Raw genomic sequence first — 83,247 nt, 5'->3', positions numbered from 1 at the left:
CCCCCCCCCCCCCCCCCCCCCGGCAACGGGCGGCAGAAGGGAGGGACCCGTGGACCCGGACTCAGAACGTGCAACCACGTCGCCGGCTGGCGATGGCATCGAGCTGCGCGAAGCGATGACCGGCCGAGCGAGCCCGGCGAAGGCCGCGGTCGGCGACAAACCGGTCTTCGCGTACATCGCGAGCCTGCCGCAGCCGCAGCGCGGCATCGCCGAGGCGGTCGATGCCCTGGCGGCGCGGACGCTGCCTGGTCTTCAGCGCTCGGTGAAGTGGGGAATGGCGTACTACGGCGTGGGCGACGGATGGTGCTTCAGCTGCGGCGGCTTCGCCGGGCACGTCAAGCTCATGTTCATCAACGGCGTGACGCTCGATCCGGTCCCCCCTGTCACACCCACCGGGATGGGAAAGGCGACGCGCGGTGTCGAGATCGAATCCCTGGACGCTCTCGACGAACGGCAGGTCGCGGAGTGGATGACACAGATCGCGTCCAGGCCCGGTGTCGGAGGGAAGAAGCGCTCTTAGCGTCGACGTGCGAACCGGAGGAACACGGCGAACCGTGCCGTGGTCCGTCGCCGCGCCACCAGCGACTGCGCGTTGGTCAGCGTTCCGAGCATTCTGATCTCCGTTCACACGGCCGTGTATCCGCCGTCGATGACGATCTGCTGGCCGGTCAGATAGCTCGAGGTGTCGGACGCGAGGAAGACGACCAGCCCGGTGAGGTCTTCCGGGGTTGCCATGCGCCCCTGCGGGATGCGGGAGACCCAGTCGGCTTCGAGCTCGGGTTCGCGCTCGATGATCGCGCGAGTCAGGTCGGTGAGGACGTACCCGGGTGCGATCGAGTTGACGCGGATGTCGGAGGACGCCCATTCCACCGCGAGCGACTTGCCGAGGTGTGCGACCGCCGCCTTGGACGAGTTGTAGGAGGCGGCCCACTGCGGCACGTTGACGATGAGCCCGGACATCGAGGCGATGAGCACCGCGCTACCGGGCAGGCCCGCGTCGAGCAGCCCGCGCCCGAACGCCTGCGCGGAGAAGAAAGTGCCGGTGAGGTTCACGTCGATGACCTTGCGCCAGTCCCGCGCGGTGACGTCGATGGAGTCACCGTTGATCTCGATGCCCGCCGCGGTCAGCAGCACCTGGGGCGTTCCGATCCGCTCGGCCACGGTCTCGAATGCAGCCGCGGTGGCGTCCTGGTCTGTCACGTCGAGATGCTGGCCGACGGCTTGCACGCCATATTCGTCGGCGATGCGCAGCGCGACTTCGGCGACGTTGTCGAGCAGATCGAGGAGGGCGACGTTCATGCCCTCCGCGGCGAGAGAACGGGCGACGGCGAGCCCGATGCCGCGCGCCCCGCCGGTGACGACTGCGGTCTTTCCGCTGAGGTTGGTGTTCATTTCTGCTTCTCCCTGATGGTGTTTTTGGTATCGGACGGTGGGGTGGCGTGTGCGAGGTTCCATCCCTCGCGGGCCGCTTCGATGAAGTGGTGGGTGGCCTCGAGGGGATCGTTCGCTGTGAGGATTCCGCTCGTGGAGCCGGTCCCGTCGGCGCCGGCGGCCATGATCGCGCGGGCGATCTCGGGGGTCGAGACGCCACCGGCGTGCATGGCGCGGACCGCGGGATTCACTTCGCGCACGGATGCGGTGACGCGGCCGATCCATTCCCGTGGCCCGCTGCCGGTCGTGCCGATGAGTTCCGGCGGTTCGTAGAGCACGATGCTGGGGTGGTCCGCCGTGACCAGCAGCGCCTCTGCTTCACTGCCCGCGCAGGCGATCGTGTGCAGGCCGGCATCCCGAGCCCGGTGGATGGATGCCCTCAGCTGGACGGGCGTCAGCGGGTTGGCGTCGTGATTGAGCATGACACCGACCGCGCCGGCATCCACGAGTGACTCGGCCGTCACGCGTCCGAAGGAATCGCCGAGCGGGTCGAGGGCCATGTCCTGGGCGAAGACGTGCACGCCCGTGCCGAGGTCCGCGATGGGCGCGATCATGGCCGTCGGCACGGTCAGGATCACTGTGATGTCATGGTCCCGCGCAGCGTCGCCGGCTGCTCGTGCCAGTCGCTCGAGTGCTGGGCGCCGCAGATGGTTCTTCGGACCAATTTCGAAGAACGGACGCTCGAAGGCCATGCTTCACGCACCGATCAGGTCGGTGAGGAACGCGGCGTTGGCCGGCAGCGTCTCGGTGGGATCCCCCGCGGTGGAGCACTCGAGGTTGACGTACCCCGTGTAGCCGATTTCGCGGAGCGCGCCGAAGATGCCGGGCCAGTCGAGGTGTCCCATCCCCGGCAGCAGCCGGTTGCTGTCGCCGAGGTGGACGTGCACGATCCGGTCGCCGGCGTCGCAGATCGCCTGCACGGGGTCGCTCTCCTCGATCGACATGTGGAAGAGGTCAGGCAGCAGGCCGGCGTTCGGGTGGGCGACCTCGTCGATGAGACGCACGTTGTCGCTCACACGGTTCAGGTAGCGGCTCTCGTACCGGTTGATGGGTTCCAGCAGGATGCGCGCGTCGCTGCCGGCGACGACGTCGAGCATCTCCCGGTAGAACGCGAGGAATGCTTTGTGCTGGTCTGAGTCGAGTTGCTGGAACGGGTCGAACAGCGGGAGGGGATCCTGCACGCCGTACTGGTACTCGATCTCGGTGACCGCACCGATCTCGGCGCAGACGGATGCCGCCTGCCGGTACATCGCCCGGCATGCCTCACGCTCCGCGAGGTCCTCGGACATCGCCTTGCCGTAGATGTCGTCGGCGAGCACGAACTCGACGGGTTTCACACCGGTGCGCGCCTCGAGCGACGCGAGCTCGCGACGGACCTCGTCGTTCCACGATTCGAGCGGCTGGAACACCGCGATTCCGTCGTAGCCCCAGGTCTTGAGGCGCTCGGCCTTCTCGGTGAGGGTGTCTCCGGGCACCATCGGGGATGAGCAGCACAGTTTCATCAGGTCCTCCATGTCAGCGCGCTCCGTAGAGGCGGTCGAGATACTGTTCGAACAGTCGGTAGCGGTCTTCGCGAGCGGGGTCTCCGGACGGCTGGAAGAGTTTCGTCCGCGGCGGATGCAGGTGGCGGGCGTCCGCGATCCGGCCCAGTTCGCCGGCGGCGACGAGCGCCAGGATGGCTGCCCCTCGGCAGGTCGCCTCCTGCTCGTCGGGGACGAGCAGGTCGAGTCCGCAGACGTCGGCCTTGAGCTGGCTCCAGTAGGTGGATGCCGCGCCCCCGCCGGTCGAGACGATGCCGTTCGCCCGATCCGTCGTCAGGTAGTCGATGTTGCGTCGGAGGAGGTGCGCGATTCCCTCCTCCACGGCGAATGCCATGTCGATCCGGTCATGGCCGAGGTCGAGTTCGACGAAGGCGCCCTTCGCGTTCGGGAAGAAGTCGGGCGGGTTCACGCCGGTGAGGTAGGGCATGAACATCGGCGCGGCGGAGACCTTCCGGGCACGGAGCTGCCGTTCGAGTTCGCCGTACCGCATGCCCGCGAGGGACTGCAGGCGGAACCACTCGAGAGCTGCTCCGCCACCGTCGACGCCGTTGAAGAGCACAGTGTCGCCGTCGGTGAGCCCGGAGTGGAACGAGACCTGGCGATCGGGTTCGAAGGTCCATCCGCGGACCAGCTGAGACACCGACAGCACCGTTCCGGCGGACTCGCTGACGACGTTCGGCGCGTAGGAGCCGGTCCCCGCCATGGCGCAGAAGTGGTCGAGTGCGCCGACGTTCACGCGATACCCGCGCGACGGCGGCAGCGCCTCGCCCACCTCCGGGAGGACGGCACCGAGGTCGCTTCCGGCGGGCAGGACCTCGGGGAGCGCCTCGGGTGCGATCCCGCAGAAGTCCCCCATCTCGTGCCAGTACTCGGCCTTCCGGATGTTCCAGAAGTAGGTGAAACCCCGAGTCGTGATCTCGCCGACGGCGTGCCCGGTGAGGCGGCGGAGCAGGTCGTCCTTGATCATCAGGACCGAGTGCGTGCGATCCAGTGTCTCGGGCTCGTGGTGGCGCAGCCAGCGCAGCTTGGCGGCCGGCCAGGTCGCCGACGGGTGGGGCTGGCCGGTCACCGCGAACGCCTCGCCGTCGCCGAAGACCGCGCCGATCTCATCCGCCTCTGCCGTCGCGCGATCGTCCAGCCACGACATCCCGGGCCGGACCGGCTCCCCGGCTCGGTCGAGGAGGACCAGAGATTCGGCTTGCCCGGTCACCGAGATGATCGCGTGATGGGCCGCTGTGTTCGCGTAGGCCGACCCGCACTGATTGATGAGGTCGAGCACGGTCCGGAACAGCAGCGCCGGGTCGAACTCGACTCGCTCGCCGTCGCGTGAATAGCGCGCGGGTGCCGACGCGATCGCGAGACGTTCCAGCGTCTCGCTGTACAGCACCACTTTGAGGTTGGTGGTGCCCACGTCGACGGCGTAGACGAGCACGCTCAGGCTCCGAGGATGTGGAAGGAGACGGTCCGCGTGCGGGGGCGCACCGAGTCCAGGTCGCCGAAGTAGACGCGTCCGAACTCGCCGAGGACGAGTTCCCCGCCGACGAGCGGAATCGTCTCCGAGCGCCCCAGAATCGACGACAGGATGTGACCGTCCGTGTTGAGGCCCCACTCGGGCAGTTCATCGCGCAGCTTCGCTGCATTCCGGATGTGGATCGGTCCCGGGTGGAGATACTGCCCCTCGTGTCGGGTGGGCGGAGCGATCTTCGCCAGCACGTTCAGGGTGTCCTGCAGAAGCAGCTGCGTGCCGTAATAGGTCGTGTCCTCGGACTCCTCCTGCAGCAGCACACAGCAGCTCGTGTGCGGCGAGTACGCGACGACGAGGCCATCGGTGATGCCGCTGTCGCGCACGAATTGCTGCAGATCCGCAGTGACGTCGAAGAACTCCTGACGGGCGGGGGTCTCGAGCGTGATCGATCGGCTGTGACTGACCATGGGGCATCCTTCTTTCGGTATCGCGACGTGCTCGTCGAGTCTGCAAGCGCCTCGAAACGAGCGGAAGCTCGAAGTGGCGATGACCAAATAGGGTGGCCTTATCAGTGGGAGGAGGACAGATATGCCGTCGATCCCCGACGTGAGTCTGCGATCGATGCGGTACTTCGAGGCACTCGCGACCGAGCTCAACTACCGGCGTGCAGCGGAGGTGCTCTTCATCACGCAGCCCGCCCTGTCCGGGGCCATCCAGAGCCTGGAACGCACTCTCGGCACGCGCCTCTTCGACCGCGACACGAAGTCGGTCGCTCTGACGGATTCCGGGCGGGAGTGGCTCCCGCACGTGCGGCGCGCCCTGCACGAGGTGGATGCCGCGCTGGAGGCGGCCGCGATGCTCGTCGACCACGGAACGGTCCGGCTCGGGTACCTCATCGGCACCGGCGCCGATGTCATGTTCGAGTTGCTCGATGGCGCCGACCGGGTGTTCCCCGACATCCGCATCGAGACCGTCGAATACGACTTCTCGGACCCCACCGCGGGTCTCGCTTCGGGCGCATCCGACATCGCGCTGCTCCGGCCGCCGGTCGATGTTCCCGACGCCAAGATGGCGATCGTCGCCGAAGAATCGTGGGTCGCGTGCCTGCCGAAATCCCACCCGCTCGCGACGCGGTCAGAACTGCGGATCGAGGAACTGCTCGACGAGCCGATCATCGTCGCGCCGAAGTCGGCCGGGGGCTGGCGGGAGTACTGGTACGCCGCAGACGTCCGGGGCGGAAAGCCGCCGATGATCGCTGCGGAGGCGGCGACCTACGAGGCCGAGGTGACGCTCGTGTCCCGCGGAGTCGGGTTGAGCTTCACCACCTCATCGCTCGCGCGACTCTACGACCGCCCCGGCATCCAGTTCGTGCCGATCACCGACCGACCGATCAGCTACACCGCGGTCGCCTGGCGGCCCTCGCGACTCACCATGTCCGCGTCGCGCCTGGTCGAGCACATGCTGAGTCGTCTCCCGTCCGCCAAGAAGTCCTGACCGATCAGCTCCGCTTATCGCTAGATCACACGTTCGACATTCCGCACACCACCCCGTCCTCTGTTCACTGTTCTCAGCGACCAGCACCCACTGGTTCCGCAAGCAATGAAGCGAGGAGAAGCATCATGGTCGATTCAGCCCTCCCCGAGGAGGCATCCCTCACCCCGCCGCCACGTGTCGTCGGGGAGGACGAGGACGCCCGCCTCGCTGAGTTCGGCTACAAGCAGAAGCTCGATCGGTCCGTCGGGAAGATCGCGTCGTTCGCGATCGGATTCTCGACGATCAGCGCGACCACGGCCGTGTTCACCGGGTTCTCCGCCGGCTACCTCAACGCCGGCGCCCCGTTCATCTGGACACTGTTCCTGGCGATCCCCGTGTTCCTGCTCTGGACGCTGATCGCCGCCGACGTCGCCGCGAAGATCCCGCTCGCCGGGTACGCCTATCAGTGGACGAGCCGTCTCAACGGGCCGACCTTCGGCTGGTTCACCGGGTTCTGCGCCCTGATCGGCTGGATCAGCGGCATGACCAGCCTCGGCTACATCTTCGCCGGTTACCTCGGCAGCGTCATGGGATGGACCATCACCCAGCAGCAGCAGATTCTCATCGCGGTCGGCGTGGTGATCGTCTGCGTCGCGATCAACGCCTATCGGGTGCGGCTGGCGACATTCATCAACAACATCGGCGTCGGGCTCGAGATCGTCGTCACCGTCGGCGTCACGCTGGCCATCGCGGTCGTCATGTTCGCCGTTCCCGGCAATGTGCAGCCGTTCTCGTCCCTCTTCGTCGGCAAGAGCCCGGATCAGACGACGCCGTACATCCTCGCGTGGCTGGCGGCATCCCTGGGGCCCTTCTTCGGTCTCGTCGGCGTGGAAGCCGTCGCGGACGTCGCCGAAGAGACCAAGAACGCCCGCAAGGTCATCCCGCGCACGATGTTCTACGCCTTCGCGGTCTCGTGCATCATCGAGTTCCTGATGTACCTCGTGTACACGCTCGCGATCAAGGATCCGTCGGTGCTCGCGAACTCGTCCGCGCCGATCGAGGCGATCATCACACAGCAGCTCGGGCCGATCATCGCACGAGTCGTGGTGGCGATCGCGCTCACCAACATCCTGGTCTGCCTGCTGTCCAACGTGCTCGTCGGCACCCGCCTGCTGTACTCGCTCTCGCGCGACAACATGATGCCGTTCTCGCGCGCTCTCCGCCACGTGGCCCCGAAGCGGAAGACGCCGTCGACGGCGGTCATCACCCTGGGCGTCGTCTCGGTCCTCCTGCTGATGTCGGCCCTCATCAGCCAGCAGGCGTTCAACTACTTCCTCGGAATCGCGACCCTCGCCTTCTTCACCACCTACGTGCTGCAGACCATCGGTCTGCTTATCGCCGCAGCCCACGGAAGGATCCCGGAAGCCGAGCCTGGAACGTTCGATCTCGGTCGCGGACGGGTGCCGATCCTGATCATCAGCCTGGTGGTGTTCCTCGCCGTGGAAGCGGCTCTGATCTTCCTTCCCGCGTTCGCCGGAAATGCCTACGTCTTCGGTGGCATCGTGTCGATCGCCCTGGTCTGGTGGCTCGTCTCGCTGCGGAAGCGCCTGAAGGACGGCCAGGCCGGCTCCCGATACGCCTTCGAGCACCCCGACGAGGAGACCGTGTCCATTACGGAACTCCGCTGACGTGAAGTCCCGGCGTGGGTCGGTGGGTTCGATTCCCGCCGGCCCATGCCGCCCGCGGGGCTCCGGAAAGACCTCCGCAATCTTGAAGCGTTTGTTCACCGATGCGGCGCATACTCCGTGGTGTGAGGACGATGGGGGTCGAGGAGGAACTCCTCCTGATCGACGATGGCACCGGCATCCCTGTCCCGGTGGCCCCGCGGCTGCTCGCCTCCGCGCCGGATCACGACCTCGGGAGCCGGGTCGCCGCCGAGTTCCAGCAGGAGATGGTGGAGGTCCAAACGCTGCCGAGGCACTCGGCGCACGAGCTGTTGCGAGACGTGATCGAGGGTCGGGCCGCGGTGGATGCCCTGGCCTCACGATTCAAAGCCCGCGCCGTGGCGCTGGCGATCTCGCCTCTTCCGATCACCCCGCATCCGACCAGGAATCCTCGCTACGACGAGATGATCGAGCGCTACGGCCAGGTGGGTCGCACCACCCTCGTGTGCGGCCTCCACGTCCACGTGAGCATCGAGTCTCGCGAGGAGGGAGTCGCGGTGCTGGACCGCATCCGCACCTGGCTGCCGACGCTGCTGGCGCTGAGCGCCAACTCCCCGTTCGCGAACGGCTTCGACACGGGTTTCGCCAGCTACCGCTTCAACGCCTGGCATCAGTGGCAGAGTGCCGGCCCTTCCGAGGTGTTCGGGTCGGCCGATGCGTACGACGCGTTCGAGCGGGAGCTCCTCGCGACGGACGTCATCATGGACGCCGGGATGCTGTACCTGGATGCGCGTCTCTCGCACCGGAATCCGACCGTCGAAGTGCGCGTCGCGGATGTCTGCCTCGATGCCCGGGACACGGTGCTGATCGCAGCGCTGGTGCGCGCCCTGGCGGACACGGCGAGCGCCGAGTGGCGTGCCGGCATCCCGCCCGCGGCGTTCTCCGCGGCCGCCATCCGGCTCGCCGAGTGGCAGGCGGCGCTCACGGGCGTCGGCGGTCGCCTGCCGAAGCCGGACGGCTCCGGCTCCGCCGCGGCGTACGTCGTCGTGGAGACGCTGCTGCGGCACGTCGAGGCCGCGCTGGCGGCCAACGGCGACCTGGCGTCGGTCGAGGCGGGACTGCGCCGCGTGCTGGTCGACGGCGGAGGGGCTCGGCAGCAACGCAGTGCGTACGCCCGGAGGGCCAGCCTCACCGACGTGATGTTCCGCTCGGTGGATGTCACGCATCGCAGGACGGACCTGAGCCCGACCCTGCTCCCCCTCGGCTAGGCACGACGAGTTCGGCAGCGCGCCGGTGGCGGTTCAGTCATCGTCGAAGTCGACATTCTCGCCGCGGAGAGCGGCGATCGCCTTCACGACCAGCTGTACGGCGGCGACCGCGATGACGGCCGCCACGACCAGTGCCAGCACGGGGTCGAGCCAGAAGAGGCCCCCGGTGATGAGGATGACGAGCCCCGCGACCGCGACGGCGCCGGCCGTGGCGGCATCCGCGAGCGAGTCCAGCAGGACGGAGCGCATGTGCAGGTCTTCGTCGGCCGCCGAGCGGCCCAGCACGAAGGCGCCCGCGAGCATCACCAGCATCGTGATCACGCTGACGATGACCATCGGCAGACCCTCGACCGGAGGCGGGCCCGCGACGAGGCGGGTCACCGCCTCGACCACGACGATGATCGTCATGATCAGCAGCAGGGCCGCGTTCACGAGGGCCGCGATCGCGATCGGCCGCTGGGCGTGGGGATGGTCCGGATCCCGGTCGCGCAGGGCGATCGCGATAAGCCCGAGGACGAGGGCGAGACAGTCCGCCACGGTGTCCCCCGCGGCCGCGAGCACGCTGATCGAATCGGCGAGGATGCCGGCGACGACGAGCCCGACGATGAGGGCGGCGTTCAGGCCCAGGGCGATCAAGATCCGGCGACGCTGGCTCCGGCGAGGCGCGCGGGATGCCGGCGAGCGCGACTCGTCCGTGATGCCGTCATCCACCACACCACTGTAGGCGGACGGCTCGAGGTGTTCGGCGCCGCCGACAGTCCGCGGCCCCCTAGCGAACCCGGATCTGAAGCACCAGGCCGATCGTCGCCGACACGGCGATCACGGCCGCGTAGACGATCGAGATCGTCGTCAGTCCGAGAGCGGAGATGAACAGCCCCGCCACGATGACGGGGAGGCCGAAGGCGAGATATGCGACGAGGTAGATCGCCGCGAACAGCCCGCCGCGCTCGTGGTTCGGAACATGCTCGGCGAGCAGCCGGATGTTTCCCGTGAAGGTCGAGCCGAGCCCCATGCCGCTGATGACGCCTCCCGTCCACAGGTGGGGAACGTGATCAATGCATCTCACTCCGCGCGATTGGGACCAGACTCGCCACGAGTCGCATCGATGACCGGCTTGATATCCAATGCGACACGTCTCGGCTGGAGGACGTGAAATCCCCAGACCCTCCCGATGTCCGTATCGCCAAGCTCCACGGGGTGGCTCGGGGCGTCTGCAAAGAAGAGTCGCATCGGGCCCTCCGCGAGGGTGAAGCCGGCCAGCCGCAGGAATTCGCCCACGTCGGTGCGGCTCCTGCTGAACCTCACCGACAGGAGCGAAGCGTTACAGGCACGGCCCCCATCCGCGATTTCACGAATGAGGCTGCTCCCGATCCCGCATCTCTGGACCGGAGGGGCGACTGCGATCGCCCTGATGTGCAGCACCTCCCGGGCCATCACCGTCGCCAGTGCGCGTTCGTGCGGATGCCCCAGGCCCATCGCGTCACCAGGTGCAGTCCTCGATGCGACAGCCGCGGCGAGGATTCTCCCCGAACGGGACTCAGCCACGCGAGTGATGGACGCCGAGTCGGCCCCTCCCCCCAACGACGTCTCGAGCGACGCACTGGTCGAATCGATCGGGAGGTGCTCGGAAAGGAACCTCAGCGTCCGGCTTCGGTCCCTCTCACCACGGACGCGACGCGACGCGACGGCCGCGCCGACGTGGGCATTCGGGCGTCGTGGCACCCGTGGTCGGTTTCGAACGACCGGCTCGTGCTGTTCGCGATCGGTGTCTTTCTGGGCGTCAATAGGACGATTGTCTTTTGCACCTGTTTCGATGAGATTTCACCGTTGACGGATCGGTGTTAAATGATGCGCGCGAACACACTCTCCGTCGCGAGCGCCTAAAGAGCATCCTTCGATGCAGACGTGCCGGCGTGAGCGACCGCCCAGTCGAGGGCGTACTCGGCCACCTCCTGCCAGCCGTCCTGGCTCACGATGCGGTGGGTGCGGCCCGGGAACTCCCTGTACTCGACGATCGCGGGGCTGCCCGTCGAGCGGTACTTCTTGACGATGGCCCGGCCGATCGCGGGCGGCACCACATGATCTCTCTCGCCGGTGATGATCAGCAGCGGCGCCCGGTCGGCCCGCGCATAGTCCACGTGGCTCGCGCCCCCTCGCTCGTTGAACGCTGCCGCGACGCCCTCGAAGAAGACCCGGTTGTAGGAGTTCACGGCGTACTCGGCCCAGATGCGGTCGGATGCGTCCCGGCTGAGGTCGTTGCCGAAGGTGAAGTGGAAGTGCGACTTCGAGATCGGCTTCGCGCCGTTGCGCCCGAAGGGGTTGCTGAGGATGGGAGCGCCGGTCCACAGCGTCGACAGCGGCAGCGTGGTGACGCCCGCGGGCTGGCCGGGCGTCACTCCCACGTACGCCACGCCGAGGTCGCGGTCTGCGAGCATCTGGGTGAAGAGGCCGCCGAAGGAGTGCCCCATGATGATCGGCTTGTGCGGCAGTGCGCGGATGATCCGCTCGTAGTGGTCGACGATCTGGGCGATGCCGATGCCCTTCAGCGCCTCGGGATTCCTGCGGATGTCGTCGACCTCGCGATCGTCGATGCCCGGCCAGCCGGGAACGATGACCTCGTGCCCTCGGGATCGGAAGTACTCGGCCCAGGTGTGCCAGCTCTTCGGAGTCATCCATAGTCCATGCACGAGGACGATGGGGACCTTGCCAGTGGGTGCGTTGTCGGGGTTCATGCGTGCTGCTCCTTGTCGATGGCCGTGGGCCTCGGGGGAAGTAGAACGATCGTTCTACATCGTGTGCTTCGAAATGTAGCCCGTGGAAACGCCCGATGTCAAGCAAAAAGAGAAAGATCGTTCTATCCTTCTTGTCATGGCTACTCGCACCACTCCCGCCGGGACGTCCGCCGCACGGGAACGCCTCCTCCGCGCGGCGACCGAACTCTTCTACCGCGAGGGCATCCACTCCGTCGGCGTCGACCGCGTGATCGACCAGGCGGGCATCACGCGCGCCACCTTCTACCGGCACTTCCCGAGCAAGGAGGACCTCGTGGTCGCCTACCTCGGGGTCGAGGACGCGACCATCCGCGAGGCGTTCGAGCGCGCCGGCGCGGTCACCGACGAGCCCGAGAAGCTGCTCGGACTCGTCATCCAAGGACTCGCCGAAGACGTGGCACGCCTGCACACGCGCGGCTGCCCCTTCATCAACGCCGCCGCCGAATACCCGGACCCGTCCAGCCCGGTGCGGGCGGCCGTCGGCGCGCATCGCGCCTGGTTCCGCTCGCAACTCGAGGGGCTCGCCGAGGCGGCGGGATCGGACGATCCCGCCGCCGTCGCAGCACAGCTCGTGCTGCTGCGAGACGCCGCGATGGTCGGCGGCTACCTCGACGGCTGGGACCGGGTGCGCGCCGCGTTCCTGTCGGCCGCGACGCGCGCGGCGGGCCTGGAGGCCTGAGTCCCGCACTGGACCCGATCGCCCCCGCGAGACACACCGCGACCGGAGGTGAGTCCGGCCGCGGTGTGTTCGGTTCACTCCCGGCGTTTGCGGAAGATGGCCGGCGGGTTCTCGGTGGCGGGGCGTTCGGCGACGACGGGGAACTTTCCGGTGTGTCCTTCGCGGGCGGCGGCGGCTTGCTGGATGCGTCCGCGGAACGTGTACCAGCCGATGATCAGCAGCGGGATGATGACGATCAGGGATGCCAGCACCCACCGCCCGGTGGGGGTGAACGCCATGGTGACGAGCACGAACGCGAGGAACGCGAGGGTCAGCCACGCGGTGAACGGGGCACCGAACAGGCGGAACGCGGGGCGTTGGATGCGGCCCTGGTTCGCCCACCGGTGCAGTTGCATCTGACACAGGATGATGGTCGCCCAGCCGCCGATGATGCCCAGCGCGGACACGTTCAACACGATCTCGAACGCCTGCTGCGGCACGACCGCGTTCAACCCCACCCCGAGCAGGGTGATGCAGGAGGTGAGCAGGATGCCACCGTACGGCACCCCGTTGCGACTCATCCGCATCGTGAACACCGGCGCCGACCCGTTCACCGCCATCGACCGCAGGATACGACCCGTGGAATACAGGCCCGCGTTCAGGCTCGACATCGCCGCGGTCAGCACCACGAAGTTCATGATCGACGCCGACACCTCCCCCGCCTGCGGGGAACCGATGTGGGAGAAGAACGTGACGAACGGGGACTCGTCCGCGGAATACGTGTTGTACGGCAGCAGCAGCGACAGCAGCAGCACCGAGCCGACGTAGAAGATCGCGATCCGGATCACGACCGTGTTCACCGCGCGCGGCATGATCTTCTTCGGCTCCGCGGTCTCCCCCGCCGCGGTGCCGACCAGTTCGATCGCCGCGTACGCGAACACCACCCCGCTGATCGCCAGCAGCGGCGCGAACGCGCCCATCGGGAACCAGCCCCCGTTGTCGGAGATCACCGTCAGCCCGGTCGGACCGACGTCGGTGTGCCCGACGAACAGCAGGAAGATGATCCCGATGATCAGGAACACCACCAGGGCGGCGACCTTGATCAGCGCGAACCAGAACTCCATCTCCCCGAACACCCGCACCGACACCAGGTTCAGCGACAGCACCACGATCAGCGCGACCAACGCGATCGCCCACTGCGGCACCGCCTGCAGGAACGGCACGTACGGCGCCCAGAACTTCACATACAACGCCACCGCGGTGACATCCACGATCGACGTGAACGCCCAGTTCAGGAAGTACAACCACCCGGCGGTGTACGCCATCTTCTCGCCGTAGAACTCCCGCGCATACGACACGAACGACCCCGACGACGGACGATGCAGCACCAGCTCGCCCAGCGCCCGAAGAATCAAGAACGCGAAGAACCCGCACACCGCATACACCAGCACCAGCGACGGACCCGAGGATGCCAGGCGCCCGCCGGCCCCGAGGAACAGACCCGTGCCGATCGCACCCCCGATCGCGATCATCTGAATCTGACGCGGCCGCAGAGTCTTGTGGTACCCCTCCTCCTCATTCGAGAAGTCCTGCGCCGCTGCGGCGCGGTCGCCGGTGAGTTCGCGATCGTTCTCGAGCGCGTCTTCTGGATCCAGCCGTGGGCTGCTGTGGGAATCCGACATGTTGTTTGCCTTTCGTTGGAGTGGAGCACGAGGGACCACCCGGCTGAGCGCGACTCCGTCAGCGCTGCTCATCGAGTGCGGTGATGGTGAGCAGGACCTCCTTCACCTGATCGAGATGGAAGTGCATGCCGTCCTCGGCCTCGGCGACCGATCCGCGGGCGATGGCCGCGACGATGGCACGGTGTTCGCTGTCGGACTGCTCACGGCGGCCCGGCGCAAGGTTGATGACGCTCGACTGACTGACCAGAGCGTGGCTGATCTGGGCGAGCACATCCGCGAAGACCGGATTCCCCGACGCCGCGGCGATCGTCGAGTGCAGGGACGAGTCGAGCTCGACCCACTTCTTCGGATCCTGTTCGTTGTCCATCTGCTCGAGGAGATCCTGCAGGGCCGTCACCTGGTCCTCGCTGCGACGGACCGCGGCCAGACCGGCGGCCGCCACCTCGATGTGCGGGCGCGCCTCGATGAGATCCGACGCCGAATAGCCGCCGAAGCGGAGTCCGCGGGTGGCTTCCAGCGCGGCGACGAACGTCCCGCGGCCTGTTCGCGTGACCGTGAGGCCGCGGGTTTCCAGGATGCGGAGGACTTCGCGGATGACGGTACGGGAGACTCCGTACCGGGCCGCGAGCGCGTGCTCCGCGGGCAGCCGGTCCCCCACGCGGGCGACTCCGGCGGTGATGGCGTCATTCAGATCGCGGAGCACGTACTCGACGGCGCCGATGCGACCGCCGGTCGGCTGACCGGTCCAGCTGTCTGACAGGTTGTCCACGCGTCCGATCCTGCTGGCACTCTGTTTCCCCGGGATTTCAGTCCGGAGGATTTTGGATGACGCCCGCCGGGGGGGGGTGCGTGTCCGCGCGCGATCGAGGGTTCGCCTGGCGTTCGCCGTCGTGACCGCACCCGTTCACAGGTGTGGGAAAGCATCGGGGAGCCCGAAGGAGTCCCATGATCGCCCGCCCTGCCGCGCCCCGCCCCCGCGTCCCGTTCGCCCGCAGCATCCTCGCACTCCTCGTCGTCGTCGGGAGCCTCGCGGTCTCGGTGCTGGCCGCGGCCCCGAGTGACGCGCACGGGTTCTCGAGCGTCGTCTACGTGGATGCCGCGAAATCCGCCGGCGACACGGTCCGCACGACGCTCGAGCTCGAGTACGACCTGCTCGTCGTCTCGGTCGCCGAGAACGAGAAGGCCCCGAAGTTCTACAAGGACGGCATGGCGGTCTTCCAGACCGGCCACGAGCCGTCGGCGCTCAATGCCCATGCGGACGAGGTGGTCTCGTATGCGACGAAGCGCTTCGCGGTCAGCGCAGGCGGCAAGCCGTGCGTGCCCGAGCGGTCGCGTGCCATCGGCGTGACCTACCGCGAGCAGTTGCCGTATGCCGCCCTGACGCTCGACTGGCACTGCCCGCCGGCGAGCGCGCACGAGTTCCGCTCGCAGCTGTTCCCGGATGGCGAGGGCTACGTGCAGGGCACCGTCACGATCCTCAAATATGCGCTGGACGGGCAGTCCGGCAGCGCGAGCCTCACGGCGGATGCCACGACGTTCAGCACGGAGCAGCCCGCGTTCGTCCGGTTCGGGCAGTTCTTCCTGCTCGGCGCCGAGCACCTGCTCTTCGGCATCGACCACATCCTGTTCCTGCTCGCGCTCATCGTCGGCTCGCGCAGGCTGCGGGACATCGTGCTCGCCGCGACATCCTTCACGGTCGCGCACTCGGTGACCTTCATCCTCGCGGCGCTCGGCCTCGTGACGGTGCCCGCGGCGATCGTCGAACCGGCCATCGCGATGTCGATCGCCGTGGTCGCGATCTGGTACCTGTGGCGGGTGTGGCGGGAGCGCAACGATCCACTCGCCCGGATCGCGCGTCAGACGAAGACGGGGCTCGACACGGCCGACTGGGCGCGCCTGGCCGTCGTGTTCCTCTTCGGGCTCCTGCACGGGCTCGGCTTCGCGAGCGCGCTCGGCATCGACGAGCCGCTGTCGTGGTCGCTGCTCGGCTCGCTGCTCGTCTTCAACGTCGGCATCGAGGCGGTGCAGCTGAGCATCATCCTGCTGGTCTTCCCCCTCCTCCTGCTCCTGCGCCGCCAGGTGCCGAAGGCGGGGATGCTCGCCGGGGTGGTCGTCGCGGCCGGCGTCTCCGTCATGGGACTGATCTGGTTCGTGCAGCGCGTCTCCGGCACGGCGTGACGGCCGCTGCGAGCGGTCGAGGTCAGTAGCGGTCGACGGGGATGCGCACGATGACGCCGGTGTACCCGCTGAGCACCGCGGCGGCGCCGGCCCGCAGCGCGGCGTAGGCACGCGGCGCCGTGACGGATGCCGGATCGTAGTAGTCCGCCTCCGGGACGCCCTCGCCCAGGTAGGCGGATCCCACCCAGTCCGTGGCGGTGATGTTGGTCGTCGGCTCGGCCACCTCGGCCCCCAGCACGAGGAACTGCTGGGGGTTCTCGCCGGCGTAGTTCGCGGAGACGACCGCGACCGGGTCGACCAGCCCGTTGCCGGCGACCACGATGAGATCGGCGGTCTTGGACCGCGCCGCGTGATCGATGGCGTCGATGGAGGTGTGCGGATCGCCGAGGTACCGGACCGTCAGTGAGACCCGGTCCTCGTCGCGGGCCCAGCGCTTGACAGCGTCGACGAGGGTCGCCACCTGTGGGTCGTGGGCGGTGTGCGCGTCGCGGCCCTGGGCGAGGAGCATCACCCGGTACTCCCCGGACGGGCGGACATCGGTCCAGGTCTCGGGGTCCGGCTCCACCACCTGGCTGCTGTAGTACGTCGCGCGGTCCGGGGCGTGGAAGCCGGATGCCAGGCTCCCCTCCGCCGCGGACGCGGGGTGTCCGGGCGTCGCCGATGCCAGGGACTTTCCGGCGATCCACACTCCCGCGATCGCCACGACGACGACTGCGAGGACGAGGACCGACACGACGGTGCGACGGCGGACGCGACCGGGGGACTGGACCGGCACGGAGCGACTCCATTCAGGATGCGGATCATCGGCGATGGCAGCGGGATGCCCCGAAGGGCGCCGCCAGGAGTCACCGTACGGGGCGCGGCATCCGCACGACGAACCAGGCGCGGGACAGCACGAGATGGTCATCGGCCGACCGTGTCCAGTTCACCCGGGCATCCACTGCAGTTCGCTGCACCGTTGCCGAAGGTGGGAAACATCTATGCCGGACCCGAGAATGCTCTGCATTTTCGCTCCACCATCCCGATTGAAACCTTGTGAAGGATCCGAAGAGATGAAGAAGAAACAGTCCCGCGGACGTCTGGCCGCGAGCGTCGGGGTCATCGCCCTCGGCGCGGGCGTCGCGACCGGCGGCGTCTTCGCCGCCCAGGCCGCGGTCGCCGCTGATGCGCCGGTCGACATCAAGACCATCGTGCTCGGCGTCGGCGCCGACGAGCGCTCGCACTACGTCACCTGGTACGCCGACAAGGACACGGCATCCGTCGTGCAGCTCGAGAAGACCGCCCAGCTGGACCACGGCGCGTTCGACAAGCACGCCGTCAGCTTCCCCGCCGAGATCATCGCCACGACCGGCACCTCGGGCGGCGACGTCGCCCGGTCGCCGTACCGGGGCAGCGCCCTGCTCAGCGGCTTCTCCGCGAACACGAGCTACTCCTACCGGGTGCTCGCGAAGGACGGCTCGGCCTCGCCGACCTACACGTTCAAGACAAGCTCGTTCGGCGTCGGCAAGGGCTTCACCTTCGGCGCGTTCGGCGACCCTCAGATCGGCGCGGACTCGAACAGCAACTCGCTGTCGACCTCGTCCGACCTGCAGGAGGACGCGGCCGGCTGGACGGCCACCCTGAACGCCCTCCAGGCGGATGCCGCGAACGACGGCCTGCCCCTCGAGCTGCTCACCTCGACGGGCGACCAGATCGAGACCGCCAACGTCGAGTCGCAGTGGGATGCCTGGTTCCAGCCGGACCAGCTGCGCACCATCCCCTACGCCGCCGCGATCGGCAACCACGACTCCTCCGACCTCGGCTACAAGTACCACTTCGCGCTGCCGAACAGCGACGTCACCACCTCCGACCTGCAGACCGCGGCGGGCGGCGACTACTGGTACACCTACAAGGGCGTGCTGTTCGTGGTGATCAACTCCAACGCCCAGTCGAGCGTCAAGAACCCGGCCCACATGGACTTCGTCCGCAAGGCCGTCGAGGCGAACCCGTCCGCGCAGTGGAAGGTCGTCTCGTACCACCACGCGATCTACTCGCCGGCCTCGCACGCCAACGACAGCGACAACGTGGCTCGTCGCCCCGACTTCACCAAGGCGTTCTCCGACCTCGGGATCAACCTGGTGCTGCAGGGCCACGACCACTCGTATTCGCGCTCGTACGTGCTGCGCAACTCCGGCGACGGGGCGGCGCGTCAGGATGCCGCTGAGCAGCAGGCCCAGGACTCGGTGTTCGAGGGTCCGGGAGGCGTCGTCTACGTGACGACGAACTCCGCCTCGGGCTCGAAGTACTACTCGCTCACCGAGCCGATCGCGGGAACGAGCGACGCCACGCACAACGGCCTGTACGACCTGCAGTTCATGCCGTGGGGTCCCGCGAAGGCCAACGCGACCAACGGCACGCCGGCGGGCACGCACGCCCTGCACTGGGCCAACTCGGTCGAGAACCAGGACAACGTCCGCACCTATCTCAAGGTCGAGGTCACCTCGCAGTCGCTGAAGGTGTCGAACGTGGTCGCCGGTGTCTGCGACTACCCGAACAAGTACACGACCCAGGGGTACGGCACCTGGTGCGGCGCGGCGCAGGCAGGCGGCAAGCTCGTCGACACCAACGGCGACGGCGTGTTCACCCGCAACCAGCCGTCGCGTGGCGCGGCCGGCACCCCCAGCAACGCCGACGCCGACAGGTTCGTCACCACGCAGGGCGTCGCCCCCGTGGGCAGCATCCAGGACTCGGTGACGATCACCCGCGACAACAGCACGAAGTGATGACCTCGCGATCCTGATGAGCGGAAGGGCGCCCCCAGCCGGGGGCGCCCTTTCGCGGCCTCACACCTTCACGCGGCGTAGCTCGCGGCGAGGCGGCGGAGGCCCTCGTCGATCGACACCTGCGGCGACCAATCGAGGTCGCGGCGGGTCTCGCGCTGGTCGAACCAGTGCGCAGTCGACAGCTGCTCTGCGAGGAAGCGCGTCATCGGCGGTTCGTCGTCGCCGGGCAGGAACGCCCACACCCGCTCGATACCCGAGCCCGCCGCGCGACCGAGCCAGGCCGGGACGCTCCACGCGGGCGGGCGCACTCCGGCCGCGAGACAGATGCTCGCGAGCAGGTCGCCCACCGGGCGCGGCTCGCCGTTCGTGATGACGTAGGCCCGGCCGTGTGCCTCGGGCGCGCGCTCGAAAGCCGCGGCGATCCCGCCGGCGGCGTTGTCGATGTAGGTGGTGTCGATGAGCGCGGTTCCGTTGTTCAGCAGCGGCAAGCGTCCTCGTCGCGCCCGGTCCACGACACGGGCGATCAGCTGTGTGTCGCCCGGCCCCCAGACGATGTGCGGCCGCGCGGCGACGACATGCATCCGCGACGAGTCCCTCGCCAACGCCATCAGCTCCGCTTCGGCTTTGGTCCGCGCATACTCGCCGCGCGCATGCTGCGGGTCTGCGGGCTCCGCACCGACGCCCGCCAGAGCAGACCCGGCGTGGGCGACCGAGGGCGAAGAGACCTGCACGAACCGGGACGCTCCCCCGCGCTCGGCCGCGTCGAGGAGCATCCGGGTGCCCTCGACATTGACCGCGTGGAACCGTTCGGCGGGGCCGGCGAGCGACACGTTCGCCGCCAGGTGCACGACACCGTCGACGCCCTCGACGGCGCGCTGAACAACCCGCGGGTCCGTGATCGATCCGAGGACATCCGTGACCCCGGCCACTCGAGACGGCCGCCGCTGCAGGGTGCTCACCCCGAAGCCCCTCGCGACGAGCTCGGCGGCGACCGCGCGACCCAGGTATCCGGATGCCCCGGTGACGAGCACCTTCACGGCGCCGTCGGCTTCGCGCCGGAGAGGATGCCCTCAGCCCATCCGGACAGCCGCGACCGATCGATCTTCGAGTTGTGGCGGATGTCAGTGGGCAGCTGCGGCACAGCGAGAACAGCGACGAGGGGGATGCCGACGCTCTCGCGCACCGTCCGGGTGAGGGCCGGATCGGCGAGCCCCGCCCGCCTCACGCGAGGGGTGGTCTCGACGACCGCGACCGCCTGCCGCAGCCCGTGCGGCCCGATCCCGACGACGGCCGCACGACGGACAGCATCGACGCGCTCGACCCGCTGCTCCGCTCCGACAGGCGCGATGAGCCTGTCCGCCGCGGCGATCACATGCGGCATCCGGCCTTCGATCCACACGCGTCCGCGCTCGTCGAGGTGCCCGACATCGCCCGTGCGATGCCAGCGGAGCTCCTCGCCGTCCCCGGTCTCGCGGACGGACTCCCGGTCGGTGAGCCAGAGCCGGTCGTAGTGGTCCCTCAGATGCGGCGCCGACACGACGATCTCACCGAGCACTCCCGGCTCCGCGCTCGGGGTGCCGGTCGCGCGCCCGTCGGCGTCGAGCGCGCTCACCAGCACGCGATTCGAGCCGATCGGCACTCCGACGCAGACGCCGGCATCCGGAGAGTCCGCCGCATCCCGCACGCCTTCGAGCGTCACATCGGTGACCAGCAGGCACTCGGTCATGCCGTACGGGGTGTGCGCCGTCGCATTCGGCATGATCTGCGCCGCGGCCTCCAGCAGGCCCGCACCGATCGGCGCTCCCGTCGAGAGGAACACGCTCACCCGGGCGAGCGCCTCGCGGTCGGCCTCGGTCAGATCGCCGGCGGTGTCCACCACGTTCAGGATCGCGGCCGGGGACAGGAAGACGATCCGGCCATCCGACGCGCGGACGGCCGCGGCCACCGCGGCTGCGGTGAGGGTGCGCGGTGCGGAGACGTCCATGTCCGGTGTCGCCGACCGTGTCCCCAGCGCCGGACCGAGCAGCGCGAACGGGGCGAATCCGGTGACCAGACCGGTCTCGCTCGTCACGTCGAAATGCTCGGCGAGAACGTCGCGAAGCGCGGAAAGCTGGGCGTGCGTGTAGACGACGCCCTTGGCGGGTCCGGTCGATCCCGAGGTGAAGAGGATCGCCGCGTCGTCACCGGCATCGGGCGGAGCCGGAAGGGACTCGTCGCGTCCCGCCTCCACGATGTCGCTGAGGCTGTACGAGACGCCGAGTGCCGCAGCCGACACCCGCGGCAGCCGAGGCGCCGAGATGCGCATGCCGGGCCAGCCCAGGGCACGCGCCGCGGCGAGACCGGGAGTCTCGCCGATGATGACGTCCGGCCACGCACCGCGCACAGCGCGGGTGAGGCCGCGGATGCCGAGCCCCGCGTCTGCGACGACGACCACCGCGCCGATCCGGAGGCAGGCATACACGACGGCCGAGAGCGTGGGTCCGGGTGGGATGAGCAGCGACACCCGGTCGCCCTTGCGCACGCCCACCCGGTGCAGCCCCGCGGCCAGTCGCCGCACCCGATCGTCGAGCTGCCGCCAGCTCACCCGGCGGACCGGCTGCGAGCGCCCCGTCGCCATGTCGATGATCGCGACGTCTCCATCTGCGGCACGATCGGTGAGCTTCTGCCAGATCGGCACGAACCCGGGCTCAGCGGTGGCTGTCACATCGGCTGTCTGCTCGTCGTCGGACTCCGCCGAGACGACACCCGGCGCTTGGAGCGTTTCCGCCCGGTCGCTCAGCCACGCGAGCACCGCGTCGGCGTACGGACGATCCTCGGCGACCAGGTGACCGGCTCCCTCGAACCGGTGCACATCGGCGTGCGGCAGACGATCCACGAGATCGTCGAGATATCGGTCGGTGAAGATCGGGTCGCGCGGCCCCCACAGGAGCAATGCCGGCACGGTGAGCCCGGCGACACCCGAGGCGATCCGGTCGAGCTCGGGATGACTCTCGTGCCGCTCATCGACGGGGATGTCGTCGACGAATCCGCCGATCCCACGACGCCGGGCGGCGGACCGGTACGGTGCCCGGTAGGCGGCCTTCGTCGCGGCATCCAACGCGGGCGAGGCGAGCGCGAGGGTCGTGTCGAGAAATGCGGACGTGGTCACGGTCGAGGTCGCGAGCACACCGCGCACGCGCGCGAGGCGCAGCGGCGCGGGGATCGGGACGCCGGACGGATGATGCACGGCGGTGTTCAGCAGCATCACCCCGGCGAGCGCGGCCGGATGATCGATCGCCCAGCCGAGCGACACCACGCCGCCCCAGTCGTGGCCGAGGGTGACGACCGGCCCGGTGAGGGCAAGCGCCTCCGTGAAGGCCGCAAGATCGGCGACCCGCTGCGCGAGCGGGCGGTGCACGCCGGTGCGCTCGGAATAGCCCATGTCGAGCTGGTCGACGGCGACGAGGCGCCACACGGGCCCGCCGGCCTCGGCCTGGCGCACGGTCTCGGCGACGAGGGCTCGCCACAGGTACGACCAGGTCGGATTGCCGTGGACGGCGAGGATGGTTCCGACCGCGGGATGCCGAAGTCGGTCGAGCTCTGCGCCGTTGTCGAGGCAGTGCCATTCCCGCACCGACCCGGCGTCGATTCCTCGACCGGGCACGGCGACGATGCGGGAGAACCGGGGATCGAGACCGGGCAGGTCGTGTGGGGGCAGGCTCGCACCTGCGCTCACCAGGCGAGCTCCATCATCGCCGTGTTGAGCCCCGAGCCGACGCCCATCAGCAGCACGCGGTCTCCCGGGCGGAGCGTCGCCTGCTCTTCGACGAGGGTGATCGGGATGGAGGCGGGCCCGACGTTGCCGTATTTGCTGAAGGTCACCGGCACACGCGAACGGTCGAGCTTCGCCGCCTTCACGATCGCGTTGGTGTGCACCGAGGAGACCTGGTGCGTGACGTAGCGGTCCATGGACGACCACCGCCACTCCGCGGCCGCGCCCTTCCACGCGGACTGGACGAGCTCGAGGCCGCCCTTGAGCAATGCCTTCGCGTCCGTGAACATGCCGTCGACGCTGCCGACGCACAGGTCGTGGAACTGCGTGGCGGCGCGCGACACCCCGCCCAGGATGCGATGGCCGGCGGGATGCTCGTCGGCCCGGCCGAGCACCGCCACGGCGGCTCCCGAACCGAGCGTGAGAGAGGCGAACTCGCTCATGAAGTCGTCACGACCCACCTCCGGGCGAAGCAGTCGACGGATCGTGTTGTCCTGGATGTCGTCGGCATCCTCACCGTTGACGATCATCGCGTAGCGGATCTGACCAGACTCGATCATGGTGGCGGCGAGGTTCATGCCGCTGACGAACCCGAGGCAGGCGTTGGCGATGTCGAAATTGATCGCGGAGCTGGGCAGGTTCAGGCCGTGGTGCAGACGAACCGCGACCGATGGTTCGAGGTGCTTGCGGGTCACGGACGTGTTGATGAGCAGTCCGACCTCGGAGGGATCGACCCCCGCCTCGGCCAGCGCACGTCGTCCTGCCGCGATCGTCGCGTCGTCCGAAGACTCGCCCGGCGCCCAGTTGCGTCGCTCGATCACCCCGGCGACACGCTGCAGCAGCCCCCCGGGCAGTTTCAGTCGTCGCAACGCGACCGACAGACGATCCTCGATCTCGGCGGATGTCGTCACGCGGCTCGGCAGGGTGCTCGCCACGGACAACAGGGCCACGTTGCTCAGCCGCGAAGTCGCATTTCCGTCCACCGGACCCCCCATCGAATATGGCCCAGCAGGCACTGACCCCAGGAAATGGACTATACGCCGTACGGGTGTGGGCCGGATTCAGGATGCCGAATACGGGACGTCGTCGAGTGCGGCCACCAGGCGGGAAGCAGCGCGAGGTAGATGCGCAGGAAGTCCTCGACCCGGGGTTCAGGCCGGCCGAGCCATCCGCGGATGAGCCCCACCGTTCCGTCCGCGAGGAAGCGTGACGCAGCGTCGGAGACCTCGGGCGCCGATGAGCCTTCGACCGTGATCGGGATGTCGATCCGCCCATCGCGCAGCAGCGCTTCTGTCGTCCCCCGGAAGTGCCTGCTGAGCATCCCGTGCAGCGCTCCGCCGTCGTCTCCGAGCTCACGACGGTAGATCTCACGGTGGCGCAGGATGTGCTCGAGGACCCCGGCGGTGACGGTGGTGAGGGCGGTCGCCGGGTCCCCGTGATCACGCATGAGCTCGTCGCGCAGTCGGTCGAGCTCTGTCGTGAGCGCGGCTTCGACCAGTGCCTGCGGGGAGTCGGCGTGTTCGTAGAAGGTCGACCGGTGCACGCCTGCGGCGTTCGCGACCTGCGTCACGGTGAGCGCCGAGATCGGGTGCTCGGCGGCGACCTCGAGTGCCGCGGCGAAGAGTCGGTCGCGGCTTCGGCGCTTGCGCGGATCCATGTCCACCCTCCGGGGAATATCTACGACAGGTGTTGGTTATCTTAGATGTCCGACAGCTGTCGGACAAGGAACGGCGCCACACATGACGCCACCAACGGAGGTAAATCATGGCTACGTATGATGTCGCGGATCGCTCTGCCGTCGTCACCGGCGCTGGATCCGGCATCGGCCGGGCGATCGCCCTCACTCTCGCCGCGAACGGCGCGGCGGTCGTCGTGGGCGACGTGCGACAGGAAGCCGCCGACGCGGTCGTCGCGGAGATCACGGAGGCGGGCGGCACCGCCGTCGCGTTCGTCGGCGACGTGTCGGATCCGGCGGTCGCCGTCGCCGCGGTCCAGGCGGCACAGGCACTCGCCCCGCTTCGGATCGCCGTCAACAACGCGGGCATCGGCGGCGCCGCGGCGCCGGTCGGCGAGTACCCGATCGACTCGTGGCAGAAGGTCATCGACATCAACCTGAACGCGGTGTTCTACGGCACGCGCGCGCAGGCGCCGGCCATCGCGGAGAACGGCGGCGGCGCGATCGTGAACATCTCGTCCGTCCTCGGCTCGGTCGGCATCCCGATGTCCTCCGCCTATGTCACCGCGAAGCACGGTGTCGTGGGCCTCACGAAGAACGCGGCCCTCGAGTACGGGGCACAGGGCGTGCGCGTGAACGCCGTCGGCCCGGGCTTCATCCACACGCCGCTCGTCGACGCCAACCTCGACACGGACGCACAGGCGGCCCTCGCCGCACAGCACGCCCTCGGCCGTCTCGGGGACGCGCAGGAGGTCGCGAACCTCGTCGCCTTCCTCGCGTCGGATGCCGCGACCTTCGTCAGCGGCAGCTACCACCTGGTCGACGGCGGGTACGCGGCACACTGAGGCGCGCCCAGACGATCAGGATCGGCCCGCGAGACTAACCCTCGCGGGCCGATCCGTCAAGGGTCCGTGATTCCCATCGTCGTCGGGTTCGATGGTCGAGCACGGAGGGAATCACCATGACCAATTCACATCTGGACCGGCACGTCGGGTGGCTGGAGAGCACACGCCGACTCATCTTCGGACCTCGTCGCCGCCGTCGGCGGTCGACCTGGTACTCCTACTGAGCAGGCGCGACGTCGGGCTCGGGAACGATGAACAGGCCGCCGGGCGAGTTTGCCGACTTCGTGAGGGCATCGATCCAGGCCGGGTTGATGCGCGGCGTGCGCCCGCCGAAGTACTGGAACGAAAGCGTCGCGTTCGGAGTGAGCCAGACGGAGGTTCGACCGAGGCCGGTGCGCATCGGATCCGACCACGTGAACGGGAAGGCCTCGCCTCGACGCAGCTTCGCCCAGATGACCTGCTGGAGGTGGGCCAGCACGCGGTCGTCGAACGAGACCGTGATTTTGGCATCATAGGTAAGGGTTCCCATTGCCCACAGCCTATCCCGCGACGCGACGAGAACGAACGGATCCCACGGAAGGAATGATGATGTCCCTGTCATCAGCACTGCATCCGGACGATCTTCGGCGCTCGCTTCGCACGGGAGGACTGGACATCGCCTACCAGGGCCAGTGGGATCTCGCCTCGACCGGAGACGATGACCCGCGAAACGCACGGCCCGTCGCCGTCGAGGCGCTCGCGCGGTGGTCGCATCCCGAGTTCGGCGAGGTGCCACCCGACGTCTTCATCCCCCTCGCGGAGGAGGGGGGCTTCCTCGAGACGCTGGACACGGATGTGCTCCAGCGGGCCGTCCGCCAGGTCGCGACGTGGCGCGCCGCAGGGCACGACCTCGCGCTGTCGGTGAACGCCGCCCCGACGCATATGTCCGTGGCCTACGCCGACGCGGTCATCCGGTGCGCCGAGGGAGCCGGACTGGAGCCGCCCGCGCTGACGATCGAGATCGTCGAGACGCCGTCGCCGCAGTTCAGTTCGGCGATGGGCGAGGCGCTCAGCCGTCTCGACCGCGCCGGCATCACCGTGTCGGTCGACGACTTCGGCGTGGGCGGGACGGCGCTGCACACGCTCGAAGGCCTCCCGATTCGCGAGGTCAAGCTCGACCGGTCACTCGTGCAGCGCGTCGACGTGCAGGCGGACCGCATCATCGGGCAGGTGATCGATGCTGCGGATCGGCACGGATGGCGCGTGGTCGCCGAGGGCATCGAAACGGTTGACGACCTGAACCGCTCGACGCGGCGCCGCTGTCACCGCGGCCAGGGATTCCTCTGGGGACGCGCGATCCCCGCCGCCGACTTCGAACAGCTCCTCGCCCGATCCGGCGCCTGATCGCCCTCCGGGTCAGAGGTCGTAGTCGTCCCCGCCCGCCAGCGTGTCTTCGGCGGAGGCCGCCTCGCCGACGTCGATCTGGGTCCAGGTGACGGGCATGCCCGGCGAGAAGAGGATGTCGATGCCCGGACCCCCGCGCAGCGGGGGGATGTTCACGTAACCGCCGCCATCGCGCACGGCGACGAGAATCTTCTGCTTCAGGTCGGTCACAGGGTCGGGAAGGAAGTAGTCACGTCCGTCCACGGTCAGCCGGTTCACGATCGCCATTCCCCCAGGCTATCCTGCCCCACCGTAGAATCGTCCCGTGGGCACCCTTCACTACGGATCGACTCCGGCATCCTTTCCGCTCGACGACAGGGATCTCGCTCACATCGAGCTCGTCATCCTCGCGAAGCTGCGCCGCCGGGAGAGTCTCTCCCTGGCGCTGATCGACGAGAAGACCTCGCTGCGTCAGTCGATGTGGATCTCGCCGGATGTCACCCTCCGGTTCGAGTACAGCGGACCGATGCCCGAGATCAACCGCCTCTGGCTTCAGGAGCTCATCGACACGGCGAACTCGCCCGGAGGGCTGCGGCTGGTCCCCGAGCCGGTTCCGTCATAGCGAGATCCGGCCGCCGCCGGCCTTCTTCGCGCGGTACATCGCCGCGTCGGCCGACGTCACGATGTCCGTCCCGCCGGTGACGAGGCCGCCCGAGACCCGCACCGACAGGGTCTCCCCCTCCGCGCGGATCGGACGCGCCACCGTCGCCAGCGCGCGTTCCGCGATCCCCCTCGCCTCCGCCACGTCCGTCTCCGCACAGACGATCAGGAACTCGTCGCCGCCCAGGCGGATGACGCGGTCTTCGTCGCGTACGCTTCCGCGCAGGCGCTGGGCGAGGACCCGGAGCACCGTGTCTCCGGTCGCGTGGCCGTGGGTGTCGTTGATCCCCTTGAAGTCGTCGACGTCGAGGAAGATGACGCTCGTGGTGTCGTAGTCCTCGGCGGACATCGTCGAGAGCAGCTGCTCGAGGAAGCGACGGTTGTACAGACCGGTCAGCGGATCACGCAGCGCGAGTTCGGCCTGCTCCCGCGAGGCGAGGGCGCTCCGCAGGCGGTCGCCGAACTCGAAGGCGTCCTGGGCGTGGGTGCCCCACGGCAGGCTGTGACCGGCCACGCTCTCGCTCCAGGCCGAGAAGGACCGCCGCGGCGAGAGGGCGTGCTCCCGATTCTCCGGACGCTGATCGCCCAGCCACTCGACCGTCTGCACGACCTCGTTGCGCACGAAGACGATCACGTCGTCGCGGTCCAGCGGCACCACGAGCAGCCCGGCGATCCCCGGGATCGCAGCCGCAGCCTCGGGATGCTGCAGGGGAAGCGCCTCCACCGCGTGCCGGCCGTCTCCCAGCAGACCGACCGCGCGGAAGAGCGACGCCGGAGGAGGAACGAGCCCGACCGTGTGGACCTCGCCGCTCAGGCGGACGACCACGCCGTCCGCGGGAACGATGTCGAGCAGGGTGTGCTCGCCGGTCGTCAGCGCCTCGCCGGCATCCGCACGCTCGAAAAGCGCCGCGAGGACCCCCGACAGGCGCTCCTGTGTGTCGATCCGGCGCTGCAGGGTCCGGACGCGCTGGAGGAGGGTCCGCTGCGCGGTGACCTGGGCCGCCAGCACCTCGAGCGCGCGACGCAGCAGAACCGGAAGCCTCCGGGGAGTGCGATGCGCGCACGTGATGAGCCCGACGAGCTTTCCGTCTTCGACGAGTGACAGCGAGAGGGTCGCGGCCTGCCCCATGTTGCGCATGAACACCAGATGGTGGGGGGAGGACGCCCGCAGCTCGGTCGGTCCGAGGTCGACGGGGCGCTCCTCGGGCAGCAGAGTGAGCACATCCACGCCGGGATCGTCCGTGTCGGCGATCACCCGGGACCGCTTCTCGACATAGAGCGCACGCGCCTGGGAGGGAATGTCGGATGCCGGGAAGTGCAGGCCGAAGTACGGGACCATGTCCGGCTCGCGCTCGTCGGCGACGATCTGGCCGTGTCCGTCCGCGTGGAAGTCGTAGAACATCACCCGGTCGAAGCCCGTGATCGCCTTGATCTCGCGGGCGGCGACCAGGGGAAGCTCATCGATGTCGTCGACCGCGGCGACGCGCTCGATCGCGCCCACCGCGGCGGTGCGCGCGTATTCGAGGTCGTCGACGACGAATTCGCACTCGACCAGCAACGGCGAGGTGCCGCGGTGCACGATGACCTCGACGGTCTTCCCGTCGACCTCCGCGCGGACGGGATCCACCGCCGACGCATGATCGAGGATCCAGCCCAAGCGGTCGCTCTCGTCGCGGAGCGTGCGCCCGAGATAGTGCTCGGCGTTGGCACTCGCCACCGTGACCGTGCCGGTCTCCTCATCGACACCCAGCAGAAATCCGTACGACTGCAGTCGACCGATCGCCCGGATGTCCTCCGTCGCGCACTCGACGAGCCGGGCGGCCTCATCCTCGACCCTCTGGGCCGATTCGTCCGGAGACAAGGCGAAGATGTCCGTCATGAGTGAGTCCTCTCGCGCAGGCGCCGCGAGTCGACCACCACTCCCACCGTAAGCCACCGGCCCTGAAAGGGGGGCCCGCTCGACTGGACGACCGGATGCTCCGGATCACTTCAGGCGAGGAGATCGACCCTTCGACCGCGTCCGGATCTGGCGAACGACGGCAGCTGTTCCTGCCCCGATCCACAGAAGTGCGGCCAGCATCACGAAGACGGGGAGTGCGAGAAGAATCAGCCCGGCGGTCACGTCGAGGGACGCATGGGGTCCGGCGGTGATGACCGTCACGAGGATGTAGCTGAGAATCTGCGCGAGGGCGCCGACCAACGCCGCGAACCAGATCATCACGCTGCGTCGTCCCTGACCGAGGAGCGCCCCGTATCCGATCGTCGCAGCGACCACCAACCCGGGGATGGCCCACGTCGTCCAGGCCGCAGCGGCCGGTGAGCCGGGGATGGACATCACGATGGCTCCGTCTGCGATGAGCCACCCGGCGACGACGACGAGCCATCCGATTCCGGCCCAGACCACCCACCGGATCGGGAGGCGCGCGTCAGTGACCGCGGGCACACCGCCGGATTGATTCGAGCCCCCGGCGAAGGCTGACGCGTCACCCTGCATGATCGAACAGCACCTTCCCCCTCTCCGAGCGTAACGCCGGGCGGAGGCGCCGGCGCTCAGCGCCGGGCGCGTGCAGCCGTCACGGCGTGAGGGCGGGTACCCGCGCCGGGGGCCGCACGCCGAGGAGGTCGCGCAGGGTGGCACCCTCGGGGTATTCGGTGCGGAACACCCCGCGCTCCTGCAGTTCGGGGATCACCCGGTCGGTGAACTCGTCGAGCCCGCCCGGCGTGAGGTGCCCGACGACGACGAAGCCGTCGGCGGCATCCCCCTGGACGTACCGGTCGATCTCGGCCGCAACGTGCTGCGGCGTGCCCACGAACGAGTGCCGGGACGAGACCCGGATCGCGAGATCGCGGATGCTGAGCCCGTCGCGCGCCGCGAGCTCCCGCCAGCGCCGCGCGGTCTCGAGCGGGTCGGCGCCGTGACGCACCCGCCCGCGTGTGACCGAGATGCCGCTCGTGTCCGGGTCGATCTCGGGCAGCGGGCCGTCGGGGTCGTACGCCGACAGGTCGCGGCCCCAGACCTGTTCGAGGAACGCGATCGCGGTCTGCGGGCTCACCTGCTGCAGCGCGATCTCGCGACTGCGTTCCGCGGCATCCTCGGCGGTGTCGCCGAGCACGAACGTGACGGCGGGGAGGATCTTGAGGTCGTCGCGTTCGCGCCCGTAGGATGCCAGCCGCGACTTCACGTCCGCGTAGAACGCCCGGCCGTCGTCGAACTCGGAGTGCAGGGAGAAGACGATCTCGGCCTTCGCCGCGGCCAGCTCGCGACCCTCGGCGGAGTCGCCCGCCTGCACGATGACGGGATGCCCCTGCGGGCTGCGCGGCAGGGTGCCGTAGCCGGTGACGTCGAACTGCGGACCGTGGTGGTCGATGCGGATGAGGGCATCGTCGGCGAGGAAACGCCCGGACCGCCGGTCGGCGACCAGGGCGGCGGGCGCCCACGAGTCCCAGACCTCGCGCGCCACGTCGATGAACTCCCCCGCCCGCGTGTACCGGTCGGCGTGGTCGAGGAATCCGCCGCGCCGGAAGTTCGCTCCGGTGAAGGCGTCCGAGCTGGTGACGACGTTCCACCCGGCGCGCCCGCCGGAGAGCAGGTCGAGGGTCTGCAGCTGCCGGGCCAGCTCGTACGGCTCGTTGAACGTGCTGCTGAGGGTGCCGACGAGCCCGATGCGTTCGGTGACCGCGGCGATCGCGGCGAGGACGGCGAGCGTGTTCGGCCGCCCGACGACGTCGAGATCGTGGATGCGGCCGCGGTGCTCGCGCAGGCGCAGACCTTCGGCGAGGAACAGGTAGTCGAACCTGCCGCGCTCGGCGGTGCGGGCGAAGTGCTCGAAGCTCGCGAAGTCGATCTGGCTGCCGGATGCCGGGTCGCTCCAGACGGTGGTGCTGTTCACCCCCGGGAAGTGCGCGGCCAGGTGGACCTCCTTCACCGGCTTTCCGGTGTCGGGGTGGATGCGGGGGCTCATGCGACGGCGCTCCTTGCGGTGGTGTGGCTGTGGGTGTCGACGGGGAGTCCGAGGCGGGAGCGGAGAGTGCCCGCGGGCCGTGCGTCGGCGGCATCCCGCAGGCCGGTCTCCTGCAGGGCCGGCACGAGGTCGCGCGCGATCCGATCCAGGTCTTCCGGGAGGCGCGCGGGGCGCAGGCGGGCACCCTCGATGCCGAGCCGCCGCCAGGCCTCGAGTCGCTGCACCACGGTCTCGGCCGTGCAGGCGATGACCACCGCGTCGCTCGTGATCGGGGTTCCGGCGAGCGCGTCGAGCCGGGCGAGCTCGCGACGGGCCTGTTCCTCGGTGTCTTCGAGCACGACGATCACGTCGGCCCAGATGCGAAGCGGGGTGCGGAGCCGATCCACGTCGCGTTCCTGTGCGCGCACCTCGTCGACGATCCGGGCAGCGCCGGCGTCGTCATGCGGGGTGACGAAGACCACATCGGCCTGCCGTGCCGCCAGGCGATACGGCAGTGCGGCGTGCGCGAGAACCGCCACGATCGGCTGCCCCTGGGGCGGCCGAGGCGTGATCGAGGGACCCTTGACGCTGAAGTAATCGCCCTCGAAGTCGATGTGGTTCAGCCGGTCGCGGTCGATGTAGCGGCCGGTCGCGACATCCCGGATCACGGCGTCGTCCGCCCACGAGTCCCACAGGCGCCGCACCACCTCGATCGCGTCGTCCGCCTCGGCGAAGCGGTCCACCACCGCCTGCGGGAACTCGCCGTCGACGATGTCCTCCTGCCGAAGGGCCGGGAACGTGCGGCGCCCGACCAGTGCCGCCTCGCTCGGTTTCGCCGACGCGACCGGACGCCACCCCGCACGCCCCTGACTCGCATAGTCGAGGGTCGCGATGGCCGTGGACACGTGGAACGGCTCCGTGTGGGTGGTGGCGACCGTGGGGATGAGGCCGATGCGGCTGGTGAGCGGGGCCAGCCAGTTGGCGAGCAGGACCGCATCGAGCCGCCCCCGGACCTCGCCCGTGATCGACGGGTCGACGTCGTCGAAGAGACGCGACTGCAGGCCGAACTGATCCTCGATGGTGAGGAGGTCGACACCGGCATCCTCTGCGGTGCGCGCAAGGGTCGCCCAGTACGCTCCGTCGAACAGCTCCGACGGACGAGCGGTCTCCACGCGCCACGCCCCGGGATGCCACCCGGCGCCGTCCAGCGCGACGCCCAGTCCGAAGCCGGCGCTCACGACGTCGCTCCGGCGCCCGCTGACGACAGGGTCGGGTTCGTCTCGGACGGGGGTGGGGATACGGCGACGGTCGTGCTCATGAGTGACGACACTAGGAGGGCCGCGCGCCCCTCGGCGGTGGTGTTGCGCGAAGGGGCGGCACGTGACGAATCGTGACGCGCGGTGCCCGTGCGACGACGCGCGAGCAGGTGTCGTCCTGTGACGACCCCGTGACGCCGCGTGACGGTCGGCGCCGAGGCCGGCTCCGCTCCCGGCCTATCGTTTCGGCCAGCAGACATCGAGAGTCGAGGGAAGAGCGAGATGACCACGATCACCGTGCTGGTCGGAAACCCGCAGCGTGCCTCACGCACTCGACAGGTCGCCGAGGAGGTCGCGGCCGCTCTCGCGCGCCGCAGCGGTTCCGCGGTCGACCCGACGATCGAACTCGCAGACGTCGCGCCGTCGTTGTTCACGTTTCCCGCCCCGGAGATCGACTCCCTGCTGGAGCGCGTTGCGAACTCGACGGTGCTGGTCGTGGCGAGCCCCACGTACAAGGCGACGTACACCGGATTGCTCAAAGCGTTCCTCGACCGCTACGGGTCCGATGCGCTCGGTGCGGTGACCGCCGTTCCGGTCCTCACCATCGGGAGCCCTGCCCACGCCCTCGCCGTGGAAGTTGCGCTCCGCCCGTTGCTCGTCGAACTCGGCGCCAGCGTTCCCACGCGCGGGCTGGCATTCCCGGCATCCTCCATCGACGATCGCGAGCAGCTCATCGACGCCTGGGCGGACGACGAGTGGCCCCGCATCGCCCACGCCCTGCCCCACGCCGTCTAGTGCGATCCAGTCCGGCACGCAAGCCCGTGTGACGCCGTGGGCGGGTCATGGTTAGGTGACTCCATGACAGCACGCATCGTGGCCATCGGCACGGCGGTGCCGCCGACGCGCGTCAGGCAGGATCGCGTGCGGGACTTCTTCGCTGCGCAGCCCGGCCTGGACCGTCTTGCGCAGCGTCGCATCCGCGCGTCCTTCGACGCGGCCGCCATCGACACCCGACACACCGTGCTGACACAGTTCGCGCATCTCGCGACCCCCTCCTCCGTCTCCGACGACGGGCACGCGGGGGTGGAGTTCCTGGGCCGCGACGACGTGCTGGCGCGGCCCACCACGGGCGAGCGCAACGACGCCTACACCCGCCTGGCGCCCGCACTGTATGCCGAGGCGGCGCGGTCGGCGCTGACGGATGCCCGGCTCGTGCCCGCCGACGTCACCCACGTCGTGACGGTCTCGTGCACCGGATTCTTCGCGCCCGGTCCGGACTACCGGCTGGTGCGCGACCTCGGCCTGCCCGACACCGTCGAGCGCTATCACCTCGGCTTCATCGGCTGCGCCGCGGCGCTGCCCGCGCTGCGGCTCGCGGCACGAATCACGGCGGCGCAGCCGGGGGCGGTCGTCCTCGTCGTCTGCGCCGAACTGTGCACGCTGCACATCCAGTCGTCGGCGGATCCGCAGCAGATCGTCGCCTCCTCCGTGTTCGCCGATGGGGCCGCGGCCGCCGTCGTGACCACCGCGCCACCGAGAGGCGTCGCGTCGCTCGAGCTCGGGCGCTTCGCCACGGCGCTCACCGGGGAGGGCGAGAGCGACATGGTGTGGACGATCGGCGACAGCGGGTTCACGATGACCCTGACCGCAGAGGTCCCCCGCATCATCGGCCGCGAGATCCGGGCGGCCGTGGACGGATTCCTCGGAGCGGATGCCGCACCCGACGTCTGGGCGGTGCATCCGGGCGGGCGCAGCGTGCTGGATCGCGTCGAAGCCGGACTCGAGCTCGCCCCGGGCGCGGTGGACGCGTCGCGTCGCGTCCTGCGCGACTACGGCAACATGTCGAGCCCGACGGTGCTGTTCATCCTGCGCTCGCTCATGGGCGATCCGGTGATCGGCGACGGTGCGCGGGTCGCGGCACTCGCCTTCGGCCCGGGCCTGACCGTGGAGTCGGCGCTGCTCACCCTGAGGCGCGCGGCATGAACCTCGCCGTTCGCGACGACGATCTTTCCGAATTGATGGACGATCCCGCCTGCGACGAGGAGCGACTTTCGGCGACTCTGCGCCGGTTCGCCGTCGTGAACCGGTTCGTGTCGGCGTGGAGCGGCACGTACCGGTCGACCGTGCGCCCGTGGCTGGCGGGGCTCGGGCGCCCGGCACGGGTGCTCGATCTCGGATGCGGCGGCGGCGACGTCGTCTCGCAGCTCGCCACGGCTTCGGAACGAGACGGCTTCGAGGTGAGCTGGGTCGGCGCCGACCCCGACCCGCGGGCCATCGCCGTCGCGCGCGAGCGGTCGTCGCGGTCCGTGGAATTCCGGTGCGTCGATGCCGCCCAGCTCGCCGCCGCGGGAGAGGCCTTCGACATCGTCCTGTCGAATCATGTGCTCCACCACCTCGGCGGTCGGCTCGAGGAGTTCGTCGACCTGTCGCTCCGGCTCTCGCAGGGTCTCGTGCTGCACGGCGACATCGCTCGCGGCCGACTCCCCTACGCGCTGTACGCCATCGGCATCACGCCCCTCGCGCCGGGGACGTTCCTGCGCACCGACGGGCTGAGATCGATCAGGCGCAGCTTCACCGCGGCGGAGCTGCGCGACGAACTCGGGCGCACGCATCCGGGCCGGTGGACCGTGAAGACGCCCGCACCCTTCCGCCTTCTCGCCATCGCGGACGCGCGTGCCTGACGTCGTCGTCGTCGGTGCGGGTGCCGTCGGGATGCTGCTCGCGGAGGAGCTCACCCGTCGCGGCGTGGACGTCGGGCTGTACGAGCAGCGTCCCCGATCCGCTCCCGGCAGTCGTGCGATCGGCATCCATGCGACGACGCTCGCCGCCCTCGAGCAGTCGGGCGTGACCGAGCGGCTCCTCGACAAGGCTCTTCGCGTGCGGCGGGGGGAGGCCCGCGCGGACGGCCGCGTACTCGGGGTCGTTCGCTTCGACCGTCTTTCGACGCGGTTCCCCTTCGTCGCCACGCTCCCGCAGTCGGAGACCGAGGCCGTGCTGGCATCCGCCGCGCCCACGCCGATTCGTGGCGCCCGGGTGACGGGTCTGCGCGAGTGCGACCGAACGGTGCGGGTCGAGATCGTGACCGAGGCGGGACCACTCGAGGTGGATGCGAAGATCCTCGTCGTCGCCACAGGTGCAGGGGGTCGCGGCCTCGTCTATCGCCGAGCCGGCCTGCACCGCACCGACTACCGCGACCGCTACCTCATGACCGACCTCGACGCGCCGCCGCGCCCCGATGCCGACGTCGCGGTCGTGAACCTCGCGCGCGAGGGCGTGCTCGAGTCGTTTCCGCTCCCCGGCGGACGCCGCCGGTTCGTCGCATGGGATCCGACCGACGCCGACCCCGACCCACGAGCCCGCGTCTCGCGGCTGCGGGAGGCGCTCGCCATGCGAGGCGAGGCGGGCGCCGCGGACGCCGTCGAGGATGCCACGGCCTTCGGCGTGCGAGCGATCGTCGCGCCCCGACTGCGGCGGCGACGCGTCGTGGTGATCGGCGATGCGGCACACGAGGTGAGCCCGATCGGCGGCCAGGGCATGAACCTCGGCTTCCTCGACGCTGTCGGTCTCGCACCCCTTCTGGCCGAGTGGGTGCGCACGGGGAACGCCCCCGATGCCGAGCTTGACGCGTGGGAACGCCGGCGGGTCGCATCCGCCCGCACCGCGGCACGGCTCGCTGCCGTCAACACGCGACTCGGGCAGGCGCTGCCGCTCCCCGCTCATCGCCTGCGCAGCGTCGCCGTGCGAGGGATGCTCACTCCCCCGCTGGGCAGCGTCTTCGCCAAGGCGTATGCGATGGGGTTCGACGCCGACGCGTAACGATCGGCTTCTGCGCGGCCGCCCGGCGCGATCGGCTCAGCCGACGAGCGCACCGCCCGACACGACGAGCTGCGCGGCCAGCAGCAGTGCGGCGACCATGACCAGGCGGAAGAGCATCCGGGTCGGCGGTCGCAGCAGAGCGAGCGCGACCACGATCACCGCCAGGGCGACCGCTCCCCCGAACAGGACCCAGGACAGCGGCGGGACCGCCGACAGGTCCCGACCGGAGGCGCCGAGGAGGACCGCCGTCGCGCCGACCAGCATCGCCGCGGCGGCGACCACGGCCGAGACGCGGGCGCCCCATCGATGCGGGAGGCCGCGCACCCCGGTGCGCGCGTCGTCGTCGAGGTCGGGCAGCACGTTCGTCAGGTGGACGGCGGCGCCCAGCATCGCGCCCGCCAGCCATGCCCAGGCCGCCGCGAACGCCGGGTCAGGCGCCGAGAGCGTCGCGAGGCTCGGGAACACGCCGAAGCTCACGATGAACGGCACGATCGACCACACCGTCGACTTCAGGCCGGCGTTGTAGGCCCACGCCGATCCCAGGGCCAGTGCGTGAGCGGCCAGCATCCGCCATCCGAGCAGTGCCGACAGCGCCAGCGCAACGGCGAGCGCGCCGTACGCAGTCACCCAAGCGGTGCGGAGCCCGACGTCGCCCCGCGCGAGCGGCTTGTCGGGTCGCGCGACCGCGCGGTCGCGCGCGGCATCCAGGGCGTCGTTCGACAGACCCACCGAGATCTGTCCCAGCAGCACTGCGGCCACGAGGATCACGAGGCGCCACGGGGCGAGTCCGATCGCGACGCCGAGAGCGGCGGCGAGGGCGGTCACCACCAGGGTCGGACCGGGATGCGACGACGCCCAGAGCGCCCGGACGGCGGCAGTCGACCTCATGTCGCCACAGAATACAGTCACAACGCCGGAGTCGACCTCGCCCCACGACGGGCACGACCGCGCGCCCGGGAGCGCCGTGGAGATCGTGCCGGCGTCGGGCAACGTCGTCACGGGTGAGGGCGCGGACGAATCCAGCATCCGCCGTCAGTGAGACTCTCCATCGTTCGGGTTTCAACGATGTTGTCAACGCCGTTGACGTCCGGCTATCCTGCTGAGGACGATGCAGAGAGGCAGGCGCCATGTCCCGATACGAGCCGCGGTTGGATCTCGACGCACTCCACGCGATCGACATGCACGTGCACATCGAGCAGGACGGTCATCTGCACACCGCACTGCCCGCCGACCTCGCCGCCGCGGCCGCTCGGTACTTCCGCACGGACGGGGCCGTCCCCGACATCGACGGCGTGGCTGCGTTCTACCGGCAGCGCCGCATGGCCGCCGTCGTCTTCACGGTGGATGCCGGCACGAACCTGGGGCATCCCGCGCTCTCGAGCGCCGCGATCGCGGAGGGGGCCGCCCGGAACGCCGACGTACTCATCCCGTTCGGGTCGGTCGATCCGCTGCGCGGCGCCGCAGCCGTCGACCAGGCGCGGCGGCTCGTGGCGGAGCACGGCGTGCGCGGGTTCAAGTTCCACCCCACCCTGCAGGGATTCGACCCCAGCGACGATCGGCATTACCCGCTGTACGAGGCGATCCGCGACGCCGGTGCGGTCGCTCTCTTCCACACCGGGCAGACGGGGATCGGCGCGGGAACGCCGGGCGGCCACGGCCTGCGCCTCGGTCTCTCGAATCCGATCCTCCTCGACGCGGTCGCGGCCGACTTCCCCGATCTGCAGATCGTGATGGCCCACCCGTCGGTGCCGTGGCAGGACGAAGCGCTCTCCGTCGCCACCCACAAGAGCAACGTCTGGATCGACCTGTCCGGATGGAGCCCCAAGTACTTCCCGGCCGAACTCGTGCGGTATGCGGGCAGCATCCTGAAAGACCGCGTGCTGTTCGGCACCGACTTCCCCCTCCTCACGCCGGACCGGTGGCTGGCGGACATCGCCGAGATGCCGCTCAAGGCCGAGGTGATGCCCGGCATCCTGAAGCACAACGCCGTGCGGCTGCTCGGGCTGGAGGCCGCACGATGACCGACGTCACGTGGCGCCCCGATCCGGCGCGCGCGACCCGCATGGGTGCGTTCATCGATGCGGCCGCGGACCGCGGGGCCCCCTTCGGTCGGGGGATGCGGGACTACCGGACCCTGTGGGAGTGGTCGGTCTCCGACGTCTCCGGGTTCTGGGACGCGGTGCGCGTTCATTTCGACGTGCTCGGCGACGGGTTCTCCGGCCCCGCGCTGGCCGTCGAGCGGATGCCCGGCGCCGTCTGGTACCCGGACGCCCGCGTCAACTTCGCGGAGAACGTGCTCCGTCCGGCGCGCGACCCGCAGCGGCGCGACGAGCCCGCGATCATCGACATCGCCGAGGACGACGCGAGCACATCCCTCAGCTGGCGCGAGCTGGAGTCGTGGGTCGCCGTCGTCGCCGCGCGCCTGGCGGATGCCGGCATCCGACCCGGAGACCGCGTCGCAGCCGTCCTCCCCAACGTCCCTGAAGCGATCGTCGGCCTGCTCGCGGCCGCCGCCGTCGGAGCGGTCTGGTCGATCTGCTCGCCCGATCTCGCCCCCGACGCCGTCGTCGCCCGGCTCGCACAGCTCGAGCCCCGCGTCCTGATCGCATTCGCCGGGTACACCTTCAACGGCAAGTGGTTCGACCGTCACGACCAGTTGCGCACGATCGTCGAGGGGATGCCGAGTGTCGAGCAGCTCATCGTCCTCGAGTCAGGGACGGATGCCCCGGTCCCGACGCGTGCCCACGAGACCGCCTCCTTCCCGGAGCGGCCCCGCGACCACGTCGGTGCGGTTCCCGAGTACCGCCGGATACCGTTCGACCACCCCCTCTGGGTGCTCTTCTCGTCGGGCACCACGGGCATCCCGAAGGGGATCGTGCACGGGCACGGCGGCATCCTGCTCGAAGCGCTCAAGGGCACCGGACTCTGTCAGGACATGGGGCCCGGTGACACGTACTACGTCGCCGCCAACACGTCGTGGATGGTGTGGAACACGCTCGTCACCAATCTCGCCTCGGGCGCCACCGTCGTCACCTACGCCGGCTCCCCGACCTTCGGCCATCCCGCCCGTCAGTTCGAGATCATCGAACGCGCCGGGGTGACGATGTTCGGAGTCGGCGCCGCGTACCTCGCCCTGGTCGAGAAGTCCGGCGCGGTGCCCCGGGAGCAGTGGGACCTCTGCCGCCTGCGGTCGATCCTGTCCACCGGCTCGCCGCTGCCGCCGTCCACCTGGCGCTGGGTGCACGACGCCGTGAAGTCCGACGTGCACCTCGGATCCGACTCGGGCGGCACGGACATCTGCAGCGGCTTCGTCGGGTCGAACCCGCTCTCCCCCGTCCACCTCGGCGAATCCCAGGGCCCCCTGCTGGGCGTCGCCGTCGAGGCTTGGAGCCCGGACGGAACCCGGGTCCGCGGCGAGGTCGGCGAGATGGTGATCAGGCGGCCGATGCCGTCGATGCCCCTGTTCCTCTGGAACGACGAGTCGGGCACGCGCTACCGGGACAGCTACTTCGCGACGTTCCCCGGCGTCTGGGCGCAGGGCGACTGGATCACCGAGACCGCCCGGGGCGGCTTCGTGGTGCACGGCCGCTCCGACGCGACTCTCAACCGGCACGGCGTGCGCCTCGGCACCGCCGACATCTACGCCGCCCTCCAGGACATGCCCGAAGTCGCGGACTCCCTCGTGCTCGGCATCGAAGGACCGGACGGCGCGTACTGGATGCCGCTGTTCGTCGCACTCGCCGGCGACACGGCTCTGGATGCCGATCTGCGCGACCGCATCGCGTCGACGATCCGTGCTCGCACCTCCGCCCGCCACGTCCCCGACGAGATCATCGCCTGCCCGGCGATTCCGCTTACCCATGCCGGCAAGCGCATCGAGGTGCCGCTGAAGAAGCTCTTCACCGGACGTGCACTCGACCTCCGCGCGGTTCGCGGCACTCTGGCCAACGCCGAAGCTCTCGACTGGTTCTGCGACTTCGCGAGCCGCGATCGCCCGCGGGAGCAGGCGTGAGGAAGGGGGGACGAAGGACGAGAACCTTCTTCCGGATGCGGGAGGAACTCGTGTCGATCGGCGACGCTCAGTGAGCCGGGACTGCCCAGCGGTCGTTGAGCCGCCCGAGCTCGGTGGCGGTCGGGTAGGAGCCGATTGTGCCGTGCCCCTCTGCGGCGTACGCGCCGACGAGGTTTGCGGTCGCGGTGGCATCCGCGAGTGAGTCCCCGGCGTCGAGCCGCCACAGAAGGGCGCCGAAGAAGGCATCGCCGCAGCCCGTGGTGTCGACGGCATTCACCGGGATCGCAGCGACGACCGTGAGCAGACCGTTCTCGACGACCAGCGCTCCGACGCTTCCGCGCGTGATGACCACCCGGCCGGCTCCTGCGGCTCGCAGGGCGGGAGGCACCTTCCCGTCCGGAAGCGCGCTGATGTCGGTACCGATCAGCTGGCTCGCTTCGCGTTCGTTCACGACCAGCACCGTCTGGTCGCCGAGGAGGTCCTCAGGTGGCGTGGCGAACGGGGACAGGTTCACCACGACCGTCGCCCCCGATTCCGCAGCAGCTCGTGCGGTCGCAGCGGCGACCTCGACGTCGACCTCCAGCGAGATCCCGACGACAGCCGGTGCCGTTCGGGTCAGGACGCCCACGACGTCGTCCGACGCCAGGGCGGCGTTCGCGCCCGGGTGGACGACGATCTGATTCTCACCGTTCGCATCGACGGCGATCAGCGCGACGCCGCTCGGGTGGTCGTGGCGCACGATGATGTGGCCCGTCCTGACGCCCACCAGTTGCAGAACCTCGGTGAGCATCTCGCCGTGGGCGTCGGATCCGATCGCGCCGATCAGGTCGACGTTCGCGCCGAGCAGTGCCGCGGCCGCGGCCTGGTTCGCACCCTTTCCCCCTGCGCTCACCGTGAATCGGTCGCCGCGAACGGTCTCGCCCGGTGTCGGGAGCCGTCGCGCCCGGATGGTCAGGTCGGCGTTCAGAGAGCCGACGACGACGATGCTCACGCGGCGCACTCCATCCGCGTGCGGAGGATGCGCTGCTTGATCAGCGCGGCCGCCTCGGGCGCAGCGCCGAGGATGACGCGGGTGGTCGCGACTGATTCATCCTCCGCGATGATCGTCCTTCCTCGCTCGGGGCCGGTGACGAGAACGTCGATCGAGGAATCCTCGACGACTGTCGGCGCGACCTCCGCGGAGGCGATCGCCGCGGCGAGCGGGTCGTGCAGGGGCGATCGTCGGCGCCCGAGGACGGACTCGTAGTAGTCGATGTAGCAGCACAGCATCGCCCCGAGCGCGCGAGCGAGGGGAGTGCCGTCGGCCGTGAGATCCGCCGCGTCCTCGTCGTCGAAGTAGTGGTGGTGCGTCACGTCGAGCGGGACGAGCGTCGTGCGGAATCCGGCGCGGAGGACGAGCCGCGCGGATTCCGGGTCGTTGAAGATGTTGGCTTCGGCTGCCGGCGTGATGTTGCCGCTGACGTGCACTGCTCCTCCCATGACGGTGAGACGGCCGACCAGCTGAGGCAGCTCGGGGGCGAGTTCGACGGCACGGGCGATGTTGGTGAGTGGCCCGATGGCCAGCACGTCGAGCTGCTCCCCGCGGCGGTCCGCTTCGCGAGCGAGGCGGATCAGAAGCTCCGGTGCAGGCTCGGCCGACGGCTGACGTCCGCGCGGGAGCGTGACATCCCCGATGCCGTTCACGCCATGCACTTCCGGCGCGCCACCCGCGTACGAACCGCGGCGGGGGTCGTGCTCTCCGATCGCCACCGGGATGTCGTCCCGGTCGAGGATGCGAAGGAGGCTCGCTGTGTTGAGCGCCGCCTCTGCAGCGGAGATATTGCCGGATACTGTGCCGATGCCGCGCAGGTCGATGTTCGGAGTGCGCAGAAGGTAGCCGAGGGCGAGGGCGTCGTCGATCCCCGTGTCGCAGTCGAGGAAGAGGGGTGTGTTGACGGGCATGGTGGCTTTCTGTGGATGTCGGCGGCTGCTGTGCGATCGGGCGCGTCAGGCGATCCGGGTTGCGAGTTCGTGGCTGAAGCAGTCCTGGAGGAAGGCGATGCTCGGCGCGATATACCGCTCCGGGTCGTCGCCGGCGAAGGCGTGACCTGCCCCGGTGACGATGCGGACGTCGGCGAGGGCCCCTGCCCGCTGGTACTCGGCTGCGAGGCGCTCGCTGAGGACGGACGGGATGATGCTGTCGTCCGACCCGTGGATGAGGAGCATCGGCGCAGACGCCTCGTCGACGTGGCTTCGGGGGCTGGCCTCGTCGGCCAGTGACGCGTCCAGGCCGAGCAGGAGCATCGCAGGTTCGGCCGCAGGTCCGGTCAGCAGCGGGCCGAGTTCGCCGGGGCCGTACCAGTTGACGCAGGCGATCACCTCGCTCGGCTGATCCGTCGCACCGTGGTCCCCTTCGAACGCCGCCACACCCGCGGTCGTCGCGACCAGCGCGGCGAGGTGGCCACCCGCGGATTCGCCCCACACGGCGACGCGGTCCGGGTCGATGTTCAACTGTGCGGCGTACTGGCGCAGCCAGCGGATTCCGGCCTTCACGTCCTGCAGCGGCACCGGCCAGCCCGCCTCGCCGGAGAGCCGGTAGTCGATGGCCGCGAAAGCGATCCCGGCCTCGACCAGCTGCTCACGGATCTGGGGGCTCGGGACGGGGCCGTCGTGGAGCTTGTTCGATCCCCACTGCCATGCGCCCCCGTGAATCCAGGCCACGACGGGCACGGCCTCCGCGGACAGCGGGATGTCGACATCGATGTGCAGCGGCCGGCAACCGTCCAGTCGAGCGACGAGCGAGTCGCGCACCCTCCGCCTGTCGGTGAGCTCTTCGATGCCGGTCAGCTCGAAATCGGGGAACGGGAACAGCTCCGTGTCGTGCCACGTCACCGCGCGCTCACCGCCCCTGCGGTGAGGGCGCGCGTCGCGTGCGCCGTGATCCAGTCCAGCGTGGTGTCGATCACGATCTGCGACACGTCCGACCCGTCGTCTGTCAGCACGTTGAAGAGGTGATCGCCGCCGGGAATCTGAACGAGCGTGCGATCCGCGCCGGGCGCCTGGGTGACGAGCGCGATCGAGGAGCTGGGCGACACGACATCGTCCGCGGATCCGGAGATCGCCAGAACGGGGCCGTCGAACTGCCGGATGGCGGTCTCGAGATCCACGGTGCGGAACTCGTCCCACCATTCGCGGGAGAACGTGAACACCATGAACCCGAGGTCGGCCGCGACGGCGTCATCCTCGTTCTCGAACAGGTGGGCGAAGCTGCGGTTCCTGTCGTCCGTCGGGATGAGGCCGGACGACCAGGTCACCAGGCCTGCCACGCGCGGGTCGCGGGCTGCGAGCAGGGTGGCGATCATCCCGCCCTGTGAGAAGCCGACAACGCTCACGCGGCCGGCATCGATGCCCTCATGGGCGCACAGCCAGTCAAACGCCGTCTGGGCGTCGGCGAGTTCGTTCGTCACGGTGAATGCGGTCTGGGGGCGGTCGCTGTCCCCGCATCCGGGGAAGTCGATCCGGAGGGATGCCACACCGGCGGCCGCCAGCGCGTCCGCCGCGCGTCGGAACATGTCCCCGACCTCGTCCCGGCTGCTCGCGGTGCCGTGCAGCAGGAGCACGGCCGGCACGGTCAGGGCGGGTTCGTCGGGGATGGTGAACGTCGCCGGAACGTGAGAGGCGCCCTGCTCGAGGATGACGTCGGTGCTGCGGATGGTCATGCGATCTGTCCTTCGGTCTGGTCGGCAGCGGGGGCGGTGGCGGCGGTCTTGCGTCGATCGCGGGGCACCAGGAGGGTGAACGCGAAGCCCACGAGCATCAGGCCCGCGGCGGTCGCGAAGGCGATCGTGAACGCCCCAGGCGTCGGAACCGCGATGAGCGAGCCGACGACGGCGGTGCCGAGCGACGCGCCGATCGAGAACATCACGGACACGATGCCGGGGAGGAACGCAGGGCTCTCCGCGGGAGACAGCATGACGCCGAGACCGTTCGCCGCGGTCATGGTGGCGCCCGCGAAGACGGCCGACAGCAGCCCGAGGAAGATCAGCGTCATGACCGGCGACTTCAGCGAGAGCGTCATGCCGACCAGCGCGAGCAGGGACACAAGGGTGCCGCCGACGATCACGGGCCGCCAGCCGGTCTTCCGGGCCACCGCGCCGAGCACGGGCGCCAGCACGAACGAGAGCAGCGTGCCCGGCACGGTGGCCAGCGCGTAGGTCGTCGCGGTCAGCCCGCCGCCCCCTGCCTTCGCAGGCAGCTGCAGCCAGAAGGGTGCGAGCAGGGAGTACACGGCGAGGAAGCCGGCCATGCCGAAGAGGATCGCAAGCGGCACGCTGAGGGTCTTGCGGCTGGCCAGGTGGCGCACCTCGACGAGCGGCGCCGACGAGGCGCGTTCGATGAGGACGAACACGGCGATGAGCACGACACCACCGAGGAGCAGGCCGATCGTCGTGGGCGACGTCCAGCCGAGGTTCCCGGCGCCGCCGAGGCCGACCGAGAGCAGAACGACGCCGGCGCCCATGGTGACGAGTCCGAACCAGTCGATGCGCCCGCGCCGCACGGCGTCCCCCTGCGGGATGACGAGGGCCACACCGATCAGCGCGAGCACGCCGACCGCGGCGCCGAGCCAGAAGATCCCCTGGTAGCCGACGGTGTCGGTCATCCACCCGCCGACCGCGCCGTCGATGCCGGTCGCGCCCAGGTTGAGCGCGCTCATCCAGCCGAGGTAGATCGGGTAGCGGTCGGCAGGCGTGTGGTCACGCAGGATCAGGAACGACAGCGGGAGTGCGATGACGCCGGGGGCCTGCATCCAGCGGCCGATGTTGAACAGGACCAGGGTGCCCGAGTTGGCCACCAGGAGGCTGCCGAGGATCCCGAGCGTGATCACGACGAGGAGGACGTTCTTGCGTCCGAACCTTTCGCTGAGGGGAAGCGCGGCAGCAGCCAGACCGGCGATCGCGAACGCCACGCTCTGCGACAGTGACAGCGCGCTCGGAGCGGCGTGGAGCCGCATCCCGATCGCCGGAAGCGCGGGGAAGATCATCGTCGCGGCGATCTGGTTGACCGCGACCGCAAGGAACAGAACCACGATCAGCAGCGCGACGGGGCGCTCTCGGGTTGGGGTGAGTGACGTCATCGGAACTCCTGGTCAGTTTCGCGCTGCTCGGGTGTCAGCGCCGAGAGTATGCTCCAGACCTGACCGTCTCGGCGGCAAGAATTGCACGATTCCTCTTCTGAAGGAGCCCTGGATGCCAGATTCCACACTCGATGAAGTGGACCGCGCGGTCGTCCACGCCATCGAACGGAGCCCTCGCGCCAGTTGGAAATCGCTGGGCGACGTCATCGATGTCGACCCGGCCACCGTCGCGCGCCGATGGGCTCGCCTCGAGCGCGAGGGACTGGCGTGGGTGACCTGCTATCCGCTGCTGACCCAGGACCCGGCCTCCGCGTTCGTCGAGATCTCCTGCCGAGCGGGCACCACGGAAGACGTCGCGGCGGCCATCGCGCGACATCCCGAAGCGCTGTTCGTCGACATCGTCACCGGGGGGACCGACATCCTGATCACCGCGGTCTCCGCCGACCAGGCCGGGCTGAGCGACTACGTGCTGAGGCGGCTTCCCCTGGTCTCCGGGGTCGAGGACGTGCAGACGCAACCGGTCGTGACGGTCCACTTCGAAGGCGGCTACGCCGCCGCCGGCTCGCTGGAGCGTCGGGCGGCGGTCAAGCTCCCCACCCCGGAGCACGGCGTCCTCATCCGCACGAACATCGAGGTCGACGACCTCGACTGGGAGCTCTGCATCGCGCTCAGCCGGGACGGGCGCCAGCCGGTGGCAGACCTCGCCCGGGCCGTGGGGCTCTCCGAAACGGCAGTGGGGCGCCGCCTTCGTCGCCTCAGCTCGCAAGGAGCCCTGCGAATGATCGTCGAACTCACGCCGGATGCTGCCGGCAGGTCGGCGATCGTCTGGGTCTATGCGCGGGTCCCGGCCGGTGCTCGGTCGCTCGCCGTCCGCAGAATCGCCGAGATGCCCGGGGTCCGGACGATCTCGTCGATCGCGGGCCCCGAGAACCTCGCTTTCAAGGTCGCACTGCCGCACCTGTCGGCACTGGATGACTTCGAGACCCGCGTGAGCGAGATCGAGCCAGACCTCGTCATCGCGGATCGGAAGATCGTGCTGCGGCAGGTGCGACTGATGTCGCGACTGATCGACCCGCTCGGACGCGCGATCGGCGTGCTGCCCATCGATCTGCGAGCGCGCGGTCGCTGAGCCGAGCGGGCGCGATGCTCAGTTCGTGGCGGGCAGAACGACCCGTGATCCCTCACGCAGTTCAAGCGTCACCGACGCTGTCCGACCATCCGTGCGGACGGCGGACAGGCCCAGCCGGAGCATGTCACCCTGCTCGATGACGAACCTCGTCGGGAGGAACTCGAGGATGACGCTGGTCGTTTCGCTCTGCCGCAGGGGGCGGGGTGCCCGGTGCGAGAGGACCAGTTCGACGGGGGTTCCGTCGTCATCGAATCGACTTGCCGCTTCGTCCAGGTCGCGGTGAGAGAGTCGCTGCCGTGCTTCGGTCAGCTGCACCACGGCGCCGTCTGCGCCGACGAGTGACAGCCTCGCCAGGAGGTCGAGGTCTGCCGCATCCTCGGCGGTGACCTCCAAGACGAGGTGGATGACGCCGGACACCACGGACCCCTCGTCCAGGGCGAGCGCATGCCTCGTGGACTCCCCCCACAGGTGCAGTCCCGAGTCAGTGCTCGTGTCCATCGCGAACGGAACGGGCAGGGGCAGATCCTGCAGGGGCAGCCGCATCGGCCCGCCCACGACGGGCACTGTCAGCCCCGTCAGGTCCACACTGATGCGCCGTTCGACGGAGGGAAGCCCCGCGTGGGTGGACCAGGCGTCGGCGCCATGGGCCCAGAGTGTCACGTTGTCGCCGGTCGTCGGGTCATCACCCTCGCCCTTGAGCCAGTACGCCATCCACGCGGACAGCTCGTCGGTGTCATCCGGGTTCTGATGTCCCCATGGGCCGATCAGGAGTCGCTTCGGCGACCGAACGCGCTCGAAGCCGCGCATCGTCCCGCGCGCAAAGAAGTCGAACAGCCCGCCCAGGAAGAAGACGGGAACCTCGATGTCCTCGAGGGCATAGACGGGCGAACGCTCGTGGAATCGCTCATCGTCCACGGGCGTGCTTGCGAAGTCTCCGTAGTAGAACTGCAGGGCGTGCGGGACCGATCGCGTGGGCTGCCGGGCCGCCAGGAACGTCAGCGCAGCCCAGTTGACGTGAGAGGGGATGCCGCCGCGATGCGTCCAGTCCCGGAACACGTCGATGGGCGCCACCCCCGGTGCGATCGCGACGAGGCCGCGCGGACGACGAGCCGCGAGCAGCAGTTGATTCGCGCCGTAGTAAGACACTCCGGTGGTCGCCACGGCGCCCGAGCAGAAGTCCTGATCGGCCGTCCACTCGACGAGCTCGGCGTAGTCCGTGATCTCCCGCGGGCTGAGCGGCCCCAGGAACACACCCCCGGATTCCCCGGTTCCGCGCACGTCGGCGATCAGGCAGACGTAGCCTTCGCGTGTGAACCGTTCGATCGGCATCTCGCCCGGGAAGGTCGATTCCTTCAGATAGGGCAGCATCGTGAGAACGCACGGAGCGGGTCCGTCCTCGCCGGCGGAGCGGTGACGATCGACGGAGATCTCCACCCCGTCGCTCGTCGTGAAGCGGAAGTTGTCCCTGATGACGGTGATGTCGTTCATGTGAGTCCTCATCGTGCGCGGGCGCGCGACAGCGCCAGGAACATGCTTCACAGAAGACACGCTGAGCGGCGGTGAATGCATGATTCCCGTCGCACGTCACCGTTTCCTGCGGGAATCCTCCGCGTGCAGGGATGGCGCACTTGTCCCGACCGTTCGCCTGCGGCATCGCCGATGTCGCCACACGAGCGGCGACATCGGCGATGCGTGGCCGGCCGCGGTCAGGCGGATGCCTGCTGCGGCATCCGGTACGCGATGTGCACCCGCGTGATGTCCCCGTCGAAGGCGAACGGCATCCGGTCGACGTAGGCGCGGGAGACCGCGCCACCGTACGCCCGCCCGATGTCGAGGCAGTCGTTCGCCGAGAACAGCAACGGCGCACTGACCGGCACCACGCCGGAACCCACCTCGTCGCCGTTCACGCGCAGGGTGACCTGCAGCGGACCGCCGGGGCGGGGCTCGACGTACTGCGTCTCGATCTCGATCACCGCGTCACCGGCCGGAACGGCTGCCGAGGACGCGATCTTCGTGCGGTTGACGAGGAACAGGTTGTACTCGTAGCGCAGGATGCCGTCCTCGAAGAACGCGGTCAGCCCGCCGCCGGCGCCGCCGAGCTTGTACAGCACGCCGTTCGCCTTCTCCGGCAGGGTCGCCTCGATGCGCACGACGTTCGGCTTGTTGCCCAGTGCGGGTGCGCAGAACTCCGGCACCCGAACGGTGTCGCCGGTCATCTCCCACTGCGTGTACGGCACGGCGATGCGGTCCTCCGGGTGGTACACCGGCACCCACAGCCCCGCGCCGATCGGCAGCACCTCGTTCTTGGCCGCCTCGATCGCGAAGAGCTCCTTCAGCTCAGCGAGCTTCTCGGGGTGCTCGGCAGCGAGGTCGCGCGCCTGGCTCCAGTCCTCGTCGAGGTTGTACAGCTCCCACTTGTCGGCATCCGGCGTCCACGTCGCGATCCCGGGGGGCGCCCCGGGAACCCACGGCAGCCGCGGTCCCGGAGTCGACGCGATCCAGCCGTCCGAGTAGATCGAGCGGCTCGCCATCACCTCGAAGTACTGAGTGCGGTGCCGGCCCTCGGCATCCGGATCCTCGACGGCGTACGCGAAGCTGGTGCCGTCGATCGGGTCCTGGTGGATGCCGTTGACCTCCTCCGGGTGCGAGATGCCGAGGATCTCGTAGATCGTCGGCGCGAGGTCGATGACGTGGTGGAACTGCGTGCGCGGCTCCGGGTCGTGGGCGACGCGTCCGGGCCAGCGCAGGAACATCGGGTTGCGGGTTCCGCCCAGGTGGGATGCCATGAGCTTCATGCCCTGATACGGCGACGATCCCGCCCACGCCCACGCGGCGTGGTACTGGTTGTCGGTCGCGGGAGTCCCGAGCGCGTCCAGTCCGCCGAGCTCCTCGAGCGCGGCGATGTGCTGGTCGATCGTCGTGGGGATCAGGTTCTGCGCCGGCAGCTCGCTGATCGTGCCGTTCTGGCCCTCACCCGAGGAGCCGTTGTCGCCCCAGATGTAGACGACGATCGTGTTGTCGCCGTAGCCCAGCTCCTCGAGCACGTCGACGACCCGGCCCGCCTGCACGTCGGCGTGTTCGCCGAACCCGGCGCACACCTCCATGAGGCGCGCCTGGAAGGGCTTCTGATGGTCGGGGATGTCGTCCCAGCCCTGCAGGCTCTCGGGCCGCGGCGTGAGCTCGGCATCCTGCGGAACCCATCCCGCCGCCTTGGCGCCCTCGAGCGCCCGCTCCCGGTAGGCATCCCACCCGTCGTCGAACTTGCCCTTGTACTTGTCCGACCACTCCTTCATGATGTGGTGCGGCCCGTGGATGGCGCCGGTCGCCCAGTACATGAAGAACGGCTTGTCCGGCGTCAGCGCCTTGTGGTTGCGCAGCCACCCGATCGCGTCGTCGGCGATGTCCTCGCTGAGGTGGTAGCCCTCCTCCGGGGTCTTCGGCGGCAGCACCGAGGTCGTGTTGCGCACCAGGTTGGGCTCGTACTGGGATGCCTCACCGGCCAGGAACCCGTAGAAGTACTCGAACCCGTAGCCGGTCGGCCAGCGGTCGAACGGACCCGCGACCGTCGTCTCCTCGGCCGGGGTGTTGTGCCACTTGCCCCACGCTGCCGTCGAATACCCGTAGTTTCGCAGCACCTCGGCCATCGTCGCGCTCGACTTCGGGATGTGACCGGAATAGCCGTCCCAGTCGTTCGCGAGCTCGGCGATCTGGCCGGCGCCCACCCGGTGGTGGTTGCGCCCGGTGAGCAGCGACGCCCGCGTCGGCGAGCACATCGCCGTGGTGTGGAATCGGTTGAAGCCGATGCCCTCGCCGCGGATGCGATCCAGAGTCGGGGTGTTCACCGCACCGCCCAGAGGCGCTGGCAGAGCCGGGCCCGCGTCGTCGATCAGGATCACCAGCACGTTCGGCGCATCCTCGCCCAAGTGGCTCTGCGGCGGCAGCGGGCTGTACGTCGACTCGCCCAGCGTGCGGCCCGCGAAACTGCCTGACGGCTTCGGCGGGAACGGGAGACTCCGCGCCGGCGGCAGCGGAGCTCCGATGATCGAATTCTGAGGGTCGACGGGCATCGGCATCTCCTGACGTCCATGGTCGGTGGCTTCCCGATCGACGCTATCGCCCTTCTCGCCCGGCCCGCATCACGCAATTCGCGCGATCCGTCCGGGTCACGGCCGACGTGCCGGGAACATCACCACTTTCTGGTGATGCCGGGTCGCTGGGGTGCGCCCTAGCCTGGGCGCGCGAATCGTTCGCTCAAGGGGAAGGATCAACGATGGTCTATGACGTAGCAGTGGTCGGCGGGGGCATCTCGGGGATGACCGCCGCCCGCGATCTTCAGCGCAGCGGGCTCGACGACTTCGTCGTGCTCGAAGCGCGCGACCGCGTCGGCGGCCGCACACTCATCCAGCACGCCGACGGGGTCATCGTGGACGGCGGCGCGACCTGGGTGAACCCGAACCAGACGGCGATCCTGGATCTGCTGCACGAGCTCGGCATCGAGCGGTTCGAGCAGTACAGTGCCGGCGACTCGTACGCGATCCTGGGCGGGGTCGCGCAGAAGGTCAAGGCCGCCGCCCCGAACCCGCACCTCGGGCGGATCATGGACGCGATGGTCGACACCGTCTCCGCCGAGGCGCCGTGGGAGGCGCCGAACGCCAAGGAATGGAACGACATGACGTTCCAGGAGTTCCTCGATACGCAGGACCTCGACGAGGCCACGCTGATGATCACGAGGATCGCCTTCGAGATCGCGAGCTGTGCCCCGCTGGACGAGATCACCCTCCTGAACCTCCTGTTCGCGATGCGTGCGACCGGCGGCTTTGCGGGAATCGGCGCACCGACCAGCGGGCTCCCCCAGTACCACATCATCGGCGGCATGGCGAGTATCGCCAACACGATCGCCGAGCAGCTCGGCGACAAGGTCCGGCTATCGTCGCCGGTCACGAAGATCTCCAACTGGGACGGCCCGGGGCCGGTCCGGATCGAGACGCCGGGTGGCGTCGTCGAGGCGCACAAGGTCATCATGTCGATGGGCGGCAGCCTTGCCTCGCAGATCACCTACGAACCCGAGCTGCCGCCGCTGCGCAAGGGACTGCACGACACCATCGACCGCGATCACTGCCTCATCAAGACCCACACGGTGTACGAGCGGCCGTTCTGGCGTGACAACGGCGAGTCGGGCCAGATCCTGTGGCCCGGCGGTCTCTTCAACATCAGCGCCGACGTGACCCCGCCCGGAACCGACAAGGGCGTCCTGGTGACCCTGGTCCGTTCGCCTCGCGGCGAGACGCCGCTGACGCTCGAAGAGCGCAAGGCCGGCACGATCGAAGCCTTCGCGAAGGCGTTCGGTGACGAGGCGCTCCACCCCACCGACTTCGTCATGCAGGACTGGCTGCAGGAGGAGTACACGAAGGGCGTCGAGGACCTCTGGTCGCCCGGCCTCTTCTATCAGTACGGTCCCGCGCTCCGCGAGCCGGTCGGCAACCTGATCTGGGGCGGCACCGAGACCTCGCTGTTCTGGTGCGGCTTCATCGACGGTGCAGTCCGCGGCGGCCACCACGCCGCCCTCGCCGCGCTCGCGGCTCTGGCGGAGACGCGCGTCCCCGTCAGCTGAGCACAGGAGTCGGAGGGCCCCGCTGCCGGGGACACCGCAGTGGGGGCCTCCGGCGCCGCCGTCGCCCCGACACCGTGTTAATCGCCGAGGAGCCCGACCTCGAGCGCTCGCGAGACCGCCCGGCTGCGACTGTTCGCGCTGAGCTTGCGATAGATCGACGACAGCTGCGAGTTGACCGTGTTCCGGGACACGAAGAGGCGCTGGCTGATCTCGGCGACGGTCAGATGCGTCTGAAGGTACGGAAGCAGGCGCAGCTCCGCCGGCGTCAGAGGCGCGGTCCCCTGCCGTGAAGCGGAGGACGTCGCGACCGTCTTCCGGAGGACACCGACCTGATCGGCCAGTGTGCCGACGTGCGGGCGGTGACGCAGGAGCGCGTTGATCTCCCGGAGCAGGAGCGATGCGGCCGGTTCGTCGTCGAGGCTCTTGTATGCCATCGCGAGCTGAAGGCGGGCGCGGATCGCGAGCCAGGGGAGCACGTGCGTGGCGTGCACTCTGGAGCGCATCCCGCGCGTGAGCAGTCGAGCGGCCGCGTGAGTCTCGGCGTTGTGGATTGCCACGCGCGCAGCTGCGCCGAAGGCGAGGGCGGTGACCGAGTAGCCGTCCATGCGATTCGCGTCGGCGGTCCGCAGCGCGGCGTCGGCGTGATCACTCGCCGCGCCCCAGTCGCCCCGCTCGATGGCGAGGACGGCGAGCTCGGCCTCGCTGAGGACGTGCGTGTTCGTGTTGCCCAGGCTGACGGCGGACTCACTCGCCAGCTGGAAGTCGCGGCTCGCGGCGTCGGCATCGCCGAGAAGGAGCAACGCGGATGCCTGCAGGTGCAGCGCCACGGTCCGCCAGGTGTTCCACACCGGGAGATTCGCGACCCCGTACTGCGCGGACTCGAGCATCCGCTCGGGCCCGTCCATGCACATCGCGGCACGCAAGAGGGCGCGCGGCGCCTCGAAGGCGAGACGAATCTCATCCGGGGCAACGGCGACGTCGATGAGATCGAGCGCCGCCGCCCATTTCTCGGTCGCCGGAGACTCCCCCTGGAGGACCGCGAGCCAGCCCGCCATCGCGGCGAGCGGCGGGAAGGCCAGGACGGACTCCTCGCCGAGGTCGCGCAGCCACCTCGACACCACGGCATCCTCGCCCGATCGGTGAATCGGCATGGCGAGCTGGGCGATCATCATCGGCAGGCGGTCCCGGTCCCCCGCGGCGAGAAGATGCTCGATCGCGCGTCGTGGCGAGTCCTGCGAGATGTACCAGTCGGCGGCGCGGATGTGCAGTTCGGGCACCATCCCGGGATGCACGCGCTCCAGCTCTCCCAGCAGGAACTCCCGGAACAGGGCGTGGTAGCGGAACCATTGACGGCGACGGTCGAGGGGGATCAGGAAGAGATTGAGCGAGTCGAGCAGATGGATCGTCTTCTGCGCGTCGTCGGTCTCCAGGACGGCGTCGCAGAGCGGACCCGAGAATTGATCCAGGATCGCAGTACGCAGCAGGAACTCCTGTGCCGCCGCGTCGAGGCCCGCCAGGCACTCGCGGTACAGATAGTCGGCCACGAGCCTGTCGTCGCCGGCGATCCGCCCTCGGGCCCCTTCGGTCACTGCGAGCGCGCAGAGGAAGATCCCGGCGGGCCAGCCCTCGCACCGCTCGACGGCCGATGCCAGCGCATCGTCCGGTGCGTCGGCGTGTGCGGCCGCGAAGACGGTCCGCGCGCCCGCGGCATCCAGAATCAGATCGTCTCGGACGATGTCGAACACCGCACCCTCCACGCGTGACCGCGCGAGGAAGCTCTGATCGTGTCGACTCACGATGACCACCTGCGCGCCGTGGGGGATGCCGGAGAGCACGATCTCGAGCACGTCACCGCACTCGGTGGATGCCGCCAGATGGACGTCGTCGATGAGCAGGACGAAAGGCTCGTCCGCTGTCGCCCATGCGCGAGCCAGAAGCGGAGCCGACCGGCCCAGCGCGGAGGCACCGACGCCGCGCATTTCGGAGACCAGCTGCTCTCCGTTCGCGGAGACGTCGACGGTCGCTGCGGCAAGCAGGGTCAGGAGCGCCGTCGGATGATCATCGAACCGGTCGACCGATGCCCAGCACACGCGACGATCCTCGATCGAGGCCCATTCGGCGAGCAGGGTCGACTTTCCGTATCCGGCAGGCGCCGTCACCGCGACGACGCGTTTCGCACTGTTTCGCGCGGATTCGATGAGCGAGCGCCGACTGACCACGTCGGTCCGCGGGAGCGGAAGCTCGGTCTTGCCCGCGAGCAGCGTCCCATCGACGTCGATCAACGGATCCCCCCATCTGTCGTCGTCTCGGCGCGTGCCCTCATCCTTCTCGCCCTCGCCCCTAGTGCGACGTGGATCCGGTCTCCACCTTCTCGTCCCGGCCGGCAGAGCGCTTCGCGAGCGCGCCCGCCAACGCCATGACCGCGATCGCGATCACGACGCCGATCAACGTGAACAGAATCCTCAGCCCCTCCGTGGTCAGGTTCGTGGGATTGGAGATGTCCAGGGCGATGAGGGCGGTCCCGGCGATGCCGGTCGTGTACAGCGCGTAGTTCGCAGTCCTGAATGCACCGCCGACCACGGCGAGCAGCACGATCGCGCCGGCGAGGACGTACTTGTCATGGACGGTCAGCAGCAGAACCCCCGCGACGACGGCGCCCAGGACGGTGCCGACCACCCGCTGCGTCGCGGCCAGTTTCGACTGCTGCGGATTCGGCTTCATGGCGACCTGGGCCGCGATCGGCATCCAATCGGCGTAAGGCAGGTGGAAGCCGAACGCGATCGCCACAGCACCGGACACCGCCACGGTGCGCAGCACGGAGTAGACGACGACGGGCTTCGTGAGGGCCGTGCTCTTGGTGTCGGTCGGCAGCTCCGCGACGAGCGGATCGCGGTCGGGTCGGCGACGCAGCGCGGTCACGATGCTGCTCAGCACGAACCAGGCCGCAGCTCCCGCCAGCCACGCGAGCGCCTGCAGCCACGGGTTGAGGGTGATCCCGGATGCCGCGAACCCCGGCGGGAGGGAGATGGCGATGAGGAACCACGCCGTCAGAAGCGACCCCGTGACGAACCGTCGCACCCCGAAGCGGATCACGAGGCCGGTGAGGAGTGTCACGACGACTGTCGACAGCGTGACCAGCATCCAGCCCGCGCTGCCGACAGCGACACCCCACGCCGTCACGACGGCACCGATCACGCCGAAGACGGCCACATACGCGGCGCGCGGGCCGAGCCGGCCACCGGGATCGGCGAGACCGACGAAAAGGACCCCGAAAGAGACGCTCAGCCAGTAGACGTCCTGGCCGATGAGCGCGAGAAGAAGGAGCGGGACGAAGAGCGCGATCGCGATCGTGATCCCCAGCAGCCAGTTCAGCCTGGACTTATCGAAGCCGAAGACATCGGCGATCTTCATGTCGTCCCCATTCGCACCCAGCCCGGCGTGGCCCCTGGGCGCCGGTCAGGCGTCAGTATATGACCGCCTGTGAACGGGGGTGGGGTGCTTTTCGGATCGACGCGGATTCGTTTCGCAATAATCGTGTGATGACGTGTGCCCTGGTCCGGTCGTAGCGTCGATCAAGCCGTCGTCACGCGCGAACTCCTTCCGCGCTCGGCCCGATGGATGTGGAGCCCGGATGACGTTCCCGAAAATCCTCACTCCGGTCTCGCTGCGTGGGTACCGGCGGGCTTGGCTGGGTCGTGACCTGATCGCGGGAGTGACCCTGACCGCGGTGGCGATCCCCGAGGTGATGGGTTACACCTCGATCTCGCAGACGCCGATCGTGACGGGTCTGTACACGATCCTGCTCCCGCTCCTCGCCTTCGCCCTGTTCGGGGCGTCGAAGCTCCTCGTGGTCGGTGGCGATTCGGCGACCGCAGCGATCCTCGCCGGCGGCCTGATCGCAGCCGGCATCCCCGGGTTGACGCCGGGGTCGCCGAAATGGGTGGCGCTGTGCGGGCTGACGGCGTTGGTGTGCGGGCTGCTGCTGATCGTCGCGCGGATCGCACGACTGGGCTTCATCGGCGACTTCTTGTCGGCCTCCGTTCTGATCGGATTCCTCACCGGTGTCGGCATCCAGGTCGCTACGGGTCAGATCCCCGACATCCTCGGCGTCCCGAAGGGTTCGGGCAACTGGTTCCAGCAGCAGTGGGCGTGGATCTCCTCGCTCGGCGACATCTCCTGGCCGACCTTCGCGTACGGCGCCATCACGGTCGCGGTCATCTACGCCTTCAAGTTCATGCTGCCGAAGGTGCCCGGGGCGATCATCGCCGTGATCGGCCTGCTCATCGTCGCGACGGCGACGAACGCGCCGAGCTACGGCGTGAAGGTGGTCGGCGCGATCCAGGGCGGGTTCCCGCCGATCGGCTTCCCCGCCGGCGTCAGCTGGACAGACGTGCCGGCGGTCATCTCGACGGCGTTCGCGTGCTTCGTCATCATCATCTCGCAGAGCGCGGCGACGTCGCGGAGCTTCGCGATGAAGCACGGCGACCGTGCCGACGTCAACCGAGACATCGTCGGCCTCGCGGCGGCGAACCTCGCCGCGGGGCTGAGCGGCACCTTCGTCGTCAACGGCTCACCGACGAAGACGCAGATCCTCGACGGCCAGAAGGGCCGCACCCAGGTCGCGAACCTCGTCGTCGTCGCGTTGACCCTGGTCGTGCTGCTCTTCTTCGCGGGACTCCTCACCGACCTCCCCAAGGCCGTGCTCGGCGGCGTCGTCTTCGTCATCGGCGTCGAGCTCATCGACATCAAAGGTCTCGTCCGCGTCTCCCGGCAGCGCCGTCGAGAGTTCTGGATCGCGCTCATCACCGCACTGACCGTCTTCATCGTCGGCGTCGGCGCCGGCGTGATCGCCGCCGTGGTGCTCTCCCTCATCGACGTGATCGAGAGACAATACAAGGCACGCGAGTTCGTCCTCGGCGTCAGGGGGCCCGACGGCTACACGTACGACTCAGCGGCGGACGGCTCGCAGAGCGAACCGGGCCTCATCGTCTTCCGATACGACGCCGAGCTCTTCTACGCGAACGCCTCCCGCTTCGTCGACGAGGTGCAGGAACTGGTCGACACGGCCGCCGAACCCGTCGAGTGGGTCATTCTGGATGCCGCCGGCATCTCCGATATCGACTACTCCGCCGGTCAGGACCTCGTCGGCCTGTTCGACTATCTCTCGAAGAAGCAGGTCACCCTTGTGCTCGCGCGACCCGACGCCGCGGTGCTGCAGGCTCTGACGGCGTACGGGCTGCGAGAGCGGCTTCCCTACGGAACCGTCTTCAACGATCTCGACACCGCGGTGCACGCATACCGCACCCGAGATGCGGCACCCAACGTGTAGACGGGTCACTCGGGATCGACAGGAGACATCGTGGACGCAGTCGAGCCCGCGCAGCGCGCCGAGCAGGAACGCCGAAGATTGATGGCCCAGGGCTACGAGCGCGTGTACGCCGAGTACGAATACTGGGGCGGGCCCGTGGGGGGCGTGGCGAACGTGGACGGTGTCGCCTGCTACTTCCTGAGTCGGTACGTCACCGAGGAGCTCGACACGGAGACGGGTGAGTATTTCGTCTGGCCGGTCGGCCGGAGCGTCCTCGATCTGGAGATCGAACGGTACCGCCTCCTGTCTGCGTGGATTCACGGCAGCGACGGTCGGGATTCGCCCGGCCCCGTGGTGAGCTCCCGCCACGAGGAGCTCGACGATCAACTCGCATCGCACCGCTGCATTCCGCAGGACTGCGCGACGCGAGTCGCTTCCTGGGCATACTTCGACGTCGTGCACTACCGCCTCGATGGCCCCGGATACCTGGTGCGCTGGAATCCGGAGTCGTCGCATCGCTGAGATGCATCGCTTATATACTGGCTTATACAGAGCGAGGAGGAACCATGACCGTCACATCGATCGACATCGATCCCGCTGAGCTGCAGCAGGCGAAGCTGCTGGCCGGCACGACATCCAATCGTGAGACCGTCGACCTCGCACTGCGGACCCTTATCGCCGTCCGCCGTCAGCCGGCCGCCGTGGAGCGGATCATCGCGCGCCGGTTCGATCCTGACCAGATCGACGCGCAGACGATCACGCCGGAGACCGCTTCGGCGTGACGATCTACCTCGTCGACAACAGCATCTGGCAGAAGGCTGCCACCAGCACCACGATCGCAGAACGGCTTCGCGCGATCTCCACGACGCACCTGATCATCACCTGCCCACCGCAGGTGCTCGAGTACTGTTTCTCCGCCCGCAACGCCGACGAGTATGCCGAGTTGCGAGAAGACATGGAGGACCTTCTGTCCGCATGGGAGCACCCCGATGAGCAGCAGGCGCTGAACATCCAGCACGCGCTCTGGGATGCAGGCATGCTCCGGGCCGCGGGCGCGTTCGACTGCCTCATCGCCGCCTATGCCGTTGCCAACGACGCCGTGATCCTGAACAGCGATCGCGACTTCGGTTACATCGAACTCGCGACCGAAGGCCACGTGCGGCAGGAGTACGTCCCCGAGTGATCGGAGCTCGGCGGTCAGTCCGGCGACCTCGGCGTCGGGTTACGCGACCGGGCCGACGGGGATCGCGACGGCCGCGGCGCCGGCTGTGTCTTCGTCCTTCAGGCCGGGGATGACGGGCTCCGGCGAGCGGAACCAGTCGAGGTAGGCGAGCACCCCGCCGAAGATCAGTGCGTAGACAAGCAGCACGATCAGCGGCTGCTCGATGCCGTTGCCGCCGAAGTAGATCGTGTTGCGCAGCAGCAGGAAGTCATTGCGCGGCGGGAGCAGCGGGCCGATCTGGTTCCAGAACCCGGGAAGATAGGCCGCCCCGTTCGATCCGCCCGACGACGGATTTCCGAACTGCAGGATCACGATGAGCGTCAGGACGACGCCGACGGGGCCGAGCAGTCTTCGCAGGACGGCCGTGAGCCACGAGATGACCACGATGATCAGCGACATGATCGCCCACGTGACCCAGAACGCGTCCACAGGGATGCCCTGGAACAGGAAGGTCACGGCGAGATCGATCGCGAGCGCAGTGACGACGGCGAAGCCCGCCAGCCACAGACCGCGCCAGCGCCCGGATGCCCTGCCGGAGGAGTTCGTCAGCATCGAGGCGGACATGTATCCGCCCACGAGCAGCGCCGTCAGAACGGTCGCCAGCACGAGTGCGTACGGGTCGCCCGAGGGCAGCGCAGTCGGCTCATATGGCTTGACCGTCAGCTTCTGGTGCTGCTCGGCGGCCGCCGTCTCGAACGCGTGGGTGAGGTCGAGGGGCGCGATGTCGCTGATGGACGGCACGACGACGAGTTGCGCCGGCTTCCCCGAGGCGATGAGCGCACCATAGATCTCGCCCCGCTCGATGGCATCCATCGCGGCCTGCTCGTCCGGGTAGGTGGTGACATCCAGCGAGAGGAGCGGCCCTTGGGCTGCGTCGGTGAGCTGGGTCGATCCCACGAGGCCGAACGGCAGGTTGTCTGCCACGGGCGAGTGACCGGAACTCGTGTAGTTGAGTGCGAACAGGGTCGTGAGGATGAAGGCGAATGCCGCGGGAATGAGGACCACGCGGTGCCTGGCCTTCTTTGCGGCGGGATCCTCGACCGTGACGGGCCCGGCCGAGGCAGCCGAGCGTCGACCGCCCACGACCACGATCACCACGATGCTCGCGACGGCGTAGAGGCCGAGCACCAGGATCGGCAGACCGACGTTGTGCCCGCCGAAGTAGATGACGTTGCGGTACAGCTCGATCGCATGGCGGGGCGGGAACAGGTTGCCCGCCGTCTGCCAGAACGTCGGCAGCAACGCCACACCCGCTCCCCCGGAGCCGGCCCCGCCGATGATGACGAACAGGAGTGCCGTCAGCAGCGAGCCCAGCGGTCCGACCAGCACTTGGAGCGCGACGGCGGAGAGACCGACGGCGGCCGTGACGAGGAAGAAGGCGGGGACCAGGGCCACCGCCCCGGCCGGGATCGCTTCGAGGACCGGGCCCGCGATCAGCCAAGTGACCAGCGCGATGATCGCCGCGTAGCTGAAGACGAAACCGATGCGTCCTCGTGCCGTTGCGGACTTCGTGACCGAGTACAGCAGCGAGGCGACGAGGTAGCCGCCCATGAGCGTCGGAAGAAGCAGCAGTCCGACGACTCCACCCGTGCGGTCGGACAGGGGAAGGGGCGCGACCACCGTCGTGGTGATCTTCTGGTGCTGTTCGGCCGCCGCCTTCTCGATGCCGCCACGGATGAAGATCTCACCGAAGAAGCTCTTCGCGGGCACCGTCACGAGGGTGTCGGAGCTCGAGCCGACGATGTACCCGCCGTAGATGTCCCCCTGTTCCGCGGCCGTCATGAGTGCGTCTTCGCTCGGATAGGTCTTGATGTCGAGCGCACCGTTCTTGTCGACCGCGTCGACGACCGGCGACGACGCCGTCACCCCGAACGCCATTCCTCGCGGCTCGAGGAGATGGACGGCGCTGACGAGGCATATGGCGAAGACCACCGCGAGGAACGCGACGATCCCCAGCGCAACTGTCGGCTTCTTGATCATGCCCCCGGCCTCCGTGTCTCGCTCGAACTGCTCTCCCGTACTCAATCGCCATCGCGGCGTCGCCACATCGCTCACATCATGTGAACTTCGCCCCCGACGCCCCTGCCGCGGTCAGTGGTGGAAGGAGCCGGCTTCGTCCTCGCTCATCGGCACCGTGATGGGGTGCTTGTCGAAGTGGGCGATCGCGTCGCGGTAGTCGTCCATCAGCAGGGTTGCCTCGTCGCGCCCGAATCCGGCGCGCACCAGGATCCGCTGGATGGCGAGATCCTCGCGGTTGGCCGGCATCGTGTACGCGGGAACCTGCCATCCGCGCGTGCGCAGCCGGTCGGCGAGGTCGAACAGCGAGAAGGGATGCTCCACCCCCTCCTTCAGCTTCCACGAGACGGCGGGGATGCCGGCCTCCGGGCTGCCGTCGTTGATGATGTCGAAGTGCCCGAGCTTGCCGATCTCGTCGGCGAGGAACATCGCGGTGTCGTAGCAGGACTGGTGCACCTTGCGGTATCCCTCGCGGCCGAGGCGCAGGAAGTTGTAGTACTGCACGACGATCTGGCCGCCGGGCCGGGAGAAGTTCAGCGCGAACGTCGGCATGTCGCCGCCCAGGTAGTTCACGTCGAAGATGAGCTCCTTCGGCAGGTCCGAGGCATCCCGCCAGACGATCCAGCCGACGCCGAGGGGCGCGAGCCCGAACTTGTGGCCGGAGGTGTTGATCGACTTGACGCGCGGCAGGCGGAAGTCCCACACGATGTCGGTCGCGGTGAAGGGCGCGAGGAACCCGCCGCTGGCGCCGTCGACGTGGATCGGGATGTCGAGCCCGGTCTCGGTCTGCAGCCGGTCGAGGGCCTCGCTCACCGCCTGCACGGGCTCGTAGCCGCCGGTGTAGGTGACGCCGAGCGTGGGGACGACGCCGATGGTGTTCTCGTCGACGCGGGCGACGACCTCCTCGGGCGTCATGAGGAACCGATCGCCCTCCATCGGGATCTCGCGCAGCTCGACGTCCCAGTACCGGGCGAACTTGTGCCAGCACACCTGCACCGGCCCGGTGATGAGGTTCGGGCGGTCGGTCGACTGCCCCGCCGCGCGGCGCCGCGCACGCCAGTTCCACAGCAGCGCCATGCCGCCGAGCATCGCCGCCTCGCTCGAGCCGGTGGTCGACGTTCCGAGGGTGTTCGCGGCATCCGGCGAGTTCCACAGGTCGGCGAGGATGTGCACGCAGCGGGCCTCGATCGCCGCGGTCTGGGGGTACTCGTCCTTGTCGATCATGTTCTTGTCGAGCGTCTCGGCCATGAGCGCCCGGACCTCGGGCTCGAGCCACGTCTGGCAGAAGGTGGCCAGGTTCTGGCGGGAGTTGCCATCCAGCAGCAGCTCGTCAGACACCACCTGGTACGCGTGGCGGGGCAGATGCTCCCGCTCCGGGATGCGGTACTTCGGCATCGACACCGACAGGTCGCTCGACGCGAAGACCTCGTCGAACATCTCGTCTCGGACCGACTCCCGATGATGCAGCATGACGAATTCCTTCTTCTCGTGACAGGTTGCGGTGCTGCGCAGGCGCAGCACCGTCCATCGACACTCAACGTCAAAGCCGCACGGGACGCATCGCGCAGATCGTGTGAACTTCGCCACGGCCGCGGGCGGACGGCTCGCGCCATCACGATGTGTACGTCTGGACGCGTTCGGATCGGTGTTTTCGACGACCGCCCCCGGGTATTCCGGCTCGGCCTACGATGGTCGCAGGTTCGCGCAGAAAGGTCCCCGCCGTGATCACTTTCAGCTGGATTCTGCTCATCGCCCTCATCGGCGGCATCCTCGCACTGGTCGACGGCATCCGTCGGCTCAGCGGCAACTCAAAGCTCATCGGCATCATCGAGACCGTCGTCGCGGCGCTGTTCCTGGTGTCCCTGTTCCTGCCGGGGATCCCGTTCGGAACGCTCGCTCTGGCCGTCGCGACGATCATCGTGCTCGTGATCGCCCTCGTCGTCGGTCGTCGGTCACGTGGCATCGCGATCGCCGCGCTCGTCGTGCTCGTCGTGTGGGTCGTGCTCGTCAACCATTGGATCGTGATCCCCGGCATCCGCTGAGCGTGGGATCGCGCCTCACCACCGGCCCGGCGTCGGACGCCGCTATGGGAGCGTGTGCCCGGCGGCTCGGAAGAGCTCGTACCACTCGGCGCGCGTGAGCGGGATGTCGGATCCCTTTGCTGCATCCGTCACCCGCTGCGCGGTCGTCGTGCCGAGGACGACCTGCATTCCCGCGGGATGCCGCGTGATCCACGCTGTCGCGATCGCGATCGGCGGCACGTCGTACGAGGCGGCGAGCCGGTCGATGACCGCGTTGAGTTCGGGGTAGCGCTCGGAGCCGAGGAAGACCCCGTCGAAGAAGCGGGCCTGGAGGGGCGACCACGCCTGGATCGTGATGCCGTTGATGCGGCAGTACTCCACGATTCCGCCGCCGTCGCGCACGACGGACTGCTCGAGCCCCTGCATGTTGGCCGCGATGCCCTGCGCGATGATCGGCGCGTGGGTGATCGACAGCTGAAGCTGGTTCGCGACGATCGGTTGCTTCACGGACGTGCGGAGCAGATCGATCTGGCGCGGAGTGTGGTTCGACACCCCGAATTGCCGGACCTTGCCGGTGGCCTCGAGGTCGTCGAATGCGCGCGCGACCTCATCGGGCTCGACGAGGGCATCCGGCCGGTGCAGGAGCAGGATGTCGAGGTAGTCGGTGCCGAGCGCGCGCAGAGACTCCTCGGCGGACGAGACGATGTGCTCGTACGAGAAGTCGAAGAAGCCCTGCCGGATGCCGCACTTGGTCTGCAGCGTCACCTCGCCGCGCTCCGACGGCGTCAGGCGCATCGCCTCCGCGAAGCGCCGCTCGCTCCCGTGCAGCGTGTCTCCGTAGATGTCTGCGTGGTCGAAGAAGTCGATGCCGGCGTCGCGCGCGGCGCCGACGAGGGAGCGGACGGCGTCATCCGGCATCCCGTCGATGCGCATGAGTCCGAGGGCGACGCTGGGGGCCGTGCCGGTCCCGAGGGAGATGCTCTTCACCTCTCCACGCTAGCGGCCCGCGCGTCGCGCCCTTCGGCCTCTCCGGCCCGCGCGTCGCGCCCTTCGGCCTCTCCGGCCCGCGCTCGGAGGAGCGCACGCTCGGCGGCGTTGTCGGTGAGGTCGGCGGCGCGGAGGAACTCGGCACGGGCTTCGTCGCCGCGCCCGAGTCGGGCGAGCAGATCTCCGCGCACGGCGTGGAGCAGGTGGTAGCCGTCGATGGTTCCGCTCGCGACGACGGCATCCACCAGCTCGAGCCCGGCCGCGGGACCGTGGACCTCGGCGACGGCCACGGCGCGATTGATCTCGACGATGGGCGACGGATGCCGCGCGGCCAGCACCGCGTAGAGTCCCGCGATGCGGCGCCAGTCCGTCTGCTCCGGCGTCGCGGCGAGCGCATGCGCCGACGCGATCGCGGCCTGCAGGGCATAGGGTCCGGGCGCCTCGCCCCGCGCGCGGGCGAGCGCATGCGATCGGGCCAGAGCCGCGAAGCCGCGCCGGATGAGCAGGCGGTCCCACTTCGTGCGGTCCTGGTCGCGCAGCAGCACGAGCTGACCGTCCGGATCGTGCCGGGCGCGCAGGCGCGACGCCTGCAGTTCGAGGAGGGCTGCGAGCCCGAAGACCTCGGGCTCGGACGGCAGCAGGCCGCACAGGATGCGGGCGAGCCGCAGTGCGTCGAAGCTCAGCTCGGTCCGCATCCATCCCTCCCCCGCCGTGGCCGCATACCCCTCGTTGAAGACGAGGTAGACCACTTCGAGCACGGCGTCGAGTCGTTCGGCGAGCTCGGCCCCGGCCGGGACGACGTAGGGGATGCCGGCATCCCGGATGGTCTTCTTCGCGCGGGAGATGCGCCGCACGATCGTCGAGGTCGGCTGCACATGGGCCCGCGCGATCTCCTCCGTCGTGAGGCCTCCGACCATCCGCAGCGTGAGCGCGACCTGCGACGCGCGAGGCAGGACGGGATGGCAGGCGGTGAAGAACATGCGCAGGAGGTCGTCATCGATCTCCTCCCGGTCGGGAGCATCCGCCGCCCCGAGCGCCTCGCTTTCCAGCAGCGGCTGCTTGCGGGCCAGGGTCTCCTCGCGCCGGATGCGATCGATCGCGCGCCGCTTCGCCGTCACCATGAGCCACGCCCCGGGATTCGCGGGCACCCCGTCGCGGGGCCACTGCTCGAGGGCGGCGAGATTCGCCTCCTGGGCGACATCCTCCGCCGTCCCGATGTCGCCGAGAAGACGCGTCAGCACCGCCGCGAGCTGCGGCCACTCGATGCGCCACGCCGCCTCGACCGCGCGCTCCACCGTGCGGCCGGGCTGCTCCGCGGTGGCCACTACTGCCCGTCGAGCTCGCGCAGCTCGAGGTCCATCCGCCAGTCGTCGCCGTGGATGCGCAGGAACCGGATGCCCCACTCGACCGCCTCGTCGCGCGTGCGCGTCTGCAGCAGGCAGTAGCCGCCGACGAACTCCTTCGACTCGGTGTACGGCCCGTCCAGCACCGTCACCTCGCCGCCGGCGAGCCGCAGGACGGCACCCTCCTCGGGCGGGCGCAGTCCCGCGGTGTCGAGGAGCACGCCGGCCTTCGTCATCTCCTCGAGGAGCGCGCCCATCTCCTCCTCGAGCCGGGGATCGGGGCCCCAGTCGTCGGGGAGATCCGAGATGTCCGGGCGGATCAGCAGCAGATATCGCATGGTCCGATCCTCTCTCACGCCACCGACAGGCGCAGGTAGGTCGCGCCGCTCTCGAAGACGTGCGACTCGACCCTGTCGAGGGCGAGTTTCGTGCCCGCCGGAAACAGCGGCGTGCCTTCCCCGATCACGATCGGGTGCACGAAGACGCGGACCTCATCGACGAGCCCTTCCGCGAGGAAGGAGTGCACGAGCTTCGGGCTGCCGTAGATCGCGATCGTCCCGCCCTCCGCCTCCCTCAGGCGGCCGAACTCCTCCGCGAGGTTCCCGCTGACGAGCCGCGTGTTGTTCCAGTCCGCCGATTCGAGAGTGGTAGACACCACGATCTTGGAGACCGCATTGACCCACTCCGCGTGCGCGCGCTCCGTGTCGGTGCTCTCCTCCGTCGGCTGGGCACCCCAGTACCCCGACATCCCGAGGTACGTCTCTCGCCCGTACACCGGGAGATCGATGTCCTCCTGGACGTGCTCCGCGTAGGCCGCAAGCTCGTCGTCGTAGGAGCGAAAAGTCCACTCGAGCCCCATCCCCTCGTTCGATGCCGCGTAGCCGTCGAGCGTCTGGTGGGCGAATGCCACGATCTTCCGCATGGCCGTTCCTTCCGGTGCGGGGGCCGCCGATCGGCCCCTTCACCTGTTCCGTCGAACGGGAGCCGCGGATTCGGACACGCATCGGAATCTCCGGTGATCGCGAACGACCGGCTGCTGCGGCGAGTCAGCGTGGTGTGACGGCAGCCCCATCCTCGGCATGATCCGCGCCGAGCCCGCGTGCACGCCGAGTCGCCTCGAGCAGCTCGGTGGACTCACTGGGGCTCATCAGCGGCAGCACGAGCACCCGGCCGTATCGTGCGCCGGGATGCCGGGAGGCGATCTCGACCGCTCCGTCCAGGTCGGCGGCGTTGACGAGGTCGAAGCCGGCGAACCATTCGGTGAACTCCGCGAACGGTCCATCGGTCACGCTGACGCGGCCGGCGCGCTTGGACACCAGGCGCGCGTCAGACATCCCGCGGACCCGCTCTCCCACGACGAGGCTCCCGCGGGACTCTCCGACGGCGATCCAGTCAGAGATGTCGTCGTCGGCTTCGCTCCAGGGTTCGCCGTCGGGCGCAGTGATGTAGAGCAGCAGATACTGGTTGTCGATCGCGGTTTCGCTCATCGCGGTTCCTCTCCGGTTCGGCGAGCACGGCGTGCTCGCTCGTCGAGCCAGCGCCGCTCGGCGGCGTTGGTGGTCATCCGTGCGGCCTCGGCGTAGGCGGAGGCGGCCTGATCGGTCGCGCCGCTCTGTTCGAGCAGTCCGGCCCGCACTGCGAGCAGCCGGGGGTCGTGCGCCACGCGCGCATCGTCGCTGAGCACGCTCAACTCGGCGAGCCCGGCGAGGGGTCCCCGCCCCATCCCGACGGCGACTGCTCGCCCGAGACGCACCGCCGGGCTCGCGTCCCGCAGAATCAGGGCGTCGTAGAGCGCGAGGATCTGCTCCCAGTCGGTCTCGGCGGCGGTCGGCGCCGCGGCATGCACCGCCTGGATCGCCGCCTGGATCGCGAGCGAAGTCAGCGGGCGGGCGGCGAGGGCTTCAGCTGCCAGTCCCCGTCCCTCGGCGATCATCGCGGCATCCCACGCCGTCCTGTCCTGGTCAGGCAGCGCCACCGCCACCCCGTCGGCGGTCGATCGGGCCGGTCCGCGGGCAGCGGCGAGCAGCATCAGCGCGAGGAGTGCACAGGTCTGCGGGTCATCCGGGAGCGCGGCGCGGAGCAGGCGGGTCAACCGAATCGCCTCCGAGACCATTTCGGCGTGCACGACGGTCTCGGACCGGTGGGGTGCGTGTCCTTCCGTGAACATCACGTAGAGCGTCGTACGCACGGCCTCGGCCCGGTCCGTGAGTTCGGATGCCGCGGGGAAGGCGCGCCCGGCGTCGTCGATCGCGCGTTTGGCCCGGGTGATCCGCTTGGCCATCGCCGCCTCGGAACTATAGAAAGCGGCCGCGATCTGCGCGGTCGTCAAACCGCACACCGCGCGAAGCGTGAGGGCGATCTGCCCGTCGATCGACACGGCGGGGTGACAGCACAGCACGAGCATCGCGAGCGAGTCATCGATCGAGGTCGCAGAAGACCCCCGCGTGCCAAGCACCGCGTCACGCTGTTCGCGCCGGCGCTGCGCGGACTCGCTGCGGACGGCGTCGACATACCTGCGTCGCGCGACGGTGAACAGCCAGGCACGCGGGTCGTCCGGCATCCCGTGCCGCTGCCAGGCGACGACGGCTTCGAGCGCGGCCTCCTGCACAGCGTCCTCGCATCCGGCCAGGTCGCCGTAGCGGCGCACGAGCGCCGCCGTGACCAAGGGAAGCACAAGACGCAGATTCGCTTCGACCAGCGAGTCGCCGTGCATGTCGCCCCCTTCGTCCGACGAATTCAGTTCAGCACATGGTCGGAACCGACGGGGCGGATCGGACACGACCCGAGAAATCCGCCGCACACGTCTCGTTGAGCACACCCGTTCCGACTGTCCTGTGAAAGCAGTCGCCGAGAAAGGGCCCGTCATGACCGTCACCATCGAGCTTCCCGAAGACGCCGAAGGCCTCGTGCAGGCGCTGCGCACTGAACTGCGCGCCGCGAAGCACCGCCGTGCCGACGCGCGCACGCAGACAGCCTTCCGGACGGTGCGTCAGATGATGGGCGTGCGCGAGCCTGACGACCGCTGATCGCAGCTCAGGACGCCGGATGCCGCTGGATCAGCGACACCCGCAGCTCACGGTCTCGTCACCCCGGCCGCGACTGATGCGAGCCACGTCCACGCGATGCTCGTGAAGATGATGAAAGGCGAACACAGCTCCATCAGAACCAGTCCCGCACTCCGTTCCCGGAACACGCCGAACGCGAGAACAGAGGTCACGATGACGGCCGCGATCGGAAAGATGGTGGCAATCCGGATGATCCAGACGAACGCGGCATAGTTGCATTGCGGCACGGGATCGACCTCGTTGCAGGCGTCTCCATCGAGGTTCAGAAGCTGACCCCAGAAGGCCGCGGCCGCAGCGACAACGACATTCGTGATCAGCAGAAATCGGTACGCCCAGGCGTTGTCATGGTCGTCCATGCGTCTCCTCGCCAGAGGGAGACGGTCGCGCCGGCGTCGGCCGCGGTGCCGCTCCTGCGCACGACAGTACAGCGAACGGGCCGCCCATGGGTGGTCAGGGCGGACGGGAACAGCGAGAAGTCACCCGCGGCTGCCCTGACCGGCCGTCAGCGCTCGGGCATCATCGACGACATCGGAGCCATGGGCTTCATCGTGGTGCCCGGCAGCGCATGCGGCGCGAGAAGGACCAGCACGGCGAGGCCCACCAGGACGGCCGCGGTGACATAGGCGGCGGTGCGGCGCCACGGCAGCAGCTTCTCGAGCGCGATGAGGGCGGCCACCGTGGCCATCCAGACCATGTTCATGACTCCGAGGGCGAACATGGCGGCCATCAGCGCCCAGCAGCATCCGAGGCACCACGCGCCGAGCTTCGCTCCCATCACCGCCGCGCCCCGCGAGCCATCTCTCCAGGTGCCGAGGAGGAACCCGAGGGGGCTCCGGCACTTGCCCAGGCAGGCGCGCTTCCACGGCGTGAACTCGTACACGGCCCCGAACAGCAAAGTGGCGATGGTGAGAGGCCGCCCCAATCCGTCCCACGCGAGCGCATCACCCGTCACGGCACCCGCCAAGGCTGCGATTCCCAGCACCACGATTCCCGCGGCGGCCCACACGATCAGATACCCGCCCGTGAACACGAAGGGCAGATACGGCCTCCGCGTCCGTGTCATCCGCGCATACAGCGCGACCGTGGGCGACACCGAGGGGAACATCATCGCCGCCATCATCACCGTCCAGGCCGCGAGGAACCAGCCCGGGGCACCCAGCGGCGACCACGGGCCGTCGTTCATGCCCGCCATCTGCTGCGCAGACCACCACCAGCAGACCGCTGCGATCGCGAGGAGGACGAGGACCGAGCCGACGCGCGTACGGACGGCTCGGAACGCAGCCGTCAGACCTCCGGTGTCGCTGTCCGCCGCCCCGGAAGGTTCAGCGGACACGGCGTCATCCCGCCCAGGAGAAGCTCGAGTACGACAGCCCCGTCTTTCCCTCGTATGCGATGCCGAACGCGTCGATCTGCGATGTCGTCGCCTCGGCCATCGTGAGGTCCGGCCCGACCGGATGGAACATCCCGTCGAACTTGACCGGCTGGCCGTCCTCCTTTCCGAACGGCACGATGTCCTTGATCTCGAACATGATCCTGTCGTCGACGTGCACGGAGTGCCGCAATCCGTCGTCGGCCATCGTGATCGCCGCGCGCTGCACGCCGGCCATCTCGCCGATGAGCGGTGCGAGCCCCGCCATCGGACCGCCACGCTGTCCGCCGAAGACCTCGACGAGGCGGTCGAACTGCTCGGCGGAGGCATCCTCGTCGATGAACACGCCGAGCTTCCAGTTGCCTTCGGTCATCACCTTCGGCGTGTCCGCGATGAGCACGACCTTTCGATCACCCACGTTCGTGCCCTCGATCGCGCCGTCACGGATGTTGAACGCGAGCGTGACGCGACAATAGTCGTACGTCGCACCGTGGTCGAGGCTCGTGTTGCACGGGCACATCAACTCGCACGAGCACGTCTCGGCATAACTCCCTGTCAGATTCCACGACATCGTCCACTCCCCAGTGTCGGGATCGGGTGGGCCGGCAAGCGTCAGCCACCCCGGACGCCCAGCTCCGTCCGGCGCTCGATCATGTTGCGGTCGTCGGGTTTGGCGATCGTGACCGGTGACGCATTCGATCGATGTCGACTTTCGGGTGTGTCATCGGGGTACGTTCCGATGGTACGCCGCACCTCTCGCCGTGGGAATGGGGGCGGGGTGCCGGCATCCGTGGGCGGCACGGTCCGACGGCCGGCGGTCTCCGCTCAAGATCGGCCCGGCAACCGGCTCGCTACACCGTCGGGCCGGCCGGACTCGTGCATGATGAACAAATGGCGGCGACGAAAGAGACTCGAGCACTGCTTCGGGATGCCCTGGAGTCGACAACGCTGATCGAGCTACGACGTCGCTCAGACAGCGACAAACCGACGGGGTTCGTCGTCGGTCTCGGGAAGAAATGGGTACTGCTGGCCCGCACGATGGACGGCGGCTTCTTCGACGGCCACATCGCCGTGCGGCTGACCGACATCCGCAACGTCCGACCCGACCGTTCGTTTCAGGGACAGTTCGCGAAGTCCCGACCGGAGTGGCCGCCGGCACCACCGACGCGCAACCCGGATATCGACCTTGACAGCACCCGTGGGCTACTGCGTACGTTTACGAGCACCTCGACGCTCGTCGGGATCGAGTCCGACCACAAGTACGCAGCGATGTGGATCGGCCTCCCGAACGACATCGTCGGGCCACGGTTCTTCCTCTGGGAGGTCCGGCCGGATGCGACTTGGCACGACGAACCGCTCGGCTACCGTATCCGGCGGATCACGACCATCGAGACAGAGAGCCACTACCTCCGCGGCCTCGCCGCCATCACCGGGACGCCTCCATCTGCCGCACTCCTTGCACGTTGGTAGGAATCAGGCGGTTCGAGGAGTCATCCACCCGTGCCAACTCCCCGTGGATAGTAGTGCCCCCTAGCGTGGTGTAGCTTCTCGGTGGCCAGGTCGCCGTAGAGGTGGACGCGGTCACCGTTACGCTGTGTACACAGTTGTATCTGCAGTTATAATGTCCATATGGATACCGTCACGACAGAGGTCTCGACACGCGAGCTGCGCAGCCAGCTCTCGGACGTCCTTGGGCGCGCGATGTACGCCGGAGAGCGCATCGGCGTCACGCGCAACGGGAAGCTCGCCGCGGTCGTCATCAGCGTCGCGGATCTCGAGGAGCTTGAGGCTTTCGAGATGGCGCAGGATGTCGCCTCGTACCGTGAGGCGAAGGCGGCCGACGACGGCAGCCGCGTCAGCCTCGCTGACGTGCGCCGCGATCTCGTATCGTGAGCTACCGGGTCGAGTTCACCACAGCCGCAGCGCGCCAAGTCAAGAAGCTCCCGCGACCAGCGCGCGACCGCGTCCTCGACGCCGTCGAAGACCTCGGGGACGACCCGCGGCCGCACGGCGCGAAGAAGCTTGCCGGAGAACAAACAGCCTGGCGGATACGCGTCGGCGATTACCGCGTGATCTACGATATCTTCGACACCGAACTCACCATCACGGTCATTCGCGCCGGTCACCGCCGCGAGATCTACGACAGGTAACGCTCGCCGTTGGCACGTAGAACGATGGGTATTCGTGCCGCCGGCTGGCAGGCGCCTCGTTTAGACGTCATTCACCTTTTTGGACGTCATTCATCTCTCTCGTTGATGCTCCGACGCTGGAATCATCGCGCTCACCCCATCGGGGAGTGGCACGCTTGAACCGTGACTCGAGTTCCCTTGCGTGCGCGACTGCTGACGGCGCTGTCGGGTGATCCGGACGGCACGCCTTCATGGGTGCGTGCTCTGGCTGAGGGGAACGACGACGGCTACTTCGCCGACGGCGGCGCTGTCTGGACTGTGCATGCCGGCACGGCGACGTTCGTCGCCGGCATCCGTGCTCTGCTCATCCAGGCGCTGCACCCGGGCGCGATGGCTGGCGTCCATGATTTCTCGCGTTATCGGGAGGACCCCGTGGGACGCCTCACGGGCACAGTGCGTTGGATCATCTGCGTCACTTATGGGTCGACCGAGCAGGCTGACGCCGAGACGGCCCGCGTGGGTCGCCTTCATCAGAGGGTTGCCGGCACCTACTCGACCGATAGCGGACCCCGCGCGTACTCGGCATCGGACCCATCCCTTGTGGAGTGGGTGCACCTTGCCTTCACGGAGGCATTCCTCGGCTCCCACCAGCGCTGGGGAGGGCGGATCCCGGGCGGGGCCGACGCGTACGTCCGCGAGTGGGCGCAGGCGGGCCGACTGATGCATGTACGCAATCCCCCAGAGACCGAGGCCGAGCTGAGGTCGAGGATGGAGGCGTACCTCGACCGCGGCGAGCTCAAACATGACGCGCGCGTTGCAGAGGTCGTCCAGTTCCTCCGCGACGTCCCCTTCACCGGATCGATGCGGCTCGCCTACCGCGTGCTGTTCGCCGCTGCTGTCGCGAGCCTCCCCCGGCGATATCGCAAGCTGCTCGGTCTCCGACGCCCCCTTCTTCCTGTCGTCACCGCGACCCGCGTCGTGCTCGCCATCTCTTCCCAGGCCCTCGGGTCGGGCCCACGCGCCCAAGACTTCGCCCGCCAGCGGCATCATCGACATCAGCAGCAAATGCGGGCCGCCGCCACTTCGAATTGGGAATCGACCATCCCTTCGCCGCATGACGAAGGCCCCGCCATCCCTTGAAAACACTGGGAGTCGGGGCCTTCGAACGTGGCGGTGACGGTGAGGGTGGGATTTGAACTCGCTGGCCAACGGTTCAGACCAGCGCTCGTTGGGCGTGCCCCCACGTGCACGGCCATACCGGCCGAAGATGGTGACGATCAGGTGCTGCCGGGTGAGATGCCGGTCAGGACGAATGACGCGATCGCTCGGCGCCATATCTGCCCTATGGCATCGAAGTGGTCGTCATCGATGCCGCGGAGCATGGGCGCATCCGTCCAGGCAGATCGTTCGCCGAACAGGAAGGGGAGGTCGAGGCAGTGTCCCGATCCCACGCCGGTAAGCAGGCTGCGCTCGTCGAAGACGAGCCGCTGCGCTCGAATGCCACGCCTACGGAGCGAGTGAACGGTCTCGGTAGCCGGACGCACGAAAGTGCTCCATGACACGGCTTGCACGAGCTTTTCGTACGGCGTCAGGGCAGCGTCGACCAGGTCGTCTCGACCGAGTCCTCGAGCCACGGCATGTGCGTCTTCGCGAGAAACCTCCGTGTGAAGCGGCGAGGCGAAGAAGAACGCACCCACCTCATCTTCGGTATGCGTCACGAGAACTTCGGACACGTGTGCGCGCGCGGCATAGGTGTCGGCATCGAACCACCAGTCCGGCACCGGGGCGCTGCGCACCGGCGTGAATCCGAACGAGATGCGGCCGAGAGCGGGTGTCTGCAGCGTGAGGGCTTGCGCTGAGAGCATTTCCGCGACCGACGAGATGCGTGGTCCATCAGGGAGTGCGCTGGTCGCCTTTTCGCCGAGTGCCGCCGCTTCCTTCTGCCGAGGCAGACGGGGGTAGGCAGCGCTCATCAGGCAGACGCGCCGGAACAAGCCCTTCGCACTCGGCATGACCGACAGGATTTGGGTGTAGGTTGCCCCAGCCGATTGTCCACTCAGTGTCACCGATTCCGGGTCCCCGCCGAAGGATGCGATGTTGTCGCTGACCCACCGAAGCGCGAGCAGGAGATCTGTGAGCGGCCGATTCCCGTCTTCGTCGGGGGTGCCGGTGACCAAGTGTCCGAAGATGCCCAGGCGGTAGTTGACGGTGACGACGATCATCCCGAGCGCAGCGAGGCGTCGGCCGTCGTACCAGCGCGCGGTTCCTGCTCCGCTGAGGAATGCACCGCCGTGCACGAACACGAGCACCGGCAGGTGCTCAGCACCATCGGGTGCCCAGACGTTGATGAGGAATGCATCCTCTTCGTGTGGATGCTGTTCGATGTCACGCCCCATCACCAGCCCAAGACGGCTGGGCATCTGTGGGAAGACGGCTGGCCGCGGGCGGCGGTCCTGCGCTCTCTCCGGTGACGCAGGAGGAACGGCTCTGCCGAAGCGGGCCCGATGTTCGAGCTCCCCGAACCGAATGCCCGAGAATCGGTTGACTCCCGAGCCGACGTCTTCACCGACGACGTCTCCCGAGGTCGTGGTTATCTGCATGGATCTCCCATCGATGGGTTGCGTCGTCAGACCGCGTCGCCAGACCGCGTCGCGGCTTCACCGTGCACGTCACGGCGTACTGGGCCGGTCGCCTCGCGCCTTGGCGCATCGACCGGCCCAGCTGTTTCGCCCCGGCTCAGGACTGGACCGCAGGGTCCTTCTGCGGCTTGATGACGAACGCCATCAGGACGGCGAGGAGGCTGATGCCCACCGAGATCCAGAGCCCCGTCGTGAACCCGCTCTCCGTACCCTGAGTGATCCAGGGCGCGACGAGGGTGATGCCGAGGCCCGCCCCGATGCCGAATGCGGCCCCGTTGACGGCCGGCAGTGCAGCGGGGGCTTCGCGCGGCGACTGCACGACGCTGAGCCCGTTGAGGCTCGTGAGGCAGACGCCGGTGTAGAAGACGCCGAGGACGGTCGCGGTGATCCCCGCGGCCCACGGGTCGCGCCAGACCAGGGCGAACACGACCATCAGCGCGAACACGGGGAGCGTCCCGATGCGCAGCGTCTTCAGCCAGCCGATACGCCCTGCGATCGTGCCCGCGATCGGGGCCGCGATCGCGCCGGAGAGAGCCGCCGGGGTCAGGAAGAACAGTGCAGCAAGTCCGGGAGGCAGACCGAACGCACCGCCAGTCGCACCCTGGGAGATGAGCACGATGCTGAAGGAGAGCACGGAGAACACCGCCGCCAGGAGGAGAACCGTGGTCATGACAACGGGCCACATACTGCGGGACACGAGATGCTGCAGGGGCACCAGCGGGTGGCTGCTGCGGGATTCGATGATCGTGAAGCCCACCGCCGAGACCAGGAGGCCTGCATAGCAGGCCAGCGTGATCGGTGCGGTCCAGCCCTGCGAGGAGCCTTCGGAGATCGCGTAGGTGATGCTGACAAGGAACAGTCCGATGAAGACCGCCCCCCACCAGTCCATCCGTCCTTCGGTGACGGAGGGCGCATCGGTCGGGATCACACGCAACACGAGCACGATCGCGATCACGCAGACGAGGGCGATCACGGCGAAGATCCACCGGAACCCGACGGTCTGCGTCATGAGGCCACCGAGAAAGCCATCGACTCCGCCCACTCCGCCGTTGATCGCGGAGACCGTTCCGAGAGCGGTGCCGAACGTGCGCGCGGTGAGCATCTTGGAGAGCAGCAGGAAGGAGAAGTTGAAGGTCGCGCCCGAGACGCCTTCGAGCACTCTGCCGATGAGCAGGATGGGGAGGTTGGGGGCGAAGACGCACATCAGGGTGCCGATGAGAAGGATGAGGAGCACGATGATGAGCGTCTTCCGGCGGCCGAGATAGTCCGACCATCGGGTGAAGACCAGGCCGAGAACCGCGCCGGCGAGGAAGAACAGAGACGACATCTGCGATGCCGCTCCGACGGTGACGTTGAAGGCGGCGGCCATGTCGGGCAGTGCGGGTGTGAGCATGCTTGCGCACAGCTGCCCGGCCACCACGGCGAGGACCAGGGTGGCGGTCAGCGCGACGGCCTTTCCGCCGTGCCAGATGGTCGCGTCGGGTTTCGGGGCGGATGCGAGGGTCGTTGGATCGTTCATGGAGGACTCCTTTGTCTTTCGGGGGTGGAGGTGAGCGCGCAGGGGTCAGTAAGGAACGCCCGGGGCGGGCGGTCCTTTGCGCAAGGGGGTGGAGGGGTTAGGCGACTGTCTGTGCGAGCGAGACGGCGCCGACTCGTTCGGTGAGCGCGCACTTCGCGAGGTACCAGGGGGTTTCGCCGCGGGACATGATCTGAGTGAGGATCAACGCCGGGTCATTTGCGCCGGCGTCGAGCAGCTGCGCTCGGGAGCTCCCGAGCCGTGCGGGAGCGAGCCGCACACTCGTCGGTTTGAGGTCGCGTGGGAACGCCTCGAGCAGCGCATTGAGAACGGTGGTTTCCGGAGCGTCGGTCGATCGCGCCTGCGCTTCGGGGAGGAGCCGCTCAACCAGCGCGCGAAGCTCGGTGGGTCCCTCTTCCGCGTAGGGAAGGTGCTCGAGCAGGTAGGCGACCGGCCTGCCGCCGAGCGAGAGCACAGATTCCACAGTCAACACGCGCGTTCCGGCGGGGACACCCAGTTGCGGGCTCGCGAACGTCGCGTCCGCGTGGTCCAGATGCGTCTCCAGTCTGACGACCGTGATGTCTCTGGCTGCCGGATCGGCGAGCAGGCGATCCAGGGGGATGGCGCGCTCGATTCCGGCCTGGGGCTTCGTGTCCGACACGAAACGGCCGATTCCGCGGCGAGTGACCACCAGCCCGTCCTCCGCCAAGAGCATGAGAGCCTCGCGGACCACTGTCCTGCTCACGCCCAGCAGTTCCGACAGCTGGTTCTCGGACGGGACGAGAGACTGCGGTGGCAGAATGCCCTCTTCGATCGCGGAGGCGATCCGCTGATACACGGTGACTCGCATGGGGTGAGCCGAGGAGTCGCCGAGGGGCGCACTGAAGTGGTCCGTGATGCTGCGGTTCATCATGCGTCTGCCTCTTCGTTCACCGGACTCTGCCAGCGGTTCGCCAGCGGGGAGCTGAGCCTGAAATTATCACCGGGGGGCCCATAGACCCGAAACCCGCTCGCACGGACGGGTCCCGTCAGCCACTTGGGATCCTCACCCCGGATGAAGCGGACCGCATCATCGTGAAGCGCTCGGACGTCCTCGGGGATCTCATTGCCGAGCACCCGCACCACGGAAGGATCATCCTGCACGCCGAAGAAGACGGGGATCTCGTTGCAGTGCAAGGACCGACCGATGGCCGCAGGAGCCCACCGGTAGTCGTACGCGAAGCTGCGGCCGGACTCGCGACGATCAAGAACTTCGGTGATCGTCGAACGGAACCAGAGTTCTGAGATCACACGCTGCCGGCTGGTCTCCGCGCCGGCTCCGAGCCCGTTGATGAACTGGGTTGCGTCGACGGAGGAAACTCCCGCACCCGCGAGGAGTTCGCCCACGGCATCGGGGCTCAGAGCAGGGGATTCGGCATCCCACTGCATCTCGTCCGCCGTCGCGCCGAGCACGAGCGGCACCCGGGACTGTGCCAGGCCGGCCGGAATTCCGGACGGGAAGAGCTCTTCCCCGACAACGGGCCCGAACGGCGCGAGCGTCGCCAGCACTTGTTGGCCGACGGCATCGGCGACGGCGCCGAAACTTTCGGCGGAACAGTCCGGAAGCCCCAGCATTCCAGCGAGCTCCATGGCTCGCGAGCGCGCCTGGTCCACGGGGTCGGATTCGAGAACGCCGGAGAGCGACCACGCCCGCTGGAACAGGCCGTCCGCCCGGCGGGTCGCCAGGAGCGCCAACACCGCACCGCCGCCGGCAGACTGCCCCGCAATCGTCACGCGGCCAGGGTCGCCTCCGAAGTCCGCGATGAACTCCTGGACCCATTCCAACGCTGCGATCCAGTCGAGGACACCGCGATTCTCGGGCGAACCGTCGATGTGCACGAATCCATCGACCGCGAGGCGGTAGGAGATCGACACGACGACGATGCCGCGCTGGGCGAATGCCCGACCGTCGTACCAGCCCCCGATCGCAGACCCCGACCGGTATCCGCCGCCGTGGATCCACACGAGGACGGGATGCTGGGCACCAGCGTCAAGCGTCGCAACGGGCGCGAAGACATTCACGTTCAGCGTGTCGTTTCCGGGTACGACGGGCTCGGGAATATCGAAACCCGGGTCTCGGCGCTGCGGGGTCGCACCCCAGCGCGTCGCGTCGAACCCATCCGGGTGCGGTACCCGGCAGCGGCGTGGGGCTGCGAAGCGTAGCTCGCCGACGGGCGCCGCAGCGAAAGGAAGTCCACGGAAAACCGCCACGCCCTCACGTTCGAGACCGCGCACAGAGCCGCCCCGCGTGCGGCGTCCGATCACGGACGCAGTCGTCCAGAATCCGTCGTCGGTGTGTGTCAGCGTCATCGCCATGTACTTGTTATACAAGCTAGTCAGACAAGTTGCAAGCGTGAGAATTCATCCCGCAACCGGGGTGTACGCGCGCCAGATCGCCGGAGCGGCGGATCGGATTCCGCGTTCCGGCGTCGACAAGCATCCGCCGGGGAAAAGCCCCGACGACCAGGCATTCGTCACTGCCTCCCCGACGGGCTACGACCCGACGACGTACTCTTCGAGCGCCGCAAGCGGCGGCTGTGATGCGGGGTGTTCGACCGCGGCAGCGCCGACGGCGCAGGCGGTGTGGAGGGCGGCAAGCGGGTCCATTTCGCTGTGCAATGCAATGACGAGCGCGGCACAGAAGGCGTCGCCTGCCCCGACCGTGTTGACGGCGTCGGCGGGGACGCCGGCGACGCGGGCTATCTCGTTGCCGTATGCCAATAGGGCGGCGCCGGCCGCGCCGTAGGTGACGGCGACGAGGCGCGCGTCATCGAGCTCGGGCATGAGCGCGTATTCGCTCTCGTTGGCGATGAACAGGTCGACGCGTTCGATCAGGCTGGCGGGCAGCTGCTGAGCGGGCGCCGCATTGACGGCGAGGTAGTTCGGTCTCGATGCCGCGAGGTGCTCCACGACCGTCCGGGAGACCTCGAGCTGGGTGAGGATGACCTCATCGGGCTCGATGTGAACAGCGTCTGCTCGCACGTGAGCGTTCGCACCGGGACAGACGGCGATCTGATTCTCCGCGTGCTCATCGACGACGATGAGCGCTGTGCCGCTGGGGTCCGGGACGGTCTCGACGGCCGAGGTATCCACGCCGGCCGCTGTGAGGTGGTCGAGGAGCCACTGCCCGTCCGCGTCGTTGCCGACTGCTCCGATCATCCGAACGTTCGCACCCAGTTTGGCGGCTGCGGCGGCCTGGTTCGAGCCTTTGCCGCCGATCTCTCGACTGAGGGTTCCGCCGCCGACGGTTTCACCGGCGGTGGGGAGCCGCTGGACGTGGCTGGTGATGTCGACGTTGATGCTCCCGACGACGGTGATGCGGGGCGCGGAATGGGTTGGCATGGGGCGCCTTTCAGTTGGGGGTCGACTGCACGATGGAGAGACTGCCGACCTCGGGGGACACGATGAACTTCGCAAGGTAGAGGGGGGTGCCGTCGTACTCGGCGGTCTGTGTGAGCACGAGGACGGGCATCGTCGGCTTCAGACCGAGAAGCGCGGCCCGGGTCTCACCGGCGACGCTCGCTGCGAGCGCGCACACGCCGCCGCTGAGGACGGACCCGAACCGGTCGAAGATCGCCCCGAGAAGGGTCTTCGACTCGGCGGCGAGGGATGCAAGACTCGCCGCAATACCGGGGTGGATGTCGCTCAGGTACTTGCCGGCCGGGAGGTGCTCCTGGGCGATCGCGACAGGGCTCCCGTCGATGAGGATCAGAGCCTCTCGGAACCATGTGTTGGCCGTCGCGTCGAGGGCGAGCTTGTTGGAGATGAAGTCCGTCGTGGGCTGGGTGTCGAATTCGAGTTGGCGCACCTCGATGTGGCGCCCGGATTCGGCGAGCGCACGTTCGAGGGGCTGCAGCTCTTCGAGGCCGATGTGCGGCAGCGTGTCGACGACGAAACGGCCCACCCCACGGCGCGTGACGATGAGGCCGTCCTCCTCGAGAAGCATGAGCGCCTCGCGGACGACGGTGCGACTCACACCCAACGCAGTCGCGAGTTCCGTCTCCCGCGGAAGGACGTGACCGAGCGGGAACACGTTCGCCCGGATTCCGCTGGCGAGCCGGGAGTAGACGGCCACACGAAGCGGCTGCCCGACTGCGGTTGTCAGCTGGTGTGCGAAGAACTGGTCGATGACGCTCAAGACGATGCTCCCTTGCTCGAGTGAAGTGTCTCCATGATCCCTCAGACATCAGTCTTGCACATGTTCTACCCGAGAGGTATAACTTCATACATCCCGACTTTCAGTGCTTCGACGAAGGAGTCTCTCGTGCACGCACCCGCCCCAACGGCCGCCATCCGGACGGAACCAGGCGCCGACATCACGCTTCTTCGAGGAGGACGGGCGGTCGCACTCGTCGCCACCCTCATCCTGTGCGTGCTGTCGTACCAGCTGAATGCCAGCATGCTCACCCCCGCGCTTCCCGACATGGCGAAGGAACTCGGGATCGACGTCGGCGCGGTGTCGCAGGTCTCGTCGCTGTTCTTCCTCGCCGGCGCGATCGGTGGGATCGTCCTCTCCCGGTGGAGCGATTTCACCGGTCGGCGCCGCGCATTGTTCATCGTGCTCGGCATCCTTGCAGTCGGCACCCTGCTGTGCTTGTTCGCACCCAACCTCCCCGTTCTGCTGGTCGGTCGTGCGCTGCAGGGCGCATCCAGTGCTGCATTTCAGCTCGCCTACATCATCCTCAGCGAGTCACTGAGCGCCAAGGTCTTCGGCGCCACCCTCGGAATCATCACGGCCGTGAACGGGGGCGTCGGCGGCGTCGACGGCTACATCGGCGGCCTCCTCGTCGAGAACTTCGGCTACCGGTCGATCTTCGCCGTCATCCTCGTCGTCGGCGCCTTCGCGATCGCCTGCGTGATCTTCACCGTCCCCAAGGACGGCCCTGTCGTGACGGCCGGGAAGATGGACTGGTGGGGCGCCGCCGCCCTTTCGGTGGCTCTGATCTGCTTCACCTACTTCGTCTCTCAGGGTGGAAGTGCGGGCTGGCTCAACCCGCTCACCCTGACGTACCTGGCGGCCGCGATCATCGCCTTCATCGTGTTCTGGTTCGTCGAGAAGCGTCGCCATTCACCGCTGATCGCGACCCGCCACCTCGGGTCCCGGCAGGTATGGCCCGTGATCGCCACGACTGTTCTCACCCTGTCCGGCGTGTTCGCGGTCATCAACTTCACCGTCGTCATCCTGAGCCAGACCCCCAAGATCGGTTTCGGTCTCGATGCCGCCACCGCGGCGGCGCTGTTCCTCGTCCCGCCCGCCATGATCGGCGTCGTCGCCGCACCGCTGTCGGGGTGGCTTGCCGGCAAGGTCGGCTGGATCCGGCTGCTCCGCGTCGGACTCGTCCTCAGCCTCGCCGCCGTCGCCCTGATCGCCGTCGTCCCCCAGAACATGGCCCTCGTGATCGCCGCGATCGCGGTCCTCGGAATCACCTACAACGGCCTGGTCCTCACCACCGTCAACGGCCTCGGGGTCCTCCTCTCACCGGAAGACGCCCCGGCAGCACTGCCCGGCCTCAACGGTGCCGCTTTCGGGATCGGCGCTGGGCTCGGGATCGGAATCGTGGCCCCGTTCGTCACGCAGATCACCGTGGGCGGATTCACCACAGCGCTGTGGATCTCGGCAGGAATCGTCGGGCTCGCCCTCGTCGCCAGCCTGTTGATCGCCCCCCGCAGCGGACAGCGGATCTGAGAGGACACCATGACCAACGCCCCGACCGTTACCGAACGCATCCCCGTCTACCTGGACTGCGACACCGGTATCGACGACTCCCTCGCCATCGCATACCTCGCGACATCCCCCGCTGTCCGACTCGTGGGCGTCGGAACCGTCAGCGGGAACACCAGCACGGAACAGGCCGCACGGAACTCCCTCGACCTCCTCGCCCTGCTGGATGCCGGACACGTGCCCGTGAGCATCGGCGCACGGGACCACCTCGCGAAAGACTTCGACGGCGGCGTCCCGCAGATCCACGGCCACAACGGGGTCGGCGATGTCGCACTCCCGAGATCACCCCGCGAACCCGAAGCGGGCACCGCCGCGGAACTCCTCATCCGACTGTCCCATGAGCACCGCGGTGACCTGCGAATCGTCGCCGTCGGGCCGCTCACCAACATCGCCCTCGCTTTGCGGGCCGACCCGACGCTCCCGCAGCGGGTTCGCAGCCTCACCGCCATGGGCGGTGCCGCGCTCGTCCCCGGGAACGTCACCGCGGTTGCCGAAGCCAACATCTGGAACGACCCCGAGGCAGCCTCGGAGGTACTCTCCGCCGACTGGGACGTCACCCTCGTTCCCCTCGATGTCACCCTCGAAAACACCCTCGACGAAGACGATCGCGCCCGGCTCCTCGCGGCCGAGAGCGAGGCTTCCCGCGCACTCGGTCACATGCTCGACCTCTACTTCGACTTCTACCTCCCGCTGTACGGTGAGCGCAGCTGCGCCTTGCACGATCCGCTTGCGGCAGCCATCGCGGCGGGAGGCGTCGTGCCGACGGTGGTCCCGCGAGTCCCGATGATCGTCGACACGACCGATGGACCAGGCCGCGGCCAGGTGATCGCGGACCTCCGGAACCAGCGGTTGGGGCCCGTGGATCACCCGAACGTTCGCACGCGGATCGTTCTCGACACCGACCGCGCCCTCGGCCCGCACCTCGTCGAGATGATCACCGGTGCAGCACCTCTCCCGGAGGTCGTCTCATGCTGATCAATCTGCACACGCACCTCGAGGGTCGAGTGCGCCCTGCCACCGCCCTCGAACTCGCACGCAAGCTCGACATCCCCGGCGCTGACCGGGATTGGGAAAGAGCGCTTCAACTCGACGCGCCAGCGGACCTGACCGTCTACCTGGAGAAGGTGTCGTCGAGCTACCCGTTCTTCGCCGACTATGAGTCGCTTGCCCGCATCGCCTGCGAGGCCGTGGAGGATGCCGCCGCAGACGGACAGGACTATCTCGAGCTACGCTTCGGGCCTGCCACACACGTCAGCCAGGATCTCCCGCTGGACGACGTCGTCGCCGCGGTCTGCGAGGGCGTCAGCCAAGGGACCACGAACAGTGGGATGCCGGCCGGGGTCGTCGTGGCGGCTCTTCGGCTGCACGACGCAGAACTCAACGCTCGAGTCGCAGCAGCCGCAGCCCGCTTCGCGGGCAGCGGTGTCGTCGGATTCGACCTCGCCGGCGATGAACTCCGCTTCCCATCGCTCGATCCGTATGTCGAGGCTTTCGCGATCGCCCGCAGCGCCGGCCTCGGCCTCACGTGCCACGCGGCAGAGGCCGCGCCCGCGCATGCCGCTCTCGACGCCGTCCGACTGTTCGGGGTCTCCCGAATCGGCCACGGCGCACACGTCGCCGCCGACGACGACGCCCTCCGGCAGATGGCAGATCAAGGCATCTACATCGAAATCTGCCCGACATCGAATCTCTACACGGGTGCCATCGCCGCTCGACGCCATCACCCCGCCGCCGTGTTCCGGAAAGCGGGCGTGGCGGTTGTCCTCGGAGACGACAACCCACGACAGACCCGATCGCCTCTCTCTGC

At 68.7% G+C, this 83,247-nt stretch carries 80 protein-coding genes (1 of these 80 only partly in view); 31 read left to right on the top strand and 49 right to left on the bottom strand.

Annotated elements, in window-relative coordinates:
- Positions 1-49: 49 nt before the first annotated feature.
- Entirely contained in the window at positions 50-520 is a 471-nt protein-coding gene (locus tag LK09_RS20865) for a DUF1801 domain-containing protein (protein WP_082008294.1), read from the top strand.
- 104 nt (positions 521-624) lie between these two features.
- On the opposite strand, the gene LK09_RS15105 is transcribed toward LK09_RS20865, so the two are convergent.
- The 5 genes from LK09_RS15105 to LK09_RS15085 are packed head-to-tail and all read right to left on the bottom strand — an operon-like array spanning position 625 to position 4,904.
- Positions 625-1,392, bottom strand: coding sequence for an SDR family oxidoreductase (locus LK09_RS15105; protein WP_039401160.1), 768 nt, complete (start codon positions 1,390-1,392; stop codon positions 625-627).
- On the bottom strand, positions 1,389-2,123 hold the full coding sequence (locus tag LK09_RS15100) for a triose-phosphate isomerase (protein ID WP_269430941.1): 735 nt from the start codon (positions 2,121-2,123) through the stop codon (positions 1,389-1,391). Before LK09_RS15100 ends, LK09_RS15105 begins: the two co-directional genes overlap by 4 nt.
- A 3-nt stretch (positions 2,124-2,126) precedes the next feature.
- Positions 2,127-2,933 carry a sugar phosphate isomerase/epimerase family protein gene (locus tag LK09_RS15095; protein ID WP_197061070.1) on the bottom strand — a complete coding sequence of 269 codons (807 nt, stop codon included), beginning with the start codon at positions 2,931-2,933 and terminating at the stop codon, positions 2,127-2,129.
- A 13-nt stretch (positions 2,934-2,946) separates the two neighbouring features.
- Complete coding sequence (locus LK09_RS15090) at positions 2,947-4,404, bottom strand: FGGY-family carbohydrate kinase (RefSeq protein ID WP_039401155.1); 1,458 nt, start codon at positions 4,402-4,404, stop codon at positions 2,947-2,949.
- A 2-nt stretch (positions 4,405-4,406) separates the two neighbouring features.
- On the bottom strand, positions 4,407-4,904 hold the full coding sequence (locus LK09_RS15085; protein ID WP_039401152.1) for a YjbQ family protein: 498 nt from the start codon (positions 4,902-4,904) through the stop codon (positions 4,407-4,409).
- A gap of 121 nt (positions 4,905-5,025) precedes the next feature.
- Between LK09_RS15085 and LK09_RS15080 the strand changes: the two genes are divergently transcribed.
- From LK09_RS15080 to LK09_RS15070, 3 genes are all read left to right on the top strand, one after another.
- Complete coding sequence (locus LK09_RS15080) at positions 5,026-5,931, top strand: LysR family transcriptional regulator (protein WP_197061069.1); 906 nt, start codon at positions 5,026-5,028, stop codon at positions 5,929-5,931.
- Positions 5,932-6,056: 125 nt separating this feature from the next.
- On the top strand, positions 6,057-7,598 hold the full coding sequence (locus LK09_RS15075; protein ID WP_052226835.1) for an APC family permease: 1,542 nt from the start codon (positions 6,057-6,059) through the stop codon (positions 7,596-7,598).
- A gap of 131 nt (positions 7,599-7,729) precedes the next feature.
- Positions 7,730-8,842, top strand: coding sequence for a carboxylate-amine ligase (locus LK09_RS15070; protein ID WP_039401149.1), 1,113 nt, complete (start codon positions 7,730-7,732; stop codon positions 8,840-8,842).
- Between the two features lie 33 nt (positions 8,843-8,875).
- Here the strand turns inward: LK09_RS15070 and LK09_RS15065 are convergent, their stop codons facing one another.
- The 4 genes from LK09_RS15065 to LK09_RS15050 form a co-directional block, all read right to left on the bottom strand.
- Positions 8,876-9,553 carry a cation diffusion facilitator family transporter gene (locus tag LK09_RS15065; protein ID WP_197061067.1) on the bottom strand — a complete coding sequence of 226 codons (678 nt, stop codon included), beginning with the start codon at positions 9,551-9,553 and terminating at the stop codon, positions 8,876-8,878.
- Positions 9,554-9,611: 58 nt separating this feature from the next.
- Positions 9,612-9,854: a hypothetical protein gene (locus tag LK09_RS15060; RefSeq protein WP_039401145.1), complete on the bottom strand. Its 243-nt coding sequence runs from the start codon at positions 9,852-9,854 to the stop codon at positions 9,612-9,614.
- A gap of 50 nt (positions 9,855-9,904) precedes the next feature.
- Entirely contained in the window at positions 9,905-10,318 is a 414-nt protein-coding gene (locus LK09_RS22230; RefSeq protein ID WP_039401143.1) for a GNAT family N-acetyltransferase, read from the bottom strand.
- 404 nt (positions 10,319-10,722) lie between these two features.
- Entirely contained in the window at positions 10,723-11,574 is an 852-nt protein-coding gene (locus LK09_RS15050; RefSeq protein WP_039401140.1) for an alpha/beta hydrolase, read from the bottom strand.
- Positions 11,575-11,710: 136 nt separating this feature from the next.
- Here LK09_RS15050 and LK09_RS15045 point away from each other — a divergent pair, with 136 nt between their 5' ends.
- Positions 11,711-12,292, top strand: a complete 582-nt coding sequence (locus tag LK09_RS15045; protein ID WP_039401137.1) for a TetR/AcrR family transcriptional regulator — start codon at positions 11,711-11,713, stop codon at positions 12,290-12,292.
- 74 nt (positions 12,293-12,366) lie between these two features.
- Here the strand turns inward: LK09_RS15045 and LK09_RS15040 are convergent, their stop codons facing one another.
- The gene (locus LK09_RS15040) at positions 12,367-13,953 is read right to left on the bottom strand and encodes an amino acid permease (protein ID WP_052226833.1); all 1,587 of its coding nucleotides are present in this window, start codon (positions 13,951-13,953) and stop codon (positions 12,367-12,369) included.
- Between the two features lie 58 nt (positions 13,954-14,011).
- Positions 14,012-14,722 carry a FadR/GntR family transcriptional regulator gene (locus tag LK09_RS15035; protein ID WP_052226832.1) on the bottom strand — a complete coding sequence of 237 codons (711 nt, stop codon included), beginning with the start codon at positions 14,720-14,722 and terminating at the stop codon, positions 14,012-14,014.
- 176 nt (positions 14,723-14,898) lie between these two features.
- Here LK09_RS15035 and LK09_RS15030 point away from each other — a divergent pair, with 176 nt between their 5' ends.
- Positions 14,899-16,131 carry a HupE/UreJ family protein gene (locus tag LK09_RS15030; protein WP_052226831.1) on the top strand — a complete coding sequence of 411 codons (1,233 nt, stop codon included), beginning with the start codon at positions 14,899-14,901 and terminating at the stop codon, positions 16,129-16,131.
- Positions 16,132-16,153: 22 nt separating this feature from the next.
- Here the strand turns inward: LK09_RS15030 and LK09_RS15025 are convergent, their stop codons facing one another.
- A complete protein-coding gene (locus LK09_RS15025) occupies positions 16,154-16,906 on the bottom strand; it encodes a hypothetical protein (RefSeq protein WP_052226830.1) in 753 nt (250 codons plus the stop codon).
- 277 nt (positions 16,907-17,183) lie between these two features.
- On the opposite strand from LK09_RS15025, the gene LK09_RS15020 reads away from it, so the two are divergent.
- Positions 17,184-18,893: a purple acid phosphatase family protein gene (locus tag LK09_RS15020; RefSeq protein WP_052226829.1), complete on the top strand. Its 1,710-nt coding sequence runs from the start codon at positions 17,184-17,186 to the stop codon at positions 18,891-18,893.
- Between the two features lie 68 nt (positions 18,894-18,961).
- On the opposite strand, the gene LK09_RS15015 is transcribed toward LK09_RS15020, so the two are convergent.
- From LK09_RS15015 to LK09_RS15000, 4 genes are read right to left on the bottom strand one after another with little or no spacing between them, the layout of a single operon-like run.
- The gene (locus tag LK09_RS15015) at positions 18,962-19,930 is read right to left on the bottom strand and encodes an NAD-dependent epimerase/dehydratase family protein (protein ID WP_039401130.1); all 969 of its coding nucleotides are present in this window, start codon (positions 19,928-19,930) and stop codon (positions 18,962-18,964) included.
- A complete protein-coding gene (locus LK09_RS15010) occupies positions 19,927-22,608 on the bottom strand; it encodes an alpha/beta fold hydrolase (RefSeq protein WP_039401127.1) in 2,682 nt (893 codons plus the stop codon). The genes LK09_RS15015 and LK09_RS15010 overlap by 4 nt, the downstream gene beginning before the upstream one ends.
- Positions 22,605-23,639, bottom strand: a complete 1,035-nt coding sequence (locus LK09_RS15005; RefSeq protein ID WP_039401124.1) for a 3-oxoacyl-ACP synthase III — start codon at positions 23,637-23,639, stop codon at positions 22,605-22,607. Before LK09_RS15005 ends, LK09_RS15010 begins: the two co-directional genes overlap by 4 nt.
- A 38-nt stretch (positions 23,640-23,677) precedes the next feature.
- Positions 23,678-24,301 (bottom strand): TetR/AcrR family transcriptional regulator, encoded by a 624-nt coding sequence (locus LK09_RS15000; protein WP_039401121.1) that lies wholly within the window; start codon positions 24,299-24,301, stop codon positions 23,678-23,680.
- Between the two features lie 107 nt (positions 24,302-24,408).
- Between LK09_RS15000 and LK09_RS14995 the strand changes: the two genes are divergently transcribed.
- Positions 24,409-25,164, top strand: a complete 756-nt coding sequence (locus tag LK09_RS14995; protein WP_039401117.1) for an SDR family NAD(P)-dependent oxidoreductase — start codon at positions 24,409-24,411, stop codon at positions 25,162-25,164.
- Positions 25,165-25,381: 217 nt separating this feature from the next.
- Here the strand turns inward: LK09_RS14995 and LK09_RS14990 are convergent, their stop codons facing one another.
- Positions 25,382-25,693 carry a DUF7882 family protein gene (locus tag LK09_RS14990; protein WP_039401114.1) on the bottom strand — a complete coding sequence of 104 codons (312 nt, stop codon included), beginning with the start codon at positions 25,691-25,693 and terminating at the stop codon, positions 25,382-25,384.
- Positions 25,694-25,752: 59 nt separating this feature from the next.
- Between LK09_RS14990 and LK09_RS14985 the strand changes: the two genes are divergently transcribed.
- On the top strand, positions 25,753-26,547 hold the full coding sequence (locus tag LK09_RS14985; RefSeq protein WP_197061066.1) for an EAL domain-containing protein: 795 nt from the start codon (positions 25,753-25,755) through the stop codon (positions 26,545-26,547).
- A gap of 12 nt (positions 26,548-26,559) precedes the next feature.
- On the opposite strand, the gene LK09_RS14980 is transcribed toward LK09_RS14985, so the two are convergent.
- Positions 26,560-26,814 (bottom strand): hypothetical protein, encoded by a 255-nt coding sequence (locus LK09_RS14980; RefSeq protein ID WP_039401109.1) that lies wholly within the window; start codon positions 26,812-26,814, stop codon positions 26,560-26,562.
- A gap of 37 nt (positions 26,815-26,851) precedes the next feature.
- Between LK09_RS14980 and LK09_RS14975 the strand changes: the two genes are divergently transcribed.
- Positions 26,852-27,148, top strand: coding sequence for a DUF7882 family protein (locus tag LK09_RS14975; protein WP_039401105.1), 297 nt, complete (start codon positions 26,852-26,854; stop codon positions 27,146-27,148).
- Here LK09_RS14975 and LK09_RS14970 read toward each other — a convergent pair.
- The 4 genes from LK09_RS14970 to LK09_RS14955 form a co-directional block, all read right to left on the bottom strand.
- Positions 27,143-29,065 carry a sensor domain-containing diguanylate cyclase gene (locus LK09_RS14970; protein WP_052226828.1) on the bottom strand — a complete coding sequence of 641 codons (1,923 nt, stop codon included), beginning with the start codon at positions 29,063-29,065 and terminating at the stop codon, positions 27,143-27,145. The two genes, LK09_RS14975 and LK09_RS14970, sit on opposite strands and share 6 nt — an antisense overlap.
- 105 nt (positions 29,066-29,170) lie before the next feature.
- Positions 29,171-29,629 (bottom strand): hypothetical protein, encoded by a 459-nt coding sequence (locus LK09_RS14965; RefSeq protein ID WP_039401102.1) that lies wholly within the window; start codon positions 29,627-29,629, stop codon positions 29,171-29,173.
- Between the two features lie 130 nt (positions 29,630-29,759).
- On the bottom strand, positions 29,760-31,148 hold the full coding sequence (locus LK09_RS14960) for an NtaA/DmoA family FMN-dependent monooxygenase (protein WP_052226827.1): 1,389 nt from the start codon (positions 31,146-31,148) through the stop codon (positions 29,760-29,762).
- Positions 31,145-32,365, bottom strand: a complete 1,221-nt coding sequence (locus tag LK09_RS14955; protein ID WP_039401100.1) for an LLM class flavin-dependent oxidoreductase — start codon at positions 32,363-32,365, stop codon at positions 31,145-31,147. Before LK09_RS14955 ends, LK09_RS14960 begins: the two co-directional genes overlap by 4 nt.
- Before the next feature lie 300 nt (positions 32,366-32,665).
- Here LK09_RS14955 and LK09_RS14945 point away from each other — a divergent pair, with 300 nt between their 5' ends.
- From LK09_RS14945 to LK09_RS14930, 4 genes are all read left to right on the top strand, one after another.
- On the top strand, positions 32,666-33,178 hold the full coding sequence (locus tag LK09_RS14945) for an NADPH-dependent FMN reductase (protein ID WP_039401094.1): 513 nt from the start codon (positions 32,666-32,668) through the stop codon (positions 33,176-33,178).
- 63 nt (positions 33,179-33,241) lie between these two features.
- A complete protein-coding gene (locus LK09_RS14940) occupies positions 33,242-34,366 on the top strand; it encodes a type III polyketide synthase (protein ID WP_039401090.1) in 1,125 nt (374 codons plus the stop codon).
- The gene (locus tag LK09_RS14935) at positions 34,363-35,064 is read left to right on the top strand and encodes a methyltransferase domain-containing protein (protein WP_039401087.1); all 702 of its coding nucleotides are present in this window, start codon (positions 34,363-34,365) and stop codon (positions 35,062-35,064) included. Before LK09_RS14940 ends, LK09_RS14935 begins: the two co-directional genes overlap by 4 nt.
- On the top strand, positions 35,057-36,199 hold the full coding sequence (locus tag LK09_RS14930) for an FAD-dependent oxidoreductase (protein ID WP_039401084.1): 1,143 nt from the start codon (positions 35,057-35,059) through the stop codon (positions 36,197-36,199). The genes LK09_RS14935 and LK09_RS14930 overlap by 8 nt, the downstream gene beginning before the upstream one ends.
- A gap of 36 nt (positions 36,200-36,235) precedes the next feature.
- On the opposite strand, the gene LK09_RS14925 is transcribed toward LK09_RS14930, so the two are convergent.
- Positions 36,236-37,087, bottom strand: coding sequence for a UbiA family prenyltransferase (locus LK09_RS14925; RefSeq protein ID WP_039401081.1), 852 nt, complete (start codon positions 37,085-37,087; stop codon positions 36,236-36,238).
- Between the two features lie 239 nt (positions 37,088-37,326).
- Between LK09_RS14925 and LK09_RS14920 the strand changes: the two genes are divergently transcribed.
- Both LK09_RS14920 and LK09_RS14915 read left to right on the top strand, forming a co-directional pair.
- On the top strand, positions 37,327-38,220 hold the full coding sequence (locus tag LK09_RS14920; protein WP_039401078.1) for an amidohydrolase family protein: 894 nt from the start codon (positions 37,327-37,329) through the stop codon (positions 38,218-38,220).
- A complete protein-coding gene (locus LK09_RS14915; RefSeq protein ID WP_039401076.1) occupies positions 38,217-40,211 on the top strand; it encodes an acetoacetate--CoA ligase in 1,995 nt (664 codons plus the stop codon). Before LK09_RS14920 ends, LK09_RS14915 begins: the two co-directional genes overlap by 4 nt.
- Before the next feature lie 67 nt (positions 40,212-40,278).
- On the opposite strand, the gene LK09_RS14910 is transcribed toward LK09_RS14915, so the two are convergent.
- The 5 genes from LK09_RS14910 to LK09_RS14890 are packed head-to-tail and all read right to left on the bottom strand — an operon-like array spanning position 40,279 to position 45,324.
- Positions 40,279-41,202 carry a ribokinase gene (locus LK09_RS14910; RefSeq protein ID WP_197061065.1) on the bottom strand — a complete coding sequence of 308 codons (924 nt, stop codon included), beginning with the start codon at positions 41,200-41,202 and terminating at the stop codon, positions 40,279-40,281.
- Positions 41,199-42,152 (bottom strand): nucleoside hydrolase, encoded by a 954-nt coding sequence (locus tag LK09_RS14905; protein ID WP_082008290.1) that lies wholly within the window; start codon positions 42,150-42,152, stop codon positions 41,199-41,201. Before LK09_RS14905 ends, LK09_RS14910 begins: the two co-directional genes overlap by 4 nt.
- 45 nt (positions 42,153-42,197) lie before the next feature.
- Positions 42,198-43,082 carry an alpha/beta hydrolase gene (locus LK09_RS14900; protein ID WP_052226826.1) on the bottom strand — a complete coding sequence of 295 codons (885 nt, stop codon included), beginning with the start codon at positions 43,080-43,082 and terminating at the stop codon, positions 42,198-42,200.
- Positions 43,079-43,909, bottom strand: a complete 831-nt coding sequence (locus LK09_RS14895) for an alpha/beta hydrolase family protein (protein WP_052226825.1) — start codon at positions 43,907-43,909, stop codon at positions 43,079-43,081. Before LK09_RS14895 ends, LK09_RS14900 begins: the two co-directional genes overlap by 4 nt.
- On the bottom strand, positions 43,906-45,324 hold the full coding sequence (locus LK09_RS14890; RefSeq protein WP_039401070.1) for an MFS transporter: 1,419 nt from the start codon (positions 45,322-45,324) through the stop codon (positions 43,906-43,908). The genes LK09_RS14895 and LK09_RS14890 overlap by 4 nt, the downstream gene beginning before the upstream one ends.
- Before the next feature lie 112 nt (positions 45,325-45,436).
- On the opposite strand from LK09_RS14890, the gene LK09_RS14885 reads away from it, so the two are divergent.
- Positions 45,437-46,453, top strand: a complete 1,017-nt coding sequence (locus tag LK09_RS14885) for an Lrp/AsnC family transcriptional regulator (RefSeq protein WP_082008288.1) — start codon at positions 45,437-45,439, stop codon at positions 46,451-46,453.
- An 18-nt stretch (positions 46,454-46,471) separates the two neighbouring features.
- Here the strand turns inward: LK09_RS14885 and LK09_RS14880 are convergent, their stop codons facing one another.
- Together LK09_RS14880 and LK09_RS14875 are read right to left on the bottom strand one after the other, a co-directional pair.
- Positions 46,472-47,941 carry a CocE/NonD family hydrolase gene (locus LK09_RS14880; protein ID WP_052226824.1) on the bottom strand — a complete coding sequence of 490 codons (1,470 nt, stop codon included), beginning with the start codon at positions 47,939-47,941 and terminating at the stop codon, positions 46,472-46,474.
- Between the two features lie 218 nt (positions 47,942-48,159).
- Complete coding sequence (locus tag LK09_RS14875) at positions 48,160-50,520, bottom strand: arylsulfatase (protein WP_052226845.1); 2,361 nt, start codon at positions 50,518-50,520, stop codon at positions 48,160-48,162.
- Between the two features lie 203 nt (positions 50,521-50,723).
- Here LK09_RS14875 and LK09_RS14870 point away from each other — a divergent pair, with 203 nt between their 5' ends.
- Entirely contained in the window at positions 50,724-52,064 is a 1,341-nt protein-coding gene (locus LK09_RS14870) for a flavin monoamine oxidase family protein (protein ID WP_082008286.1), read from the top strand.
- Positions 52,065-52,141: 77 nt separating this feature from the next.
- Here the strand turns inward: LK09_RS14870 and LK09_RS14865 are convergent, their stop codons facing one another.
- Together LK09_RS14865 and LK09_RS14860 are read right to left on the bottom strand one after the other, a co-directional pair.
- Complete coding sequence (locus LK09_RS14865; RefSeq protein ID WP_039401062.1) at positions 52,142-54,346, bottom strand: LuxR family transcriptional regulator; 2,205 nt, start codon at positions 54,344-54,346, stop codon at positions 52,142-52,144.
- Between the two features lie 58 nt (positions 54,347-54,404).
- Positions 54,405-55,475 carry an FUSC family protein gene (locus tag LK09_RS14860; protein ID WP_052226823.1) on the bottom strand — a complete coding sequence of 357 codons (1,071 nt, stop codon included), beginning with the start codon at positions 55,473-55,475 and terminating at the stop codon, positions 54,405-54,407.
- Between the two features lie 220 nt (positions 55,476-55,695).
- Between LK09_RS14860 and LK09_RS14855 the strand changes: the two genes are divergently transcribed.
- The 4 genes from LK09_RS14855 to LK09_RS14840 are packed head-to-tail and all read left to right on the top strand — an operon-like array spanning position 55,696 to position 58,555.
- Positions 55,696-57,393, top strand: coding sequence for a SulP family inorganic anion transporter (locus LK09_RS14855; RefSeq protein WP_039401059.1), 1,698 nt, complete (start codon positions 55,696-55,698; stop codon positions 57,391-57,393).
- Between the two features lie 30 nt (positions 57,394-57,423).
- Positions 57,424-57,894, top strand: a complete 471-nt coding sequence (locus tag LK09_RS14850) for a hypothetical protein (protein ID WP_156138842.1) — start codon at positions 57,424-57,426, stop codon at positions 57,892-57,894.
- Positions 57,895-57,938: 44 nt separating this feature from the next.
- Entirely contained in the window at positions 57,939-58,154 is a 216-nt protein-coding gene (locus LK09_RS14845) for a type II toxin-antitoxin system VapB family antitoxin (protein ID WP_039401055.1), read from the top strand.
- Complete coding sequence (locus LK09_RS14840; RefSeq protein WP_039401052.1) at positions 58,151-58,555, top strand: PIN domain-containing protein; 405 nt, start codon at positions 58,151-58,153, stop codon at positions 58,553-58,555. Before LK09_RS14845 ends, LK09_RS14840 begins: the two co-directional genes overlap by 4 nt.
- A 39-nt stretch (positions 58,556-58,594) precedes the next feature.
- Here LK09_RS14840 and LK09_RS14835 read toward each other — a convergent pair whose 3' ends face one another.
- Positions 58,595-60,574: a hypothetical protein gene (locus LK09_RS14835; protein WP_039401050.1), complete on the bottom strand. Its 1,980-nt coding sequence runs from the start codon at positions 60,572-60,574 to the stop codon at positions 58,595-58,597.
- Positions 60,575-60,685: 111 nt separating this feature from the next.
- Positions 60,686-62,080, bottom strand: a complete 1,395-nt coding sequence (locus LK09_RS14830) for a glutamate decarboxylase (protein ID WP_039401269.1) — start codon at positions 62,078-62,080, stop codon at positions 60,686-60,688.
- A gap of 251 nt (positions 62,081-62,331) precedes the next feature.
- Between LK09_RS14830 and LK09_RS14825 the strand changes: the two genes are divergently transcribed.
- Positions 62,332-62,652, top strand: a complete 321-nt coding sequence (locus LK09_RS14825) for a hypothetical protein (protein WP_039401047.1) — start codon at positions 62,332-62,334, stop codon at positions 62,650-62,652.
- Positions 62,653-62,694: 42 nt separating this feature from the next.
- On the opposite strand, the gene LK09_RS14820 is transcribed toward LK09_RS14825, so the two are convergent.
- The 6 genes from LK09_RS14820 to LK09_RS14795 all read right to left on the bottom strand — a co-directional run bounded on the left by LK09_RS14820 (position 62,695) and on the right by LK09_RS14795 (position 67,674).
- Complete coding sequence (locus LK09_RS14820; RefSeq protein ID WP_039401045.1) at positions 62,695-63,618, bottom strand: aldo/keto reductase; 924 nt, start codon at positions 63,616-63,618, stop codon at positions 62,695-62,697.
- Positions 63,615-64,943 carry an RNA polymerase sigma factor gene (locus LK09_RS14815; RefSeq protein WP_197061064.1) on the bottom strand — a complete coding sequence of 443 codons (1,329 nt, stop codon included), beginning with the start codon at positions 64,941-64,943 and terminating at the stop codon, positions 63,615-63,617. Before LK09_RS14815 ends, LK09_RS14820 begins: the two co-directional genes overlap by 4 nt.
- The gene (locus tag LK09_RS14810) at positions 64,943-65,299 is read right to left on the bottom strand and encodes a YciI family protein (protein WP_039401042.1); all 357 of its coding nucleotides are present in this window, start codon (positions 65,297-65,299) and stop codon (positions 64,943-64,945) included. The genes LK09_RS14815 and LK09_RS14810 overlap by 1 nt, the downstream gene beginning before the upstream one ends.
- Positions 65,300-65,313: 14 nt before the next feature.
- Complete coding sequence (locus tag LK09_RS14805; RefSeq protein ID WP_039401040.1) at positions 65,314-65,883, bottom strand: dihydrofolate reductase family protein; 570 nt, start codon at positions 65,881-65,883, stop codon at positions 65,314-65,316.
- 124 nt (positions 65,884-66,007) lie between these two features.
- Positions 66,008-66,448, bottom strand: a complete 441-nt coding sequence (locus tag LK09_RS14800) for a YciI family protein (RefSeq protein WP_082008285.1) — start codon at positions 66,446-66,448, stop codon at positions 66,008-66,010.
- Positions 66,445-67,674: an RNA polymerase sigma factor gene (locus LK09_RS14795; RefSeq protein ID WP_039401037.1), complete on the bottom strand. Its 1,230-nt coding sequence runs from the start codon at positions 67,672-67,674 to the stop codon at positions 66,445-66,447. The genes LK09_RS14800 and LK09_RS14795 overlap by 4 nt, the downstream gene beginning before the upstream one ends.
- Before the next feature lie 151 nt (positions 67,675-67,825).
- Here LK09_RS14795 and LK09_RS21570 point away from each other — a divergent pair, with 151 nt between their 5' ends.
- A complete protein-coding gene (locus tag LK09_RS21570) occupies positions 67,826-67,987 on the top strand; it encodes a hypothetical protein (protein ID WP_156138841.1) in 162 nt (53 codons plus the stop codon).
- 47 nt (positions 67,988-68,034) lie between these two features.
- On the opposite strand, the gene LK09_RS14790 is transcribed toward LK09_RS21570, so the two are convergent.
- The 3 genes from LK09_RS14790 to LK09_RS14780 all read right to left on the bottom strand — a co-directional run bounded on the left by LK09_RS14790 (position 68,035) and on the right by LK09_RS14780 (position 69,966).
- Entirely contained in the window at positions 68,035-68,382 is a 348-nt protein-coding gene (locus LK09_RS14790; protein WP_039401034.1) for a hypothetical protein, read from the bottom strand.
- A gap of 146 nt (positions 68,383-68,528) precedes the next feature.
- On the bottom strand, positions 68,529-69,359 hold the full coding sequence (locus tag LK09_RS14785; RefSeq protein WP_039401033.1) for a DUF2182 domain-containing protein: 831 nt from the start codon (positions 69,357-69,359) through the stop codon (positions 68,529-68,531).
- Between the two features lie 4 nt (positions 69,360-69,363).
- Entirely contained in the window at positions 69,364-69,966 is a 603-nt protein-coding gene (locus LK09_RS14780; protein WP_039401030.1) for a DUF1326 domain-containing protein, read from the bottom strand.
- A 320-nt stretch (positions 69,967-70,286) separates the two neighbouring features.
- Between LK09_RS14780 and LK09_RS14775 the strand changes: the two genes are divergently transcribed.
- From LK09_RS14775 to LK09_RS14760, 4 genes are all read left to right on the top strand, one after another.
- A complete protein-coding gene (locus LK09_RS14775; RefSeq protein ID WP_039401026.1) occupies positions 70,287-70,865 on the top strand; it encodes a hypothetical protein in 579 nt (192 codons plus the stop codon).
- A 159-nt stretch (positions 70,866-71,024) separates the two neighbouring features.
- Positions 71,025-71,288 carry a type II toxin-antitoxin system Phd/YefM family antitoxin gene (locus LK09_RS14770; RefSeq protein WP_039401023.1) on the top strand — a complete coding sequence of 88 codons (264 nt, stop codon included), beginning with the start codon at positions 71,025-71,027 and terminating at the stop codon, positions 71,286-71,288.
- Positions 71,285-71,545 carry a type II toxin-antitoxin system RelE family toxin gene (locus LK09_RS14765; protein ID WP_039401021.1) on the top strand — a complete coding sequence of 87 codons (261 nt, stop codon included), beginning with the start codon at positions 71,285-71,287 and terminating at the stop codon, positions 71,543-71,545. The genes LK09_RS14770 and LK09_RS14765 overlap by 4 nt, the downstream gene beginning before the upstream one ends.
- Before the next feature lie 162 nt (positions 71,546-71,707).
- A complete protein-coding gene (locus LK09_RS14760) occupies positions 71,708-72,664 on the top strand; it encodes an oxygenase MpaB family protein (protein ID WP_052226822.1) in 957 nt (318 codons plus the stop codon).
- Positions 72,665-72,801: 137 nt separating this feature from the next.
- Here the strand turns inward: LK09_RS14760 and LK09_RS14755 are convergent, their stop codons facing one another.
- From LK09_RS14755 to LK09_RS14730, 6 genes are all read right to left on the bottom strand, one after another.
- Entirely contained in the window at positions 72,802-74,124 is a 1,323-nt protein-coding gene (locus LK09_RS14755; protein WP_082008284.1) for a carboxylesterase family protein, read from the bottom strand.
- 136 nt (positions 74,125-74,260) lie between these two features.
- The gene (locus LK09_RS14750; protein WP_039401018.1) at positions 74,261-75,682 is read right to left on the bottom strand and encodes an MFS transporter; all 1,422 of its coding nucleotides are present in this window, start codon (positions 75,680-75,682) and stop codon (positions 74,261-74,263) included.
- A gap of 97 nt (positions 75,683-75,779) precedes the next feature.
- Positions 75,780-76,589 (bottom strand): GntR family transcriptional regulator, encoded by an 810-nt coding sequence (locus LK09_RS14745; RefSeq protein ID WP_197061063.1) that lies wholly within the window; start codon positions 76,587-76,589, stop codon positions 75,780-75,782.
- On the bottom strand, positions 76,589-78,034 hold the full coding sequence (locus LK09_RS14740; protein ID WP_082008283.1) for a carboxylesterase family protein: 1,446 nt from the start codon (positions 78,032-78,034) through the stop codon (positions 76,589-76,591). Before LK09_RS14740 ends, LK09_RS14745 begins: the two co-directional genes overlap by 1 nt.
- 177 nt (positions 78,035-78,211) lie before the next feature.
- Entirely contained in the window at positions 78,212-79,060 is an 849-nt protein-coding gene (locus tag LK09_RS14735; protein ID WP_039401015.1) for a ribokinase, read from the bottom strand.
- Between the two features lie 10 nt (positions 79,061-79,070).
- On the bottom strand, positions 79,071-79,856 hold the full coding sequence (locus LK09_RS14730) for a GntR family transcriptional regulator (protein WP_039401012.1): 786 nt from the start codon (positions 79,854-79,856) through the stop codon (positions 79,071-79,073).
- Positions 79,857-79,982: 126 nt separating this feature from the next.
- Here LK09_RS14730 and LK09_RS14725 point away from each other — a divergent pair, with 126 nt between their 5' ends.
- The 3 genes in view from LK09_RS14725 to add are tightly spaced (at most 9 nt apart) and all read left to right on the top strand, a layout consistent with a single transcriptional unit that may run on beyond the window.
- Positions 79,983-81,404: an MFS transporter gene (locus LK09_RS14725; protein ID WP_039401009.1), complete on the top strand. Its 1,422-nt coding sequence runs from the start codon at positions 79,983-79,985 to the stop codon at positions 81,402-81,404.
- 9 nt (positions 81,405-81,413) lie between these two features.
- A complete protein-coding gene (locus tag LK09_RS14720; protein WP_039401006.1) occupies positions 81,414-82,415 on the top strand; it encodes a nucleoside hydrolase in 1,002 nt (333 codons plus the stop codon).
- Positions 82,409-83,247, top strand: partial view of an adenosine deaminase gene (gene add / locus LK09_RS14715; RefSeq protein WP_039401003.1) — the 5' portion only. It continues 154 nt past the right edge of the window; only the first 839 of its 993 coding nucleotides appear in the window; the start codon lies at positions 82,409-82,411; its stop codon lies beyond the right edge, outside the window. Before LK09_RS14720 ends, add begins: the two co-directional genes overlap by 7 nt.

This window comes from Microbacterium mangrovi (assembly GCF_000802305.1).
In the GTDB taxonomy this organism is placed as follows: domain Bacteria; phylum Actinomycetota; class Actinomycetes; order Actinomycetales; family Microbacteriaceae; genus Microbacterium; species Microbacterium mangrovi.
Note: the sequence above shows the minus strand (reverse complement) of the source record. Positions and strands in the feature narration are given on the sequence as shown.

Coding starts and splice junctions, on each gene's coding strand:
- LK09_RS14890 (WP_039401070.1), bottom strand. CDS start 45,324: ATGACGTCACTCACCCCAACCCGAGAGCGCCCCGTCGCGCTGCTGATC.
- LK09_RS14830 (WP_039401269.1), bottom strand. CDS start 62,080: ATGCTGCATCATCGGGAGTCGGTCCGAGACGAGATGTTCGACGAGGTC.
- LK09_RS14735 (WP_039401015.1), bottom strand. CDS start 79,060: ATGCCAACCCATTCCGCGCCCCGCATCACCGTCGTCGGGAGCATCAAC.
- LK09_RS14980 (WP_039401109.1), bottom strand. CDS start 26,814: ATGGCGATCGTGAACCGGCTGACCGTGGACGGACGTGACTACTTCCTT.
- LK09_RS14940 (WP_039401090.1), top strand. CDS start 33,242: ATGACAGCACGCATCGTGGCCATCGGCACGGCGGTGCCGCCGACGCGC.
- LK09_RS14880 (WP_052226824.1), bottom strand. CDS start 47,941: ATGAACGACATCACCGTCATCAGGGACAACTTCCGCTTCACGACGAGC.
- LK09_RS14985 (WP_197061066.1), top strand. CDS start 25,753: ATGTCCCTGTCATCAGCACTGCATCCGGACGATCTTCGGCGCTCGCTT.
- LK09_RS14835 (WP_039401050.1), bottom strand. CDS start 60,574: ATGATCAAGAAGCCGACAGTTGCGCTGGGGATCGTCGCGTTCCTCGCG.
- LK09_RS14970 (WP_052226828.1), bottom strand. CDS start 29,065: ATGACGGACATCTTCGCCTTGTCTCCGGACGAATCGGCCCAGAGGGTC.
- LK09_RS15100 (WP_269430941.1), bottom strand. CDS start 2,123: ATGGCCTTCGAGCGTCCGTTCTTCGAAATTGGTCCGAAGAACCATCTG.
- LK09_RS15000 (WP_039401121.1), bottom strand. CDS start 24,301: ATGGATCCGCGCAAGCGCCGAAGCCGCGACCGACTCTTCGCCGCGGCA.
- LK09_RS14945 (WP_039401094.1), top strand. CDS start 32,666: ATGACCACGATCACCGTGCTGGTCGGAAACCCGCAGCGTGCCTCACGC.
- LK09_RS15020 (WP_052226829.1), top strand. CDS start 17,184: ATGAAGAAGAAACAGTCCCGCGGACGTCTGGCCGCGAGCGTCGGGGTC.
- LK09_RS14845 (WP_039401055.1), top strand. CDS start 57,939: ATGACCGTCACATCGATCGACATCGATCCCGCTGAGCTGCAGCAGGCG.
- LK09_RS14870 (WP_082008286.1), top strand. CDS start 50,724: ATGGTCTATGACGTAGCAGTGGTCGGCGGGGGCATCTCGGGGATGACC.
- LK09_RS14810 (WP_039401042.1), bottom strand. CDS start 65,299: ATGCGATATCTGCTGCTGATCCGCCCGGACATCTCGGATCTCCCCGAC.
- LK09_RS14775 (WP_039401026.1), top strand. CDS start 70,287: ATGGCGGCGACGAAAGAGACTCGAGCACTGCTTCGGGATGCCCTGGAG.
- LK09_RS14720 (WP_039401006.1), top strand. CDS start 81,414: ATGACCAACGCCCCGACCGTTACCGAACGCATCCCCGTCTACCTGGAC.
- LK09_RS14875 (WP_052226845.1), bottom strand. CDS start 50,520: ATGCCCGTCGACCCTCAGAATTCGATCATCGGAGCTCCGCTGCCGCCG.
- LK09_RS15095 (WP_197061070.1), bottom strand. CDS start 2,933: ATGAAACTGTGCTGCTCATCCCCGATGGTGCCCGGAGACACCCTCACC.
- LK09_RS15045 (WP_039401137.1), top strand. CDS start 11,711: ATGGCTACTCGCACCACTCCCGCCGGGACGTCCGCCGCACGGGAACGC.
- LK09_RS14905 (WP_082008290.1), bottom strand. CDS start 42,152: ATGCCCGTCAACACACCCCTCTTCCTCGACTGCGACACGGGGATCGAC.
- LK09_RS14915 (WP_039401076.1), top strand. CDS start 38,217: ATGACCGACGTCACGTGGCGCCCCGATCCGGCGCGCGCGACCCGCATG.
- LK09_RS14740 (WP_082008283.1), bottom strand. CDS start 78,034: ATGGCGATGACGCTGACACACACCGACGACGGATTCTGGACGACTGCG.
- LK09_RS14745 (WP_197061063.1), bottom strand. CDS start 76,589: ATGAACCGCAGCATCACGGACCACTTCAGTGCGCCCCTCGGCGACTCC.
- LK09_RS14795 (WP_039401037.1), bottom strand. CDS start 67,674: ATGCACGGCGACTCGCTGGTCGAAGCGAATCTGCGTCTTGTGCTTCCC.
- LK09_RS14885 (WP_082008288.1), top strand. CDS start 45,437: ATGCCAGATTCCACACTCGATGAAGTGGACCGCGCGGTCGTCCACGCC.
- LK09_RS14780 (WP_039401030.1), bottom strand. CDS start 69,966: ATGTCGTGGAATCTGACAGGGAGTTATGCCGAGACGTGCTCGTGCGAG.
- LK09_RS15050 (WP_039401140.1), bottom strand. CDS start 11,574: ATGAACCCCGACAACGCACCCACTGGCAAGGTCCCCATCGTCCTCGTG.
- LK09_RS21570 (WP_156138841.1), top strand. CDS start 67,826: ATGACCGTCACCATCGAGCTTCCCGAAGACGCCGAAGGCCTCGTGCAG.
- LK09_RS14935 (WP_039401087.1), top strand. CDS start 34,363: ATGAACCTCGCCGTTCGCGACGACGATCTTTCCGAATTGATGGACGAT.
- LK09_RS15005 (WP_039401124.1), bottom strand. CDS start 23,639: ATGGGGGGTCCGGTGGACGGAAATGCGACTTCGCGGCTGAGCAACGTG.
- LK09_RS14925 (WP_039401081.1), bottom strand. CDS start 37,087: ATGAGGTCGACTGCCGCCGTCCGGGCGCTCTGGGCGTCGTCGCATCCC.
- LK09_RS14995 (WP_039401117.1), top strand. CDS start 24,409: ATGGCTACGTATGATGTCGCGGATCGCTCTGCCGTCGTCACCGGCGCT.
- LK09_RS15030 (WP_052226831.1), top strand. CDS start 14,899: ATGATCGCCCGCCCTGCCGCGCCCCGCCCCCGCGTCCCGTTCGCCCGC.
- LK09_RS15105 (WP_039401160.1), bottom strand. CDS start 1,392: ATGAACACCAACCTCAGCGGAAAGACCGCAGTCGTCACCGGCGGGGCG.
- LK09_RS15075 (WP_052226835.1), top strand. CDS start 6,057: ATGGTCGATTCAGCCCTCCCCGAGGAGGCATCCCTCACCCCGCCGCCA.
- LK09_RS14860 (WP_052226823.1), bottom strand. CDS start 55,475: ATGAAGATCGCCGATGTCTTCGGCTTCGATAAGTCCAGGCTGAACTGG.
- LK09_RS14960 (WP_052226827.1), bottom strand. CDS start 31,148: ATGAGCCCCCGCATCCACCCCGACACCGGAAAGCCGGTGAAGGAGGTC.
- LK09_RS14990 (WP_039401114.1), bottom strand. CDS start 25,693: ATGGGAACCCTTACCTATGATGCCAAAATCACGGTCTCGTTCGACGAC.
- LK09_RS22230 (WP_039401143.1), bottom strand. CDS start 10,318: ATGGGCCTGGGGCATCCGCACGAACGCGCACTGGCGACGGTGATGGCC.
- LK09_RS14805 (WP_039401040.1), bottom strand. CDS start 65,883: ATGCGGAAGATCGTGGCATTCGCCCACCAGACGCTCGACGGCTACGCG.
- LK09_RS14770 (WP_039401023.1), top strand. CDS start 71,025: ATGGATACCGTCACGACAGAGGTCTCGACACGCGAGCTGCGCAGCCAG.
- LK09_RS15070 (WP_039401149.1), top strand. CDS start 7,730: ATGGGGGTCGAGGAGGAACTCCTCCTGATCGACGATGGCACCGGCATC.
- LK09_RS14800 (WP_082008285.1), bottom strand. CDS start 66,448: ATGAGCGAAACCGCGATCGACAACCAGTATCTGCTGCTCTACATCACT.
- LK09_RS14895 (WP_052226825.1), bottom strand. CDS start 43,909: ATGACCATCCGCAGCACCGACGTCATCCTCGAGCAGGGCGCCTCTCAC.
- LK09_RS15040 (WP_052226833.1), bottom strand. CDS start 13,953: ATGTCGGATTCCCACAGCAGCCCACGGCTGGATCCAGAAGACGCGCTC.
- LK09_RS15060 (WP_039401145.1), bottom strand. CDS start 9,854: ATGGGGCTCGGCTCGACCTTCACGGGAAACATCCGGCTGCTCGCCGAG.
- LK09_RS15080 (WP_197061069.1), top strand. CDS start 5,026: ATGCCGTCGATCCCCGACGTGAGTCTGCGATCGATGCGGTACTTCGAG.
- LK09_RS14790 (WP_039401034.1), bottom strand. CDS start 68,382: ATGGACGACCATGACAACGCCTGGGCGTACCGATTTCTGCTGATCACG.
- LK09_RS14855 (WP_039401059.1), top strand. CDS start 55,696: ATGACGTTCCCGAAAATCCTCACTCCGGTCTCGCTGCGTGGGTACCGG.
- LK09_RS14750 (WP_039401018.1), bottom strand. CDS start 75,682: ATGAACGATCCAACGACCCTCGCATCCGCCCCGAAACCCGACGCGACC.
- LK09_RS14920 (WP_039401078.1), top strand. CDS start 37,327: ATGTCCCGATACGAGCCGCGGTTGGATCTCGACGCACTCCACGCGATC.
- LK09_RS15085 (WP_039401152.1), bottom strand. CDS start 4,904: ATGGTCAGTCACAGCCGATCGATCACGCTCGAGACCCCCGCCCGTCAG.
- LK09_RS14755 (WP_082008284.1), bottom strand. CDS start 74,124: ATGCAGATAACCACGACCTCGGGAGACGTCGTCGGTGAAGACGTCGGC.